We start from the raw sequence: 115,343 nt of genomic DNA, 5'->3' as shown, positions 1-115,343 counted from the left end.
GGCGGCACACCTGCGCGCCGTGAGCCACGCGCCACGGCCCCCCGGACCATCAACCACCCCGGAACGGCCGAGAGGCCGCCTCCCGTCCCCGGGTGGCGGCCTCTCGAACTGCTGTGGAGCTACGGGGAATTGAACCCCGGACCTCTTGCATGCCATGCAAGCGCTCTACCAACTGAGCTACAGCCCCGCGACACTGGCGACCCTGGCTCCGGAACTCCGATTTCCACGACCGCTGATGCGGAGTGGAGCTATGGGGAATTGAACCCCAGACCTCTTGCATGCCATGCAAGCGCTCTACCAACTGAGCTATAGCCCCGCACTCACCGGATCTCCCGCTTCCCTTCCGGGCCGCGTTCCTTCCCTGCGAACGAGGAAGACTCTAGCTGGTCAGGCCCGGAACTGCGAAATCCGCCCCCTCCGGGCCCCCCGTGAAGCCTCCGTGGATCCCCCGCCGAAGCCCCGCCGCCCAGTGCCGACCGGTGGGGATCAGGTGTCGTCGCCGATGACCGGCTGCGGGAGCGTGCCCGCGTTGTGCTCCAGCAGCCGCCAGCCGCGCGCCCCCTGGCCGAGCACCGACCAGCAGCAGTTGGACAGCCCGCCGAAGCACTCCCACAGGGGCGGCTCCAGACCCAGCAGCTGCCCGAGCATGGTCCGGATGGTGCCGCCGTGGCTGACCACGACCAGCGTGCCGTTCTCCGGCAGCTTGGCGACGGCCTCCAGCACCACCGGCACCGAGCGCTCGGCTACCTCGACGGACAGCTCGCCGCCGCCGCGGCGCACCGGCTCGCCGGCCGCCCAGGCCGCGTACTCCTCCGGGTGGCGCTCACGGATCTCGGCGTTGGTCAGCCCCTGCCAGGAGCCCGCGTATGTCTCCCGCAGGCCCTCGTGGTGCTGGACGTCCAGCCCGGTGACCTTGGCCAGCTCCTCGGCGGTGCGCCGGGCGCGCTTGAGGTCCGAGGAGATCAGCAGGTCGGGGTGGAGGCCGGAGAGCAGCCGGGCCGCCCGCTGCGCCTGCAGGACGCCCTGGCCGGTCAGCTCGATGTCCGTGGTGCCCTGGAAGCGCGATTCGAGGTTCCAGGAGGTCTGGCCGTGCCGCCAGAAGACGATGCGCGGGCCCCGCGCGTCGCGGCTCAGTGCAGGTCCTCGGGCTTGCCGAAGTCGTCGGCCGGGGCGACGGCGTTGCCGGCGTCGTCGGTGACGGCGTCGGGGCGGTTGCGCGACTCCATGGCGTCGGCGGGCAGCGGCAGCTCGGGGCAGTCCTTCCAGAGGCGGTCCAGCGAGTAGAAGGAGCGCTCCTCGGAGTGCTGGACGTGCACGACGATGTCCAGGTAGTCGAGCAGGATCCAGCGGCCGTCGCGCTCGCCCTCACGGCGCACCGGCTTGATGTCCAGCTGCTCGCGCAGCTGGTCCTCGATCTCCTCGGCGATCGAGCGGACCTGGCGGTCGTTGTTCGCGGAGGCGATCAGGAAGGCGTCGGTGATCGACAGCACCTCGCTGACGTCGAAGGCGATGATGTTGTGCGCGAGCTTGTCGGCCGCCGCCTGTGCGGCGACGGTGATGAGCTGCTGGCTGTGGTCGGTGACGGTCACGGTGATCTTCCGGCTCGGCGGCTTGGGAGTCCCCGGCACGGTGGCCGGGGTCGCCTTCCAGGATCTCACGCCGCTCCCGCGGCCTCGGAACGCATTTCCGGGGCCGCGGAGGCGGGCACGGGCGGGGGCGCCGCCGCCTACTGGTTCTTCGGCGGCTGGTAGTCCTTGCCGAGGACGACCACCAGGTCCGCGTTCTGGGCGTCGCCGACCTTCTTCACGGCCGTGTCCGGCAGCCCCAGGCTGCTCGCCAGGGACTTCGCGGCGGCCTGCCGGGCGTCGTCGGTGTAGCGGATCTCACTGGTGGCCTGCGGCGCGGTCTTGGCGCCGCCCGGGATGAACGTCAGGCCCGAGTTGACGATCTGGACCTGCGCGGCGGCGCCCGCCGCGTCGTTGCCGGAGGCGTCCTGCAGCGCGACCCGGGCGGGGGCGTCGCCGGCCGCCGCGGACTTCACGGTGCCGCCGAGCACGTCCTTGACCTGCTTGCCGGCGGTCGCCTCGTCCAGGGTGCCGTCCGGCTTGACGGTCAGCGCGGTGGTGCCGAAGTGGCCGTCCTTCGCCTGCTGGGCGAGCTGGGCGAGCACCCCGGCCAGGGCGTCCTCGGGCAGCGAGGGGTCGAGCACCGCGTTCATCCGGTGCACGTCGTCCTTGGCGTCCTTGAACTCGGTCGGCATGGTGCGCACCACCGCGTCCATCACCTGCCCGAACCGGGCCAGCTGGGCGTCCCGGTTCTCGCCGGGCCCCTGCAGGGTGGCGTAGGCGACCGCGGCCTTGCCGCTGAGCAGGGTGTTCTTGCCCGCCCCGGAGAGCAGCTTGCCGTCCGGCTTGCCGCCCTCGTGGGTCTCGGCGTTGGTGTCCACCCGGACGCCGCCGAGCTGGGAGACCAGCAGTTCCAGGTACGGGGTGTCCAGCCGCCAGGTGCCGGCCACCGGGGCGCCGAGCACGGTGGACAGGCCGTCGCGGGTGGCCGAGGCACCGATCGCGTCCATGGCCTGGCCGACCGTGGTCACCGGCGGGTCGCCGGGGCCGGGCAGCCGCAGCACGTCGGGCAGCAGCAGCACCGTGCCCTTGTGCCCGGAGGCGTCGTCGACCAGCAGCGCGCTGGACACCTTGCCCTGCAGGTCACGCAGGTGGACGACGTTGACCTGCCGCCCGCCGGCCGCGGCGGCCGCGGTCGGCTTGTCCCCGGTGAACCACAGGTAGCCGCCGACACCGCCGGCCGCGAGCGCCAGCACCACGCCCAGGCCGATCAGCCGGTTCTTCAGCTTGCGGCGCCGCTCGGCGCGCACCTCGCTGCGGGACTCGGCGAACTTCAGCCAGTCGATGACGTCCTCGGACTCCTCCGCCTCCTCGTCGACGAAGGTGAACTCGCCCGTGCTGTAACTGTCCTTGGGCGCCCGGGCCTTGCCCGGCCGGGCTCCGGCGACCTGTTCCGAGGGCGCCGCGGGCTCGGCCGGGGCCGCCGCCTCGGCCGGCTTGGGCGTGCGCCGGCGCGGCGGCGGCACGACGGCGGGTGCCGCGGGCGCGGCCGACGGCTCGGGCTGCGACTGCGGCTGCGGCTGCGGCTCGACGACCACCGGGGCGACCGGTGCGGCCTGGTACGGCTGCTGGTACCCCTGGTACCCCTGCTGCTGGTAGCCGTACGGGTCCTGCGCGTACACCGGCTGCCCGTACTGGTCGTACGTCTGCGGCTCGTACGGCTGCTCGTACCCCTGCTGCTGCGGGAACTGCCCGGTCTGCCCGTACCCCTGCTGCTGGTACCCCTGGGCCTGCTGCCCGCCGCCGTAGGTGCCCTGCCCGTACACCGGCTGCCCGTACTGGTCGTACGCCGACTGCTCGTACTGCTGCCCGTACCCCTGCTGCCCCTGCTGCCCCTGCTGGTACCCGGGGCCGGGGCCGGGGCCGGGGCCGGGGCCCTGCCCCTGATAAGGCTGCTGGTACTGCCCGGTGGACCACTCCTCCGGCTGCTGCCCGCCGTTGCCGCTGCCGTTACCGCTGCGATCGGTCACGCCCGCTCCTGGCTCAGGTCCCGTGCGGCGTCGCGTACAGCGCCCGCTTGTCGATGTAGCGGACCACGCCGTCCGGGACGAGGTACCAGACCGGCTCGCCCTTGGCGACCCGGTTGCGGCAGTCCGTGGAGGAGATGGCCAGCGCCGGGACCTCCACCAGGGAGACCCCGCCCACCGGAAGTCCGGCGTCCGACAGAGTGTGCCCCGGCCGGGTGCATCCGATGAAGTGGGCCAGCGAGAAGAGTTCGTCCGAGTCGTGCCAGGACAGGATCTGGGCCAGCGCGTCGGCGCCGGTGATGAAGAAGAGGTCCGCGTCCGGGTGGAGGGCGTGCAGGTCGCGCAGGGTGTCGACGGTGTACGTCGGGCCCTCTCGGTCGATGTCGATCCGGCTCACCGAGAACTGCGGGTTCTCGGCGGTCGCGATGACCGTCATCAGGTAGCGGTCCTCGGCCGGCGTGACGTGCCGGTCGCTCTTCTGCCAGGGCTCCCCCGTCGGGACGAAGATCACCTCGTCCAGGTGGAACGCACTCGCCACCTCACTGGCGGCGACCAGGTGGCCGTGGTGGATCGGGTCGAAGGTGCCGCCCATCACGCCGAGGCGCTTCTTCACCGGTTCCGGTCCGCCGGGATTCCCGGCCTGCTCTCCCATGCCGCCACACCTTACGCGACGCCCGTTGCGGTGCGGGAACGCCCGTGTGGGGGTTGTCCGCAGATGCGTGAGGGAGCGGCCGGCCCTCTGGCCGGACGCTCCCCGAGCGGTCCCAGGACCCGGCTCAGCGGTCCCGGTTGAAGCGGGTCGTGATGAAGAGCAGGAGCACCAGGATGAACAGCGCGGAGCCACCCGTCAGCAGCGGGTTCAGGCTGTCGTGGTTGCCCCCCTCGCCCTCGGCGAGGAGGTTCAGAACGGGGAGTGCGGCAGCAGTGCTCATGGTCGGCGGGACCTTCTCGGCTCGGTGAACGGACCTGGGGGTGGTTCCGGGCCGGTGAGGGCCCACCCGTCATCGTACGGGGGGTTACACGGCAACCGCTCGGCGGCCCACCGCCGCTGACCGGGCGTGAGGGGGTGCGGCCGGGAGCGGGGTCTACTGGCCCCGGAAGGCGCGGGCCATGACCCAGACCAGCAGGCCGATCCCGACGAAGGACGCGATCACGATGATCCGCAGGAACAGGCCCGGGCCGGCCTCGTCGGAGATGGGGGCGGCCAGGCTGACCAGCGCTTCGGTGGACATCTGAGGGGCTCCTCGAACTGCTCGTACCGCGGCCGGATCCGGTCCCGGTTCTCCAGGGCATTCAGGGTAAACCCGCCTCACACCGGCGCCACCCACCGGCCCCCGTGACCCGCCGACCCGCCCGTGACCGCCGCCGTGACCGCGCCCCGGGGACGAGTACGCAACCGCGGACGTTGCACAGGCAGTCGTTGCAGACGAGCAGTCGAGCAGACGAGTCGTTGCAGGCGAAGACCAGCGGGGGGCCGGGCGCTGCGCCGGGCCGCCGTCGACCAGGAGGTACGCAGACCATGACCGACACGACCGCGAAGACCCCGAGCCGCCGTCGCCGGCGCTTCCCCGAGATCTCCACGCGGGCCTGGGAACACCCGGCGGACCGCTCCGCGCTGGTGGCCCTGCGCAAGCTGTCCGGCTTCGACGACATCCTGAAGAAGCTCGCCGGACTGGTCTCCGAGCGCGCGATCCGGCTGATGTTCCTGGCCACCGCCGTGAAGACCTCCGAGCGCCAGTTCCCCGAACTGCACGACATGGTGCGGGACACCGCCTACGTGCTCGACCTGGAGCAGGTCCCGGACCTCTACGTCACCCAGGACCCGTCGGTCAACGCCTTCACCATCGGCATCGACACCCCGATCATCGTGATCACCAGCGGCCTGGTCGAGCTGATGGACGAGGAGGAGCTGCGCTCCGTCATCGGCCACGAGGTCGGCCACGCGATGTCCGGCCACGCCGTCTACCGGACGATGCTGATGATCCTCACCAACATCGCCACCCGGATCGCCTGGGTGCCGCTCGGCAACCTGGCGATCACGGCGGTCATCACCGCGCTCAAGGAGTGGTTCCGCAAGGCCGAGCTGTCCAGCGACCGGGCCGGCCTGCTCGCCGGGCAGGACCTCCAGGCGTCCATGCGGGCCCTGATGAAGCTGGCCGGCGGGCACAACCTGGCCGAGATGAACGTCGACGCCTTCCTGGAGCAGGCCGAGGAGTACGAGAAGGCCGGGGACCTGCGCGACGGCGTGCTCAAGCTGCTCCAGCTGCTGCCGCAGACCCACCCGTTCGCGGTGGCCCGGGTCGCCCAGCTGAAGAAGTGGGCGGAGAGCGACGAGTACCGCTCGATCCAGGCCGGCGCCTACCCGCGCCGCACGGACGACCGGGACGCCTCGGTCGGCGAGCAGTGGAAGGCCGCGGCCGAGCACTACTCGACCTCGGTGAAGGAGAGCAAGGACCCGCTGATGGGCCTGCTGCGGGACGTGGCCGGCGGCGCCGCGACGGTCGGCGGCAAGCTGCGCGACACCTTCACCGGCGGCAACGGCAGCCGCGGCGGCTCCGCCCCGGGCGCCCAGGCGGGCGGCTCCTCGGACCGCACCGAGGGCTGAACCGGCCCCCGAACCCCGCGCCGTGGACGGCCGGTGACCCACCCGGGCCACCGGCTGTCCGCCGCTCCCGGCCACCGACCACCCGCCACCGACGACCGACGACCGGCCACTGACCACCGGCCACCCGCTCAGCCCCCCGCCAGCACCCCGCACACCTGCCAGGCCGGCCGTGCGTGGTTGCCCGGGTCGACCGGCGTCGGCGGCGCCACCGCGGTGCCCTGCCCGGTGGCCAGCACCGGCTGCAGGAACCCCGCCATCGAGGCGGTGCACGGCTCCGGTCCGGCCTGCAGCACCGCGTCCACCAGCCGCAGCTGCGCCTGCCCCAGGTCGACCCGGTCGAACTGGAAGGTCAGCTCGCGCCGCACGGTCTCCAGGGTGACCGGCGCTCCGGCCGGGGCCCCGGCGGGCTTCAGCGCGTAGACGAAGGTGTGGTCGGTGGTGATCTGCAGGGTGCTGCCGTCCGCCTCGTCGACCCGCATCGCGCCGACCGTCTTCACGGTGTCGGAGGCGAGCGCGACCTGCGCCGGGTCGAAGCGGACGATCCAGCCGGTCACCGCGTGGTGCCGGTCGTCCACCGGCTGGGCGGCGGAGGCGTCGAACTGGGCCTGCTCACCGGGCGTGACGTAGGCCCGCACATCCGTGGTGACGCCTTGGACCAGCGCCGCCGGGGACAGCGAGGAGGCGACCAGGTAGCGCTGCACGGTGTCGAGCGCCTTGGTCACCTCGACCTTGCTGAAGTGCTCGGTGGCGGCCCCGGCCGGGGTGTTCAGCCCGGCCGTCCCGTCCCCGTACCCGGACGGCAGCGCGGCGAACGGACGCGCCGGGTCGGCGACCGGCCGTACGGTCGAAGCCGGACTCAACGCGACCAGGCTGACGGTGAGTTGACTGCCCTCCGGCCGCAGCGGGATGCCCTTGGGCGAGTTCACCCCGAAGTACACCGCGGCTCCGAAGGCCAGCAGGATCAGCAGCAGCAGGGCCAGCGCCTGGCGCGGCACGGAGCCCAGTGGGCCCAGCCGCACCCGGGCCCGGGTGGCCTTGCCGAAGGAGCCCGCGAGCCGTTCCCGGGCGGAGAGCTCCTGGATCCGGGCAGCGCGGACGAACGACTCGTCGAAGACGACGGACCGGAACTCGTCCTCATTGCCGGAACCGCCCTCGGGCGTACCCTCAGGAGGCTCGCGCGGGTCACCCATAGCACCAGGGTAGGCGCACCCGGGGCCCGCCACGAGGGCTCCGGCGCAGATTGCCGGGAACGCTCCGTGACCGACCGCCCCGGGCGCACGCCCCCGGTCAGCCGGCCGGTGCGGTGACCACCGGTAGCGGCTCGGCGGGCGCGGACCGCGGGTCCGCCCCCGGGCTGCTGTTGCCGGACTCCGGGCGCCGGGGAGCGCCCGAGGTGCCGCCCACGCCCTGGTAGATCGCCGCGACCGCCACCGCCACCAGGCTCACGCCCATGATCACGGCGAGCACCCAGGCCACCGGCCGGTGCCAGCGCTGCTGGGCCACGTACCGGCCGCGGGTCCGCACCGGGTCGTAGCGCCGTCCCCAGCGCCGTCCCGGATGCCCGCCCGCCCGGCCCGGGCCCGACCAGGGGTCGGGGTAGAGGTGGTCGTCGTCGAGTCCGCTCGGGTGCGGGCGCAGCTCCAGCGGCAGCCCGTCCCCGACCGGAACGTCATAGCTCCAGCCCGGTCCCGCGGCGTCCGGCTCGAACCGGGCCTCGGCGGCGGCGAGCTGCCGCTCCTTGGCCGTCGGCTCGTGCACGGCGGCGGACCGGACGAAGGCCTCATCGAAGACCACGGTGGCGAACTCGTCGTCCGCACCACCGTGGTCGGCGCCGTCGGGGTACGGCAAGCCCCCCACATCCTCAGCCACGGATTCAGCGTATTACCGGCCGGGCGATTTGTCTGTGGCTCCCGGCAGTTGGTCCGTCACACGTGTGACGGCCGCCCCTCAGCGGGCGTCCGCGCCCCCGCCCACGGCCGGCGTCGCCCAAGGCCTGTCACCTGGATCCTGGCCGGGTCCGACCGGATCCAGGAGACAGGCCTAACCGCGGACATGCCCGTCACCAGTGACGATGTACTTGGTGCTGGTCAGCTCCGGCAGGCCCATCGGGCCGCGGGCGTGCAGCTTCTGGGTGGAGATGCCGATCTCCGCGCCGAAGCCGAACTCACCGCCGTCGGTGAACCGGGTGGAGGCGTTGACGGCCACCGTGGTCGAGTCCACCAGCTGGGTGAAGCGGCGGGCGGCGGCCTGCGAGGTGGTGACGATCGCCTCGGTGTGGCCGGAGGACCACCGGCGGATGTGCGCGACGGCGGCGTCCAGCGAGGGCACCACGGCCGCGGCCAGGTCGTACGAGAGGTACTCGGCGCCCCAGTCCTCGTCGGTGGCCGGAACCACGGTGGCGCCGGTGCCCTCGGCCGCCTTCAGCACCGCCTCGTCGCCGTGCACCGTCACCCCGGCCTCCGCCAGGGCGGCCAGGGCGAGCGGCAGGAACTCGTCCGCGACGTCCTGGTGCACCAGCAGCGTCTCGGCGGCGTTGCAGACGCTGACCCGCTGGGCCTTGGAGTTCAGCAGGATCCCGACGGCCATCGCCAGGTCGGTCCGGGCGTCCACGTACACGTGGCAGTTGCCGGTGCCGGTCTCGATCACCGGAACGGTCGAGCCCTCGACCACGGTGCGGATCAGCGAGGCCCCGCCGCGCGGGATCAGCACGTCGACCAGGCCACGGGCGCGCATCAGCTCCTGCACCGACTCCCGGCTCTCCCCCGGCACCAGCTGGATCACGTCGGCCGGCAGCCCGGCCGCGACCACGGCGTCCCGCAGGACGGCGACCAGCGCGGTGTTGGAGCGGTAGGCGGAGGCGGAGCCGCGCAGCAGCACCGCGTTGCCGGACTTCAGGCAGAGCGCGGCGGCGTCGACGGTGACGTTCGGCCGGGCCTCGTAGATGATGCCGACCACGCCCAGCGGCACCCGGACCTGGCGCACGTCCAGGCCGTTCGGCAGCGTGTAGCCGCGCACCACCTCGCCGACCGGGTCGGCCAGGCCGGCCACGTCCCGCACGTCGGAGGCGATCGCGGCGATCCGCTCGTCGGTCAGGCTCAGCCGGTCGATCACCGACTCGGCCGTCCCCGCCGCGCGGGCCCGCTCCACGTCCTCGGCGTTGGCCGCGACGATCTCGGCACTGCGGGCGACCAGCGCGTCCGCGATCGCCAGCAGCGCGGCGTCCTTGGCCCGGCGCGGCAGCGGGGCGAGCGCGGCGGCGGCCTCCCGGGCTCGGCGCGCTACGGCGAGGACGGGGCTGTCGGCGGTGGCGAGATCGCTGGTCATGCCGCCAAGGGTAGCGACTGGCCCGTGCCCCCCGGCCGTCATTTCGCCCGGTGAGACACCGGCCGGACCGCCGGTCAGTACGGGTGCACCCCGCCCAGGTGCGGCGGCGGCGTACCGAAGCCCTCCGCGACCCGCTTGTGGTACGTCGCCCGGTCCACCACCTCCAGCCCGACGATCTCCCACGGCGGCAGCTTGGCGGTCACCTTGTGCTCGCCCCACAGCCGCAGCGCGATCGCCGCCGCGTCGTGCAGGTCCCGGGCCTGTTCCCAGTACCGGATCTCGGCGTGGTCGGCCGCGTAGCGGGCGGTCAGGAAGAACGAGTGGTCGTGCGCCAGCTGCTCCAGTGAGGCGCGCAGCGAGGACAGCGGGGTGGTCTGCCCGGCCACGCTCAGCACCACGTGCCACAGCCGTGCCTGCTCCGGCACGCTGGGCGGGTCCGCGGCCTGGGCGCGCTGCGGCCGCACCCTGCGCACCCCGCCGGGCCTCTGCGGCGACGGACCGGCCGGCTCGGCGGGGGCGTCCCCGCGTCCGCCGTCGATACTGGTCAGCCGCCGGCCCGCCGTCCCTCCGGTCAGCGCTGCCTCGCGCCTGCGTTCCACCGGCGGCCTCCTGTTCGGCGATCTCGTGTCGTCCCCCGGCCCGCCGGCCCTCGGCCGACCGGTACGGCTGCGCCCCTCCTCGCCCGTTGGCCGGGCCGCTCCCGGTTTCGGAGCGGCCCGCCGACCGCACTGCGCCACTCGGCCGGTGCCGGCCGGACGGCCGGTCAGCCGTGCAGAACGACCAGGTCGTCGCGGTGGACGACCTCGCGCTCGTACCCGGCGCCGAACTCCTGGGCCAGGTCGCGGGTGGACCGGCCGAGCAGGCGGGGCAACTCCCTCGCATCAAAGTTGACCAGCCCGCGGGCCACGATGTGGCCGTTTTCGGCAAGAAGGTCCACCGGATCACCCGCGGCGAACTCCCCGTCGACCTTGGTCACCCCAGCCGGCAGCAGCGAGGCACCGCCGGAGACGACCGCCTCGACCGCGCCCGCGTCCAGGTGCAGGGCGCCGCGCGGGCTGCTCGCATGGGCCAGCCAGAGCATCCGGTCGGAGGTGCGGCTGCCGGTGCGCCGGAAGAGCGTGCCGGTGGGCCGTCCGGCCAGCGCGTCGGCGGCGTGGCTGGCCGCGGTGAGCACCACCGGGATGCCCGCGCCGGTGGCGATCCGGGCCGCCTCGACCTTGGTGACCATGCCGCCGGTGCCGACGCCCGCCTTGCCGGCGCTGCCGATCTGGATGCCGTCGAGGTCGTGCGGGCCGCCCACCTCGGCGATCCGGCTGGTGCCGGGCCGGGACGGGTCGCCGTCGTAGAGGCCGTCCACGTCGGAGAGCAGCACCAGCAGGTCGGCCCGGACCAGGTGGGCGACCAGCGCGGCCAGCCGGTCGTTGTCCCCGAACTTGATTTCGGCGGTGGCGACGGTGTCGTTCTCGTTGACGACCGGCATCGCGCCCATCGCCAGCAGCTGGTCCAGCGTCCGGTAGGCGTTGCGGTAGTGGGCGCGCCGGCTGGCGTCCTCGGCGGTGAGCAGCACCTGGCCGACCCGGATGCCGTACCGGGCGAAGGAGGCGGTGTACCGGGCGACCAGCAGTCCCTGACCGACGCTGGCGGCGGCCTGCTGACGGGCCAGGTCCTTGGGCCGCTTGTCCAGGCCCAGCGGGGCGAGCCCGGCGGCGATGGCACCGGAGGAGACGAGGACGACCTCGGGCGCGTCCGGACGGCTGCGCACCTTGGCGAGCGCGTCCACCAGGGCGTCGACCCGGTCGGCGTCCAGGCCTCCGGCCGCCGTGGTGAGTGAGGAGGAGCCGACCTTGACCACGATCCGCCGTGCGGTCAGCACCTCCTCCCGCAGTGAGTCCTCGCTCATCTCGCTGTACGCCCTTCCGGTGTGGTGCTGGTGCGGCGGGGCCCGGCCCGGCCGTCATGCCCGAAATCTACGCGATCCGCGCAGGTCACCCCCAGGGGGTTTCACCGGCTGGACCCGCCCTGGTCACCGGCCCGCCACAGCCCGGCCGCCCATCCGGATGGCTGGTATGGTCCCTGACCGAAAGCCAGATCGGGGGACGGCTTCCTGCCCGCTGTGCCCACTCGTCTTCGACCTTCCTGTGACACGGGGGCGGCACCGCGCTGGGCAGACCGGCAACGGGTTCGCGGTCGCGCGCCAGGAGAAAAGCACATCATGCGTTCGCACACCACGAAGCTGACCGTCGCCGCCCTGGCGGCGGCCACCGCCCTCTCGCTCGCCGCGTGCGGCCCGGACAACTCGGACTCCCCGACCGGCAAGGGCGCTGCCACCGGAGCGGCTCCGGCCCCGACCGGGGCGGCCAGTGGCGGTGCGGCCGGCGGTTCGACCGCCGCCCCGTCGGGCGCGGCCACCGGCGGCGCCGCGACCGGTGGCGCCGGTGCGGCGGGCGGTGGCGCCGGTACGGCCGGTGCGGCCGGCGGCGGCGCCGGTGGCGCGGGCGGCGGCAAGGTCCCGCAGGCCGCCACCGCGGTGAAGGTGGGCCAGCCGGCCACCGTCGACTTCGCCGACAAGACCTCCAACGTCTCCACCAAGCTGCAGATCACCGTCACCGGCATCGAGGTCGGCTCGCTGCAGGACCTCACCGCCGCCAAGGTCCCGACCACCGGCCTGGACGGCCGCACCCCGGTCTACGTCAGCTACACCGTCAAGAACCTCGGCGACGCCAGCCTGTCCTTCACCGCCCCGGACTCGAAGTTCGTCCTCTTCGACGCCGCCGGCAACAAGGGCCTGCCCGTCCTGACCGCCTCCAACCCGCTGCCCAAGTGCACCGGGGCGAAGTTCCAGGGCGTCGCCAAGGGCGCCGAGACCAAGGGCTGCGACATCATCTCGATCGCCGGCACCAGCCCGGTCGCGGTCGGCTACACCGACCTGAACGACCTGCTCAAGCTCCAGGCCTCCTGGTCGAAGTGACGCCGCGTCACCCCTGAGCACGGGAAAGGCCCCCACCGCCTCGAGGCGGTGGGGGCCTTTCCGGAGACCGACCGGACCTACTGGTCCTCGTCGTCCTCGATGGCGGCCTGCCGGCCGCCGGAGAGCGCCTCGAAGGCGAGGAACTCGGCCTCGGCCGCGTCCCGGCCCTTCTGCTTCTCGCGCCGGCGGTCGACGGCCGGGCGCTGGGTCTCCATCCGGTGGTCCTCACCGCGGCGACCGAGCATCTCGGCGCCGGCGGCCATGGTCGGCTCCCAGTCGAAGACGACGGCGTTCTCCTCAGGGCCGATGATGACGGTGTCGCCCTCGTGCGCCCCGATCTTCCACAGCCGGTCCTCGATGCCGAGGCGCGCCAGCCGGTCGGCGAGGTAGCCGACGGCCTCGTCGTTGCTGAAGTCGGTCTGGCGGACCCAGCGCTCCGGCTTGACGCCGCGGATGCGGTAGGCGCCGTCCTCCTCCTCGATGGTGAAGCCCTCGTCGTCCACGGCGGTAGGCCGCAGCACGATCCGGGTGGACTCCTCCACCGGCTTGGCGGCGCGCGCCTCGGCGACGATCTTCGCCACCGCGAAGCTCAGCTCGCGCAGGCCCTTGCGGGAGGCGGCGGAGACCTCGAACACCTGGAAGCCGCGCTCCTCCAGCGAGGCGCGGGTCAGGTCGGCGATGTCCTGGCCGTCCGGGACGTCGACCTTGTTGAGCGCGACCAGACGCGGCCGGTCCTCCAGGCCGCCGTACTCGGCCAGCTCGGCCTCGATGGTCTCCAGGTCGCTCAGCGGGTCGCGGCCGGGCTCCAGGGTGGCGCAGTCCAAAACGTGCACCAGCACCGAGCAGCGCTCGACGTGCCGCAGGAACTCCAGGCCCAGGCCGCGGCCCTGGCTGGCGCCGGGGATCAGGCCGGGCACGTCGGCGATGGTGTAGACGGTGTCGCCGGCGGTGACCACGCCGAGGTTGGGGATCAGGGTGGTGAACGGGTAGTCCGCGATCTTCGGCTTGGCGGCGGAGAGCACCGAGATCAGCGAGGACTTGCCGGCGCTCGGGTAGCCGACCAGGGCCACGTCGGCGACGGACTTGAGCTCCATCACGATGTCACGGGCGTCGCCCGGCTCGCCGAGCAGTGCGAAGCCGGGGGCCTTGCGGCGGGCCGAGGCGAGCGCGGCGTTGCCGAGGCCGCCGCGGCCGCCCTGGGCGGCGACGAAGCTGGTGCCGTGGCCGACCAGGTCGGCGAGCACGTTGCCCTTGCGGTCCAGCACCACGGTGCCGTCCGGCACCAGCAGGACGAGGTCGTCGCCGTCGGCACCGGTCCGGTGGCCGCCCGCGCCGGGCTTGCCGTTGGTGGCCTTGCGCTTGGGCGAGTGGTGGTACTCGAGCAGGGTGGTGACCTGCGCGTCCACGGTGAGGATGACGCTGCCGCCCTCCCCGCCGTTGCCGCCGTCCGGCCCGCCGAGCGGCTTGAACTTCTCCCGGTGCACGGAGGCGCAGCCGTGGCCCCCGTTACCCGCGGCGACGTGGAGTTCGACGCGGTCCACGAAGGTGGTCATGAGGTGTGCCTCCAGTGCGGATTTGTCTGCTTGCTGTCTGCGTAAAGCCGAAGGGTGGACCGGAACATTCCGGCCCACCCTTCAGTGTGAGTCTGGAGAGACTCGAGAGTCCGCGGGGACTCAGGCCTCGACGGCCACGATGTTGACGACCTTGCGGCCGCGACGGTTGCCGAACTGCACCGCACCGGCGGTCAGCGCGAACAGGGTGTCGTCGCCACCACGGCCGACACCGGCACCCGGGTGGAAGTGGGTGCCACGCTGGCGGACGATGATCTCGCCGGCGGAGACGACCTGGCCACCGAAGCGCTTCACGCCGAGGCGCTGGGCGTTCGAGTCACGGCCGTTACGAGTAGAGCTTGCGCCCTTCTTGTGTGCCATTTTCCGCTATCCCCTTACTTGCTGACCGAGTCGATGCTGGTGATGCGCACCGCGGTGTGCTTCTGACGGTGACCCTGACGACGGCGGTAGCCGGTCTTGTTCTTGTAGCGCAGGATGACGATCTTGTCACCCTTGGTCTGGTCGACCACCTCGGCGTGAGCCTTCACGCCGGCCAGGACCCACGGGTCGGAGGTGACGGCGTCACCGTCGACGACCAGGATGGTCGAGAGCTCCACCGAGTCACCCGGCTTGGCCTCGATACGGTCGATCTCCAGCACGTCGCCGACGGCGACCTTGTGCTGGCGGCCGCCTGCGCGAACGATCGCGTACATGCGGTACCTACTTTCCCAACTCGGTCGGAACTCCCGACGCCAGCCGCCTGGGTACGGACACAGGAGCCTCTCCCCGTTCGCCCCGCGCTGGGCGCGGTGCTCTCGGGAAGGTGATGTGCTCGGGAGCGCGGCGTAGACACGCCGAAGGTCAAGAATACGGACCGGCCGCCCCGGGGGCAAACCGGCCCGTACGGCCCGGGGCGGGAAGGACTCCCGCCCCGGGCTCGGGCACTACTCGGCCGCCGTATCACCCTCGGCGGCCGCGGCCTTCTTGGCCGCCGCGCTCGTCCGCTTGGTCGCGGTCTTGCGGGCGGTGGTCTTCTTGGCCGCCGCGGTCGTCTTCTTGGCGGCGGTCGTCTTCTTGGCGGCGGTCTTCTTCGCGGCGGTCTTACGGGCGGCCCGCTTCTTGGGAGCCGGGGCCTCCTCGGCGGACTCCTCCTCCGCTGCGGGGGCCTCCACGGCCTCCACGACGGCGGGCTCGGCGACGGCCTCGGGCGCCGCCTCCGCGGCGGCCTCGACGACGGCCTCCGCGGTCTCGACGGCCGGGGCGGCGGCCGCCAGGGCCGCCTCCAGGGCCGCGTCGGCCTTCGCCTGCAGCACCACGATCTCGGCGGCCTGCGGAGCACCCGCCGGAGCCGTCGCCTTGCGCACCGCGCGGCGGCGCGGACGGCCGGCCGGAGCGGCGACGGGGGCCTCGACCACGGCGGTCTCGGCCGCCGGGGCCTCCTCCGTCACCTCGACGCCCGGGACCTCCAGGGCCAGCTGGCCCTCGATCTCCTCGCGCACCGGCTCGGCCAGCTCCACGTCGGCCTCGGCGAAGGCCTCGGCCACCGTCGACCCGGCCTCGACGGCCTGCGGCTCCTCGTGGCCCGCGCCGCCCTTGCCCCGGCGACGGCGCTTGCCGCTGCCGGCCTCGACGGCAGCGGCCGCCGAGGTGTGGACGTGGGCGCTCGGCTGCTCCATGTGGACGATCACACCGCGGCCGTTGCAGTGCACACAGGCCTCGGAGAAGGACTCCAGCAGGCCCTGGCCGACCCGCTTGCGGGTCATCTGGACCAGGCCCAGCGAGGTGACCTCGGCCACCTGGTGCTTGGTCCGGTCCCGGCCCAGGCACTCCAGCAGGCGGCGCAGCACCAGGTCGCGGTTGGACTCCAGGACCATGTCGATGAAGTCGATCACGATGATGCCGCCGAGGTCGCGCAGCCGCAGCTGGCGCACGATCTCCTCGGCCGCCTCGATGTTGTTCCGGGTGACCGTCTCCTCCAGGTTGCCGCCCTGGCCGACGAACTTCCCGGTGTTGACGTCGATGACGACCATCGCCTCGGTGCGGTCGATCACCAGCGAACCGCCGCTGGGCAGCCAGACCTTGCGGTCCAGCGCCTTCATCAGCTGCTCGTCGATCCGGTAGGTGGCGAACACGTCCACCTCGGAGGTCCACCGCTGGAGCCGCTCGGCGAGGTCCGGAGCCACGTTGGAGACGTACTCGTGGATGGTCGTCCACGCCTCGTCGCCGGAGACGATGACCTTGGTGAAGTCCTCGTTGAAGATGTCGCGGACGACCCGGACGGTCATGTCCGGCTCGCCGTACAGCAGCGCCGGGGCGTTGCCGGTCGCGGCCTTCTTCTGGATCTCCTCCCACTGCTGCTGGAGGCGCTGGACGTCGCGGGTCAGCTCCTCCTCGGAGGCGCCCTCGGCGGCGGTGCGCACGATGACACCCGCGTCGTCCGGGACGATCTTCTTCAGGATCTGCTTCAGCCGGGCGCGCTCGTTCTCGGGCAGCTTGCGCGAGATGCCGGTCATCGAGCCCTCGGGCACGTACACCAGGTAGCGGCCGGGCAGCGAGATCTGGCTGGTCAGGCGGGCGCCCTTGTGGCCGATCGGGTCCTTGGAGACCTGCACCAGCACGGACTGGCCGGACTTCAGCACCGACTCGATCCGGCGCGGGCCGCCGTGGCCCAGCGCGCCGAAGTTGACCTCACCGGCGTACAGCACCGCGTTGCGGCCCTTGCCGATGTCGACGAAGGCGGCCTCCATCGACGGCAGCACGTTCTGGACCTTGCCCAGGTAGACGTTGCCGACGTACGAGGTGGCCTGCTCCTTGTTGACGTAGTGCTCGACCAGCACGCCGTCCTCGAGCACGCCGATCTGGGTGCGCTGGCCGTTCTGGCGCACCACCATGACGCGCTCGACCGACTCCCGGCGGGCCAGGAACTCGGCCTCGGTGATGATCGGCACCCGGCGGCGGCCCAGCTCGCGGCCCTCGCGGCGGCGCTGCTTCTTCGCCTCCAGACGGGTCGAGCCCTTGATGGACTGCACCTCGTCCGGGTCGAAGGACGGCTCGGTGGAGCGGCGGCGCGGCTCGCGCACCTTCACCACCGTGCGGACGCCGTCCTCGGTGGTCTCGGCGGTCTCGACGGCACCGGCCTCACCGCTGCGGCGGCGACGGCGGCGGCGACGGCGGGACGAGGACAGGCCGGCGGCCAGATCGTCCTCGTCCTCGTCCTCCTCCTCGGCGACGTGGGCCGGCTCCTCGGCGACGGGCTGCTCGGTCTCGGCGGCCTCGAACTCCTCGGCCTCGCCACGGCGACGGCGGCGGCCGCCCCGACGGCGACGGCGCGACGGACGGCCGTCCTCCCACTCGTCCTCGGTCTCCGGACCGGCGGCGGGGGCCTCCACGGCGGGCGCCTCGACGACCGGGGCCTCCACCACGGGGGCCTTGGCGGCGGCGGCCTTCGCGGGGGCAGCCTTGGCGGGCGCCTTGGCCGGGGCCTCGGCGGCGGCCTTGCGGCGGCCCGGCTCGACCCGGGTGCGGACCCGGCGACGGCGGCCGACGCCGCTGTACTCGTACTCGTCCTCTTCCGAGCGCTCGGCGGCAGCCGGAGCCTCGACCGGCACCGGGGCCGGAGCCGCGGCGGCGGCCGGCTGCTGCGGCGCGGCGGGCGCGACGTAGGGGGCGGGCTCCTGGAAGACCGGCGCCTGGAACACCGCGGTGGCCGGGCGGACCGCACGGCGGCGCACCCGGTGGTGCGGCTCGGCCTCGGCGACCGGCGCGGGCGCGGCGGCGGGAGCCTCGACGGCGGCCTCGACGGCCTCCTCCGCGACGGGCTCCTCCTCGACGGCGGGCTCCTCGGTCACCGGCTCCTCGACCGGGGCCTCGACCACCGGCGCGGCCTCGACCACGCGACGGCGGCGGGGGCGGCGGGCCGGAGCGGCCGGGGCCTCCTCGGCCATCGGCTCGGCGACGGGGACCGCGACCGGGGCGGCGGTCTCGGCCGCGGGCTCCTCGGCGGCGACGGTCTCGACGGGCGCCTCGGCCCGCTTGCGGGTGCGGCGGGCCCGAACGGGCTTCTCCGCCTTCTCCTCGGCCTTGGTCTGCGTGGCCTTGGTCTGCGCGACCTCGCTCTCCGTCGCCTTGGCCTCCTCGGCCTCCGGAGCGGTGACCACGATCGCGGTCTCCTCCGGAGCACCGGCCGGAGCCTCGGCCCGCTTGCGGGTCCGGCGGGCCCGGACCGGCTTCTCGGCAACCGGGGCCGCCTCGGCGGCAGGCGCCTCGGCCGGGATGACCGTCGTCTCAACCGGGACGACCGTCTCGGCCGCCTCGGTGGCCGCCCCCTGCGGGGTGCCCGCCGGGCGGGACACCGCCCGGCGACGACGGCGCGGCGGCGCGGCGGACGCGCCCTCACCACCGGTCGCGGCGGTTTCGTTCTGTTCCGTGGCCGCGTTCTGCTGCGGATCGGTGTTATCGAGCATGCGGGTGGATCTCCCGTCAGGCCCCCGGGCTCCGCATCCGGGCACGGCACGGCACCAGTGGGCGGCCGGCATCGCGACGATGCTCGGGCCGGACCCTTTGACGGTGCCGCCGCGCGGACGCGAGGCCGCACAGGGGCTCGTAGTCTCGCTCGGCGCCCCGCGTGGCGCGGGGTGTCGAAAGTCTTCTGGTCTGACCAGTCTTCTGTGGTTTTCCCAAGCTGAGCCGTCCCCCAACCCCGGGTGGCTCCCGGACGGGGCCCCGGGCCCATCGACCGTCCTGGTCGACGGGCCCCGAGTGGCCGGCCTGTGCTGCGACGACGCTCGCTCCCCTGGGGAGCCGCGGGAACCCTGGAGGACCTTCGGGTCCAGTGAGGTACTGGACCCGGCCTCCGCCCACTAGGCGGACGCGGTAGCGCGCGGCCCGGCGGCCGTTTCTCAGCCTGCCGGGGCCGCAGCGCGGTCGAGCGCCAGCGGGTCGGTCACCGTGCCGGACTCCTCGTCGAGCGGCCCCTGCGCCAGCCTGGTCACCTCAGCGGGGACTGGCGGCGCCAGGTCGGCCGTCACACGGAGACCGGACAATACGTCGTCGGGTCGTACGGCGGGTGTCGCGTGTCGTACTACCAGGCGCAGTATCGCACAGGGACGGCCGGTCCGAACATCGCGGTCGGTTCCGACCTCCGTGTCCGCACCGCCGTCGACCTGCGGCTCGACGGCTTCGAGCGCCGCCACCGCACCGCGCGCGTCGAAGACCCGCACGCCGTTCTTGGTCCGGCGCTCGACCTCGACCTTCTCCTCGGCGAGGAACTTCCGGACCGCCTGCACCGCCTCGTCCGGCTCCACGCCGTCCAGGCGCATCAGCCACTCGGAGGCCTCCAGGCGCTCCACGAAGTTCGGCGTCCGGACCTCGACCGCGTCGATCACGTCCAGGCCGGGCGGCAGCGAGCCGTCCAGCTGCGCCCGCAGCTCCTCCGGGTCACGCGCGGCGGCCAGCCCGATCTCCAGGTACTCCGCCTCGCTCGCGACCCCGGTCGGGGCGGCGTTCGCGTAGGAGACCTTCGGGTGCGGGGTGAAGCCGGCCGAGTAGGCCATCGGAACGGCGGACCGGCGCAGGGCGCGCTCGAAGGCGCGCTGGAAGTCACGGTGGCTGGTGAAGCGGAGCCGGCCGCGCTTGGTGTAGCGGAGACGAATCCGCTGCACCGTCGGCGCGGGCGGCGGACCATCGGGCGTACGGCGTGCCAGGGTCGCTCAGTCCTTAGTCAGTTCTCCCCGTCCGGCGCGGCGCAAACCCGCCACTGTCCGGACGCTGTCACCTCAAAGGGTACGCGCCCCGCCACCCCCCTCGCTCCGCCCCTGGTCAGCCGCCCACGACCGACCCCCGCCCGGAACACTCCGGACGGGGGTCGAAGGACGTACCGTCGCCTACTTGTTGACGACCGTCAACGGCAGCAGCTTCTTGCCGGTGGGCCCGATCTGGATGGCCGTCTGCATCTGGGGGCACACGCCGCAGTCGAAGCACGGCGTCCAGCGGCAGTCGTCGACCTCGACCTCCTCCAGGGCGTCCTGCCAGTCCTCCCACAGCCAGTCCTTGTCGAGGCCGCTGTCCAGGTGGTCCCAGGGCAGCACCTCCTCGTAGGAGCGCTCGCGGGTGGTGTACCAGTCGACGTCGACGCCGGTGCCGGCCAGGCCCTTCTCGGCGGAGGCCATCCAGCGGTCGTACGAGAAGTACTCGCGCCAGCCGTCGAAGCGGCCGCCGTCCTCGTAGACGGCGCGGATGACGGCGCCGATCCGGCGGTCGCCACGGGAGAGCAGGCCCTCGACGATGCCGGGCTTGCCGTCGTGGTAGCGGTAGCCGATGTTCTTGCCGTACTTGCGGTCACCACGGATGGAGTCGCGCAGCTTGGCGAGGCGGGCGTCGGTGGCCTCGGCGGACAGCTGCGGGGCCCACTGGAACGGGGTGTGCGGCTTGGGCACGAACCCGCCGATGGAGACGGTGCAGCGGATGTCGTTCTGGCCGGTGACCTCGCGGCCCTTCTGGATGACGTTCTTCGCCATCTCGCCGATCTGGAGCACGTCCTCGTCGGTCTCGGTGGGCAGGCCGCACATGAAGTACAGCTTCACCTGGCGCCAGCCGTTGCCGTAGGCGGTGGCGACGGTGCGGATCAGGTCCTCCTCCGACACCATCTTGTTGATCACCTTGCGCATGCGCTCGCTGCCGCCCTCGGGGGCGAAGGTGAGGCCCGAGCGGCGTCCGTTGCGGGACAGCTCGTTGGCGAGGTCGATGTTGAAGGCGTCGACGCGGGTGGACGGCAGCGACAGGCCGATCTTGTCCTCGGTGTAGCGGTCGGCCAGGCCCTTGGCGATGTCGCCGATCTCGGTGTGGTCGGCGCTGGACAGCGACAGCAGGCCGACCTCCTCGAAGCCGGTCGCCTTGAGCCCGCGCTCGACCATCTCGCCGATGCCGGTGATGCTTCGCTCCCGCACGGGGCGCGTGATCATGCCGGCCTGGCAGAAGCGGCAGCCGCGGGTGCAGCCGCGGAAGATCTCCACGGACATCCGCTCGTGGACGGTCTCCGCGAGCGGGACGAGCGGCTGCTTGGGGTACGGCCACTCGTCGAGGTCCATCACGGTGTGCTTGGACACCCGCCACGGAACGCCCGGGGCGTTCGGCACCACGCGGCCGATCCGGCCGTCGGCCAGGTACTCCACGTCGTAGAACTTCGGCACGTACACCCCGCCGGTGCGCGCCAGGCGCAGCAGCAGTTCGTCGCGCCCGCCCGGGCGGCCCTCGGCCTTCCAGGCACGGATGATCTCGGTGATGTCGAGGACGGCCTGCTCGCCGTCGCCGATCACCGCGCAGTCCAGGAAGTCCGCGATCGGCTCCGGGTTGAAGGCCGCGTGGCCGCCGGCCAGGACGATCGGGTCCTCGTCGGTGCGGTCCTTGGCCTCCAGCGGGATGCCGGCCAGGTCGAGCGCGGTCAGCATGTTGGTGTAGCCGAGCTCGGTGGAGAACGACAGCCCGAACACGTCGAAGGCCTTGACCGGGCGGTGGGCGTCCACCGTGAACTGCGGGACGCCCTGCTCGCGCATCAGCGCCTCGAGGTCCGGCCAGACGCTGTAGGTGCGCTCGGCGAGCACGCCCTCGCGCTCGTTCAGCACCTCGTAGAGGATCATGACGCCCTGGTTGGGGAGCCCGACCTCGTAGGCGTCGGGGTACATCAGCGCCCAACGGACGTCGCAGGCGTCCCAGTCCTTGACGGTCGAGTTGAGCTCGCCGCCGACGTACTGGATCGGCTTCTGGACGTGCGGGAGGAGGGCCTCCAGGCGTGGGAAGACCGATTCGACAGTCATGTACTAGGAACCCTTACGACGTGATTCGGTGCCGCGATCCGGCACGGGAGGGGTGACCCTCAAGGGTAGCCCAATCCGGGGAACGGCCCGTCCGGGCCGGTCCCCGCCCGTGCGCCCCGGCGCGATCCGCGCCCGCCGGTGACCGCCCCGGCACGCGCGGTGCGCGCCCGCCGCCCGGCGCCGTCCGCCGTTGACACGCCCGGAGGGCCCGTGCGGTACTGACAGGGCCCTGCTCAAGGCCCTGCACCCCTTCCCGAGACGGGAGTTGGGTCGTACGCTCGGCCAACGCCGACTCCCCCCGGCGGCCAGCCCACCCCAGCACGCCCTCCCCCGTCCCCGCGCGGCCCCCTCCCCCGGCCCCGCAGAGCCCGTCCCCGGCCCGCAGGCCGCGTCCGGCGGCGCGGCATGCCCGCGCCCCGGCGGCCGTACGACCGGTCGCAAGGAGAACCATGACCGACACCGGTCGGCGGGTCCGGCCCCTGACCCTGCGAACCCCCGACGCCCGGCCGGCCCGCTACCCCACCCCGGCCCAGGCCGAGTGCGCGGCCCGGCGGCTCGCCCTGCGCCACCCCGACCGCTGCCGGCTGCGCGAGGTGGGCCGCTCCCGGGCCGGCCGCCCGCTGCTGCTGCTCTCGGTGGACCGCGGGCCGCGCGCCGCCCTGGTGGTCGGCGGCCCGCACCCGAACGAGCCGATCGGCACCGCCGCCGCCGTCCGCCTGGCCGAGGTGCTGCTGGAGCGCCCCGCCCGGCCGGGCCTGTCCTGGCACCTGCTGCTGTGCCTGGACCCGGACGGCGCCGCGCTCAACGCCGGCTGGCTGGACGGCCCGCTCACCATGCACCGCCACTACGAGCACTTCTTCCGCCCCGCCTTCGAGGAGCAGCCCGAGCTGCTGCCCGCCCCGGGTTCCGGCCGCCGGCCGATGCCGGAGAGCCTGGCGCTGACCGGGCTGATCGACGAGCTGCGCCCTTTCCTGCAGTGCTCGCTGCACGGGGTGGACTTCGGCGGCGCCTTCGTCCAGCTGACCGGCCCGGTGCGCGGTCTGGCCGAGCGCTTCGCCCGCTCCGCCGACCGGGCCGGCATCCCGCTCGACGTGGACTCCTACGACGCCATCGGCTGGTCCAGCCCCGCCCCCGGCACCTATCTGATGCCGGCGCCCGGCGGAGCCGGTGCCTCCCGGGCGCTGCCGGACGAGCCGGAGCTGTCCACCTGGTCGTACGCGGCCCGGCACGGCGCGGTGACCGCCGTCCTGGAGGTCCCGATGTGGGCCGTGGACGCGGTCGGCGACGGCCGCACCCACCCGGCGGGGCCGCGGGCCGTCGGCGAGGCCGCCCGCGACCTCACCCGCCGCACCGAGCAGCTCACCGCACTGCTCGCCCGCGTCCCGGCGCAGGCCCGGGAGGCGTACGGCCCGCTGGTGCGCACCGTCGAGTTCAACCTGGCGGTGGCGCCGCGGGTGGCCGCCGAGTGGCTGGAGCTGTGGTGCCCCGGTCCGGTGAGCGTCTCCCGGGCGACCACCACCGGGCTGGTCGCGGCCCGGCTGCCGCTGCGGGTCGCCTCGATCCTGCTGCGGCTGCTCGCCGACGTCCGCGGCCCGGTGGCGGAGGCCGCCCGCGAGCGCGCCCGCGCCGTGGTCACGGACAGTCTGGAGCGGCTGCGTCACCGCTTCGGTGCCCGCTGGGTGCCGGTCCAGGAGCAGCTGGCCCACCAGACCCGGGCGGTCCTCACCGCCGCCGACTGCCTGCTTCAGCCGAGCTGACGACCTGACGACTCGTCAACTATCCATTGCCACACGACAGAAGGGCCGGGCCGGGATAGCTCCCGGACCGGCCCCACCCTGCCCTGCACCGTCCTGCCACTCGAACGCTCAGGCCGCTATCGGCCGCTGGCTGCGCACCGCCTGGAGCAGCCCGATCCCGATCCAGACCGCGAACATCGAGGAGCCCCCGTACGAGACGAACGGCAGCGGGATGCCCGCGACCGGCATGATCCCCAGGCACATCCCGATGTTCTCGAAGGCCTGGAAGGAGAACCAGGCGATGATCCCGGCCGCCACGATCGTCCCGTACAGGTCGGTCGCCTGGCGGGCGATCCGGCAGGCCCGCCAGAGGATCACGCCGACCAGCGCGATGATCGCCAGCGCCCCGACGAAGCCCAGTTCCTCTCCGGCGACGGTGAACACGAAGTCGGTCTGCTGCTCCGGCACGAACTGCCCGATGGTCTGCGTCCCGTGGAACAGCCCCTTGCCGGTCAGCCCGCCCGAGCCGATGGCGATCCGGGCCTGGGCGGTGTTGTAGCCGACGCCGTTGGGGTCGAGCTGGGGGTTGGCGAAGGCGGCGAAGCGGTCGATCTGGTACTGGCTCAGCAGCCCGAGCTTCCAGATCGCGATGCTTCCGCCGACGCCGAGCGCGAGGATGCCGAGCACCCAGCGGTTGGCGGCGCCGGAGCCGAGCAGGATGCCCAGCACGATCGCCGACATCACCATGACCGACCCGGCGTCCGGCATCAGCAGGACGAGTCCCATCGGCAGGGCGGCCCAGATCAGGCCCCGGAACACCGCCCGGTGCGAGGGGAACTCCCGCTCCCCGGCGTCCACCTGGTCCGACAGCACGACGGCCATCGCCAGCAGGATGGCGACCTTCGCGAACTCGGCCGGCTGGACGGAGAAGCCGCCACCGAGCTGGATCCACGAGTGGGCGCCGTTGACGGTCGAGCCGATCGGACTGAGCGTCGCCAGCAGCAGCAGGAGCACGCCGATGTAGACGAAGGGCACCAGGGTGCGGACCCGCCGGGCTCCTATCGCTATCACCACGGCGCACAGCACCAGGCCGATCACGAAGTTCGTCAGGTGCCGGTAGAGGAAGTACTGCGGGTCCCCGTGGGTGAGGTTGTCGCGCCCGCGGGTCGCCGACCACACCAGCAGCGAGCCCCCGAGCGAGAGGGCCAGTCCGGCCAGCAGCAGTATCCAGTCCAGCCGCCAGAGCGGGGAGTCCTTGGCCAGGGCCTTGGAGACCCCGCTGCGCTGCGGGGTCAGCCTCAGCTGCCGGTACGAGCCGTAGGAGGTCATGCCCGTCCCCTTCCCTGGCGGTTCGGTTCGAGGGCGGTGTCGGTCGCGGTGTACGACGCCGGACTGTCGGCGGGCGGCGCCGGGTCGAGGAAGGTCGCCCCCGGGCCGTAGTCCGCCGGGCCGTAGTCCGCCGGTGCGGCCGCCCCCGGCTGGGCCGAGGCGGTGTCCAGCAGCACCGGAGCCGGAGCCGCGACCGGAGCGCCCTGCGCCGGGGCGGCCGGCCCCTGCACCGCGCCGGTGCCGTACGAGGCCGGCTTGATGATCGCGGTGCCGTCCGGGTTGAACTTCGGCAGCTCGCCCTGCGGCGCGGGCAGCAGCGCCTTGCTGTTGTCGATGTTGCCCTTGTCGTCCACGCCGTACAGCGCCTGGTAGATCCGGCGGACGGCGTCGCCGGAACCGCCGGAGCCGGTGCCGCCCTGGCTTATCGTCATGACGACGGCGTAGTCCTTGCTGTACGTGGTCAGCCAGGAGGTGGTCTGCTTGCCCTCGACCTCGGCGGTTCCGGTCTTGGCGTGCAGCTCGATCTTGTTCTGCGGCCAGCCGGCCCCGGAGAACTTCCAGGCGGCGGTACCGCTGGTGATGACGCCCGCGGTGGCCTGGTCGATGTAGCTGAGCAGCTTCTGGTCGCCGGGGAACTTGGCGTCCTCGTGCGGGGCGATCTCGCGGACGAGGTCTCCGCTCGGGCTTATCACGGCCTTGGCGATGGTCGGCCGGTAGAAGGTGCCGCCGTTGGCCAGGGCCGAGTAGATCCGGGCCATCTGGACCGGGGTGACGAGGGTGTCGCCCTGGCCGATCGCGAAGTTGACGGCGTCACCGGCGCGCATCTGGTAGCCGTCGACGCAGTTCTCCCGGGCGATCTGGTCCGAGAAGCTGTTGCCGCCCTTCTGCGCCTGCGCGCACCAGGCGTCCTTGTTGTTGTCGTAGAAGGACTGCTTCCACTGCCTGTCCGGCACCCGGCCGGGGACCTCGGCCGGCAGGTCGATGCCGGTCTTGGCGCCGAGGCCGAACTCGTGGGCGGTCTTGAAGAACCAGTCGCCCGGGTCCTTCTTCGGCTTGATGCCGCCGTCCTTGGTCCACTGGTCGTACGCCAGGCCGTAGAAGACGGTGTCGCAGGAGACCTCCAGCGCCTTCTCCAGGGAGATGGCGCCGAAGTTCTCGCTCTCGAAGTTCTTGAACTCGCGGCCGCCGATGGTCAGGCTCTTGGGGCAGGGGTAGGTGCCGTCCAGCGAGTAGCCGGCCTGCACGGCGGCGGTGGTGGAGACGACCTTGAAGGTCGAGCCGGGGGCGGACTGACCCTGTATGGCCCGGTTCAGCAGCGGAAAGTTGGAGTCCTTGCTGGTCAGCGACTGGTAGTCCTTGCCGCTGATGCCGCCCACCCACAGGTTGGGGTCGTAGGTCGGGGCGCTGGCCATGGCGACGATCCGCCCGGTGTGCACGTCCATCACGACGGCGGCGCCGGAGTCGGCCTCGTAGTTGCGGTTGGTGACCTTGTCGAAGGTGTTCCGGGCGTCGGCCATGGCCTGCGCCAGGTTGTCCTCGACGACCTTCTGGACCCGGGCGTCGATGCTGGTGACCAGGTTGTTGCCGGTCTGCGGGGCGACGGTGCCGGCGGTGCCGATCACCCGGCCGAGGTTGTCGACCTCCAGCTTGGTGATGCCGGCGGTGCCGCGCAGGTCGCGGTCGTACACCGACTCCAGGCCGGCCCGGCCGATCTGGTCGGCCGGCAGGTAGCGGTCCAGGCCGGTCTTGTCGGCGGTCTTGCTGACCTCGTCGTCGGTGACCGGCGAGAGGTAGCCGAGCACCTGGGCCATGTTGGCGCCCTCGGCGCCGGTGTAGCGGCGTACGGCGGTGGGCTGCGCGGTGACCCCGGGGAAGTCCTCGCGGCGCTCCATTATCTGCATCGCCTGCTGGGTGGTCGCCTCCTTGGTGACCGGGATCGGCTGGTAGGGAGAGCCGTTCCAGCAGGGCTGCGGGGTCTTGGCGTCGCAGAGCCGGACCTTCTCCTGCACGTCCTTGGCGGGCATGCCCAGCACGTCGGCGAGCCGGCCGAGGACGCCCTTGCCGCCGTCCTTCTGCTGGAGCAGCGAGGTACGGCTGACGGAGACCACCAGCCGGGTCTCGTTGCCGGCCAGGATCCGCCCGGAGGCGTCCAGGATCTCGCCGCGGACGGCCGGATCGACCACCTCGCGGATGTGGTTGCCGGTCGCCTTGGCGGTGTACTCCTTGGCGTTGCGGATCTGCAGGTACCACAGCCGTCCGCCGAGGGTGGCGAGCAGCGACAGCACCAGGATCTGCAGCACCACCAGACGGATCGTCACCCGCCGGGTACGGCCGGTCTCGGGGATGTTGCTCACGTCTCGTGCGCTCCAGGGGTGCGGGAGGGTCAGGAGGTCCGGGGGCGGGCCTGGACCGGACGGTTACGGACGCCGGGCGAAGCCGGGCACGCGCCGCTTCTTGTAGGACGGCCCGCTCGAGACCTCACGCGTGGTGCGGTAGCGGGCCAGCGAGCCCAGGCCGGGGCCGCCCTCGTCGTCGTCGCTGGCGGCCGCCACCGGGTCGCGGCCGAAGCGGCGGCCGAGCAGCATCACCAGCGGCACCACGAAGGGGGCCAGCAGCAGGTCGTACAGCAGCGCGCTGATCACCAGTCCGACGAGGCCGACGTGCCGGGCCGCGGTGTCGCCGACCAGGGCGCCGACCATCGCGTACAGCAGGGTGGAGGCGATCGCCGCGGCGCCGACGACCAGCAGCGCGCTGGAGACGGAGCGCTGGCGGCCGTGCTCGGGGCGCAGCAGCCCGGCGGCGTAGCCCATCAGGCAGAGCACCAGCGCGTAGCGGCCGATGGCGTGGTCGGAGGGCGGCGCGAGGTCGGCCAGCAGACCGGCCGAGAAGCCGACCAGGCAGCCGCCGGTCGGCCCGTAGACCATGGCCAGGCCGACCACGACGAGCAGCAGTATGTCCGGGGTGGCTCCCGGCAGCTGGAGCCGTCCGAACACGCTGACCTGGAGGATCAGGCCGAACAGGATCAGGACGGCCGAGACGGGGATGCGGGCGAGGCGCATGGCTCAGTTCCCCCCAGTGGGCTTGGCGGGCGGGGCGGCGGACGCGGCCGGGGCCTGGCTCTGCCCCGGGGTGGGGGCGGGCGGCAGCACGGCGTCGCGCGGGTCGGTGCGCGGCGGCACGACGACCACGCCGACCAGGTCCAGCCGGGTGAACTGGACGAACGGCTCGACCAGGACGGTCTTGGTCAGCTGGCCGGCGTTGGCCTGGACCTCGGTGACCTTGCCGACCGGAACGCCGGGCACGAAGGGGCGGCCGCTCTGCGAGCCGAAGGTGACCAGCCGGTCGCCGGCCTTGACCTGGGCCTTGCCGTTGAGCAGGGAGACCTTCATCGGACTGTCGCCGCCGCCGGAGGCGAAGCCGATCTCGCCGCTGCCCTCCAGCCGGGTGCCGGCCGAGAAGCCGGGGTCGGAGGCGAGCAGCACGGTGGCGGTGGTCGGGGCGACGGTGGTGATCCGGCCGACCAGGCCCTGGCCGTTGATGACCGTCATGTCGCGGGTGAGGCCGTCGTCGCCGCCGGCGTCGATGGTGATGGTCCAGGAGAAGCCCTGGGCCGGGCCGATCGCGATGACCTGGGCGGCCTTGACGGTGTAGCCGCCGGCGCCGGCGGTGCGCAGCAGGTCGTCCAGCTGCTTGGTGCGTCCGGTGGCCATGTCGGAGGAGGCGAGCTTCTGCCGCAGTTCGGTGTTCTCGCGCGCGAGCTGGTCGGTGCGGCCGTTGTCGGTGGCGGCGTCGCGGAAGGCGCGGACGGTGTTGGCGACCGGGTCCACCACGGTGGCGGCCCCGCGTTCGACCGGGCCCAGGGCGCTGGCGGCCGCGTGCCGGGCCGGTCCGAGCGGGGAGTCCTCACCGCCCTTGATGTCCACGGTGATCAGCGCGAAGGCGACGGCCACCAGCAGGATGAGCAGCAGCCGACTCTCTCGTGTGTCCCTCACGGTGCTGGTACTGCCCCTTCGTACCTGGCGGCCGCCCGGGGCTGTGGGGCCCGGGCGGCGGCCCGTTCAGTTGAGTGTCGGAATGTGTCGTCGTGGTGCTAACGGCGCGGTGAGGCGTCCAGTACCTGCTGGAGCGCCTCGAACTCCTCGACGCACTTGCCGGAGCCCAGTGCGACGGAGTCGAGCGGGTTCTCGGCGATGTGGATCGGCATGCCGGTCTCACGGCGCAGCCGCTCGTCCAGGCCGCGCAGCAGGGCGCCGCCGCCGGTGAGCACGATGCCGCGGTCCATGACGTCGCCGGCCAGCTCGGGCGGGCACTGGTCGAGGGTGGTCTTGACCGCGTCGATGATCGAGTTGACCGGCTCGTCGATGGCGGCGCGGACCTCGGCGGCGGAGATGACCACGGTCTTGGGCAGACCGCTGACCAGGTCGCGGCCGCGGATCTCGGCGTGCTCGTCCTTCTCGCCGTCCATGCCGAAGGCGCTGCCGATGCTCATCTTGATCTGCTCGGCGCTGCGTTCGCCGAGGAGGAGGGAGTACTCCTTCTTGATGTGCTGGACGATCGCGTTGTCCAGCTCGTCGCCGGCGACCCGGATGGACTGGGCGGTGACGATGCCGCCGAGGGAGATGACGGCGACCTCGGTGGTGCCGCCGCCGATGTCGACGACCATGTTGCCGGTGGCCTCGTGGACGGGCAGGCCGGCGCCGATCGCGGCGGCCATCGGCTCCTCGATGATGTGCACCTGGCGGGCGCCCGCCTGCGAGGAGGCCTCGATCACGGCGCGGCGCTCGACGCCGGTGATGCCGGAGGGCACGCAGACCACGACGCGCGGGCGGGCGAGGTAGCGGCGGCGGTGGATCTTCAGGATGAAGTAGCGCAGCATCCGCTCGGTGATCTCGAAGTCGGCGATCACGCCGTCCTTGAGCGGGCGGATGGCGACGATGTTGCCCGGTGTGCGGCCGATCATCTTCTTGGCCTCGGCGCCGACCGCGAGGATGCCGCCGGTGTTGGTGTTGACCGCGACGACGGACGGCTCGTTGAGGACGATCCCCTTGCCCCTGACGTACACCAGCGTGTTGGCTGTTCCGAGGTCGATCGCCAAGTCTCGGCCGATGAACGACAGGTTGCTCGCCATGGGGTGTGGGTGCCTTCCCGGGCTCGGAGTTCTTGGGGTGGACGGATGCGCGCCCACGCTTGGGCGGAGACCAGCTGAGCTGCCGTACCGGGCCCTTGAGTCGCGTCCATCGTAGTCACGCCGCTCGGTACGGACATCGACGCGGGGCATACCGTCCATTGTCCGGAGCGTGTTCGCTTCTCCGAGCATTGGGACGCCGTGTCGGCGTCCCCAGTTCCCTATTTCACGATAAGAATGCCCCGGCCGGGCCAATGGTCCCGACCGGGGCGGTACGAACGTCCTGCCGGGGGCGTCGCCCTGACGATCCGGCTGCCGGATCAGGCGTTCGCGGGGAAGAAGATCTTGATCTCGCGCTCGGCGGACTCCGGGGAGTCGGAGGCGTGGATCAGGTTCTCGCGGGTGATGGTCGCGTAGTCGCCGCGGATGGTGCCGGAGCCGGCCTCCAGCGGGTTGGTGGCGCCGGCCAGCATCCGGATGCCCTTCACGACCTCCTCGCCCTCGACGATCATCGCGATCGACGGGCCGGAGGTCATGAACTCCAGCAGCGGCTCGTAGAACGGGCGGCCGACGTGCTCGGCGTAGTGCGTCTCCAGGGTCTCCCGGTCGAAGGTGCGCAGCTCGACCGCGGCCAGCCGCCAGCCGGCCTTGCGCTCGATGCGGCTGATGATCTCGCCAGCCAGGCCGCGGCGGACGGCGTCGGGCTTGAGCAGGACGAGAGTGCGCTGGGACACGGTGCGTCTCCTGGGGATTTGGTACGACATGCGGTATGGGGCAGAGGTTACCTTGCGTGAACGACCGGTCGGCCACCCCCGCCGGGGGGTCAGGCGGCCTGGGCCTCGGCGGCCGCGCGGGCGGCCTTGAACTCGTCGACCTTGCGGCCGTAGTGCACCGAGCACCACCAGAGGCCGGCGAAGACCACGCCGAGGCCGAACATGGTCGGCAGCACGAAGCCGCTGGCGATCAGGCCGATCTGCAGTGCCCAGCCGATCTGCACCGCGCCGGGGCGGTTGATCATGCCGCAGAGCGCGATGCACAGCGCCATCGCGATCCCGCTGACGATCCACACGGTGGCCGTCGAGACGCTGGACAGCTGCATCGCGACCAGTGCCGCGAACATGATCAGCAGCGCCTCGCCGATCAGCGTCGAGGAGCAGAGCGTCCTCATGTCACTTCCTCCCGAGCAGCAGGCGGGCCTCGCCCACCGTGATGACCGAACCGGTGACCAGCACCCCGGCGCCGCCGAGGTCGCCCTCCTCCTCGGCCAGGGTGACGGCCGCGGCGATGGCGTCGTCGAGCCGGGGCTCGACCTGCACCCGGTCCTCGCCGAAGACCTCGACGGCGAGGGCCGCGAGCTCGTCCACGTCCATCGCGCGGTGGGTGGAGTTCTGGGTGATGACGACCTCGGCCAGGATCGGCTCGAAGGCCTCCAGCACGCCGGCCACGTCCTTGTCGCCCGAGGTCCCGATCACGCCGACCAGGCGGGTGAAGCCGAAGGACTCGGAGAGCGCGGCGACGGTGGCCCGGGCGCCGTGCGGGTTGTGCGCGGCGTCCAGGACGATCGTGGGGCTGCGGCGGACGACCTCCAGCCGGCCCGGCGAGGAGACGCCGGAGAAGGCCTGGCGGATCTTGTCCACGTCCAGCTGTCCGCCGCGGGCACCGCCGACGCCGAAGAAGGCCTCGACCGCGGCCAGCGCCAGCGCCGCGTTGTGCGCCTGGTGCTCGCCGTGCAGCGGGATGAAGACGTCCTCGTACTCCTCGCCGCCGAGCCCGCGCAGCGTCACCAGCTGGCCGCCGACGGCGAGCTCACGGCGGATCACGCCGAACTCCATGCCCTCGCGGGCGACCGTGGCGTCCACCTCGACGGCCCGGCGCAGGATGACCTGGGCGGCGTCCAGCTGCTGCTGGGCGACCACGGCGACGGCGCCGGACTTGATGATCCCGGACTTCTCGACCGCGATCTCGCCGGTGGTCTCGCCGAGCTTGTCGGTGTGGTCCAGTCCGATCGGGGTGATCACCGACACCACGGAGTCGATGACGTTGGTGGCGTCCCACGAGCCGCCCATGCCGACCTCGACCACCGCGACGTCCACCGGGGTGTCGGCGAAGGCCGCGTAGGCCATGCCGGTGAGCACCTCGAAGAAGGACATCTGGACGGGCTGCGCGGCGTCGACCATCTGCACGTAGGGCTCGATGTCGCGGTAGACCTCGACGAACCGCTCCGGGCTGATCGGGGCGCCGTCCAGGGTGATCCGCTCGGTGACGGACTCCACGTGCGGGCTGGTGTAGCGGCCGGTGCGCAGCTCGAAGGCGCTGAGCAGTTGCTCGATCATCCGGGCGGTGGAGGTCTTGCCGTTGGTGCCGGTGATGTGGATGGACGGGAAGGACCGCTGGGGCTGGCCCAGGATGTCCATCAGCGCCTCGATCCGGTCGAGCGAGGGCTCCAGCTTGTTCTCCGGCCAGCGCTTGGAGAGTTCCACTTCGACGTCGCGCAGGGCGTCGCCGGTGCTGCCGTCGGCGGGGCGGAGGGTGTACGGATTCGGGTCGGCCTTGTCGCTCACGACCACAGTCTACGGAGCGGTGGCGGCCCGTCCTCACAGGGCGAGGGCGGCGGCGCCGGCGGTGATCGCGACACGGCGGGCGACAGGGTGGGAACGGCCGTTTTGCCCCATCTTTGCCCTGGTTTCGAAGTTTCCCCCTTGCTATCGATTCTGCGAGTTTCGTGGCAGCAAAGCAATGATTCACAAATAATCAGGGCCTACAGCCTTCGATCGCAAGGAGTTTCCGTCGCGCCTTCAAGCGCAACCGGCTGACCGTCCTCGACACCCTCACCGCCGAGGAGGGCCGGGCCGGCCGCCCCTGGCCCGAGCGCGCCCCGCTGGAGGACTACGAGTCCGGCCTCGGCCTGCGGCTGGCCCGCTGGCGGCTCACCCACGTCACCGAGACCCAGGTCTCCAGGAAGGCCTGATCTCGCTGCGCCGCTTCCTCACCCGGCGCACCCGCTGGGCCCGGGGCGACATGCAGTGCCTGCGCTGCCCGAGGAGCACAACCGGGTGATGTTCGACCACGTCTCCGACCTGCTCTGCGCCGCCACCCCGAGCCCGTACGGTGACGGCCGCGCCTCGGCCCGGATCGCCGCGCTGACCGCCGCACCGGCCGACGCGAACGCCTGGCCCGTCGGCGGCAGCGCCCTCGCGACGGCCGCCCAGGCACCTGCGCGCCATGCCGTCGCTGGTCCACCGGGACCGGGGGCGGAGGCGTCAGACCCCGGCCCGGGCCTCCGGGACGTGCACGGCGCCACCGTGCCGCCGGCGCAACTCGGCGGTGATCTCGGCCAGTTCGCCCTCGGGCAGCAGCGGCAGCATCATCGCCATGCCCTGCAGCAGACCGCCGAGCAGGTAGGTGGTGTCCGCGGTCGCGGCGACCAGGCCGCGGACCTCGGCCACCCGGCCGTCCGCGACCGCCTCGATCAGCTGGGCCGCGTTCGCGGTCTCCTCGTCCACCTCGACCGCCGCGGTGTCCTCCGGGGCCCGCCGGGCCATCGCCCGCAGCACCCGGTCGCCGACCTCGGCGGCGTAGGCCTTGCGGACGGCCTCGGCGGCGATCCAGGCGAGCAGGGTGGTCACCTCCCGCTCGGCGTTCTCCGCGAGCAGCAGGTCCAGCTCGTGGTCGAACGCGAGCTGGTTCCCGTGCCGGAAGGCGAGCAGCAGCGTCGCCGCCCTGGCCTTGGCCTCCTCCACCGCCTCGGCAGGCAGTTCCTGGGCCAACTCCTCGGTCACCACCACGCCATGCCCTCCCGTCCGTCGCTCAGCAGGAACGCTCAGCAGAAACACCTTCGGAAACTCCGTGCACACCGTACACATCCGACCTGAAAACTTCCGCGAACGCGCGCGGGCAAGACCGGAATCAATTCGCTCGGAATAGGACCTCACCCGGTCCATGATGAATATTCGCCGGAAGGGAGCAATGTTGCTGCTCTATTAGGCGTAGCGGCTGCCGTATTAGCCGAAGGGGTCGAAGGGGTCGAAGGGGTCGAAGGAACCGGCGGGCCGGAAAACCCCGAGGGGCCGCACTCCGCGCGTCGCGGGGTGCGGCCCCTCGGGGGGCGATCCGGGTTCAGCCCTGCGGCAGCGCCGCGAGCTGGGCGGTGATCCGGGCGATGTCGGCCTCGGCGGCCTCCTGGCGGCCCCGGATCTTGGCGACCACCTCGTCCGGCGCCTTGGCCAGGAAGGCCTCGTTGCCGAGCTTGGCGGTGGTCTGGGCCTTCTCCTTCTCGGCGGCCGCGAGGTCCTTGGCCAGGCGCTTGCGCTCCGCCGCGACGTCGATGGTGCCGGAGAGGTCCAGCGCGACGGTGGCACCGGCCACCGGCAGCGAGGCGGTGGCCGCGAAGCCGTCGTCCGGGAGGGTCAGCCGCAGCAGCGAGCGGATGGCGTCCTCGTGGACGGCCAGCACGGTGCCGGCCAGCTCCAGCCGGGCCGGGACGCGCTGCGCGGGCTGCAGGCCCTGGTCCGAACGGAACCGGCGGACCTCGGTGACCACCTGCTGCAGCGTGGCGATCTCCGACTCGGCTGCCGCGTCGCGGTAGCCGCTGTCCTTCGGCCACTCGCTCACGACCAGCGACTCGCCGCCCGTGAGCGCCGTCCAGAGCGCCTCGGTGACGAACGGGACGATCGGGTGCAGCAGCCGCAGGGTGACGTCCAGCACCTCGCCCAGCACCCGGCGCGAGGCGTCGGCCTGCGGGCCGCCCTTGGCCAGGGTGGTCTTGGAGAGCTCGACGTACCAGTCGAAGACCTCGTCCCAGGCGAAGTGGTACAGCGTGTCCGAGACCTTGGCGAACTCGTAGTCGTCGTACAGCGCGTCCACCTTGGCCACGGTGGCGTTCAGCCGCGACAGGATCCAGCGGTCGACCGCGGTCAGCTCCTCCGGCGCGGGCAGCGGGCCCTCGACGGTGGCGCCGTTCATCAGCGCGAAGCGGGTGGCGTTCCAGATCTTGTTGCAGAAGTTGCGCGAGCCCTTGACCCAGTCCTCGCCGATCGGCACGTCGGCGCCCGGGTTGGCGCCGCCGGCCAGGGTGAAGCGGACGGCGTCGGCGCCGTAGGCGTCCATCCAGTCCAGCGGGTCCACAGCGGTGCCGGAGGACTTCGACATCTTCTTGCCGAACTCGTCGCGCACCAGGCCGGTCAGCGCGACGGTCTTGAACGGCGCCTCGCCGTCCATCGCGTACAGGCCGAACATCATCATCCGGGCGACCCAGAAGAAGATGATGTCGTGGCCCGTGACCAGGACGTCGGTCGGATAGAACTTCTCCAGGTCGGCGGTCTTCTCCGGCCAGCCGAGCGTGGAGAACGGCCACAGGCCGGAGGAGAACCAGGTGTCCAGGACGTCCGGATCCTGGACCCAGCCCTCGCCGGTCGGCGGCTGCTCGTCCGGTCCGACGCAGACGACCTCGCCGTCGGGGCCGTACCAGACCGGGATCCGGTGGCCCCACCAGAGCTGGCGCGAGATGCACCAGTCGTACATGTTGTCGACCCAGTCGAAGTAGCGGCGCTCCAGCTCCTTCGGGTGGATCTCCACCTTGCCGTCGCGGACGGCGTCGCCGGCGGCCTTGGCCAGCGGCTCGACCTTGACCCACCACTGCAGCGACAGCCGCGGCTCGACCACCGTGTGGCAGCGCGAGCAGTGGCCGACGGCGTGCATGTACGGGCGCTTCTCGGCGACGATCCGGCCCTGCTCGCGCAGCGCGCCGACGACGGCCGAGCGGGCCTCCATCCGGTCCAGGCCGAGGAAGGGGCCGTGCACGGTGATCGTGCCGCGCTCGTCCATCACGGTCAGGTTCGGCAGGCCGTGGCGCTGGCCGATGGCGAAGTCGTTGGGGTCGTGCGCGGGCGTCACCTTGACGGCGCCGGTGCCGAACTCCGGGTCGACGTGCTCGTCCGCGACGACCGGGATCTCCCGGTCGGTCAGCGGCAGCTTGATGGTCCGGCCGACCAGGTGCTTGTAGCGCTCGTCCTCCGGGTGGACGGCCACGGCGGTGTCGCCCAGCATCGTCTCGGCCCGGGTGGTGGCCACGACGATCGAGTCCTCGCCGTCGCCGTAGCGGATCGAGACCAGCTCGCCCGGGGTCTCCTCATGCTCCACCTCGATGTCGGACAGCGCGGTGAGACAGCGCGGGCACCAGTTGATGATGCGCTCGGCGCGGTAGATCAGGCCGTCGTCGAACAGCCGCTTGAAAATGGTCTGAACGGACTGGGACAGGCCCTCGTCCATGGTGAAGCGCTCGCGCGACCAGTCCACGCCGTCGCCGAGGCGGCGCATCTGGCCGAGGATGCGGCCGCCGTAGCTCTTCTTCCACTCCCAGACCTTCTCGACGAAGGCCTCGCGGCCCAGGTCGTGGCGGGAGAGGCCGGCCTCGGCGAGCTGCTGCTCGACCTTGTTCTGGGTCGCGATGCCGGCGTGGTCCATGCCGGGCAGCCAGAGCGTCTCGAAGCCCTGCATGCGCTTGCGGCGGGTCAGCGCGTCCATCAGCGTGTGCTGGAAGGCGTGGCCCAGGTGCAGGACGCCGGTGACGTTCGGCGGGGGGATGACGATCGTGTACGCGGGCTTGTCGCTCTTCGCGTCCGCGGTGAAGTACCCACGCTCCACCCAGCGCTCGTACAGCTCGCCCTCTACGTCCGCGGGGGTGTAGGTCGTCGGGAGGGTTGCCGCATCGTCCCCGGCAAAGGTGCTCACGGGGCGCTGGTTCGTCGTGTCGGTCACGACGCACAGTTTACGTAACCGGGGGCGCTGGTCACGAACCGCTTTCGGTCCGCGGACTCGGCCCGTCCGAACGCTCCCGCGACGGGCGGCGTGCGATAGCGTGCCCGGGCACTCGTCCGGGTGACCGGACGTGTACGGAGCCAGCCAAACGCAGATCGGCCGCAGGTGCGGCGGGGGAGCACGAGGGACAGATGTACGGCCAGGGACAGCAGTATCCGCAGGGTCAGCCGTATCCGCAGGGACAGCCCTACGGGGGCCAGCCGCCCTACGGCGGACCCCCGCCGCAGCAGCCGTACGGCGCACCGCAGCCCCAGTACGGCTACCCGCCCCAGCAGCAGCCCTACGGCAGCCCGCAGCCCCAGTACGGCGTGCCGCCGCAGGGCCCGTACGGCCAGCCCGGCTACCCGGCCGCGCCGCAGAAGGGCAAGGGCGGGCTGGTGATCGGCCTGGTCATCGGCGCCCTGGTGCTCGGCGGCGGCGGGTTCGCCGCCTGGAAGTTCCTCGGCGGCGACTCGGGCGGTCAGTACAAGCTCTCCGCCCCGCAGACGCTGCTGGACGGCTACGTCCAGAAGTCGGCGAAGGAGGAGGCCGCCGACATGAGCAAGCCCGACGTCGCCAAGCTCGGCAAGGACCTGCACGCGCTGGTCGCCAGCTACAGCAAGGGCGCCGACGTCAAGAACATGGACTCGCTGTCGGTCATCGGCATCTACGGGTCCATCAACGACCCGGACCAGATCATCTCGGACAGCAAGAAGGACAGCGGCGGCCTCACCTGGACCACGCCGATGACCGACTACCCCGCGAAGGACAGCCACGCCTCCTCGGGCAAGCTCAGCTGCGGTGTGGCCAGCGTCATCGCCGGCAAGCCCGGCCCGACGGTCTGCGTGTGGGCCGACAAGTCCACCTTCGGCCGGGTCACCTTCACCCACCTCAGCCTGAGCACCACCGGCGGCGACAGCACCCAGGGCGTCACCCCGGACCAGGCGGCGGAGAAGACCCGGGCCATCCGCGACGCCATGAAGGTCGCCAAGTAGTCCGGGCGCGCGCCCGGGGCCTCCTGCAGCACCACCACACCGCCGGAGCATCCGGCGGCATCCACGCGTGACGTCCCAGAAAGGGCCTCGCATGTCCGATCAGAACCCGTACGGGCCCCCGTCACAGCCCGGGTACCCGGCGACGCCGCCGGCCGCCCCCGGCTACGGCGGCGTCCCCCCGCAGGCCCCGCCGCCCGGCTACCCCGCGCCCGGCGGCCCGGAGGCCGGGGGCTACCCGGGCTACGGCGGGTACGCGCCGGTGCCGCCGCCGCGCAAGTCGCGCCGGACGCTGTGGATCGTGCTCGGGACCGTCGCCGCCGTGATCCTGCTGGGCGGCGGCACGCTGGCCTACTTCGTCTGGAACGCGACCAGCAACGCGGGCACCCAGAAGATCGTCCTGCCGGCCACCTTCCAGGACCTCAGCCGCAACGACGACAGCGAGGTCACCTCCGCCATGGAGAAGGCGATGACCGACAGCCTCGGTCAGGGTGACGGCAACTGGAAGCCGACCGGCGTGGCCGGCATGTACCAGAACGCCCAGTCGGAGCCGCAGATACTCGTCGCCGGGGCCTACGGCAAGGTCCTGCTGCCCAAGCAGGAGCTGGACCAGGCCTTCAACGGGGTCGGCGGCAAGGGCGGCGCCACGGTCACCGACCGCCACGCGGTGGACGCGGGCCCCAAGGGCGGCACCATGGAGTGCGGCGTGATGACCGAGAGCGACAGCAAGGTCGGCCTGTGCGCCTGGGCCGACAACAGCAGCCTGGTCATCGTGATGCGGATGCCCGGCGACGACGGCAGCAGCCAGCCCGACCTGGACAAGCTCGCCTCCGACGCCCGCGACCTGCGCGCGGTCGCCGAGGTGGCCAAGTAGCCCCACCCGGCCCACGGACACGGAAGGGGCCCCGCACCGGATCGGTGCGGGGCCCCTTCCGTACGTCCGGTACGGCCGTCGGGTCAGGCGCTCTTCTCGCGGCGCTCGCGCTTGATCATGTCGCGCGGGACGAGGGTCGGGATGGCGTGCTTGGAGACGACGTCCCCGGTGACCACCACGCGGGCGACGTCCTGACGCGAGGGGACCTCGTACATCACGGACATCAGCACCTCCTCCATGATGGCCCGCAGACCACGCGCGCCGGTGCCGCGCAGGATCGCCTGGTCGGCGATCGCCTCCAGCGCGTCCCGGGAGAACTCCAGCTCCACGCCGTCCAGTTCGAACAGCTTGCGGTACTGCTTCACCAGCGCGTTCTTCGGCTCGGTGAGGATCTGCAGCAGCGCCTCGCGGTCGAGGTTGTGCACGCTGGTGATCACCGGCAGCCGGCCGATGAACTCGGGGATCATGCCGAACTTCACCAGGTCCTCGGGCATCACCTGGCGGAAGTGGTCGCTGGCGTCCGACTCGCGCTTGGAGCGGATGTTGGCGCCGAAGCCGATGCCCTTGGCACCCGCGCGGCCCTCGATGATCCGCTCCAGGCCGGCGAACGCGCCACCCACGATGAACAGCACGTTGGTGGTGTCGATCTGGATGAACTCCTGGTGCGGGTGCTTGCGCCCGCCCTGCGGCGGCACCGAGGCGGTGGTGCCCTCCAGGATCTTCAGCAGCGCCTGCTGCACGCCCTCGCCGGAGACGTCGCGGGTGATCGACGGGTTCTCGCTCTTGCGCGCGACCTTGTCGATCTCGTCGATGTAGATGATCCCGGTCTCGGCCTTCTTGACGTCGTAGTCGGCCGCCTGGATCAACTTGAGCAGGATGTTCTCGACGTCCTCGCCGACGTAGCCGGCCTCGGTCAGCGCGGTGGCGTCCGCGATCGCGAAGGGGACGTTCAGCATCCGGGCCAGGGTCTGTGCCAGCAGGGTCTTGCCGGAGCCGGTGGGGCCCAGCAGCAGGATGTTCGACTTGGCCAGCTCGATCGCGTCCTCGCGGCCGTTGCCGCCGCTACGGCCGGCCTCGCCCGCCTGGACCCGCTTGTAGTGGTTGTAGACCGCGACCGACAGCGCCTTCTTGGCGAGGTCCTGGCCGACCACGTACTGGTCCAGGAACTCGTAGATCTCGCGCGGCTTCGGGAGCTCCTCGAAACGGACCTCGGAGGTCTCGGCGAGTTCCTCCTCGATGATCTCGTTGCACAGGTCGATGCACTCGTCGCAGATGTACACGCCTGGGCCGGCGATCAGCTTCTTCACCTGCTTCTGCGACTTGCCGCAGAACGAGCACTTGAGCAGGTCGCCACCGTCTCCGATGCGTGCCACGAGGTGCTTCCCCTTCGCCAGGGGCCCCGCAGGGGTTCCGGGGCCTGGTGCTGTGGACCGTCCGCGCCGACGGCGCTCGGTCTCGCTATCCGACGGTACTCTGCCGGGCCCGTGATTCCGTCCTCTTCGCCGGGTCTGCCCTACGCCCTGGGCGAATTGATACCGAACAGATGCCGTGACAGCGCCCGCCGACGGGCCGGGGCGGGGGGGGCCACCCGGGGGGCGCCCCCCCCCCCCCGGCCGGGTGTCAGCCGTCGTTCTCGGCTGAGGGGATGTAGGCGCCGGGGACGTCGGCGGGGGCGTGGATGGCGTTCTCGCCCGGGTAGGGCTCGGTCCAGTTGTGGGTCTGGTACCAGGTCAGGTGGTTCATCTGGGCCGGGTTCGCGCGGTCGGGCGCGGCGTTCGGGCCGGTCAGGTGCTGCTGGGACCTCCAGGTGTCCCACTGGGCGGCGACGCCCTGCTCGGCGGCCGGCGGGTCGGTGGTGACGGGCGCGGCGGCCGCGGTGCGGTCCTGGGCGCCGGGGACGTCCACGCCGCAGGAGGGCGGGGTCTTCAGACCGTCGGTCAGCGAGGTGCGGTTGGGCACCGCGGTGAACGGGGTGTAGTCCGGCTCGTCGGTGAAGGCGGTGGCCATCGGGGTGGCCGCGCTGTCCTTCTGGTTCATCGGGTGGATCCCGAGGATCTGCTCGATGGTGCGGACCATGGTGATCTGCGAGTAGTAGCGGCTGTCGACCGCGCCGTGCTGGGCCCAGGGGCTGATGATCTGGATCGGGGCGCGGTGGCCGTCGACGTGGTCCAGGCCGGCCTGGGAGTCGTCCTCCACCACGAAGATCGCGGAGTCCTTCCAGTACTCGCTGTGCGAGATCTCCTGGACGATCCTGCCGACCGCCAGGTCGTTGTCGGCGACCTGCGCGGCCGGGGCGGCCGGGCCGCCGGTGTGGTCGCTGGACAGCCACAGCAGGTTGAGGTTCGCCGGGCCGTTCTGCTCGAAGTCCTGCTTCCAGATCTGGTAGCGGTACTGGTCCGGGACGTCGAGGTCGAACTTGGGGAAGCCGGGCACCGACGCGTCGTTGAGCGAGGGGATCGGCGAGGAGGAGTTGAGCGGGAAGGCGGTGTCGTCGCCGGTCGCGTCCATGTTCTTGGCGTCGCAGTACAGGTTCTGCCAGTTCGCGCCGTCGGGCTTGGTCAGGAACTGGTGGAACTCGCCGAAGTCGCGCACGTCCTGGCCGACCGCCTGGGCGCCGGTCCACAGGAAGCCCGAGCGCTGGTGGCCCAGGGCGTCGTCCTCGGTGTCGTAGCTGCGCTGGTACTCGCCGGCCGAGGACTCGGTGTACTCCGGATTGTCGGCCTGCATCAGCCAGTTGTGGCCCTCGGCGGAGTTGGTGCCGATGTCGTAGGTGTTGTCGTAGAGCCCGAACTGCTTGGCCAGCGCCTGCTGGTTGGGCGTCACGTTGGCACCGAACTGGGCGAGCTTCGGGTCGCCGTTGCCCTTGCCGATGTCGCCGAAGACCTGGTCGTAGGTCCGGTTCTCCTTGACGATCATGAAGACGTGCTTGATCGTCGACGGGTCGCCGATCCTGGCCGGCACCGCGACCGGCTTCGCCCTGCGCCGGTCGGCGGTCTGGACGGCGCCCTTGGTCCAGCCGTTCTGCCGGAAGACCTTGTCGGTCTGGGAGCGGATCTCCTTGTCGCCCGGGAGGGTGAACCAGGTCAGGCTGGAGGTGGTGTCGTGGGTGCTGTGGGCGCCGGTGGAGTTGGGGCGGCGGGCGTCGATGCCGCGGGTGTTGGAGACGACCACCTTGTTGCCGACGGTGGTGACCTCCGCCGGGAAGTAGTCGGTGGGCAGCAGGCCGACGTAGCTCACCGGCTCCTGGGCGCCGGCGAAGCGGTACACCGCGACGGCGTTGGCGCGGCCGAGGGTGACCAGCAGGCGCCCGTCGTCGGTGAGGGTCACGGCGGTGGGCTCGTAACCCACCGACGCCTCCGGCCAGGGCTTGGTGGAGATCCGCTGCACCACCTCGTCCCGGGCGGCGTCGATCACGGACACCTGGTCGGAGGAGGTGTCCGCGACGAAGACCGTCCCGTTCCTGGCGTACACGGCCGTCGGGTGCAGGCCGACGTCGATGCTCCCGACGGCGGCGGACCGGTCCGAGAGGTCGATCACGCTGACGGTGCCGGAGGTCGCCGCGCCGGTGTCCGGGTCGGCCGGCACCTGGGTGCCGTAGGAGTTGAGGGTGTCGTCGTCGGGGGTGGCGGCGCGTCCGCCCTCGTTGCTGACGTAGAGCTTGTGGCCGACCTGGGCGATGCCGCGCGGCGCGGTGCCGGTCGTCCAGCTCTGCCCGAGCCTGCCGGTCGCCGCGTCGATCGCGACCACCCGGTTCTGGCCGTTGACCGCCGCGTAGACGGTCGAGCCGTCGGCGGAGAACACGGCGCCCGAGGCCAGCGCGTGCTTGTCCCCGTCGGCCGGGATGGCGATCTTCACCGGGTCGGCCAGCGAGCCGTCGGCGTTCACGGTGAACCTGGTGTAGCCGTCGAGCTGGCCCAGCCACAGCTGCTTGCCGTCCGGCGAGTAGACCGGGGCCTCCTGGCCGACCGAGCCGTCGGTCAGGTGGAGGTCGGCGGTCTTGGCCTTGTCGGCGCGCTGCTGCACCTTGTTGGTCCTGAGGTCCACCACGACCAGCGAGGCGTCGCCGTCGGCCAGCGAGGCGGCCAGGTGGGTGCCGTCCGGGCTGACCCGGGAGCCCATGATCTTGCCGTTGTCGATGACCAGCCGGTCGCCGTACGGGGCGACGTACTGGTCGCTGGATATCACCCGGCCGTCGGCGGTGACCTGGCCGACCTGGTCGGTGCCGAACTGGTGGGTGGCCGCGAAGGCCGTGCCGGTGGCCACGGCCACCGCCGTGATGCACGCCGTGGCCAGGGTGGCCCGGCGGCCGGCCCGGCGGGCGAGGAGCACCGGGTGCTCCTTCTGGTCACGTCGACGACGCGTTACCTGCATGGCGTCAGCCCTTCGTTGTGATCGGTGGCGCGGGGTGCGGTGCGGTGCGGTGAGAGCTTGGCTTGGCGGGACCTTGGTGCGGGCCGGCCGGTGCGGTCAGTCCGTCGAGGAGTCGAGCAGGTCGATCCGGCCGTCGAACTGCCACAGCGGGTTCGGGGCGTCGCCGGTCGCGGTGTGCACCAGGAAGTAGCCGTTCACTTCCTTGGGCCCGTCTCCGTCCGCCGTCACCCGCCCGTCCGGGGCGATGTCCAGCTGGTAGATCGCGGTGCCGGCAGCCGTCGTGCCGGGCAGGTGCCAGGTGACCACGCAGCGCCAGTCGTTGCCCGGCCCCTCCGGATCGACCTGGCCGTCACCCCGGTTGCAGTCCGCGTTGACCCGCAGGTCGGCCTCGGCGACGGCGGGGCGGTGCAACTGCTCGGTCTGCAGCCGGTAGAGGTGCGCGAACACGGTGGCCACCGACCGCTGCACCTTCGCCTGGGTGATCCCCGACCCGGTCGCGGGCGCGGCCACCGCGACCGCGCCGGTGCCCAGCGCGAGCAGCCCGGCCAGCGGCAGCACCCCGTAGGTGAGCGCGCGGCGCTTCTCGCCGTCCTCGCTGCCGGTGGTGAAGTCCCGCCGGACGAACAGCCGGTAGGCCGCCGCGGTCGCCACCACGGCCCACACCAGGCTCACCGCGACGGCGATCAGCAGCTCCGCCGGCCGGTTCGGGGCGGCGAACAGCCCGTTCCAGGAGACGAAGGCGTAGCCGGGCAGTGCCAGCCGCAGCGCCACCGGCAGCGGCAGCGTCTGGGCGAGCTGCATGGCGACGGCGGACAGCGCGGGGACGAGCAGGCCCATCGGGGAGCGGCCCAGGATGACGGAGCCGAGCAGTCCGAGCGCCGCCAGCGCCAGCGTGGGCGCCAGCACGGCCGCCCAGGCCAGCAGGACGCTCGCGGCGGCGTCGGACGGTGCCAGCTGGTGCCCGTCGACGCCGACCAGCGGCTGGTCGCCGACCGCCGCCAGCCCGCCCGCCGTGCCGGAGGCCGCCAACCCGACGACCAGCAGCACGATCACGGTGGCACTCGCCAGGGTCTTGGCGAGGAAGATCCGCCGCGGTGAGCGGACCGCCACCAGCAGGTGCCGCCAGGTGCCGAGCCGGTCCTCGGCGGCGAACACGTCGCCCGCGACCACGGAGGTCAGCAGCGGCAGCGCCCAGGAGCCCGCGAAGCCCAGCACCACCAGCGGGCCCGCCCAGCCGGTGGCGTGCATCCAGCGGCCGAACAGGGTGTCGGAGGGCAGCGTCCCCTGCTGGGCGACCGCGGCCACGAAGAACCCGGGCAGCGCCCAACAGGCCAGTACCAGCAGCCGGATCCTCCACTGCGAGACCAGCTTGACCAGCTCGAAGCGGTACACCCGGCCCACCGGGACCCGACCCGCCCCGGGCGCGGCGGCACCGGCCACCGCCTCCCCGGCCATGACCGTGCTCATCGCCCGCCCTCCTGCTGCTGCTCGGTGAGGGCGAGGTACGCGGCCTCCAGCGGCGACACCACGGGCGCCACCTCGCGCACCCGTACGCCCTCCTGCACCATCGCGGCCACCAACTGCTCGACGGCCGGCCCGGCGGCGCGCACCACCAGCGCCTCCGTGCCGCGCCACGCTCCCGCGTCGTCCACCACCCGCACGCCCGCGGTGCCGTCGGCCACCCGCCGGGCGGTCCGCAGGTCGGAGGTGAGCAGCCGGTGGTCCAGCTCGCGGGTCTCGGCCGCCAGCTTGCCCAGCGGGCCGGAGAAGCGGACCCGGCCGGTCGCGAGGACGGTCACCTCGGAGCAGAGCGCCTCCAGGTCGTCCATCCGGTGGCTGGACAGCACGATGGTGACGCCGCTGTCGGCGAGTCGGCGCAGCGCGCCGTGGACGTGCTGCTTGCCCGCCGGGTCGAGGCCGTTGGAGGGCTCGTCGAGCACCAGCAGCCGGGGTCCGGTGAACAGGGCGGCGGCCAGGCCGAGCCGCTGGCGCATGCCCAGCGAGAAGCCGCGCACCCGGTCGTCGGCGACGTCCGTCAGCCCGACCTCGGCGAGCACCTCGTCGATCCGGCCGGGCCCGGTCCGCAGGCCGCGCAGCGCCGCCAGTGCCGCCAGGTTCTTCCGTGCGGTCAGCGAGGGGTACAGGCCCGGCCCGTCGACGAACCCGGCCACGCCGTCCGGCGCCGCCAGCGCCCGGCCGACCGGTCTGCCCAGCACCTCCAGCTCGCCGTCATCGGCGACGGCCAGCCCGAGCAGCAGCCCGAGCAGGGTGGTCTTCCCGGCGCCGTTCGGCCCGGCCAGGCCGTGGATCCGGCCGGGCGACAGCTCCAGGCCGACACCGTCCAACGCCACGACGTCACCGAAGCACTTCGTCAATCCGCTTGCCCGTACGGCAGGTTGCGTGTCTTCCATGGCTCCTTCTCGCAGTCCCCCGAGGAAAGTAGGGGCTTGACGGGGCGGAGTCAGGAGCGGGCGGTTGAACGCCGGTGGAACAGCGGAGGGCCGGCCCGCCGGAGGTCGCCGGCGGCTTCGACGGTCTCCGATCCGCCTCCGACGGCCTCCGGACGGGCGGAGGCCGCGTGCGGCGGCGGGTGCGGGAGGCGCCGAGGACCGTGCGAGTGCGGAGGGTTCGACCCGCTCGGACTGTTCAGGCGGCTCGGACTGTTCAGGCGGCTCATACGGCTCGGACGGCTCGGACGGCTCAGACCGTGATGGTCTGGTACTCGGTGTAGGCGCCGAGGCCGACCGCGCCGTACTCGCGGCCGATGCCGCTGGCCTTGAAGCCGCCGAACGGGCCGTCGAAGCCGATCGAGGCGCCGTTGACGGTGACGGTGCCGGTACGCAGGCGGCGGGCGACCGCCAGCGCGTGCTCCTCGTCGGCGGACCAGACCCCGCCGGAGAGGCCGTACTCGGAGTCGTTGGCGATCCGGACGGCGTCGTCCTCGTCCTCGTAGGGGATGACCACCAGGACCGGGCCGAAGACCTCCTCCTGGGCGATCCGCATCGAGTTGTCGACATCGGCGAAGAGCGTCGGGGTGACGTAGTGGCCGCGCTCCAGGCCGGCCGGGACGTGCGGGCCGCCGGTGACCAGGCGGGCGCCCTCCTCCACGCCGAGGGCGATGTAGCGGAGGACCTGCTCCTGCTGGTCCCGGCGGATCATCGGGCCGATGAAGGTCTCCGGGTCGGCCGGGTCGCCGACCTTCAGGGAGTCGATCAGGTCCTTGAGTCGGGTCACCACCTCCTCGTAGCGGCTGCGAGGGGCCAGGATCCGGGTCTGGGCGATGCAGGACTCGCCGTTGTTGAGCAGCGAGGAGAACTTCAGCCCCGGCACCGCCCGGTCCAGGTCGGCGTCGGGGAGGATCACGGCCGCGGACTTGCCGCCCAGCTCCAGGCTGACGCGCTTGAGCTGCTCCCCGGCGATTGCGGCGATGCGCCGACCGGCCCGGGTGGAGCCGGTGAAGGCGATCTTGTCCACCTGGGGGTGGGACACCAGGTACTCGCTGGTCTCCCGGTCGGCGGGCAGGACGCTGACCACGCCCTCGGGCAGCCCCACCTGCTCCAGCAGCTCGGCGAGGAAGCCCATGCTGAGCGAATTCTCCGGGGAGACCTTCAGCATCACCGAGTTGCCCGCGAGCAGGGCCGGCAGGATCTTCGAAGTCGCCGAGGAGAAGGGCGAGTTCCACGGGATCACCGCGGCCACCACGCCGATCGCCTCGCGGCGCACCACGCTGCGCACCGGCGAGGCCGGGTCGGACGGGACGAGCGTCCGCTCCCAGCCGAACTCCTCGGCGGCCTTCAGGTAGGCGTTGGCCTGGCGGGTCAGGCCGGGCTGGCCGGCCCGGGTGAACCAGCCGGCCGAGCCGTTCTCGGTGGAGATCAGTTCGGCGATCCGCTCCGCGTTCTCCTCGCGCAGCGCGTTGAAGCGGCGCAGCACGGCCACCCGATCCAGCGGCGGGGTCTCCCGCCAGGTGCCCCGGTCGAACGAGGCCCGGGCGGCGGCCACCGCGCGGTCCACGTCCGCCGGACGGGCCTGGGCGGCCCGGCCGAGCAGCGTCCCGTCGTGCGGGGAGCGGATGTCGAGCAGGTCGGCCCTGCTCGGAGTGGTCCAGGTGCCCGCGATGAACAGCCGGTCGTAGACGATCACGTGCTTCTCCTTCGGATCCTTCTTTCCCGAACGAGTGTGACGCCCACTCAGCTAACCTGTCAAGCAGGTTATTTAGAAAGGCATACGGGCTTGGCCACCGGGCGCGAACCCGCGACAACACCCGATAGATCGAGCACAGTTGCGCGCTCACGCCTTGACAGGCTCGAAAGCCCCACTCGATACTCGTCACCAGTCAAACAGGTGACGCCGACAACGGCTCACCGGACGATCACTCATGAGGGGACAGCACCATGGCAGTCAGCTACACCGGAACGGTCGTCGTGACGGGCGAGGGCCGCAACGGCGGGCGGGTCGCCTCCAGCGACGGCAACCTCACCACCTCGCTGGCCGTCCCGAAGGAGCTGGGCGGGGCCGGCGGCGCCACCAACCCGGAGCAGCTGTTCGCCGCCGGATGGGGGGCCTGCTTCCTGGGCGCCGTCCGCCGCGCCGCCGCCGACCGCAAGGTGCGGCTCACCAGCACCTCCGTCGCGGTCGAGACGACCCTCACCCACGGCGACGACGGGGAGTTCGGCCTCAGCGCCGTCCTCAACCTCGAACTCGGCGGCGTGGACCAGGAGACGGCCGCCGAACTCGGCCGGGCCGCGCACCGGATCTGCCCGTACTCCAAGGCGACCCGGGGCAACATCCCGGTGACCGTCAACGCCACCGCGGTGACCGGCTGACACCAACGCCCGCCCCGGCTGCCGCCGTTGCCGTCGCCGGAAACGCCGAATCCCCCGCCCCGGGGCGGGGGTGCACGGCCGGCGCGCCGGTTCTCAGTCCTCGGCGGCGCCGTGCTGGCGTGCCCGGTAACTGGCGGCCTTCACCCGGTTTCCGCAGGTCCGCATGGCGCACCACTCGCGCCGGTGGCCGCGCGAGCGGTCCAGGTAGACCTGGGTGCACTCCGGCCGGGCGCACTCGCGCAGCAGGTCCGCTTCGTCGCCGCCGAGGATCTCGACGGCCTCCCGGGCCAGGGCCGCGAGGCCCTGGGAGACGGAGCCGGTCCTGGTCGCACCGGTGGCCTGCAGGCGCAGCGTCACCGGAAGTCCGGCCGCGTGCCGGTTCAACTCGGCGATCGCCCGGGCCGGCATCGGCTGCCCGTCCAGCCGGGCGGCGACCAGCGCGTAGATCGCCTCGCGCAGGTCCACCGCGATGTCGAGGTCGGTCTCATCGGCTTCGGGGCCGCCGTCGAGCATCCCGGACTCCACGAACCAGGCGTCCAGCTGCTCGGGGGAGGACAGCTTCTCCGTCGGAGCGGCGTTGCGGCGGGCGCGCAGCGTGCCGACGAAGTCGAGGGGGAGGGTCCCGCAGGGGAAGGCGTGCATCACGTCACCATACTGACCAGTCACCCTGCCAAGTGCAATGCCCGGCTCCCCGGAGTCTTTTTCGCCGTCGGCGCACCGTGTCGCCGCCACCATCACTGCCCAGACCAGTAACGTCCAGCCCGGCTCGGCTCCCCGAACCGGTCCCCCCACCTCCGGAAGGAAACTCATGATCGACAGGCGTAGCTTCCACAAGACCCTGGGGCTCGGCGCCGGGGCGGCCGCCCTCTCGCTGACCGGCCTGCCGGGCGTCGCCGGCGCCGCGCCCGTCCCGGCCCGCTCCGGCCCGGCGCCGGTCGTGCCCGCCGTCACCCCCGGCGCCCACACCTCGTTCCCGGTGCTCAAGCAGGTCACCGCCGGACTGCTCGACGTCGGCTACGCGGAACTCGGCCCCGCCGACGGGCCGGTGGTGCTCTGCCTGCACGGCTGGCCGTACGACATCCACAGCTTCGTGGACGTCGCCCCGCTGCTCGCCGACCTCGGCTACCGGGTGATCGTCCCCTACCTGCGCGGCCACGGCAGCACCCGCTTCCTGTCGTCGCGGACCGTCCGCAACGGGCAGCAGTCGGCCATCGCCCGGGACATCATCGCGCTGCTGGACGCCCTGCGGATCGAGCGCGCCGTGGTCGCCGGCTTCGACTGGGGCGCGCGGACCGGTGACATCCTGGCCGCCCTGTGGCCCGAGCGGGTCAAGGCCCTGGTGTCGGCGACCGGCTACCTGATCACCAACCGCGACGCCCAGCGGAACCCGATCGCGCCGGTCACCGAGCGCGCCTTCTGGTACCAGTTCTACTTCGCCACCGACCGCGGCGAACGGGCCATGCACGACCCGAAACTGCGGCACGACCTCGCCCGGGTCGTCTGGCAGACCGCCTCCCCCACCTGGAACTTCGACGACGCCACCTTCGAACGCAGCGCGGCGGCCTTCGAGAACCCCGACTACGCCGCGATCGTGATCCACAACTACCGCTGGCGGCTGGGCCTCGCCGACGGCGAGCGCCGCTACGACCACGACGAACACCTGCTGGCCCGCAAGCCCACCATCGGCGTGCCGACCATCACCCTCGACCCGGCGCTGGACCCGTTCACCCCGGCGCCCGGCGACGGCTCCTCCTACCGGGCCATGTTCACCGGCCGGTACGAGCACCGGGCGCTGCCGGGCGTCGGCCACAACCTGCCGCAGGAGGCCCCAACGGCCTTCGCCCAGGCCGTCGTCGACGCCGACCGGCTCTGACCACGGCGGGCCGACGGCGCCCGCCGGCGGCCCGTACGCCTCGCGCCGGAAAAAGGACGGCGCGAGGCGAAACGGACTGCTACGCTGGCGAACGACCTACCCCCTTCCGAGGAGTGCAGCAGACATGGCGGGTGACGACGACATCTCCGGGTGAGTCCCGGGCTTGACGGCCGTTGCGGGCGCGGGGCGCCCAGTGCAGCGGTCGGATTCGTCGCACCCAGTCCCCCTGTCTCATCCGGGCCGGACTCGTCTCCGCCCGTTCACTTCCAGGTAGTTCACCCATGTCTTCTGCGTCTTCCGCATCCATCGTCGCCTCCCAGCTGTCCTTCTCCTGGCCCGACGACACCCCCGTCTTCCAGGACCTCTCCTTCGCCGTCGGCACCGGCCGCACCGGTCTGGTCGCCCCCAACGGCTCCGGCAAGAGCACGCTGCTCAAGCTGATCGCCGGTCAACTGAGCCCGAACGCCGGATCGGTGACGGTCAGCGGCACCACCGCCTACCTCGCCCAGGACCTCCCGCTCACGGCGGGCCTCAGTGTCGCCGAGGTGCTCGGCGTGGCCGAGGTGATCCGCGCCATCGACGCCGTGGAGTCCGGGGACGTCGCCGAGGAGCACTTCACCACCATCGGCGACGACTGGGACATCGAGGAGCGCAGCCTCACCCAGCTCGACCGCCTCGGCCTCGGCGGGCTGGGGCTCGACCGCGGGCTGGGCACCCTCAGCGGCGGCCAGATCGTCCAACTGGGCCTCGCCGCCCAGCTGCTCAAGCGGCCCGACGTGCTGCTGCTCGACGAACCCACCAACAACCTCGACCTCGGCGCCCGCCACCGGCTCCACGACGCCCTGGCGGACTTCAACGGCTGCCTGCTGCTGGTCAGCCACGACCGCGCCCTGCTCGACCGGATGGACCGCATCGCCGAACTCGACTCACACGAACTGCGTCTCTACGGCGGCGACTTCACCGCCTACGAGCAGGCCGTGCAGGCCGAGCGGGAGGTCGCGGAGAAGAACGTCCGCAACGCCGAGCAGGACCTCAAGCGGGAGAAGCGGGAGATGCAGCAGGCCCGCGAGCGCGCCGAGCGCCGGGCCGGCAACGCCGCCCGCAACCTCAAGAGCGCCGGGCTGCCCCGGATCTTCGCCGGGAACATGAAGCGCGGCGCCCAGGAGTCCGCCGGCCGCTCCGGCCAGGTGCACGCCGCCCGGGTCGACGAGGCCAAGACCCGGCTCGACGAGGCCGGGCGCGCGGTGCGCGACGAACAGCGCCTCACCCTGGACCTCTCCGAGACCAGGGTGCCCAGCGGGCGCGACCTCTTCATCGGCGAACAGCTCCAGGTGGTGCGCGACGGCCACCCGCTGTTCGCCGAGGGCGGCGTCGACCTCACCATCCGGGGCCCCGAACGCATCGCCCTGCACGGCGGCAACGGGGCCGGGAAGACGACCCTGCTGCGCCTGCTGGTCGGAGACCTCACCCCGGACGACGGACAGGTCAAGCGCGCCGACGGCCGGGTCGCCTACCTCTCCCAGCGGCTGGACCTGCTGGACCAGGACCGCACCGTGGCGGAGAACTTCGCCGCGGCCGCCCCGGAACGCCCGGAGGCCGAGCGGATGAACCTGCTCGCCCGCTTCCTGTTCCGCGGCGCCCGCGCCCACCTGCCCGTCCGGGCGCTCTCCGGCGGCGAACGGCTGCGCGCCACCCTGGCCTGCGTGCTGTGCGCCGAGCCCGCGCCCCAACTGCTCCTCCTGGACGAGCCGACGAACAACCTCGACCTGGTCAGCGTCGGGCAGCTCGAAGGCGCCCTGAACTCCTACCAGGGCGCGTTCCTCGTGGTCAGCCACGACGAACGCTTCCTGTCCGGCATCGGCGTCGACCGCTGGCTGCACCTGGCCGACGGCAGGCTGCTGGAGACCGGGGCCCCGACCTCCTGAGCCGAGCGGCGCTCACCCGCCCCCCGGGACGGCGCCGGACCGCGCCGTTCAGCGGCGTGGCAGCCGGGGGGCGGGGGCGCCGGCGGAGCGGAGCCTGGCCTCGGTGAGGGCGGTCAACCGAGCCGCGGCCGGGGCCTGGTCCTCGCGGTGGTGGTCGATCAGCCGGTACTGGGTGGCGGCCCGGCTCCAGGCCCGCATACTGTCGGCGTCCCCCAGGAGCGCCGGATTGGCGAGCAGCCGGTCGGCCATGGCGGCGGCGAGTTCCTCGATCCTCGGATCGTCCGGCTCCCAGCTCCCGGCCTCCCAGGCGCGCATCGACAGCTCGACGAACTCCTGGTCGGCCAACCGGTGTTCGAGCTGAGCCAGGAAGCCGTCGAAGCCGGCCGGCACCAGCACCCGGGCCAGGACCAGCGCCTCGCGCTGCGCGGCCACGTACGCGGGGGCGAAGCCCAGTTCGGCCATCCGCTCCAGGACGGCGCAGGCACGGTCGGGCAGCAGGGCCCGGTCGCCCTCGGCGAGCCGGTGCAGGGTGTCGAGGCGGGCCGACAGCTCGGCGATCCGCTCGGCCAGCCGCCGTTCGACGTCGGCCAGGGCGGCGGCGAACGGCTCGGCCTCGGCGTCCAGCAGCGGCCCGACCTCGGCCAGCGGGACCCCGGCGGCCGCCAGGGTCCGGACCTGCACCAGCCGCAGCAGGTCGTCCGAGCCGTACCGCCGGTAGCCGGAGGCGTCGCGTCGTGGTTCGGCGAGCAGCCCGTGCTCGTGGTAGTGCCGCACCGTCTTCACCGAGACGCCGACGAAGGCCGCCGCCTGACCGATCGTGACTCCGTTCATCATCCGATCAGCTTCTCGTGTGATCGGGTCGGACCGCTACCCACCCCCCTACCCACCCCCGGCCGGGAGTCCGCCGGCCAGCTCGCCGGTCAGATGGAGAACACCGCGGCGACCAGGCGCTGCTGGGCCTCCTGGAAGGCGGGTGCGAGGGACATCTCCGGGTCGTCCACGTGGTTCATGGCGGCCGTCAGGATCCGGCTGCCGTCGGCCGAGCCGTACATCAGCGCCGCCGAGCCGATGGTGGCGCCGTTGTGGTGGTAGACGGTGCCGCCGGCCGGGCCGAGGTCCTGGGCGAACAGCCCGAGGCCGTAGCCGACCCGCTCCTCCGGCCGACGCATCTCGGCCAGCAGCTCGGCGGGCAGCAGCCGGCCGGCCATCAGCGCGGAGAAGTAGCGGTGCAGGTCCCGGGTGGTCGAGATGAGGTCGCCGCCGGCCGCGACCCAGGACGGGTCGTGCCGGGTGACGTCGACGATCCGCTCCCGCTCGCCGTCCTGGTAGCGGTAGTAGCCGTGGTGGTGGGGTTCGGGGACCTCCGGGGAGAAGCCCGGCGCCACCGTGCCGGTCATCCCCAGCGGTGCCAGGACCAGCCGCCGCAGCTCCTCGGCGAAGGAGCGGCCGGTGACCCGCTCGATCACCAGCCGGGCCAGCACGTAGTTGGTGTTGGAGTAGCTCCAGCCCTCACCCGGCGCGAACCGCAGCGGCTTGGACAGCGACAGCCGCACCAGCTCCTCGGGCGGGTAGCTGTGGAAGCGGTCGTCCACCCAGGCCTTGCCCTGCCACGGGATGCCGGGGACGACCGTCCCGTCGTCCAGGAGTTCACCGGTGTGGCTGAAGATCCCGCTGGTGTGCTGGAGCAGCATCCGCACCGTGATCCGCCGGTCCAGGCCGAACTCGGGCAGGTGGTCGGCGACCGGGGCGTCCAGGGCGGTCCTGCCCTCGGCCACCAGCAGCAGCACCGTGCTCGCGATCAGGCTCTTGGTGCTGCTGCCGATCCGGAAGTGCCCGTCGGTCAGCGGCTCGGCGGCGGAGCCCAGTTCGCGGGCACCGGCGCTGCCGGCCCACTCGCCCCGTTCGTCGCTCACCCGCAGCTGCACCCCGAGGAAGCCGGCCTCGACGAGCTCCTCGATCGTCCGTCGCAGCTCCGGCCGGTCCTGCGCCTGGCCCGAACGCTCCGTGTGGGTGGTGGTGGTCATGATGCTCCTCGGTGATCCGTCGTCCCCGGACCGCTGTCCGGCTGCTGCGACGAATCTCCACCCTTCCCCTGGGGCGGGCTCAAGCGTGATCCACCTCACAGGGGCGGGCGCCGCCCCCGCGAACCGCGGCGACGGCGCCGGCCGGCACCGGACGGATCAGCCGGTGACCTCGATCGTCACGTCGTAACTGCGCTGGTCCGGCGAGCAGTTGAGGGCCTCGCCGCAGGCCGTCCGGGAGGCGGTCAGGTGCGCCGTGCCGGCCGCGCGGGCGGCGAAGGAGGTGGTGACGGTGCCGCAGCCGCCGCCCGGACGGCAGGAGGGGGACGGCGCGGTGGTCGGGGCGCCCGCCGGGGAGACCACGCCGGGGGCGGAGCTGGCGGCGGCGGACCAGTACGTGCCCTGCAGGACGACCGAGACGGTCGCACCGACGGCGACCTTCACGGTGGTGTGGTTGGCGTGCTCGTCGGCGGTCACGGCGGCCGGCGTGGTGGTCAAGGCCGTGGTGGTGGGCGCCGGGCCGGAGGCGACCGTGGAGGCACTGGTGGAGCCACAGCCGGCCAGGGCCAGCAGGGCGGCGGCGCAGGTCAGGGCGAGGGCGGCGGTTCTTCTCGGAGTCACGGTCGTTCCTTCGTGCCGGGATGGGAAAGCGGTACCGGTTCGACGCACCGGGCGCCGGATCGGATCCCCCCGAATCCGGAGAAAAACACACCGGGGCGGGCGCGAGGCCCACCCCGGTGCGTTTCGGCGAGGCGATCGTCAGGAGACGGTCACGTCGTCGTAGTAGGTGTAGGTCGGGTCACCCGCGTAGTTGTCGTCGTGGTTGCTCAGGGTGAGCGTGTACGAGTGGCCCGGGGTGACGGACGCGGTCTGGTTGGTCCAGTTCGCGGTGGCGGCGCAGGTCTTGGCGAGGACCGTGGTGGTCGTGCCGGTGGTGTTGTCCTTCAGCGTGGCGGTCGCCCAGTCGTAGGTCACGGTGTCCGGGCAGGTGCTGCTGTACCAGAAGGACAGCTTGCTGGAGCCGGACGGCGCGGTGAAGGTCTGGCCGATCGAGGAGTCGCCGGTCGGGTTGGTGGAACCGACCATGGCGCCGTAGCTGCCGCTGTGGGCGGCCGAGGAGGTGGCGGAGGTGGAGCCGGCCGTGGTCCAGCTGCTCAGGTTGCCGGCCTCGAAGCCGCCGTTGACGACGGCGTTGCCGCCGCCCGAACCACCGGACTCGGTCCAGCTGAAGGTGGTGCTGCCCGCGGCGCCCGTGGTGTCGGTCGCGGTGACCGTCACGTTGGCGGTGCCGGCGGCGGTCGGGGTGCCGGAGATCAGGCCGGTCGAAGAGTTGATCGACAGGCCGGCGGGCAGGCCGGTGGCCGAGTAGGTCAGGGTCTGGCCGGAGGCCGAGTCGCTCGCGCTGATCTGCAGGCTGGCCGCGGTGCCGACGGTGCCGGACTGGCTGCCCGGGTTGGTGACGGTGACCGTGTTGGTGTTGCCGTGGTTCAGGATGGCGTGCGAGATCGCGCAGGAGTTGGTGTCGTTCGACCAGCTGGCCTGCTCGGCGAAGGTGCCGAAGGAGCCGAACGAGACGTTGGCGGCGCCGCCGGCCGAGCCGGGCTTGATCCAGGCGCACTCGTCGGAGTTCTCCTGGCCGTTGTACGAGCTGCCGGAGACGTGGTTGGTCCAGCCGCCGGCCGGGTTCTGGTCCGACATCATCTCGTGCCACTCGTGGCCGAGGGTCATCGTGAAGCCGTCCAGCGTGCCGGGCGAGTTGACGAAGCCGACACCGCAGCTGGCACCCTGGTCGATGTTGTACGGCTGGTTGGAGAAGGCGATGTCGCCGTAGGGCGAGTTGGCCGCGCCGCCGTTGAGGGTGGTGTCACCGTTCCAGTCGTGCCAGGCGCAGTACCCGGTGGTGGGGTTCTGGTAGTCGTCCGGGTTGGTGCCGTGCGGCGACAGGATGATGTAGTACGCGTCGCGGTTGGAGGCGGCCGTGGTGTTGCCGAAGTGGCCGGCGGCCGCGACGGCCTCCTGGGCCAGCTGGTTGCCGGTGGCCTGGGCGGGCGAGGCCGCCGCGTTGTCGTACCAGACGCCGGAGAGCACGCCGCCGCTCTGGTACGGGATGAAGTTGGCGTTGGCCGGGCAGCTGACCGCGCCGGCGGCGACGTTGGGGCCGTCGCACCACTGAGTCAGCTCGGCCGACCAGGTCTCGCCGTTGGTGCCGATGCCCTTGAACATCTGCTGGGTGGCACCGGCCGCGCCGGCCGAGTCGCCGGAGAACTTGGCGTTGCCGTTGGCGTCGGTGGTCTGGGTGCCCCACTGGGTGCCGTAGAACACCAGGTAGACCTTGGAGTGGCCGCTCTGCACGCCGATGCCGTCGACGCCGCCGCCGTAGGACAGCGTCTGCTGGCCGGTGGCCGCCGCCTGGTTGTGCTGGGCGAGCCACTCCTTGTACTTCTTCTGCTGCTCCTTGCCCAGCACCGCGCCGTGGCGGTACGGGTGGCCGTTCTGCGGGCTCCACGGGTTGAACTCGTTGTTGACGCTGCCCGAGGAGCTGGATATGGACTGCGCGGAGGCCGGCGCGGCCGCACCGGCGAGGCCGGCCGCGGCGAGCGCGAGGGACGCCACGCCGGTGAGCGCCGCGTACTTCGCGCGCCGCATTCTGTGGGAGTGACCCATGGGGTGAGGGTGCCTCTCTCGATACCGATCGCCCGTACGGCTGGGGGGCCACGAACGATCCCTTTGTGGGGAAGGACCAGACAGCGCATTCCACCGAACGCCGATTCCGTTCTTTGCTTCCGGAGAGCCGGAATTGACGGTCTCTCGGTGGGGTGCCTGCTTGGGGATGAAGGAAAGCAGGTTTGATGAACGCAGGTCAACGGCCTGGGGTAAGGAAAGATTAAGAACGGCGTTCGGGCAGCTGAAGACCCTGATCGACGCCCTCCCCAAAACCCTCGGCATTCACTGAATGCGGCTCAGAAGACTGTTTCCGCATTCAGTGAAACATCACCAATTCAACATTCCATTACGGCCTTCCCGGGCCGTCGCCACAGTCGGCCCCCGGCGCTGTCCGAGGACGGGACCGGCCGGTACCACGTCACGGCGAATCCCGCGACATCACCCGTCGATCGGCCTCCCGGCCCCGGTCGTTCTCCTACGATCGGGGCCACAACGGACGCCAGGGACGGGGTTGGTTCGCCATGACCGATCAGAGCAGCGGGATCGACGAGTCGAAGCCGAGCATCGCCCGGGTCTACGACTATCTCCTCGGCGGCACGGACAACTTCGCCGTCGACCGGGCGATCGGCGACTACTTCCTCCGCGATCTCCCCGGCTCGGTGGAGATCGCCTTCGCCAACCGCCGGGCCCTGGTCCGCGCCGTCGGTGCGATGGCCGACGCCGGTGTCCGCCAGTTCATCGACATGGGCAGCGGGCTGCCGACCGCCGACAACGTGCACCAGGCCGCCCAGCGGCACGACCCCGCCGCCCGGGTCGCCTACGTCGACCAGGACCCGACCGTACTCGCCCACGGCCGGGCCCTGTTGGCCGCCGACGACCGCACCGCCCTGGTCCAGGCGGACCTGCGCGAACCGGAGTCGGTCCGCGACCACCCCGAGGTGCGGCGCCTGATCGACTTCGAGCAGCCGGTGGGCGTCGTCTTCAGCGCCGTCCTGCACCACCTCAACGACTCCGAGCGGCCCGCCGAGCTGGTGCGCTGGTGGGCGGAGCGGGTGCCCCCCGACAGCCTGGTCTACGTCTCCCACTTCCGCTCCGGCGCGAACGAGGAGACCAGGCTCTCGGAACGGAAGCTCCAGGACAGCTTCGGCCGCGGCCGCTGGCGCACCGACGAGGAGATCCTCGGCCTGTTCGGCGATCTCGACCTGCTCCAACCAGGCCTGGTCCCCTGCCGGTTGTGGCGTCCGGAACCTGTTGATGGCGACGTACCCGCCGATGAGAGCGACTTGACGGCGTGGGATCAGCTGATCTGCTGCGGACTGGCCCGTCGGCCCTGACGCCGCTCCGGGCCCGCCGCCTCGACGGACGGTCGATCCGTCCGGTGGGAGGCGGGCGCCGGACGGCCCGCGCCCCGGGCTCGTAGCGAGGCACCGGGGCGCGGGCGATCGGCGGATGATCGGCGGGCGAGCGGCGGATGATCAGCGGGCGGTCAACGGCCTTGCAGGGACTTGACGTTGTCGCCGAAGGTCCAGCCCTTGGAGCCGTCCCAGTTGAGCGACCAGGTCATCAGGCCCTTCAGCCCGCCGCCGAAGGCGTTCCAGGCCTGGCCGACGGAGCCCGGGTCCAGGTAGCCGCCGCCCGCACCGGGCTGGGCCGGCAGACCGGGCACCTGCTTGTCGTAGGGGACCTTGACGGTGGTGCCCTGGATGGTCAGGCCGTTGTTCAGGCAGGTGGTCTGGACGGTGAAGCCCTGCACGGTGCCGGCCTGGTAGGAGTCGCCGGAGCACCCGTACATGCTGCCGTTGTAGTACTGCATGTTCAGCCACCACAGCTGCCCGTTGTCGGCGTACTTCTTGATGATCGGCAGGTAGGCGCCCCAGATGGAGCCGTAGGTGACGCTGCCGCCGGTGACGTACGCGGTCTCGGGGGCCATGGTCAGGCCGAAGCCCGCGGGCATCTGGGCGAGCACGCCGTCGATGATGCGCATCAGGTTGGCCTGGGAGGGGGACGGCGTCCTGATGTCGCCGCCGCCGGAGAGTCCGGTCTCGATGTCGATGTCGATCCCGTCGAAGTTGTACTTCTTGAGGATCGGGACGACGGTCGCCACGAAGCGGTCGGCGACGGTGCTGGAGCTGAGGTCGATGCCGGCCGCGGCGCCGCCGATCGACATCAGGATCGTCGCGCCGGCGGCCTTGGCCTGGCACATCTCGGCGGGGGTGGCGACCTTGACGTTGGTGTCCATGCCGTCCTGCCACAGGACGGTGCCGTCGGAGAGGATCACCGGGAAGGCCGCGTTGATGACGTTGTAGCCGTGGGCGGGGATCCGGCTGTCCGTGATGGGCACCCAGCCCAGGCCGGGGTGCACGCCGTTCGAGGCGCCGTCCCAGTTCTCCCAGTAGCCCTGGAGGACCTTGCCGGACGGCCGGGGCTTGGTGGGGCAGGTGTCACCGGACGGCGGGGTGGTGGGCGGAGTCGTCGGCGGGGTCGTGGGAGGCGTGGTGGGCGGCGGGGTCGTGGGCGGGGTGGTCGGCGGGGTGCTGGTCAGCGTGGGGCTGCTGCCGCCGGGGCCGGTGAGCGAGACGTCGTCCGCGTAGTACGCGGGCTGCCCGTACCAGCCGTGCAGGTAGACCGTCACCGAGGTGGTGCCGGGCCCGGTGGTGAAGCCCACGGTGAGCCGGCCGAACGAGGCGTTGCCGGGCGCCCAGGTGGACGGGTCGCTGCCGCCGCCGGTGCCGGTGGCGCCCAGGTAGACGTAGCTGCCCTGGACGTAGGCGCTCAGTGTGTACTGGGAGTTGGGCTGCACGCTGACCGTCTGGCTGCACTGGGCGGTGTCCTGGCCGGTCGGGGTGGCCTGGAGCGCGGCGGCGCCGGAGTGCACCGGGCTGCCGACGACGGCGGCGGTGCCGGAGCAGGTCCAGCCGGCGAGCCCGCTCTCGAAGCCGGGGTTGGCCACCAGGTCGGGGGTGGCGGCGCCGGCTGTGACCGAGCCGGTCACGGCGAGGCCGGCGCCGATCAGGGCGACGGTGCTCAGCCCGGCGAGGGAGCGGACCAGGACGGTCGACCCGGGCCGGGCGCGATGGGCCGGCCGCGCCTGCGACGCGCGTTCCAGGCCCACCCGGCGCGGTTCGCCGCCGGGGCGGCCGGGTTCCGGGTTCGGGTGGATGCCGCCCGGCGGGCGTGGGGTTCGCGACCTCCGACGGAACATGCTGTGCTCCCTTCCCGCCGGGCGCCAGGGATTTGACCGACGCGTGGGGGCGTGCCGCCCGGCCGTGGGTGAGGTGGGGACATGTGGGGCTGTGCCGGACGGGATCGTAGGAGGGCGGGCCGGGTCGGTCAATAGGTCTGGACCATTTAAGGTCTGGACCACTTGCGAAGAACGTCCCCGGGCGCCACCGACGCCGCGGTGCGGCTCACGCCCGGTGCGGCCCGGCCGGTGTTCCGGCACCGGCCGCCGCCCACTGCAGCAGGAAGCGCAGGCCCTCGCCGGTGGGCGAGTCTGGATCGGCGGTGTAGGCGACGAGTTGCTGGTCGGGCTGGGTGTCGACGGTGAACTGCTGGACGTCGAGGGTGAGGGCGCCGGCCAGCGGGTGGCGGTAGGTCTTGGTGAGCCGGTGCGGCCCGCGGACCCGGTGGTCGGCCCACCAGGTACGGAAGTCGGCGTCCCGCGCGGTCAGTTCGGCGATCATCGCGGCGAGTTCGCCGTCCTCGGGGTGGCGCCCGGCCTCCATCCGCAGCACCGCGACGCAGTCCTGGGCGGCGAGTCGCCAGTCGGCGTACAGCGCGCGGTAGGCCTCGTCGAGGAAGGTGAGGCGGATCAGGTTCCGCTCGTGGGCGGCGAGGGCGCCGAAGTCGGTGAGCAGGGCGGCGGCGCCGCGGTTCCACGCCAGCACGTCCATCCGCCGGTTGAGGACCATCGCGGGGACGTCGTGCATGGTCGCGAGCAGCCGCCGCAGCTGCGGGTCGACCTCCGGCCGCCCGGGCCGGACGGCGGTCGGGTCCGGGGTGGTGTCGGCGAGGGCGAAGAGGTGGGCGCGCTCGTCCGGGGCCAGCCGCAGCGCGTCGGCGAGCGCGCCGAGGACGGGCCGGGAGACCCGGCGGGTGCGGCCCTGTTCGAGCCGGACCACGTAGTCGACGCTGACGTGGGCGAGTTGGGCCAGTTCCTCGCGGCGCAGCCCGGACACCCGACGCAGCCGGCCGTCGTCCGGGAGGCCCGCCCGGCCGGGGTCGAGGGCGGCGCGGCGGGCGCGCAGGAAGGCACCCAGCTCGGTGCTGCCGTCGGTGGCCCGGGTGTTCTGGGATCGCATGCCCCCAGTCTCCCCCGGCGGGCGGGTGCCGTGCCTGGTACTGGCGTGCATAGGCAGCACCGTCCCTGGTCCGGCACCACCCGCCGGGGCGACGGTGGTGGGGCGGCCGAGCCCGGTGCCGCCGGTCCGCCACCGCCGCTGTCACCGTCACAGTCACCGTGCGGGCCGCCCCCTCGTCGCCCCGGAGCGTGCGATGCGTACCGAAGTCACCTTCCCCAGCGCCGGCCTGACCCTCGCCGGTCACCTGTACACCCCGGACGCCGGGCCCGCCGGCCCGCGCCCGGCGATCGTCGTCGGGCACCCCGGCACCGGCGTGAAGGAGCAGGCCGCCGGGCTGTACGCCCGCCGGCTGGCCGCGCGGGGCTTCACGGCCCTCGCCTTCGACGCCGCATTCCAGGGCGAGAGCGAGGGCCTGCCCCGGGGCCTGGAGGATCCGGCGCACCGGGTCGAGGACCTGAAGGCGGCGGTCTCCTTCCTCACCACCCGCCCCGAGGTCGACCCCGAGCGGATCGGCGCCCTCGGCATCTGCGCCTCCGGCGGCTACGCGCTGGCCGCCGCCCCGACCGACCGGCGGATCAAGGCGGTGGCCACCGTCAGCGCCGTGGACATCGCCCGTCAGTTCCGGCACGGCGCGGACGGCGGCCAACCGCCCGCCGTCCTGGAGGAGTTGCTGGCCGCGGCGGCCGCGGCCCGTACCGAGGAGGCCCGCAGCGGAGTCGCCGCGACGTTCCCGGTCTTCCCGGCGAGCGAGGAGGAGGCCCGGCTGGGCGGTCCGCACGTGCACGCGGGCTGGGAGTACTACCGCACCTCCCGCGGTGAACACCCGCGCTCCGCGAAGGAGTTCACCTGGTCCAGCGTCGACCGGATCGCCGGCTTCGACGCCTTCGCCGCGCTGCGGCTGCTGGCACCGCGCCCGCTGCTGATGGTGGTCGGCCGCGAGGCGGTGACCGGGTGGATGAGCGTGGCGGCCCTCCGGGAGGCGTCCGGCCCCGCGCGGCTGCACTGGATCGACGGCGCGACCCACACCGACCTCTACGACCGGGACGAGTACGTCACCCCGGCCGTGACGGCCGTCGCCGACTTCTTCGGCACCCAGCTGGCCGTGGCCGGCTGAGCGGCCGCCGGGCGGGGCGGGGACCGGCTCAGGCCTCGATGTTCTCCAGGTCCGCGAGCAGGCCCGGGTGCGTCGGTTGCCAGCCGAGCACGGCGCGGGTGCGGGCGGCGGAGGCGGGCTGGTCGGCGGCGAAGATCGGTCCGAGAGGGCCGTACTCCTCCTGCGGCACCGACGTGACGGGCAGGCCGAGCCGCCGGCCGATCACCCCGGCGATGTCGCGCACCGCGTCGCCCTCGTCGGCGACGGCGTGCCAGGCGCTTCCGGCCGGCGCCTTCTCCAGGGCGAGCCGGAACAGCACGGCCGCGTCCCGCGCGTGGACGGCCGGCCAGCGCTGCGCGCCGTCCCCCGGGTAGCCGGCGACGCCGGTGCGGCGGGCGATGTCGGTGAGCAGTCCGGCGAACCCGCCCCGGCCCTCGTCGTGGACGGTGCGCGGCAGCCTGACCGCCGAGCTGCGGACGCCCCGGGGGGCGAGTTCCAGCACCCGGGTCACCGAGCGGCTGCGTCCGCCGACCGGCCCGTCCAGCGGCAGCGGGTCGTCCTCGGTGGCGGCGCGCCCCGCCACGTGGGGCGTGCCGGACGCGGTGACGAGCGGCTTGCCCGTGCCGGCCAGGGCGTCCCCCAGGGCGGCGAGCGCGGCACCCTCCTCCGCGATGCCGCGGGCGAGGGCCTCGGGCGAGCTGAAGTCGTTGCTGAAGGCGAGGTGGATGACCCCGTCCGCCTGCTCCGCTCCGGTGCGCAGCACCGCGAGGTCGGTGAGCCCGCCGCGCAGCACGGCGGCGCCGGCGGCCTCGGCCTGCGCCGCCGAGACCTCGGAGCGGGCGAGGGCGGTGGCCGAGTGGCCGGCGGAGAGCAGTTCTGCGACGACGGCCGAGCCGATCAGGCCGGTACCGCCGGTGATGAAGACGCGCATGACGACCTCCAGGGAGTGATGCGACAACCGTCCCATCACTGTACCCATGATGCGACCCTTGTCGCATCACCTAGGATGGTCACATGCCTAGATGGAAGCCGGACGCACGACAGCGCCTGGTCGCGGCCGCGCTCGGCCTCTTCGCCGAGCAGGGCTACGACGAGACGACGGTCGCCCAGATCGCCGAGCGCGCGGGGCTCACCCGGAGCACCTTCTTCCGCCACTTCGGGGACAAGCGCGAGGTCCTGACCGCGGGCCAGGAGACGCTGAGCCGACTGCTCACCGAGGGCATCGACACCGCGCCCCCGGACGCGACACCGCTGACCGCCGTCGCGGCCGGCCTGGAGCGCGCGGCGGGCGAGATGACCGCGTTCAACCGCTCGCTCGGCCCGCTGCTGTCCGCGGCGGTCGAGGCCAACGAGGAGCTGCGCAGCCGCGAGGCCCTGAAGCACGTCGGCATGGCCGCCGCGATGGCCGAAGCGCTCCGGCGCCGGGGCGTCCCGGACACCTCGGCCCAGGTGGCGGCCGAACTCGGCCTGCTCGCCTTCAAGCACGGCTACACCCGCTGGGCGGACCCGGCCCGCGACGAGGCCCCCGGCGAACTCGCCGACCTCACCCGGGCCGCGTTCGACGAACTCCGCGCGGCCGCCGCGGAGCTGCGCTAGCGGACTGGGCCCGGGTCGGTCGCCGAGGTCGTCGGCACGGTGGCCCCGCAGGGGGACGAGGGCGGTCCCGCCCGGACGGCCTCAGAGCAGCGCCGCTCCCGCCACCGCCGTCGCCCCGAGCACCACGGTCATCAGCACGTGCACCAGTAGGCCCCGGCCCTCCGAGCGCCGCTCGGCCGCCGGATCGAGGGTGAACTCGGCCGGATCGTCGGCCAGGTGATGGACCGTCAGTTCACGCCCGCGTGCGCCGGCCGGGTCGGCGAGGTGCGCGGTGCAGTGAGCCGTGACGGCCGTTCCCGCGCGGGTGGTGAAGGACACGACCGGGGTGATGGTGGTCGAGGTGTGGCCGTCGTCCTGGTCGACGCTGACGTCCTTCAGGACCGCGACCACCCACCCCGGCACGGCGTCCATCGCGGCCAGCCGGCCCAGCCGGGCGTCCCGGTCCCGGACGGCCCCGGGCAGGTGGACGATCCCGAGGAGGGCCCACGGGCCGCCGAAGCCGATCAGCGTCCACGGCCAGCCCCAGCGGAGCGCGGCGATGACCACCAGCCCGGCGTAGACCAGGAACAGCGCGAAGGCCGGCCACCCGAGCCCGCGACCGGCTTCCTCGGGGCGGTTGGAGAGCCGGTAGGCGTGCGGTCGACCACGCGGGTGGCTGACCCCGATCTCCCGGCCCTCCCAGGCCGCGGTGATCATCTCGCCGCGGTCACCGTCGTTGGTCACGGTGACCTCCCGCCCGGTGGCCGGGTCGAGGTAGCCGACCACCACCGCTATCCCGCCCTTGCGGGAGCCGCCGTGCCGGGGCTCCCCCACCCGGACGATCCGGCCGGTGAGCCGGACCGTCCGCTGCGCCGCGGTCACCCCGGCCAGCGACCTGCCGAACCCGACCAGCGCCACCGCACCCCACAGCGCGCACCACAGTGCCAGGAACCCGTCCCACCCCATCGCCGTCCTCCTCCTGTTCCGGTCAGCCTCCGCTGCGCCGCAGCACGTCGCCCCGTCCGTCGGCCTCCAGCGTCCCGGTGCCCCCGGCGCCGGTCGCCACGATCCGCAGCACGAGCGGGCCGGTGACACCCTCGGCGGTCAACTGCCAGCGCCCCGGGGAGCCGGCACCCAGGCCGGCCCCGGCCTGCTCGACCAGGGCGGGGACGCGCTCGTAGGGCAGGGAACGCGGGTCGAACCCGGGGCCTGGCACCCCGGCGGGGCGGTAGACGACCGTCAGCTGCCGCTCCTGCACGACGACGGTGAGCGCCTGGCGCTGATCCGCGCCCTGGGTCAACGACTCTACGGCGCTGCGCAGTTCGCCTTGGTCGAGCATCGAACGGCCCTCGCCGAGGGTGACGGTGCCGGTCGCCGAGGTCACGGTGGTCACGGACGGGGCGGTGGCGGCGGCGGAGGTGACGGACGGCCCGGAGGCACGGCCGCCCGCCCGGGAGTCGAACAGGTCGGCGCGGAACGGCACCAGCACGGCGGCCGCGCCGAGCAGCAGTCCGAGCAGGGTGAGCAGTCCACCCGCACAGCCCTCCGGGCCCTCGTCCTTCAGCGCCGGGCCGGGCGCCGAGTCCAGCCGCACCCCGAGGGCCCGCTGCTCCCACTCCGGCGTCGGCCGCCGCACGATCCGCCCCTTCCACGGCCGGTCCGGCGGGTACTCCACCACCACGATCCCGCGCGGCCGGAAGTCCGACAGCTCGACCAGGTTGACGTCCTGCCGGATTTCGACCCGGAACGCGGGCGCGCCGTCCGGCGCGACGGTCAGCTCGAACCGCACCGGGACGTCGCTGCCCGCACCTCCGACCGCCTCCAGGCCCTCGATCAGCGCCAGCGCCGTCCGCGGCACGACGGCCGCCTCGCGGGCCCGGCCCGGCAGGGCGGCGAGGAGGAGGACCAGCCCGTAGGCAGCGGGCAGGGCCACCCCCAGGACGATCAACGAGGCCCGGCCGACGGCGCATCCGCCGATGAGGGCGGCCAGCGACGCCCCGATCACTCCACCGGTCAGGACGCCCAGGGCGAGGCCGGCGGGCGAGCGGTGCCCGGGCGGCGCGCCCGCGACTGTGGTCATGGGGCCGATTGTGCACGTCTGGGGCGACGGCCGACAGGCCTGTGGCACACACCTCCTCCGGCGTCACCGGCTTGACGGGTGACGCCGCGTCATGGAACTCTGGCGTCACCGGTCAGAACAGTTACTTCGCGATGAGGACACACCATGGCAGTCGTACGGTTCCAGCTCGTCTCCACCCTCGACCCGGCCGGCGTCCTGGCGGTGCTGACCGACTTCGGCCCCGCCCGCGCCGGAACCTGGCCGACCATCGACGCCGAGCACTTCGAGGTGCACGCCCTCGGCGACACCTGGGCCGAGGTCACCGAGGGGACCGCCACCGCCTGGGAGCGCGCCCGCTACGACTGGGAGCCCGGTGGCGACACCGTCACCGTCACCACCCTCGACTCCAAGCTCTTCGGCCCCGGCGGCGGTTGGGTCTTCCGGATGACCCCCGAGGGGGACGGCACCCGGGTCGACGTCCAGCTCACCCGGGAGCCCCGGCACCTCAAGGGCCGGATGCTCGCCGCCCTGCTCCCGGTCGCCGGGCCCGGCGCCCTGCGCAAGTCCTTCGCCGGGCCACTGAAGACCGGGTGATCCGCCATCCGGCCCGGATGCCGGCCCGGGCCGTGCTCGCGGACGCGTTCAGGCTGCAACGCACCCCCGGCCGGGCGCAGCCCTGACGACGGACCCGAAGCGGCCCGGCCGCCGGGCCTTCGGCGTCACGAGATCATGAACTCCTCCTTCGGCAGCGCCCGCCTCACGATCCGCACGTCGCCGATCCAGCCGTGGAAGATCTTGTCGAGCACGCCCGCGTACTCGTACCCGCCGAGCATCCACGGCTGCCCGAGGGTCGTCAGGCCGACCGCCGGGGTCGACGGGTTGCGGGCCACCTCGCAGCCGTCCACGTACATCCGGTTGAGCCGGCCGTCGTTGACGACGGCGACGTGCCACCAGTGGTCCAGCGGCAGCTGGTGACCCCAACAGGTCGAGGCGCCGGTCTGGTTGAGCGGGTAGACGCACCACTGCAGGGCGGGCGCCTCGGACACGCTGAGCGTGACGACCGGCTCCTGCGGGTCGGTCGAGTCGCCGCTCCTGCCCGCCTCGCCGCTCATGCCCCAGCGGCTCAGGAGCGCCGTCCACGCGTTCTTCCCCGGGTCCCAGTCCGCGGGCAACTTGAAGAAGGCCTCGATGGTGTAACCGTGCTCGAACGTCTCGCGATTGACGGGCGCGCCGGGCACCGTCTGGAGGAACGCGCCGACCGTCGGCTTGTTGCGGCTGTCGAACAGCAGGCTGCCGTGGCCGGGCTGGTCCGGGTGGTGGTCGGACGACCAGGCGAGCGCGGCGGTGGGCGCGCCCGGGGTGGCCAGGCGGATCAGGTCGTTGCCCTGGCCGCTGAGGTCCCGGACGGCCTGCTGGTCCGGGAGCGGCGTTCCGGCCTTGCCGCCGTCGTCGAAGCGCCAGTAGGCGACGGTGTCGCGGACGAGCAGGTCGCTCGCGGGGCGTGCCGGGCGCGGCGGGACGGGGGCGAAGCCCGCGAAGCGGCGCCCGAAGTCGATCGGGATCGAGAACCGGTCGACGTCGGAGGTCAGTTCGGCCTCCCCGGCGGCCAGGGCGTTGCGGTCCTCCGCGGCCGTCTCCAGGATCCAGGGCGAGAACGTCGATATGTCGATGGTGTTCCGGTCGAGGTCGAACCGGTACGTGCGGATCATCGCCGCGCCGCCGTAGTAGCGGTCCTGGTAGTTGGTGATGTGGACGTGGACGTCGTGGCCGGCCCGGTTCTTGAGGACGGTGCGGCCGGGCGGCCAGTAGTGCCCGTTGACGGTGAGGAACACCTGGTCGTTCCCGCTGACGAGCTCGTCCCAGAGGCGGTTTCCGTAGTCGGAGAGCGTCGCCTTGCCGCTGTCGTCGGCGTGGGCCATCTCGTGGGTCGTGAGGATGACCGGCAGCTCGGGGTGGGCGGCGATCATCCCGTTGGCCCAGGCGAAGCCCGCGTCCGAAAGGCGCCAGTCCAGGGAGAGGACCACCCACTCGCGGCCGGCCGCCTTGAAGACGTGGCAGGTGTTGTACCCGTCGGGGCTGGAGGCCCGGTATCCGGGCGTGCGGGCGGCCCTCGCCGGGGTGAACGTGTCCAGGTAGGGGGTCCTGCCGCGCTGGTCGTCGGTCGAGGAGCGGACGTCGTGGTTGCCCGCGAGCACGCCGTAGGCGACGCCGGCGTCGTCGAGCAGCGCGAAGGACTTCGTCACGGCGGCGTACTCGGCGGGCAGCCCGTGCTCGGTCACGTCGCCGAGGTGGGCGAGGAAGACGATGTTGTCGTCCCCGCCGCCCTCGCGGTTGACACCGCCGTCGAGGACGTAGCGGAAGGACGCCTCCAGCGGGGCGGAGTGGATCCGGTCCTCGTCGAACAGGTACTGCGTGTCCGGCATGACGACGAAGGTGAACTGCCGGCTGTCCGGGTCGGGCTCCCAGCGGTCGCGCCGGGTGGTGCGGGGCTCGGGTGCGTCCGCCGCCGCGGGCGCGGCACCACTGAACACCCCGAGCCCCGCCGCGCCGACCCCGGCCCCCAGCAGACCGGCCCCGCGCAGGAACCGCCGACGGCTCGCCGCCGCCGTCCCTCCCCCGTCGAGTTCCGCGGTCCGGGGGCAGGCGCACGCGTCGGACGGATGGGAATCGTGCATGATCGCTCCAAGCGAGTGGGATGGCCCCGGACGGTTCCCCAGACGCTAGGAACCGAACGTTGTCGCAGGTCATCCACGTGGCCACGCCGTGCTGAACAGCGGCCGAATGCCGCGGTCGCAGTGTCGTCCTGGTACGTGACGCCGGAGGGGCCCGGTTTGCCGGCCGGGCCCGCTGCCGTCAGCCGGTCAGGAGAGGGCCCAGGTCTCGCTGGCGGCACTCGCACTGCCGCCGGTCTCCTGGTCCACCGCTCCGCCCTTCGTGGCCGAGCCGCCGGTGCCGATCGTCAGGCCGCTGCCGACGCCGACCAGCACGTACTTGCCGCCGGTGAAGTCCAGCGCCCACTGCTGGTTGGCGCCGCCGTTGCAGGTCCACTGCTGCAACTGTGCGCCGGTGGCGCTCGAGTAGCCGGGGACGTCCAGGCACAGGCCGCTGTTGACGCTGGTCAGGGTGTAGATGTTGTCCGCGACCCGGGCGAGCGCCCACTTCTGGTTGGCACCGCCGGTCGACGGCCACTGGATGGCCGCACCCCCGTTGGAGGTGGAGGCACCGGACACGTCCAGCAGCATCGAACTGGCGGCGTTGGTCAGCGTGTACGTGCCGGCGGAGGGGAGCCCGCCGCCGGCCGACCAGGTGCCCGCGGAGGTGTCGAGGGACCAGGTGGGGTACTGGCCGAGGTTGAGCGTCGTCCCCCGGATGGTCAGCGGGAGCCAGATCAGCTGGGAGCCGCCCAGGTCGTTGACGTCCCAGCGGTCCCCCGCGTAGACGTACGTGGTGCCCGAAGTGCCTTGGACGGTGATGATGTTGGCCGTCTGGCTCCCGTACGTGCTGGTGCCGGGCGCGGCCATGTCCTTCCACGCCGACCACGGTCCACTGAGCGACGTCGCCGTGGCGTAGACGTTGTCGTTGAGGTACCAGCCCGACAGGTGCGACCCCGTGATGTAGTAGGTGCCGCCGACCTTCACCATGGCCGGGGCCTCGATGCTGCCGCCGCCCAGGAGTACGACCGCGCTGTCCACCGAGAGGTAGTCGGCGGAGAGCCTGTCGATCCGCAGGCCGCCGCTGTTGCGGTCCTCGGTCATCAGGTAGGCGGTGCCGTCGGATTCCTGGAACAGGCCCAGGTCGCGGCTGACATTGCCCAGCGGCCGGAAGCTGCCCCGGTAGACGTACGGTCCGCACGGGGTACTGCTGGTGGCCACGCCGGCCTTCGCCTCGGAGTAGTCGGGGCTGTCGATGTGGACGTACATCACGTACAGGCCGGTCGACGCGTTGTAGATGACCTTCGGCCGCTCGACGACCCGGTTCGGCCCGAGATCGCCGCTGCTCTGCTTGGCCAGTGCCACACCCCGGTAGGTCCAGCTGCCGAGGTCGTCGGAGGTGTAGCAGGGGATGTCCTGGAACGAGGTGTCCGCCGACGTCTCGCCGGTCTTGTCCTCGCCGAAGCCGTACCAGGTGCTCCCCACCTTGACGATGCCAAGTCCGTGCAGCTGGAGCGTGTTGCCGTTCTGGTCGGTGCGGGTGGCGCCCAGGGTGAACGTCACCGGGCCGGCGGCCGCCCGGGCCTGGGCGGCGGGCAGCAGCACCGCCACGAAGGAACCGAACAGGGCGAGAACGCCGACCAGTGCGGTGCGCCACCGGCCGACCGGTCGCCCGTCGGCTGAAGGACTGCGGAACAAGGGTGTCACCTCTCCACGAGGACGGGTCACAGAGTCGGAAGCGTCCATGACATCGGATGGATTAAGGCGCAAAGGTCGGGTGCCTGTCCAGAGTTTTGACGGATTCCGCCCACTCATCGCCCCGATCGGCATTATTCATCGGATCTCCATGGCCTTCCTCGACGAACTCGCCCGCCACGGCGAGCGGGTGGCCGTCCGGCCGCAGGACGAGACCGGCCTGCTGGACCTGGCCTCCTGCCCGGGCGCCCCGGACCCGGGCACCCGCCGTCTACTGCTGCGGTCCGGGCCCGCTCCTGGACGCCGTCGAGCGGTACAGCGCGGCGAACGGATGGCCGGAGCCCCGGACGGAACGCTTCCGGCCACGGGCTCAGGCCGCCGCTCCCGACGCCCCGTTCGAGCTCGTACTGGCCCGATCCGGCCTGACCTTGTCCGTCCCGGGCCACGCCTCCGTCCTGGAGACCGTCCGGGCGGCCGGCGTCGAGGTCCTGTAGTCCTGCACCGAGGGCACCTGCGGGACGTGCGAGACGGATGACCTGGAGGGTGTCCCCGGCCACCGCGACTCGCTGCTCGCCGCGGAGGAGCGGGCGGCCGGGGAGACCATGATGATCTGCGTCTCCCGCTGCCTGGGGAACCGGCCGGTCCTGGACCTCCGAGCCGGGGATCCCCAGCTGATGCGTCGTTACGGACGGTCGGGGCTCGACGGCGCATGGCCGACCCCGGCGTGCTCGGGATCGGCCATGCGTGGGCGGAGCGGGTCAGCGGAGCGGGTCAGCCGAGCGGGTCAGCCGAGCGCGGCGGTGCAGGTGGTGCCGTTGAGGGTGAAGCCGCCGGGTGCGGGGTTGGTGCCGGAGTAGGCGCCGTTGAAGCCGATCGTGGTGGAACCCCCGGTGGGCAGGGACGCGTTCCAGCCGGCGTCCTTGGCCGTGACCGTGGCACCGGTCTGCGCCCAGGTGCCGTTCCAGCCCTGGGTGACGGTCTGGTTGCCGGAGAAGGTGAATCCGAGGTTCCAGCCGGTGACCGGTGCCGCCAGGTTGGTGATCTTCACGCTCGCGGTGAAGCCGCTGCCCCAGTCGTTGCCGACCTGGTAGGCGACGGTGCAGCCGCCCGCCGTGGCCGGGCCGGTGGTGACCTGCAGCGGAGCCGACGGCGGTGAGCTACGGCCGCCGGTGTCGGTGGCCACCACGCGGAACGTGTAGGCGGTGACCGGGGTCAGGCCGGTGACGGTGGCGCTGGTGGCCGACGCGGGGACGGTGACCAGCGGAGCCGTGGTGGCCGGGTCACCTGCGTACACGCGGTAGTCCGCCAGGGGGGAGGTCCCGGCCGTGGCGGCCGGCCAGGTCAGCGTCACGCGGTCGGGGCCGGTCGCGGAGGCCGTGGGAGTACCGGGTGCCGAGGGCGGGGTGGCCTGGGCCGAGCCGGCGGGAATGACGTACTCGGTGATGGAGTACGCCGGGAAGGTCGCCGTGAAGGCGCCGCCGTTCAGCGGCTGACCGGCCGGGTGCTGGATCGCGGCGGGGTCGTCCTGGCCGTAACGGTAGACCTGCGCCGTTGCCGGGAGCGCGGTGCTGCCGGTCACCGACACGGGTGCGGTGAGGTCGCCGGTGGTCTTGTTGATCACCATGACCGTGGTGGCATGGTCACTGCTGCGCTCGGCTGCGTACACCGACAGCTTGTCCTGGTCGGCGCTCGCGGCCTTGACCGAGGTGTCGCCGAAGGTGCCGCCCTGGCCGTCGTAGTTCAGGAACATGCGGAAGGCGTACGCTCCGGGGTCGGTCGCCTTCGGGGGTGACCACAGGGTGGCCAGGTCCAGCCCCTGACGTCCGAAGATCCCCAGCACGTCAGCCTGGGCCAGGCCGCCGTCGATGTGGTCCAGCGCACCCCAGTTGTACTCCGAGATGGCCAGCTTGGTACCCGGGTAGTTCTGGTCGACCAGCGAGCGCATCCGGGGGACGAACTGGATCGGCTGGTTGATCCAGCTCTCGTCGACGTAGGACGGATCCCACAGCTGCCGGGTGGAACGCAGTCGCAGGGCCTGCGTCGTCGCGTCGTCCGTGCTGCCGGACACTCCGGACTGCTGCGGGTAGATGTGCTCGTCGAAGTAGTCCAGGATCCGGCGCCCGTGCGCCTGCTCGTACTCCTTCATCTTCTGCAGGTACCACGGGGCGAACTGCAGGCCGCCGTGCGCGGCGGCGTCCGGCGGGTTCGACCAGCAACCGCCTCCCTGTTGGCCGCACACCTGCTGGTCCAGGCCGGAGTAGAGCAGCGAGTTGAAGCCCCAGCCGACCGGGCCGAGGGTCTGCGCGGCCGGGTCGGCGTCCTTGACGGCCGCGGCGACGGCGTAGGTACTGTCCCGCATTTCGTCGTAGCCCGGCCCGGCCGGGTGGACGTCGCGGTGCGTGCCGGACCACAGGTCCGGTTCGTTGTCGAGGTCGTAGAAGCGCACCCCGCCGCTGTTCGCGGTGCCGTAGGCGCCGTCGAGGTACTGCACCCAGCCCTTGACGAAGTCCGGCCCCGCGGGCGTGCTGGTCTCGGTCGGAGCGTTGCCCGTGATCAGGGTGCCGTCGGGCTTCCTGCCGTTGCCGCAGTCCGGCCGCCACTGGGCGTCGGTCTGCTGCTGAGGACCGTACTTGGCGACGCTGAACCCGCAGCCGCTGTCGCGGCCGGCCGCCGTCCAGCCGATCATCGGCACGGTCATCAGCGTGTCGGTGCCGGTCCTGCGGTTCTGCTCGACGAACTTGTCGGCCTGCGATCCGGCGGGCAGTGCCGCAGTGTCGTTGTTGTAGTGCAGGTCCTCGAAGTACCAGTCGGACCCGGCGTTGTAGGCGTCGAGTTTGTAGTTGTAACGGCTGGTGGCGTTGCCGCCCCAGCGGCCCATCGGCAGGCGCAGCTCCTTGGCCAGCGCCTCGTCGGGGAAGTTCATGCCGTAGATGTGGGGGTCGATGGCGTGCCGTCCGCTGGTGGCGTCCACGGTGATCGCCGGGCCCGCGGTGGCGGCGGCCGCCGGCACCGCCCGCCCTGGCGCGGTACCGGCGGCCTGCGCCGCTCCGGTACCGGCCAGCAGTACCGCGACTGCCGCCAGGGCGGCCGCCTTGTGTGTCGTACGCATGGTCTCCTTCTCAGCGGCCGACAGCGCGGGGGTACGGTCCGCCACGCCCGAAGCGTGCGATCGACACGTACCGTCGGCAGCGCCGCGGCCTTGGGTGGGGGGACGGAAACGACCGCGCTGCGGGAGTCTCGGCACTCAACTCGCCTCCCAGTGGGGTGAGTTCATATGTGGGAGCGCTCCCATCCAGGAGTCTGGAGCGCCCGGACCGGGGTGTCAACACGTATGCACGGAGCACTGGCCTGCCAGTGAGGACGCGCAGTGGATTCTCTGCCGGGCCCGCCGCACGCGCCGTCCTCCGGCACGAACTGGGCACCGAACCGGACCCGTCCCCGGGGCGGCTGCAACGGCGGCCGCTGACGGGCTGACGGCCTTCGGGGCCTGCCCGGTGCGGAACGACTCCGCCGGGCAGGCCCCGTGGGGCGACTCAGGGGCAGGGCGCCCGGGTACGGTCCTTGCCCGGCATCGGGGCCGGCTTCGCACCGCGTTCGCGGTCACCCGTCCAGTAGGAGGCGGCCGCGGACGGATCCTCCGTCACCTGGTGGCTCGCCACCGCCCCAGGGGTGTTCGGGCAGTGGTCCGTCGCGGCGGGGATGGTCTTCTGCCCGCAGGCCGCGGCGAGCAGGAGCGGGCCCGCGACGGATGTCAGGGCGGCCGCCTTGCGCAGGGGTTCGGCTGACACAGTGCTGTCCTCGATCCGTGGGTCGCGGATCCGGCCGGGCCGACGGTGCGACGGGCCTCCTGAACGCTGGAGGACGGGGAGGGGGACACGAGCCGGCGATCCTGATGCCTGAAAGCCAGATGGCGTACTTCTCGTGTGGAAGTGCGCGCTCCCATACGATCTCGGTCTTCCGCGCCAGCGTTTCGCGGACATGACGATCCGTCAATGAACGGACGTATCGTCAGAAACGGATCGGGGAGCCGACGTAGTGGTGCGCCAGTTCCGCGGCCGCGTGCCTTGCGTTGCTCGGTAGCGCGATGGCGGTGTTCCGTAGCGGCTGACGAATGCCTGGCGGAGCGTTTCAGCGGTTCTGAAGCCGCACTGTGCCGCCACGCTCGCCACGGGTAGTGAGGTGGAAGCCAGGAGGTGAGCGGCGGCTTCGGTGCGCGCGTCGCGGACGAATCGGCCTGGCGCCTTTCCGAGGTCGTCGATGAACAAGCGGGTCAGGTGGCGTTCGCTCACCCCGGCGTCGGCTGCCAGTGCGGTTGCGGTCAGGTCGCCGGTCAGGTGGCCGGCGATGTAGTTGACGGCTCGCCTGACCAGGCTGTTGGTGGGTGCTGGGGTTCCTGTGAACATGCTCATCTGTGCCTGGTTGCCTGGCCGTTGCAGATAGGTGACCAGGCCGCGGGCCACGGCGCGCGCCAACTCCGCGCCGTGGTCCTCCTCGATGAAGGCCAGGGTGAGGTCCAGGGCGCTCGTGACGCCCGCCGCGGTGGACACGCTTCCGTCGCGGATGTAGATCGGCGCCGGATCCACGGTGATCTCCGGATAGGCCGAGGCCAACTGCTCGGCGTACCACCAATGAGTCGTGACGCGTTTGCCGTTGAGCAGGCCGGCGGCAGCCAGGACGGTCGCCCCCGTGCAGACCGAGGCCACTCTGCGGCTCTCCCTGGCCAGGCGGCGGACATGGCCGACGATCCGCGGGTTCTCTGCCGCGGCCTGGTGGCCGAGCCCTCCCGAGACGATCAGCGTGTCCAGTGGCCCCCGCAGCCGCTCCAGGGATCGCTGGCCCTGCAGCGTCAGCCCCGAGTCGCAGGTGATCGCGCGGCTTCCCGGGGTGGCCACGCTCACGGTGTAGGCGGGGCTGGCTCCGAGCCGGTTGGCGGTGATCAGGCTTGTCGTCACGCAGGCGATGTCCAGCAACTCGGCCTCGTCGTATCCGACGAGGACCACCGGTCGTTCCTCCATGACCAGGACCCTATGTCGGACTGACTTGTATCCCAAGAATTCCGACCTGGTCGCTGTCCGCCCTTGGCACTCCCACGGCCTGGGGCCGAAGGTGACGGCATGACCAAGACGCTCGCCTTCGTGCTCTATCCCGGCATCACCCCGCTCGACCTGGTGGGACCGCTTCAGGTGCTGTCGGCGCTGGCCCAGATCGACCCGTCGTACGAGGTGGTCGTCGTCGGCCGGGACCTCGCCCCCCTGGACACCGACACTCCGCTGAAGCTAACGCCGAGCCACACGTTCGACCAGGTCACCGAGCCCTTCGCACTGATCGTTCCCGGCGGGACCGAGCCGACCCTCGCCGCCCTGGCCAACGAGCCCCTGTTGAGTTGGATCCGCCAGGCCGCGCGGACGGCTGAGATCGTCGGCTCGGTGTGCACCGGCTCACTGATCCTGGGCGCCGCCGGCCTGCTCGACGGTCGTCAGGCCACCACTCACTGGGGATTCCGCGACCTACTGGGCAAGTTCGGCGCGACGCCCGTCGCCGAACGCTGGGTCGATGCCGGTCCTGTGCTCACCGCCGCCGGAGTGTCGGCCGGTATCGACATGGCCCTCCACCTGGTCGAACGCCTCGCGGGCGAGCAGACCGCCCGTACTGTCCAGCTCTTCATCGAGTACGACCCGCAGCCACCCCTGGGCGGCATCGACTGGAGGTCCGCCGATCTCGACTTCTTCAAGCCCCATGCCCGGGCCATGCTGGAATCGGCGCTGGCAGACCATTCCGCGCTCCTGGCCCGCCTGACAACCTGAGCATCACCGCAGCGGCGCACGCCCCCGAGCCGAGTGCCGCACCGACCATTGCGCGCGGTCAGTCGCGCGGCCACCCAGGCGCGGGTCGAGCGTGGCGTCAGGCCCAGGGGTCGTGAACTCCTTCCCCTCATAGATGTCATGGATCGGGTCATCACACGCTGGGTTGGACTCCGCGGTCCCTGCTGCTGGAGAGAGGGCAGATCCTGCATCAGATGGGATGAGCGTGGCAAACTGCCTGATCAGACCGCTGGTTCGTAGTGGCCTTCGAGAGCGTCAGGGCGTCGCCGTGAGCTGGCGACCTGCTACTTCTCGCCCGCCTGACGCAACTCCCGAGCCTTGTCGTAGCCCTTGGCCTCGGCCGTGTCCATCTGCCCGTAGGCGACGAGGACCAGGTCGCCCGGGTGGACCAGGCGGGCGGCGGCGCCGTTGATGCCGATCACGCCGGTGCCGCGCGGGCCGGCGATGGTGGAGGTCTCCAGCCGGGCGCCGTTGTCGATGCCGAATGACTGCGATCAGTGGTGCGCACCGGTGGGACGGACGCCCCGGGCGGCCAGCCAGCCGAGCACGTGGTCGGCCACGGCCCGCCAGCCGCTGTCCACGACGAGCGAGTGGCCCCGGTCCGCGAACTGCTTGAGGTCCGTGAGCGCCGTGCAGTCGCCGTACAGCCGGTACACGGCGCGGGTCACCGAGTCGGGCACCAGCCGGTCCTCCTGGCCGGACACCAGCAGCAGCGGGCCGCGCCGCGCGTTGGCGGTGTCCACCAGCGCGCTCGGGCTCCGCGGGGCGCCGTCGCCGTCGAGGTCGGCGAGGTCGGCGAGCAGGCGGCGCGGGGCGGGCACCGCGAACCGCTCGTACAGCCGCTCGGCCTCCTCGGCGCTGACGGCGTTGGCGAGGAACTCCCGGAAGCCCGCCCGGGAGAGCGGCGCCGGGGTGCCGACCGGCCCGGTGGCGGGCAGCGGGACGCGGTTGACCGGCGCCAGCGCCACCGCGGCCCGGCCCAGGCCGGCCCCGAGCAGGTGCTGGGCGACCAGCCCGCCGACCGCGTGCCCGACCAGCACCGGTGGGCGCGCCAGCGAGCGGACGACCTCGGCGTGGTGCTCGGTCAGCTCGTCCAGGCCGGTGTCGGGCACCCCGTCCGGGCGTTCCCGCGCCCGCCGGGCGGTGGCCGCCTCGCCCGGCCAGCGCGCGGTCCGGGTGGGGTACCCGTGCCTGGCGAAGCGTTCCGCCCAGGCGTCCCACGACAACGCGTGCAGGTCCGCGCCGTGGATGAACACGACGGGGGTACGGTCCACGGCTGGTCCTCCGAGCAGGGTGAGGGGGCGGCTCCGGCCCGCCCGGTCTCCGGTCACGTGCCGGGCGCCGGGGGCTGGGCCGACCCGACTGTGCGGCCTGGGGGCGGGTGCGGGGATCGGTCGAATGACGCTGCCCGCCGTGGCCGCGGGGGCATGGTGTTCAGTCATCCGACCGTCGGACGGGGCGGGTTCAGCGCACCAGCGCGGCGACCACGTCCCGGACCACCTCTCGGCGCTTCGCCCGGTCGTCGAGGTCCACCACGGCGAGCAGTTCGGGGGCGGTGGACGGCCACAGCATGGCCAGGTGGATGATCACCGCGAACAGGACCCGGGGCTCGAACCGGTCCGTCAGCACGCCCCTGACCTGGGCGTCGGCGAGCACGGCGATACGCCGGCGGACGTCCTCGACGCCGAGCGCGTTGGGCGGTGCGCTACCGTACTCCATGCGCTGCCAGGTGATCAGCCGGGGCAGTTCCGGGTGCTCGGCGTAGATGTCGCCGAGGCGGGCCGCGACCTCGGGGAGATCGGTCCAGTCGGACGGCAGGCTCGTGATGATCTGTTCGACCGCGCCCTGCCAGACCGCTTCGAACAGGCCCGCCTTGCTCCCGAAGTAGTGGTAGATCTGCGCCTTGTTGCTCCGCGACGCCTCGGCGATCCGGTCGACCCGGGCTCCGTTCAACCCATGGGCGGCGAACTCGGCCCGCCCGGCCGCGATGAGTCTCTGTCTGGTGGCTTCGGCGTCGCGCTGCATGCGCCGACCCTAGCTCAGAGCTGACTAACCACTTGGTTGACAGTCTGTTCATCGTCCGGGTCTAATCAACCAACCAGGTAGTTGAAAGACGTACAGCCGTGCCGGGTGCGGTCTCCCCCGGCGGACCGAAGGCTGCGGCGATCCGCTGACCTGCAGATCAATGGGGAGGGAGCAGGGTCATGGGCACAGCCATGCCGATGCTCGGTCGGGACGGCGAGCGCGCTCGGCTGTCCGAGTTCGTCCACGCCGCAGGAGGGCAGACCCTGCTCGTCCGGGGCGAGACCGGGGTGGGCAAGAGCGCCCTGCTCGACTTCGCCGCCGAGCTGGCGAGCCGGGAGGGCCTGCGCGCGATCCGGGCCACCGGGGTCGAGGCGGAGACGGAGCTGCCGTACGCGGGACTGCACCAGCTGCTCTACCCGCTGCTGCCGCACGCCACCGCGCTGAACGACGGCACCCGCGCCGCCCTCCACGCCGTGTGCGGGCACGCCGGGGGCGCCCCGCCCTCCGTCATGACGCTCGGCATCGCGGTGCTCGGCCTGCTGTCCGCGGCCGCCGCGCAGCAGCCGCTGCTGCTGGTCGTGGACGACGCCCAGTGGCTGGACGACTCCAGCGCGGCGGTCTGCGGATTCGTCGGCCGCCGGCTGACCGGCAGCCGGCTGAAGCTGCTGCTCGCCGTCCGCGCCGACCTCACCTCGTGCTTCGACACCGCCGCACTCCCGGAACTGGCCGTCGGCCCCCTCACCGACGGCGACGCCGCCCTCCTGCTGGACGGTCACCACCCCTCGCTCGGCGAGCAGCAGCGCCGCGCCGTCCTGGCACAGGCCCAGGGCAACCCGCTGGCCCTGCTGGAACTGCCCGCCCACACCGGCCTCCGGTCCGGCGAGCCGGCCACCCCCGATCCGCACGCCCCGCGCGGCGCCTCGGCGCCCCACCGCCTCCAGCACCTCTACGGCACCCGGCTGGCCGGCCTGGACGACACCGTCCGGTCCGAGCTGCTGAAGGGCGCCCTCGACGGCGTCGCGGCCGGCCGGGGCGACGGCACCACCCCCTGCACCCGGTACCGGATGCGCGACGCCGAGGCGGCCGTCGCCCGCGGCCTGCTGGTGATCGAACCCGCCACCGGCGACTTCGCCTTCCGCCACCCCCTGGTGCGCTCCAGCGTCGTCCAGCTGGCCACCCCCAACCAGCGCCGCGAAGCCCACCTGGCACTGGCCCACCTCCACCGGAGCGACCTCGAACGCCGCGCCGCCCACCTCGCCGAGGCGACCCTGGACCCGGACGAGGAGGTGGCCGCCGCCCTGGAGGCCGCCGCCGAGTCCGCGACCCGGCGCGGCGGCGCGCTCACCGCCGTGAACTGGCTCACCCGCGCGGCCGAGCTGAGCGAACACCGGACCGACCGCTCCCGGCGGCTCGGTGACGCCGCGTTCATCGCGGCCCACGCCGCCCGGCTCGGCCACGCCCGCAGCCTCGTCCTGGCCGACCCCGCCCCCGACGCCCACCACTCCCCCGCCTCCGTGCTGGCCTCCGGCTACCAGGCGCTGTACCACGACGGCGATGTGCGCTCCACCCACCGGCTGCTCGCCGCCGCGATCCAGCGGGCGGGCGCCGCCGGAACCGGGGCAGGGGCCGGAGCCGACCGCGCGGTGCTCGACCGGCTGGTCACCCTGCTGCTCGCCACCAGCCAGTACGCCGCCGACCGCACCCTGTGGGAACGCACCCACGCGCTGCTCGCCTCGCTCGGCGAGCGGGTCAGCGAACGCGCCAGCCTCTACAGCTCCACCTGGAGCGACGTCGTCCGGCACGGCGCCGGCTGGGCCGGGCCGGTGGAACTCGCCGCGGCCGACCTGCCGGGCCAGGAGCCCTGGGACGTCGCCCGCCTGGCCGTCTCCGCCTACCACCTCGACGTCCTCAGCCCGCTCCGCCCCCACCTGCAGCGCACCGTCCACCGCGAGCTGGACACCGGCGCCGTGTCCACCGGCATGGTGATGCTGCACCTGATCATGCTCGACCAGACGGCCGTCGGGGACTGGGAGGCCGCCGAGCGGACCGGAGAGCAGGCGCTGCGCCAGTCCGAGAACCACGGACACGAGCTGTTCGCCCAGCAGACCCGCGGCTACCTCGCCCAACTCGCCGCGCTGCGCGGACGGACGGACACCGCGCGCGAACTCCAGGCGGTGGTCGACTCCTGGGCCCGCCCGCGCGGCATCGGCTTCCTCACCCAGCTCGCCGACGCGGTCGGCACCACGGCCGCGCTCAGCGACGGCGACTACGAGAGCGCCTACCTCCAGGCCATCGGCATCACCGCGCCCGGCACCTTCCAGCCCTACGCCCACCAGGCCTCCCGCACCCTGCTCGACCTCGTCGAGGCCGCCGTGCACACCGGCCGCACCGAACAGGCCCGCGCGCACGCACTCGCCGCCCGGGACGCCGCGCTGCCCGCCGTCTCGCCCCGGCTCGCCCTGCTCACCGACGGAGCCCTGGCCATCACCGCCGAGGACGACGCCGAGGCCACCGAGGCGTACCGGCGCGCCGAGTCCCACCCGGCCGCGACCCGGTTCCCCTTCGAGCTGGCCCGGATCCGACTGGCCCGCGGCAGCCGGCTCCGCCGCGCCCGGGGCGCAACGGCGGCCCGGCCGTTCCTCGCCACCGCCGCCGACGCCTTCGAACGGCTCGGCGCGGTCGCCTGGGCCGCGCGGGCCCGGGACGAACTGCGGGTCAGCGGCGTCCCGTCCCGGACGCCGACGCGCACCGCGCCCCCGCTCACCTGGCAGGAGCGCCGCATCGCCGACCTGGCCGCGGCCGGCCTGACGAACAAGGAGATCGGCGAGCAGACCCGCTTGTCGCCCCGTACGGTCAGCGCCCACCTGTACCGGATCTTCCCCAAGCTCGGCGTCACCACCAGGGCCGCCCTGCGCGACGCCCTGATCAGGCTGGACTCGGCCTCCCCCGGCGGCCCCGGCATCCCGGCGCAACCGTCCCGGCAGGGCCGGGCGGCGACGGGCCGACTGGACCCGGTCCGGGGCGGGTAGATCACCGGCCGTCCACCAGGGAGGGAGTCCGGATGTCGCCGTCGCTGCCGTCGACGGGTACCACGGTGATCGCGCCGGAACAGGCGGTGGCCGCGCCGCTGGTCTCCAGGCGCCTGGCCGGCCTGGTAGCCGGCGGCGGACGTCTTCCTGCTCCGCCCCCAGCTCGCCACCCGCGACCGCTGGCGCACGGTCACCACCTCCGTCGCGGGGCCCTGGCGTCCGCCCGGCGGGCCCGCGGGCCATGTGGCGCACAGACAAGGTCAATTGACTGTTGGTCAACTATCCTGCGTGACCGGGTACCTGGATACGACGGGGGCTCTCATGGGATCGTCCGGGCAGGGTGGAACGGGAGGCGACCCCGGCCCGAGCCGGGTGCAGGGCGACCGGAGACGCGCCGGGCCACTCGTGGTGCTGCGCGGGTGGCTCGGGCTGGTCTCGGCTCTCGCGGCGCTGGTGGTGATCGTGCTCGGGGTCCGGTACGCCGGGGAAGGCGCCCCCGGCCGGGTGGACGCCAGGGTCCAGGACGGGCTGTACGGAGTGGAGCCGCCGTGGCGGCACCTCGCCCGGACGCTGGACGCACTGGGGGAACCGGCGGGCGCCGGGTCGCTGGGGTTCGCCGCCGTGTCCTGCTGCCTGCTGTTCCGGCGGCCACGTGACGCGGTGTTCGCCGCGGTCGGCATGGGCCTGCCGGTGGTGGCGGCGACACTGCTCAAGCACGTGGTGGGGCGCACCATCCACGGCGCCGAGAACCTGTCCTACCCGAGCGGGCACACCGCCTTCCTCACCGCCGTCGCCCTTGTGGTGGCGCTGCTCGCGCGCGGCCCCCGCGCCCTGCCGGTGCTGGCCGCGGCGGTGGCGGCCGGGGCCGCCATGGGCTGGGCCCAGGTCGCCCTGGGCGCGCACTACCCGACCGACGCCCTCGCCGGCTGGTGCACCGCGCTGGCGCTGGTGCCGCCGGCCGGTTGGCTGGTGGACCGGGCGGCCGGCCGACCGGCGGGCCGGTCGGCCGATGACGTTCGACCCGAACGGAGTTGACGCAACCGACGTAGCGTCAGACGTACTGCCGGAACACCGGCTTCACCGGCCGCCCGCCCAGCCAGGGCGTGGGGTCGCCGGCGTCCAGGGCCTTCCGGTAGACGGCGCAGGCCCGGCCCACCACGTCGACGGTGTGGTCGATGTCGTCCTCGTCGAGCGCGCTGCTCACCACGAAGGACGGTGCCAGCACCCCGCCCGCGAGCAACTGGCGCAGGAACAGGGTGCGGTACCGCTGGGACGGCCGGCCCAGCTCGTCCAGGGTGGCGAAGACCAGGTTGCTGGCCCGGCCCCGGACCACGACGTGGTCGCCGACGCCCATGCCGGCGGCGGCCGCGCGGACGCCGGCGGCCAGGCGCTCGCCGAGGGCGTGCAGGCGGGCGGTGACGCCCTCCTCGACGTAGGTGGTCTGCACGGCCATCGCGGCGGCCAGCGCGTGGGTCTCCGCGCCGTGGGTGGTGGAGAGCAGGAACACCCGGTCGCCGGGGTGGCGCAGCCCGCCGTACTCCATCAGGTCGCGGCGCCCGGCCAGCGCGGAGACGGCGAAGCCGTTGCCGAGCGCCTTGCCGAAGGTGGAGAGGTCGGGGACGACGCCGTAGAGGCCCTGGGCGCCGGCCGGGGACCAGCGCAGGCCGGTGATCATCTCGTCGAAGACCAGCAGGCAGCCGTGCCGGTCGGCCAGCTCGCGCAGGCCCGCGAGGTAGCCGGGCGGCGGCTCGCGGTGGCCGGCGGGTTCGAGGACCAGGCAGGCGATCTCGCCCCGGTGGTGGGTGAGCAGTTCCTCGGTGCCGGCGAGGTCCCCGTAGCGGAAGGCCGTGGTGAGTTCGGTGGTGGCGGCCGGGATGCCGGCGGACATCGGGGTGGTGCCGATGAACCAGTCGTCGACGGAGAAGAACGGCTGGTCGCCGCAGACGGCCACCCGGGGGCGCCCGGTGACGGCGCGGGCGAGCCGCACCGCGGCGGTGGTGACGTCGGAGCCGTTCTTGGCGAACTTCACCATCTCGGCGGTGGGCACCGTCTCCAGGAAGCGTTCCGCGGCCTCGACCTCCACGATGGACGGCCGGACGAAGTTGCCGCCGCGGTCGATCTCACGCCGCACCGCCTCCAGCACCAGCGGGTGGGCGTGGCCGAGGCTGACCGACCGCAGGCCGGAGCCGTACTCGATGTAGCGGTTGCCGTCGACGTCCCAGACGTGGGCGCCGCGGCCGTGGCTGATCACCGGGGCCAGGTGCTCGGGGTACTGGTCGTCGCCCTTGGCGTAGGTGTGGGCGCCGCCGGGGATCAGGGCGTGCAGCCGCTCGTTGGCCGCCCGGGAGCGGGGCAGCCGGAGCTCCTCGGTGTCTTCGGGGTTCATGTCGGCCTCACCGCTCCTGGTGGCGCAGGGCCTCGGCGAGGCTCGGCGCCTCGCGGTCCCGCTTGGACATCGAGGCGGCCGGCAGCGGCCAGGGGACGGCGAGTTCCGGGTCGTCGAAGGCGATCGTGACGTCCTCGGCCGGGTCGTGCGGGCGGTCGATCCGGTACGAGACGTCGGCGGTGTCGGTCAGCGCCTGGAAGCCGTGCGCGCAGCCGGCCGGGACGTACACGCTGGCCTGGGTCTCGCCGGAGAGCTCGAAGTGGGCCTGGCCGCGGTGGGTGGGCGAGTCCGGCCGCAGGTCCACGACGACGTCGAAGACCCGCCCGTACGAGCAGCGCACCAGCTTGGCCTCCCCGGCGCCGGAGCGCAGGTGCAGTCCGCGCAGCACGCCCCGGACGGATCGGGAGAGGCTGTGCTGGACGAAGGCGTCCGGGTCCAGGCCGACCGAGCGGAGCACCTCGGCGTCGAAGGTGCGGCAGAAGAAGCCGCGCTCGTCGGCGTACGGGGTCGGCTCGAAGAGGTACGCGCCGGCGATCGCCGGGACTTCGGTGACCTTCATGAAGTCTCCTGGGGGGCGGGGTCGGAGGTCGGGAAGACGGCCGCGGTCAGGGCGGCGAACTGCCGGTCCAGGAGCCGGGTGGCGGCCCGGTTCCGTTCGGCGAGGGTGTGCCGGGCCTCGGCCGAGCGCCGCTCCAGTGCCCGGAACTGCTCGATCAGCCGGTCGGCGTCGACCTCGCGGGCCGGGTGGCAGTGCTCCCCCAGGCCCATCCGGTCCATCAGGGCGTCGCTCTTGGCCGCGTAGCTCAGGGCGAGCGTGGGGGTGCCGGTCTTCAGCGCGCAGACCAGGTTGTGGTAACGGGTCGCCACCACGGTGTCGGCGGCGGCGGTCTCCCGCATCAGGTCGGCCAGTGAGGCCGGTTCGGCGGCGGTGACCAGTGGTGAGCCGACCGCCTCGCGGATCGCGGCGACCACCGGCAGGTCGACGTCGTCGCCGATGAGCAGCCGGACCGGCCGGCCGTCCTCGACCAGCGCCCGGACGAAGCGGGTGGTGCCGTCGAGGTAGCGCCGGTGGATCCGCTCGGCGCGGGCCCGGTCGTCGTTGCCGCCGTGGAAGGCCATCACGCCGACGCAGACCGTGCCGGGGGCGGCCGGGGAGGCGCTCGCGGACGGGGTGGGCAGGGCGAAGGCGAGGTCCGGGTAGACCTCGTCCCGTGCGGTGTCCACGCCCATCTCCCGCATCGCCTCGCGGGACGGCGCGTCCCGGTACGAGCGGTACCCGGCCAGCCGCGCCGACCAGCGCACCAGGGCCCGGACGGCCCGGTCGCGGATCGGGGCGGCGCCGACGCCGACCAGCGCCACCCGGGTACCGAACAGCCGGCCGGACGCGCAGAGCAGGAACAGCGCGTACGGGAAGCCCCAGGGCCGCAGCGGCAGGGTGGCCTCCAGGACGCCCATGCCGGGCACGATCACCACGTCGTGCCGGCGCACCCAGGCGGCGGTGCGGACGGCGTCGACGAGTTTGCCGAAGCCCTTGCCCGCGATCGCGCCCGCCCGCGAGGCGGTGCGGTACTCCCCCCGGTACCAGTGCAGCCGGGTCGCGGGGATCCGGTACCGGGCGGTGACGGCCGCCGGTCCGCCGCAGAACGCGTCCACCCGGGCCTCGGGGTGCTCGCTGCGCAGGTAGCCGAGGACGGCCTCCAGCGAGCCGTCGTTGCCCAGGTTGCCGGCCCCGAGCAGTCCGAACACCCCGACCCGCAGCGGGACTTGCGCCGGGGCTCGGTCCGGGAACGTCATCCCCGCCTCCGCTCGCGCCCGGCCACCAGGGCGTCGACGGAGACGGTGGGCCGGCCGGGCTCGACCGGGGCGCGGTCCTCGACCCGCTCGCCGGCGCCCGGCCGCACCCGGCTGGTCATCCAGGCGGCCAGGTGGCGGTAGCAGGCGCGCCGGTCCGCCGGGGAGAGCGGCGCCCGGCGGATCGCCGAGGCGAAGCCCCAGACGTACTCGGCGAGCAGCCGGGGCGTCGGGTGCAGCGGACCGGCCCGGCGCGGGTCCAGGTTGACGCAGCGGGAGCGCTTGGAGGGGTTGGCCCGCTCGGCGCGGGTGGGGTGGTCGCGGCGGAAGTAGAGCAGCTCCGGCACCTGGTGGAAGGGCCCGTGCAGGGTGATCTCGGCGACGAAGGTGCGGTCCGCGTGGTGGTAGCTGTCGTGCGGCTTGACCCGGCGCAGCACGTCGGCGCGCATCACCCCGTAGAAGTCGTCCCCGCCGGGCTCGAACAGCAGGCTGCGGAAGCGCTCGGGGGCGGACGGCGAGTCGGTGGTGAGCCCGTACTCGTAGGGGACCTTCAGCTGTCCGTGCTCGTCGATGACGGCCTGCCCGGAGTGGGCGAGGACGATGTCCGGCCGTTCGTCCAGCGCCGCCACGCAGCGCTGCAGGAGGTCCCGGGCGTAGAGGTCGTCGTGCGAGGCCCACTTGAAGAGTTCGCCGCGGCACTGGGTGAAGACGTAGTTGTGGTTGGGCGCGGCGCCGATGTTCCGGGGCAGCCGGAGGTAGCGGATCCGGGAGTCCCGGGCGGCGTACGCCCGGCAGATGGACTCGGTCGTGTCGGTCGAGGCGTTGTCGGTGATGACCAGCTCGAAGTCCTCGTAGGTCTGGCCGAGCAGGGCGTCGAGCGACTCGGCGAGGTACTCCTCGCCGTTGTGGACCGGCAGGCCGATGCTCAGCCGGGGAACGGTGGTCACGGTGTCCTCACTTCGGGGATGGGGGCGCTCGTTTCGGGGCCGCGGTGGCGTTCGCGCAGGGCGGCGCGCAGTTGGAGCCACCAGACGGCCGAGCCGCAGCCGGTGGCGGCGGCGACGCCCCAGGCCGAACCGACCGTGCCGGCCGCGGCGGCCCCGCCGAGCCCGCCGGCCAGGTAGCAGGTGGAGGCGAACAGCTGGCAGCGCACGCTGCGCCGGGCGGCGGCGAGCGCGCGCAGCCCGGCCGCGGCGCCGCTGCCGAGGCCGGCGCCGGCGACGCCGAGGGTGGCCGGCACGATGAGCGGGGCGGCGGAGTGCCAGACGTCGCCGAGGACGAGCCGGCCGGCCTGGTCCGGCAACAGCAGCAGGGCGGCGCCCCAGAGCAGGGCGGCGCCGGCCTGCCCGCCGCCCAGCAGGAAGCAGAACCGGCCGAGCCGCTGCGGTGCCTGCCGCAGCACCCGGGCCGCCTCGGCCACGGTGACCAGCGACAGCCCCATCAGCAGGGCCAGGAACGGGCCTTGCAGCAGTTCGGCGCCGCGCACCGCGCCGACCGCGCCGACCCCGGCGATCGCGCCGAGCCCGTACGCCCGCAGCTGGCCGGCTCCGCTGAGGCTGACGTTCTCGACCAGGTAGCGGCTGCCGAGGTCGCGCTGCTCGCGCAGCCAGCCGCGGGCCTGGGTCACCCGGGGCCGGATGCCTGACTGGAGGAAGCCGTACCCGGCGGCGGCCGCGGCGGCCGCGCCCCAGGCCAGCAGGAAGGCGGCCACGGTGCCCACCCGGGCCGCCACGACCATGGCCGGGACGAGCGCGACGCCCTGCACCAGGTCGTTGGCGAAGGCCTTCTGCCCGGCGCCGGCCGCGAAGAAGGCGAACCGCCGGGAGTCCTGCAGCAGGAGGGCGGGCAGGGCGAGGCCGAGGCAGGCGAAGGCGGGGCCGACGTCGCCGGCGAGGGCGAGTCCGACCAGCAGGCACACCGCCCCGAGGGTGCTGCCGACGGCGAGCGCGGCGCCCGAGGAGCGGGCCGCGGCCGCCCGCCAGACGCCCTCCGGCACACCGCTGAACCGCACCACCAGCGGGTCGGTGGCCAGGCCGCGGGAGACGTTGAGCACCACGCCGTAGGTCAGCCAGGCGAGGCTGAACACGCCGAAGGCGTGGACGCCCAGCGAGCGGGCGACGTAGATGCCCACCGCGAAGTTGATCATGCTGGAGACCGCCTGGTCGGCCAGCCCCCAGGACAGCCGGCCGAGGACACCCCGCTGGGCGGGCCGGGCCCGCTGCGCCGCGTCGGTCGACCCCTCCGTCCGCACCCCCTCGGTGGTCATCGGCGTCACGCCTTGATCAGCCCGGCGCCCCGGAGGGCGTCGGCCGCGACGGCGACGGTGTCGAAGGGCAGTCCGGAGCGCTCGGCGACGTCCAGCAGACCGTGCTCGCCGTCGGAGAGGCTGAGCACCCAGAGCATCGCCAGCTGCGCCTGCTTGGCGTCGCTGCGCCCGCCGAGCGAGTCGTACAGCCCACGCCGACCCAACTGCGGTTCACCGTAAGGGCTGAGGTTGAGGTAGCGCCGGTTGCGGTCGAGCACCGCGAAGGCCTCCCGGCAGACGGCGAGGGTGTCCGCCATCGCCTCCGGCGTGACGAAGTCCGGGTTGTCCGCCGAGGTGTGGTACTCGGGGTACCCGGCGTACGGGGTGCGGCTGAGCGAGCCGACGCCGAGGTCGAAGCCGGGCGAGCAGAACTGCCGCTCGTCGTAGCCGTACGGGGTGAACTCGGTGATGCGGTGCGGGCGTTCGGAGGTGGACAGGACGTGCCGCAGCACCCGGTCGATCTCCGCGTCGCCGCGCCGGCTCCGCTTGTACGTCAGGTCGCCCCGGTCCCCGGCGCAGGCCAGCACCAGGCCGTGCTTGACCCGGTCCACCCGGTCGGCGTTGCGGGCCAGCCAGGTGATCGCCCCGATGGTGCCGGGGGCGAACAGGAACCGGTAGGTGTAGTACGGCGAGCGCTGCGCCAACTCCCGTGCCAGGAAGACCGCCACCGCGATGCCGGCCAGGTTGTCGTTGGCCAGCGAGGGGTGGCAGACGTGGCAGGAGACGATCACCTCGTCGGCGACCTGCCCGGGGACGACGTGCTCCGCGTAGGTCAGGTGGCCGTCGGCGAGGGTGGAGTCGATCCGCACCTCGTAGTCGCCGTCCGGCATGGCGTCCAGGGTCTCCTGGGCGAGGCAGAACCCCCACGTGGGCGTGTAGTAGCTGGTGCGGTAGGGCACCCAGCCCGGGTGCTCCGGCAGGGTGTGGAGGTGCTCGCGAAGTTCGGCCAGCGGCAGGGTCGCCGCCACCGGCACGCTGTAGCCGAGCACGTGCAGGCTGGACGCGGCGAAGTCGACCACCCGCCGGCCGGTGCCGTCGGCGATGTAGGCGTCCCGGATGTTCCACTCCTGGGGCACCGTCCAGTCCAGCACCTGCGTCCCGGTCGGCACCTCGTGCACCTGGAGCGGCAGGTACTCGCCGACGATCTCCAGGGTGGCCCGCACCCCGTCACCGGTGATGCTCCGGCAGAGCGGGTACAGCCGCTCCACCAGGGCGTGCATCTCCTCGCCGGCCGTGGTCACCGGCGCCACCGCAGGGTCTCGTCCACGGCGCCCGCCCCGGTGGCCTCGCGCAGCACCGCCAGCCGGGTGAAGCGCCGCTCGAAGCCGTCCCGGGTGAGCCCGAACGCCCGGTAGGCGTCGGCGAGTTCGACGGCGCCCTGCTTCACCGTCCACGCGCAGTCGAAACCGGGCAACGCGGCCCGGACGCGGGAGAAGTCCACCCGGTAGGAGCGCGGGTCGGCGCCGTGCTCCCCGGTGATCACCACCTTGGCGCCGTCCACCGCCTCGGCGACCTGCTCGGCGATCTCGGCGACCGTGACGTTGTTGACCTCGCTGCCGATGTTGAACGCCCGGTCGTGCACCGCCTCCCGGGGCGCCTCCAGCGCGGCCGTGAAGGCCCGGGCGATGTCGGCGGCGTGCACCAGCGGGCGCCAAGGGGTGCCGTCGGAGAGCACCAGCACCTCGCCGGAGAGCAGCGCGTGGCCCACCAGGTTGTTGAGCACGATGTCGGCGCGCAGCCGGGGCGAGTAGCCGAAGGCGGTGGCGTTGCGCAGGTAGGTGGGGCTGAAGTCGCCGTCGGCCAGGGCGTGCAGGTCGTCCTCCACCCGCACCTTGGACTCCGCGTACGGCGTCACCGGGCGCAGCGGGGCGTCCTCGGTGACCAGTTCGTCGCCGCCGGCCGCGCCGTACACGGAGCAGGTCGACGCGTACAGGAAGCGCCGCACCCCGGCGTCGCGGGCCAGCTCGGCCAGCCGTACCGAGGCGTGGTGGTTGATGTCGTAGGTGAGGTCCGGCGCCAGCGAGCCGAGCGGGTCGTTGGAGAGGGCGGCCAGGTGGATCACGGCGTCCACGCCGGCCACGTGCTCCGCGGTGACGTCGCGCAGGTCCACCCGGCGGCCCGGCGGGTCGGCGGGCGCCGGGCCGAGGACGCAGTCGGCGAACAGGCCGGCGTCCAGGCCGACGACCTCGTGTCCGGCGGCCGCGAGGACCGGGGCCATCACGGTGCCCAGGTAGCCCTGGTGTCCGGTCAGCAGTACGCGCATGGTTCAACCCCCCAGGTTGAGAGTGATCTTGGTGACGTCGAAGGCCTCGGCGTAGCGCGTGTGGCACTCGATGCCGCGGATCCGGGCCAGCCCGAGGAAGGCCTCCCGGTCGTACCAGGGCCGGTGCCGCTGCGAGGGGTAGTGCTCCTGCAGCAGCCGCGCCTTCTGCTCGGCGGTCTCCGGGGAGAGCGGCTGGTAGGCCGTCGGGCGGCCGAGGTCGGCGTCCCACTTGACGATCTCGTAGCCGAGCACCAGGTGGTCGCGGAAGGCGGTGGTCACCAGCCGGGCCAGGCCCTGGTGGTCCTGGTGGGCGTCCGCGGTGCGCGGCGCGAGCAGCAGGTCCGGCTCGGTCCGGGCGCGCAGCTCCTCGACGGCGGCCTTGGCCTCGTCCCAGTGCGCGGGCAGCCGGCCGTCGGGCAGCTTGAGGACGGTCAGCCGCAGGTCTGCGCCCGGGCAGAAGGCGGCGAGGGCGGCCCGCTCCTCCTGCTCGCGCTCGCTGCCGCCGCCGGAGAGCACCAGGGCGTCGACCCGCAGGCCGGGCCGGGCGAGGCACAGCGTCAGCAGGGTGCCGCCGGCGCCGATGGCGATGTCGTCGCAGTGCGCCCCCAGCGCGGCGATCCGGTCCGGGCGCCCGGCGCCGAGCCGGATCACGAGGTCCTCACCCCGGCCCCGTCCCGCTCCCAGACGGCCCACGGACGGTCGCCCTGGGCGTAGGCGGCGTCCAGCGCGGCCCGCTCCTTGACGGTGTCGGTGGGCTTCCAGAAGCCGCGGTGCCGGTGGGCCACCAGCCGGCCGCGCTTGGCCAGTTCGGTGCAGCCGTCGGCGACCAGGTCCCCGTTCTCCGGGATGTGGTCGAAGACCTCCTGGCGGAGCACGAAGTAGCCGCCGTTCTCCCACAGCGGCAGTTCGCTGACCGCGGTGATCCCGCCGACCAGGCCGTCCTCACCGAGGTCCACGCAGTGGAAGGAGGACTGCGGCGGCACCACCATCATCGAGGCTCCGGCGTCCCGCTCGGCGAAGCGGTCGATCATCTCCGGCAGCGGGGCGTCGGTGAGCACGTCGGCGTAGTTGGCGAGGAACATCTCGTCGCCGTCCAGGTGGTGGCGCACCCGGCGCAGCCGCTCGCCGATCGGCGACTCGATGCCGGTCTGCGCGAAGGTGATCGTCCAGGAGGAGATGTCGGTGGACAGCAGCTCGGTCCGGCCTCCGCGCAGCACGAAGTCGTTGGAGGTGGTCTCCTCGTAGTTGAGGAAGAAGTCCTTGATGTGGTGGGCGCCGTAGCCGAGGCAGAGGATGAACTCGGTGTGCCCGAAGTAGGCGTAGTAGCGCATGACGTGCCAGATCAGCGGGCGCGGGCCGACCATCGCCATCGGCTTGGGCACGTCGTCGGCGGCTCCGCTGCGCATCCGCAGCCCGTAACCGCCGCAGAACAGGACGACCTTCACGGCTTCACCTCGACGATGCTGAGTTCCGGGACGGGGAAGACCAGGCGGCCACCCCACTCGTGCACGAAGGACAGCTGCTCGGTCAGTTCGGCCCGCAGGTTCCACGGCAGGACCAGGACGTAGTCCGGCCGGTCGGCGGCGATCTGCTCGGGCGGCAGGATCGGGATGCGGGTGCCCGGGGTGAACCGGCCGTGCTTGTAGGGGTTGCGGTCGACGGTGTACGGGAGCAGGTCGGGCCGGATGCCGCAGTGGTTGAGCAGGGTGTTGCCCTTGCCGGGGGCGCCGTAGCCGACCACGGACTCGCCGCGCTCGGCGGCCTCGATGAGGAAGCGCAGGAGGTCCCGGCGGACCTTGGCCACCCGGGCGGAGAACTCGGTGTACCCGGACAGCTCCTGGAGCCCGGCGGCCTTCTCCCGGTCCAGCACCTCGGCGACCCGCCGGCCCGGCTCGCCGGCCGCCTCGGCCGGGCGGGCCCACAGCCGGATGGAGCCGCCGTGGGTGGGCAGCAGCTCGACGTCCACCAGGGTGAGTCCGCCGCTGGCCAGGGCCCGGGCCGCGGAGGCGACCGTGTAGTACTGGAAGTGCTCGTGGTAGATGGTGTCGTACTGGTTCTCCTCGATCAGGGTCAACAGGTGCTGCACCTCGACGGAGACCCAGCCGTCGTCGGCGACCAGCGCGCGCAGGCCCCGGGTGAAGCCGACGACGTCGGGGATGTGGGCGTACACGTTGTTGGCCACCACCAGGTCCGCCGGGCCGTGTTCGGCGCGGACGTCCGCGCCGGTGGCCGGGTCCAGGAAGGCGGTGCGGGTGGGCACGCCCGCCTCGCGCGCGGCGGCGCCGACGTTCACCGAGGGCTCGATGCCGAGGCAGCGGATCCCCCGGTCCACCACGTGCCGCAGCAGGTACCCGTCGTTGCTGGCGACCTCGACCACGAAGGCGTCCGGGCCCAGGCCCAGCCGCTGGACGGCCCGGGTGACGAAGGTGCGGGCGTGCTCCACCCAGGAGGTCGAGTAGGAGGAGTAGTAGGCGTACTGGGTGAAGGTCTCCTCCGGCGTGATCAGCGGCGGGATCTGCGCCAGCCAGCAGTCGGTGCAGACCCGCAGGTGCAGCGGGTACGCCGGCTCCGGCCGGTCCAGTTCGTCCGCGGCGAGGAAGCTCTCGCACGGCGGGGTCGCCCCCAGGTCGACGACGCTCCCCAGCGCCGTCGAGCCGCAGAGTCGGCATCGTGTCATCGACTGCTCCCGTTCCCGCCCGCGCGGGTGCCCCGCCGCGGGTCAGCGTGTCCGTTCCCTGCCGGCGGCGCGCCGTTCGCGCCGCCGGACCGCCGCGCGATCGCGCCGCGGTACCCCTCCACCAGGCGCTCCAGCCCGACCGCCGGACTGAAGCCCTGCTCGTACCGGCGCCGGGCGGCCCGGCCCAGCTCCCGGTTGTGCTCCGGCTCCGCCGTGATCCGGCGCAGGCAGGACGCCAGCGAGGCCGCCTCGCCCGGCCGGTGCAGCAGCCCGGTCACCCCGTCCTCGACGAGTTCGACGAAGGCGCCGTGCCCGGCGGCCACGGCCGGGACCCCGGCCGCCATCGCCTCCACCACCACCAGGCCGAAGGCCTCCAGCCAGGTCGAGGGCGCCACCACGGCGACCGCCCGGGCCACGGCCCGCCGGCACTGCTCCTGGTCGTACAGGCCGACCTGGCGCACGTCGTCCCGGCCGGCCGCCCAGGCCCGCACCTCGGGCTCCAGCGGCCCGGCGCCGGCGATCACCAGCGGCACGCCCACCCCGCCGTCGGCGGCCAGCTCGTCCCAGGCGGCCATCAGCAACCGCACGCCCTTGGCCTCGGCGAGCCGACCGAGGTACAGCAGGTGCTCACCCGCGCCCGTGCGGCCGATGCCCGGCTCGGGCACGAAGTTGTGCTTCACCGTCAGCCGCTCGGCCGGCAACCCGGCACCCACCAGGACGTCGCGCTGCGCGGCGGAGATGCAGAAGAAGCGCTCCACCCCGGACCGCCATCGCCGCCGGTTGAGCGCCAGGCTCAGCGCCGGCGGCACCGTCGCCAGCCGGGAGCCGCGGTAGCAGCCGTGCCGGACGGCGGGCAGCGGCGAGCCCCCGACGCACTCGGTGCACGGCCGGCCGTCCCGCTGCAGGGTGCCCGGCGGGCAGACCTGGCCGTAGTTGTGCAGCGTGGCGACGACGGGCACCCCGGCGTCGGCGCAGGCGGCCAGCACGGCGGGCGACAGCAGCGGGAAGACGTTGTGGACGTGCACGACGTCCGGCCGTTCGGCGCGCAGCCGGGCGGCCAGCTCCGCGCGGACCGCCGGGTTCCACGGCACCAGCAGCGGCACCGCGACCTTGCCCGGCAGGGCCTTGGCGGCGATGTCGTCGCTGCGCCGCTCGAACAGCCCGACCCGGTGGCCGGCCTCGCGCAGCAGTGCCACCTCCTGGTCGACCACCTGGTTCTCCCCGCTCGGCTGCGCCGAGGCGTAGCGGTTGTGCACCACCAGGACGTGCATGTCAGGTCACCTCCGTTCTGGGGTCCGGAACCCGGTGCGGGACGCGGGCCGGGAGGGGCAGGGCCGCGCTGGGGGCCGTCAGCAGGGCGGCGGCCACGGTCAGGTGCAGCAGGTACGGCGAGGCGTCGCCCAGCCCGGCCTCGGTGTAGGAGGCGATCGCGCAGTAGCTGATCAGGAAGATCGCGCAGGCCCGTGCGAGCGACGGCGGGCGCAGCAGGGCGACGCCGCCCAGCACCAGGATCATCGCGGCCACCAGGGCGACGCCGGCCAGGCCCTGTTCGTTGTAGACGGCCAGCCAGCTGTTGTCGATCGGCAGCCCGCCGAAGGACTTGTCGCCCAGGCCCTTGCCGAACAGCTGCTCCAGGGTCGTCCGGGGCGCGGCCAGCAGGGCGTCCCAGACCTTGGCCCGGCCGGTCAGGTTGGAGAAGTTCTCCTGGCTCTGTCCGCGCAGGAACCAGGCCTGGAGCAGCGAGCCGAGGCCCACCGCGGCCACGGTGGCGCACAGCACCGCCCAGCCGAAGAACCGGCGGGCAGCGGCGCTGGTCAGCAGCAGCGAGCCGATCGCCAGCGCCAGCCCGAGGATCAGGCCGAGGGTGGCGGTGCGGGTGTGGGTCAGCGCCAGTAGGACGAGCGAGGGCACGATGACCGCGGCGGCGCTCCTGCCGGTGGTGCGGCGGCCCAGCAGGAGCAGCACCGTCAGCCCGGTGACCACCGCGGCGTACTGGCCGATCTGCGGCGGGGTGAGCGGCCACAGCGCGCCGACCAGCCGGCCGCCGTAGACGTCCGGGAAGGCGGCGCCCGGTGAGATGACCAGCCCGGCCGCCACCGTGGCCAGCACCGCGAAGTACATCCGGATGTGGTGCCGGACGAACCCCTCGCCGTCGTCCCACCAGCGGCTGAGCAGCCACAGCGTGCCGACGAACAGGGCCAGTCGGACGCAGCGGAACAGCGCGCCGGCCCCGGACTCCAGGGAAGCGCTGGAGATCACGCTCAGCACCAGCAGCAGGGTGAGCAGCAGCAGGTGGGCGCTGGGTCGGATGCGCAGCCGGAGGTTGCCGAGGAGGGCCAGCGCGAAGGCGGTGACCAGCGCGCCCATGGTGACCATCTGGATCAGCGAGCGGGGCAGCGGGATGACGGTCTGCGCCCCGGCCGAGCCGAGGGTGTTGAGGATCAGCAGCCCCCAGCAGGCGCCGACGGCCCTGGGGCGCGTCTCGTCCCGGTCCACCTCGACCACCCGTCCCCGGTCCACCTCAACCACCCGTCCCCGGCCGCAGGGTGCTGCCCGTGTCCTGCCGGTACGGCGTGGCCTGCCACTGCCCGAAGTCCACGGTGCGGCTGGGGTCGTGGACGACGAAGCTCCACGGCCCGGTGTAGCTGTTGTCGTGCCAGCGGTTCTGCTGCTTGCCGGTGATCGCGTCGGCCACCGGCTGGCCCTTGTACGGCGACCAGTCCGGGAAGGTCCCGTAGTTGGAGAGCACGGCCATCCGGCCGCAGTTCACCGTGCAGCCGACGACGGACGGGTCCGTGGTGAAGCGGTTGTCGTGGATGTCCACCCGCTGGGTCTTCCAGCGGCAGTCGGCGTAGAGCGGCGCGGTGGCGATCGCCGGCTGGGTGCAGCGGGCGGTGTCCTTCACCAGCAGGGTGCAGTCGCCGGAGGAGGTGTTGGCCGGGCTGTTGCAGAACCGGTCGGCGTTCTCCCACAGGGTGATCCCGGACCAGTTGTCCTCCAGCAGGTTCCGGTCGATCTCGATCTTGTCGGTGCGGGCCGGGATCCGCGGCTCACCGCCGGACTCGGACAGGTAGACGGCCGGATAGGGGAAGTTGTCGCCGCGGTCGGCGGCCCGGCGGCCCTCCACCCAGTCGTTGCGCCGGATCGTGTTGCCCGCGATGACGGCGTTGTAGCTGGTCTCGTAGATCAGCGCGGCGCCGTCGTTGGCCTCCAGGAGGTTGTCCTCGATCCGGAAGTCGTTGTTGTTCGTGTCCGCCCACAGCCCGGTGCCCCGGTTGTCGTGCACCCAGTTGCCGCGCACGTCGGCGCCGTTGACCGCCCAGAACTTGACGCCGCCGGTACAGCCGCAGCCCGGCTGCTTCTGCTCCCACTGGTCGGTGTCGTTGCCGGTGATCTCGTTGCCGTCGAGCAGCAGGTCGCTGATCGGGGCACCGGTCTTGTAGGCGTTGATGCCGTACTGCCCGTTGCCGCGCAGGCAGCTGGCGCGGACCCGCTGGTGGGCCCCGGCCATCAGTCCGGCCCCGGAGTTGTCCTGGATCGTGGTGTGCTCGATCACCCAGCCGTCGGCCGAGTCGTGGTTGACCACGCCCTCGTTCTGCGGCGCGACGAAGCCCTGCACGGTCAGGTAGCGGATGGTGACCTTCGCGGCGGTGCCGCCGAAGGCGTACTGGTTGGTCCGGCCGCCGTCCAGCACCGCGCCGGGTGCGCCGAGGTAGCTGTCGCCCTCCTTGGGCAGGACCTGGGCGTAGCGGTCCGCTTCGAGCCGGTGCGTTCCCGGCTGGAGCCAGAACGTGCTGTTCGGGGGGCTGTTCCTGGTCTTCGCGGCCAGGTCGCCGACCACCGCCGGGTCGACCGTCACCGCGCCCGCCGGCGCACTCGCCGGCCCGGTCCCGGGGGCGGCGCACACCCGGGCCACGGTGACGGGCCCGGGCGGCGCGCTGGTCGGCTTCGCCGGGGCGCCCGAGCCGCTGGTGCAGCCGGTCGCCGGCAACAGGGCGAGCGCCGCCACCGCCGCCACCAGGTGCCGCCTTCTGATCCCCACCTCCGCCCCCTAGCCCCGGAACCCGAGCACGGTGGTGAACCCCTGCCCGCCGTCGGCGAAGCCGGTGCCGACCAGGGTGGTGGCGGGTTCCTTGCGGCCGAAGCCGGCCGAGTACCAGCCCAGCGGCGGTTCGCTCTCGCCGCGGTGGGCCCGCCAGGTCAGCTCGCCGGGCAGCTCCAGCACCGCGGAGCGGTCCTCGCCGTCGTTGGTCCAGGTCAGCACGGCCCGGTGGCCGGTCAGCTCGGCGGTGACCGCCGGGCCGAGGTGGAAGGCCAGCCGCGCGGCTGCCCGGCCCGGGCCGCGAACCTCGTCGACCACCCGCAACTCCCGCTGCTCAGCGTCCAGTTCGACCCGACGGCGGTGCACGGCGGGCCGGTAGCCGTCGTGCTCGGCGCACCAGCGGGCCACCCGCCGGTCGGTGGTGTCGGCGACCAGCACCCGGCTGCGGGCGTGGCCGGTCCACAGGAACGGGCCGCCGGAGACGGACTGGTCAGCGCCGTCCAGCTCCAGGGTGTTGTGGCCCAGGGTCGAGCGGAAGTAGCGCCGCCACTCGGGCTGCCCGTGGTAGCAGTACGTCCCCGGGTCGGCGAGCACGTCGACGCCGTCGTGCCGGACCTCCAGGGACAGCGCGTCCGCGTGGGCGTGCGCGGCGATGGACAGGAAGCCGTGCGGGCCGCCGTCGCAGCGGCACCAGATCTCCCCCCGCCCCCCTTCCGCCGGGCTGCGCAGCACGGTCAGGCCCGCGTCGGCGAAGTGCGCCGGCCGGTGGGCCGGGCGGGTCACCCTGCCGCCCTTCCCGTACGGCCGGAGCAGCGCGGCCAGCAGCGGGGTGCGCACCTCGGCGACGGTCACCGCGGGCCACCAGTCGAGCCGGCCGAACACGGCGGCGCCGGTGGCCAGCAGCGAGGCCCAGCGGTCGGTGCCCGCGCCGTCCAGGACCAGGCCGTGGCCGTCGTCGGCGTCCCCCTGGCGCGGCGGCCGCAGCCGGGCGTCGACCACGGCCGCGAGGGCGTCGGTCATCCGCAGCAGCACCAGCCGGACGGTGGTGGGGACGGGCACCGCGGCGGCGTCCGCCTCGGCCAGCGCGGCCAGGCCGAGCTCCAGCACGAGTCCGTGGTACTCGCTCGCCAGTTCGCGGTTGAGGCCGGAGGGGAAGGTGTTGCCGCGCAGGTGGCGCTCCAGCGAGCGCAGCGCGTCGGAGCGCCAGCGTGCCGAGGCGGGGAACCAGTCGAAGGCGCAGGCCGCGGCGAACTGCCCGGCGGCCTCGGCGATCACATGGTTGTTGGCGGAGGAGCCCCGGCTGGGGAAGGCGGCCAGCCAGCGCTGGTGCTGCCGGATCTGCTCCAGCGCCACCGGGTTGGACTCGAACAGCGCGGCCGCGCCCGGCCAGCCGTCGAGCAGCCGGCGGATCCACACCCAGGACACCAGCCGGATGCCCAACTCGATGCCGCTGATCCAGTGCACCCCGCGCAGCGGCGGGTTGGCCGCCCACCAGGAGCGCAGGTGCTCGGCGACGCGCTCGGCGTAGCGCTCGTTCCCGGTGACGGCGTAGGCGGCGGCGAGCACGGTCAGGTACTGGTGCCGGGAGGGCTCCCAGATCTGCTTGATGTCGCCGACCGCCGCCTCGTCCCGGTACGGCAGGTCGAAGGCGTAGCCGTCGGGGGCCCGGCGCCCGGTCTTCGGGTCGTACCACCAGTCCGGGGCGGCCAGGTCGTCGCGGCGCACGCCGAGGAACTCGCCGTGGCCGTCCATCAGCCGGTCCGCCTCGGCGGTGAGGCGCTTGACGGCCGCCGGGGGCACCGCGGCGAGCGCTCCGGCGGGCAGCACCGCGGTGAACCGGGCGCCGGTCACCGCCGGGCCGGGCGGCGGCGCCGAGCGCCAGCGCCGCCGGCGCACCGCGTCGCCCACCCGGCCGCCGATCTCCCGCGGCCCCATCCGGGACAGCCGGCGCAGGTACCAGCCCGGGCTCGTGCTCATCGCGGCCTCGCCAGCGTCACCGGGGCGCCGCCGGCCAGGCCGGACTGGACGGCGAGGGTGGCCGAGGTGGTCGCGACCAGCGACTCCAGCGGCACCGGCATCGGCCCGCCGGTCCGCACCGCCCGGACGAACGCGGCCAGTTCGGCGGACTGGCCCTTGTCCCGGGCCCGGGGCAGCCGGGAGCTGACCCACCGCTTGCGGCCGGCCGTGCCGTCGAAGTCCACCGAGGCGCGGACGAAGTCGTCCAGCTTGAGCACCTTGCCGTCGGCGACGAGGTCCAGGGTCTCCTTGGGGAAGCCGGGCGCGCCGGTGGTGACGTAGCTCAGGGTGGCGGTGGAGCCGTCCGGGTAGCGCAGCACGATCTGCGGGTCCTCGTTGCCGGCCGGGGCGACGGCGTAGACCGAGACCGGGTCGGCGTCCAGCAGCCAGCTCGCGGTGTCGATGAAGTGCCCGCCCTCGCCGGCGAACCGGGAGCCCTCGGTGTCCTGTCGCAGGTACCAGCTGCCGTGCTGCAGCCGGCCGGCGTTGACCAGGTAGCGCAGGGCGGCCGGGCCGGTCCGGGGGCCGAAGCGGTTCTTGGCCTCGCGCAGCAGCGGCGCGAAGCGGCGGTTGAAGCCCACCTGGAGGCGGTCGTTGCCGGACTCCGCCACGGCGGCGAGCACGCCCGCCAGTTCCTCCTCGCTGAGGGCCAGCGGCTTCTCCACGAACACCGCCTTGCCGGCCAGCAGCGCCCGCCTGGTCAGTTCGGCGTGCGAGCTGTGCCGGGTGACCACGAACACCGCGTCGACGGCGTCGTCCCCGAGGACGGCGTCGAGGTCGGTGGTGGCGTGGGCGAAGCCGAACTTGCGCTGGGCGTTGGCGCCGGACAGCGCCGTCGTGGTGACGACGGTGGACAGTGCCACGCCCTCGCGTCCGGCCAGGTGCGGCAGCAGCATCGAGGTGGCGTAGTTCCCGGCGCCGACGAAGGCCAGCCGCACCGGCGAGCCGGCGGGCCGGGTCGCGCGCCCGGCGCCGCGGGGCACCGCGGGCACCGCCACCTCCGGGGTCCGGACCGGCTCCTCGCCGGTGGCCCCGGGGTACCGGAACAGCACCGCCACGGCCTTCAACTCGCCGTCCTTGAGCCGCCGGTAGGTCTCCACGGCGTCGTCGAAGTCGGCGATGTGGGAGATCAGCGGCTCCACGTCGACCCGGCCGCGAGCGGCGAGGTCGAGGAAGCAGGCCAGGTTGCGGCGTTCCGTCCAGCGCACGTAGCCGATCGGGTAGTCCCGGCCTTCCAGCTCGTACTCCGGGTCGTAGCGCCCGGGGCCGTAGGAGCGGGAGAACCGGACGTCCAGCTCCTTCTCGTAGTACGCGTTCCACGGCAGGTCCAGCCGGCACTTGCCGATGTCGATCACCCGGCCCCGGTCCCGGGCCAACTTGGCGGCCAGCTCGACGGGTTGGTTGCTGCCGCCGCCGGCGGCCAGGTACACCTGGTCCACGCCGTGGCCGTCGGTCAGCTCGGCGGCGGCGTGCTCCACCGCCGCCGAGCCCGGGTCGCCGCAGGCCACCGCGCCCAACCGCTCGGCGAGTTCGCAGCGCACCGGGTCGGGGTCGGCCCCGACCACCCGCACACCGGCGGCGGTGAGCAGCTGCACCACCAGCTGGCCGATCAGCCCGAGGCCGATCACCAGCGCCACCTCGCCGAGCTGCGGCTCGCCCTGCCGGACGCCCTGCAGGGCGATCGACCCGACGGTGCCGAAGGCGGCGTGCCGCGGGGCCAGGCCGTCCGGCACCGGAGTGTAGAGGTTCCTGGGCACCCAGTTCAGTTCGGCGTGCAGCGCGTGCTCGTTGCCCGCGCAGGCCACCAGGTCGCCGGCCTTGACGTCGTCGATCCCGGCACCGACCTGCTCGACCACCCCGCACAGCGAGTAGCCCAGCGGCGTGTAGGAGTCCAGCTTGCCCATCACCTTGCGGTAGGTGGCGGGCAGCCCGTTGACGGCCACGCTCTGCATCACCTTGGCGACCTGGTCCGGCCGGGAACGGGCCTTGCCCAGCATCGACATGCCGGCCTCGGAGACCTTCATCAGCTCCGTCCCGGTGGAGATCAGCGAGAAGGCGGTGCGGACCAGCACCCCGCCCGGCTTGCACCCCGGCACCGGCACGTCGAGCACCGACAGTTCGCCGCTCTTGTAGTTCTGCACAACCTGTTTCACCGGAAGTCCCCTTGTTCCTCAGCCTGTTCGTGGTGGAGCGGGCGGCGCGGCCTCGGGCCCTATCCGGAGGTCGCGCCGCGGTACCAGTACTCGAGGGTCAGCACGTGCCACAGGTGCTTGGAGAAGTCCCGCTGCCCGGCGGCGTCCTCGGCGACCATCCGGGCCAGCGCCTCGCGTCGCAGCAGGCCGGAGTTGACCAGCAGCCCGTCGTTCACCACCTCGCGCACCAGCGGCGCGAGGTCCCGGCTCATCCAGGCCCGCAGCGGGGCGCTGAACAGGCCCTTGGGCCGGTACACGATCTCCCTTGGCAGCACGGAGGTGGCCGCCTCCTTGAGGACGGCCTTGCCCTGCCGTCCGACGATCTTGCGGTCGCCGGGCACCGCGAAGGCCGCCTTCACCACCTCGACGTCCACGTACGGCACCCGTACCTCGGTGGACGCGGCCATGCTGGAGCGGTCGGTGTACGCGAGGTTGAGGCCCGGCAGGAACATCCGGGCGTCGGCCAGGCACATCCGGTTGACGAAGTCGTCGAGGTCGTTGTCCCGGTAGACGTCCGCGTGCTCGTCCAGCACGTCCTGGACCGTCCCGGCGAGGTCCGGGTCGACCAGGGCGAGCAGCTCCGCCCGGTCGTACATGGTGTAGCTGCGCCGGAACGCCGTCTCCTCCGGCAGGTCGGCGAAGGAGAGGAAGCGCTTGGCGAAGCGCACCGAGCGGTACCCCCGGCGGGCGGTGGCGACCGGCAGCCGGTCCACGGCCGCGCCCAGCCCGCGCCGCAGCGGCCGTGGGACGCGCTGGTAGCGCAGCGCCAGCCGGTTGGCCAGGTGCTTGCGGTAGCCGGCGAACAGCTCGTCGGCGCCCATCCCGGAGAGCAGCACCTTGACCCCGGCCTCCCGGGCGGCCGAGCAGATCAGGAAGGTGTTGATCGCGGCCGGGTCGCCGATCGGCTCGTCCAGGTGGTGCGTGATCCTCGGCAGCAGGTCGAGCACGTCCGGGGCGATCTCGATCTCGTGCAGGTCGACGCCGAACCGCTCGGCCACCCGCCGGGCGTAGCGCAGGTCGTCCGGCATCGCCTCGAACCTGGCGTCCTCGGCGCGGAAGCCGATGGTGTAGGCGGAGATCCCGGGCTTGTCGCGGGCCGCCAGAGCGGTCAGGTAGCTGGAGTCCAGGCCGCCGGAGAGGAAGGTCGCCACCGGGACGTCGGAGAGCAGGTGACGCCGGGTCGACTCCTCGACGACGGCGGCGAGGTCCGGCCGCTCGCCGGCCCGGGCGCGGTCCCGGCCCTCGGCGGCGACCTCCCGAAGGTGCCAGAACCGGCCGTGCTCCACCCGGCCGTCGGGCCGGCACCGCAGCCAGCTGCCCGGCGGCAGCTTCTCCGCCCCGCGGAACGCGCAGCGGGAGTCCGGCACCCAGTAGTAGAGCAGCGAGGCGACCAGCGCGGCGTGGTCCACCTCCAGCGAGCCGCCGGTGGCGGCGGCCAGCGCCTTGAGCTCGGAGGCGAACACCAGGCCCCCGCCGCGCCGGACCAGGAACAGCGGCTTGATGCCGAGCTGGTCGCGGGCCAGCACCAGTTCACCGGTGCGCTCGTCGAAGATCCCGAACGCGAACATCCCGCGCAGCCGGGGCAGGCAGTCGGTGCCCCAGCGCCGCCAGGCCTCCAGCAGCACCTCGGTGTCGGAGGTGCCGCGGAAGCGCACCCCTGCGGCGGTCAGTTCGGCGCGCAGCTCGGGCGCGTTGTACAGCTCGCCGTTGTACGTCAGGACGAGGCCGCTCCTGGCCATCGGCTGGGCGCCGGTCCCGGAGAGGTCGACGATGGCCAGCCGGCGGTGCCCCAGCTGCACCTCGCCGTCGCCGACGGGGTGGCCGTAGCGGCCCGCGCCGTCCGGGCCGCGGTGGGCGAGGGTGTCGGTGAGCAGGTCGGTCACGGCCTTGCCGTCCGGCCAGCGGTACGTGCCCGCGATGCCGCACATGTGCTACCTCGCCTCCTGGTCGCTGTCGGGGACCCTTGAGGTCCACATCGGTAGTCGTTCCGTCCGCCGCCGGCCCGGCAGGCTCCGGGTCGGCCGGTCACCCCGGCCGCGCGGCGCGGTGTGCGGCCCGTCCCACAGGGTGCCGTCGGTCCGGTCACGCGGATCGGGGTCGATCAGCACCACGCCGAGGACCGGGATGCGCTGCTCCGCGAGCCGGCGCGCCACGGTGTGCAGCCAGGCGGCGCTGCCGTGCCCGGCCCGGACCACCAGCACCGTGCGGGTGCCGAGGTAGCGCAGGTCGGTCCAGGCCGTGCCGGGGGCCACCGAGCCGACCCCGAGCCGGCGTTCCGGCAGGGCCACGGCCGAGGCCCGCTCACCGCCGATCACGGTCGGGCCGCCCGGTTCCGGGCGGCGGTCGGCGAGCTGGGGGCCCGGCAGGCCGTCCACGACGGCCACCGGCCCCTCCGCCGACAGTTCCGCGGCGAGGTCCAGCGCGATCGCCACCGTGCTGTGCGCGCAGCCCAGTTCCAGCAGCGACACCGTCTCCGCCGAGCCGCGTACGGTACGGGCCAGGGTCGCGGTGAGCCTGGTCCGGGCCGCCCTGGCCCGGCGCGACAGCCGGCGTCCGGCCGGGCGCCGGGGCGCCCGGTTCAGCTCGGCGATGACCGAGGCGCCGAGGTTCGCGGCGACCTCCCGGCGCAGCACCGGGCGGTCCGCGACCACCGCGCCGACGGCGGCCGCCGCGATGCCGAGGACCAGCCCGAGGACGGCGCCGATCCCGCCGTCGGTGGCGGCGGCGGTGGGCAGGGACTGCGGCACCGCGCGCGCGGCGTCCACGATCCGGGTACCGGCCACCAGCCGGGGCGTGCCGACCTGCGCCTCGGCCGCGCGCTGGCCGAAGTCGGTGATCCGGGAGGTGAGTTCGGCCCGGCTGGCGTAGAGCGACTCCAGGTTCGCCGAGGCGTTCGGTCCGCTCTGCTGCGCGCCGTCCCCGATCTCCTTGTTGACCTGGGCGAGTTGGTCCCGCATCCGGTCGCGCTCGTCGAGCAGGGCCTTGGCCTGGGCGTCGGCAGCGTCCTGGAGCCGCTTCACGTGGTCGGCGACGAACGCCTCGGCCAGCGCCTCGGCCCGGGCCCGCGCCTCGGTGTCGCTGCGGCCGGTCGCGGTGATCTGGAGCAGGTTGTTGGTCAGGCCGAGGCCCGTGTAGTCCCGCATGAAGTCCTCCGGCTTCTGCGCGGAGCCGAGGGCCTGGAGGGCCTTGCCGGCGATGCCGCTGGTCTGCAGCAGGGCGACGTCGGTGCGGATCAGGGTGCCGGGGTCGTTGGGCTGGTCCGCCTCGTGCGCGACCAGCACCTTGGTCACCGCGGTCGGCGGCGGCGGCTTCAGGACGGCCACGGCCGCGCCGAGCAGCAGCCCGACCAGCGCCAGGGCGCACCAGAGGCGGCGCCGGCGGCGCACCGCGACCACCAGGGCTTGGAGGTCCAGCAGCGGCGGGGCCGGCGGCGGCTCCGCGGTCGTGCTCGTCGTCACCCCGACCCTCTCCCCGTGTCCTCGCCGACCGCGAGGGCCGGCGTGGCGGCCTCCGGGTCGTGCTCCTCCCCGACGGCCGGCGTGACGGCCTCCTGGTCGCGGTCCTCCCCGACGGCCGGCGTGGCGGCCTCCTGGTCGCGGTCCTCCCCGACGGCCGGCGTGACGGCCTCCTGGTCGCGGTCCTCCGCGACGGCCGGCGCGGCCCCGTCCCCGGCCGTCCGGGCCGGCCCGGAGCGCCCCGGGCGGGCCCGGACGGTGCCGGCCAGCACGATCCCGAGCAGTTCGTGCCCGGCGTCCAGGCACGCCCCGCCGATGCCGGCCAGCTCCCCCACCGTCCGGCCGCCCGGGCTGAGCACCACCACTGCGCCGGACTCGTCCGCGCGGTCCGGCAGCAGCGGCCGGTGCGCCGCCACCCCCACCACCCGCAGCAGCGGCTCGTCCCCCGCCTCGGCGAGGAGCTGCTCGGCGGCCCGGCGGGCCGGCTCGTCGCCGTCCGGGACGACGACCAGCAGCCGCCGGGGACCGGGCAGTTGGTCCCGCAGCCGGTCGCACACCCGCCGGTAGCGGAGCCTGCGGTCGGCCTCGTCGCCGGCGTCGTGCGGGACGGGCAGGTCCCAGCGGGTGTCGATGCCCAGCAGCCGGCGGGCCAGGGCCCCGGGGCCACCGCCCCGCAGCCGCCGGGCGGCCCGCTCGACGGGGACGTCGACGGCGCCGAGGACGGTCGCGCCCAGCGCGGCGGCGATCTCCGCCCCGGTGCGCGGCCGACGGCTGGTCCGGGCCGCGGCGAGGTGGCCGATGACGGCCAGCAGGACGGCCAGCAGCGCGCCGGCGGCGATGAGTTCCGTCCGGGTCGGCGGTGCCTGGGCGGACGGCCGGGCCGCCGCGCCCATGACGACCAGGTTGGCCTTGTTGGCGCCCGGGTCGACCTGGTCCAGCTTCTTGATGGCGTCCTGCAGGGAGGTGCGCAGCTTCTCCAGCTCGGTGCGGGTCTGCACGCTCTCCACCGTCCGCCCCGGGTCGGCCGAGGCCGCCAGGTCGGTGATCCGGCGGCTGGCCTGCACCACCAGCTGCCGCAGCGCCTCGGGCTGCGACGCCTCCGGGTCGCTGCCGTCGCCCGCGACCCGGGCGGCGAACGTGACGAACTGGTGGGCCACCTGGTCGGCGAGCTGCTGGGCGCGCTCCGGGGTGTCGGCCGTGCCCGAGATCTTGACGATGTTGCCGTCCGCGGCCGTGGCGCTCACCCGGTCCTGCAGCTCGGTGCCGCTGACCCCGGGCCAGCCGAGCGAGGCGGCCGCCTGGTCGAGCACCACCGAGCTGGTCGCGATCTCCGCCTGGGTCAGCAGCTCGCGGTCCTGCCACACGCCCGGCAGCAGCACCGACGCGGACGTGGTGTAACTCGGCGGGAACAGCAGCGAGGTGCCGTAGCCGGCCAGCGCCCCCACCAGGGCGAGGACGGCGAGCAGCCGCCAGCGCCGGCGGAGGATCCGGCCGACCGCGGCCAGGCGTATCGTGTCGTCGCTCAACGGGGCGGCCTTCTGCGTACCCGGGCCGGGCGGCCCGCCGCTGCCGGGGCGCCGTCACCGCAGGCGGCGGCGTAGGCGGCGAGCAGCGCCCGCTGGGAGTTGCGCCAGGCGAGCGGCCCGTTGATCCGCTCCTGGCCGAGTTTGCCCATCCAGGCCCGCTTCTCCGGGTCGTCCAGCAGCTGCGCGACCAGCCCGGCGAACGCGGACTCGTCGTTGGCGGGCGCGTAGAGGGCGGCGTCGCCGGCGGAGACCCGGGCCTCCCGGAGGTCGAAGGAGACGATCGGGCGGCCCATCACCATGTACTCCAGGACCTTGTTCATGGTCGACACGTCGTTGAGCGGGTTGCGCGGGTCCGGGGACAGGCAGACGTCCGCGGTGGACAGGTAGCGCACCAGGTCGGCGTCCGGGACGCGCCCGGTGAACTGCACCTGGTCCGCGAGCCCGAGCCGCCGGGACAGCTCCACCATGGCGTCGAAGGTGTCTCCGCCGCCGACGAACACCGCGTGCCAGTCGGTCCGGCCGAGTTCGTCGCGCAGCTTGGCGAGCGCCCGCAGGGCGTAGTCGACGCCGTCCTGGGGGCCCATGACGCCCAGGTAGCACAGCAGATGGGGCTTGCCACGCTTCAACTCCGGCTCGGCCGGCACCGGTCGGAAGCGGTCGGTGTCGGGCGCGCTGCGCACCACGAAGACGTCCTCGGGCCGCCTGCCGCCGCGGCGCAGCGCGACGTCCCGGTAGCTCTCGTTGGTGGCGAGCACGATGTCCGCGGCCCGGTAGGTCCGGCGTTCCAGGGCGCACACGGCGCGGTAGAGCAGGTCCTCGCCGCGGTCGAACCGGGAGAGGTACAGCTCGGGCACCAGGTCGTGCTGGTCGAAGACGAAGCGCGCGCCGCGCCGCTTGAGCCACAGGGCGGGCAGGAACAGCAGGTCGGGCGGGTTGCAGGCGTGCACCACGTCGACCGGGCCGACCTTGCGGGCCAGCCGGGCCGTGTGCCAGAGCGCGGATCCGTACTCCTGGAGGTAGCCGGCCGGACCGCCGGTGGCCGCGCGCAGGGGGTAGCGGTGGATCCGCACCCCGTCGATCAGCGCCTCCGGTTCGGTGTCCCGCTTGCTGCCCTGCGGGCAGATGACGTGGACCGTCCAGCCCGCGTCGCGCAGCGTGGTGCACTCCTGCCACACCCGCCGGTCGAAGGGGACCGACAGGTTCTCCACCAGGATCAGCGCGCGGCGGCCGCGCCCGTCGCCGCCGGCGGTCTCGTTGAACTCCGCGTCACCAAGCAAGGCCCGTGTACCCCGGTTCGGCCCGGCGCGCCTCGGCGTCGGGGAGGCGGACGAGATCGACGATCGCCGGACTGCCGCCGTGCGGCAGGGCCGACAGGACGGCCGGGTCCTTCGTCCCGACCACGCACACCTCGGCGTGCTCCAGCACCTCCTGGACGGAGTCCACGAGCAGCTGGGCGAGGTGCGGCAGCCTGGTCTCGATGTACTCGCGGTTGGCGCCGAGCAACCGGGACAGGTTCACGTTCGGGTCGTGGATCCGCAGGTCGTAGCCCTTGCCGAAGAGCTGCTCGGCCAGCTCGACCAGCGGGCTCTCGCGCAGGTCGTCGGTGCCCGGCTTGAAGGACAGGCCGAACAGGCCGACCCGGCGCTTGCCGGTGCGCTCGACCAACGCGACCGCGCGCTGCAGGTGTTCGGCGTTGGAGGGCAGCACGTGGGAGAGGATCGGCACCGCCACGTCGGCCCGGTGCGCCGCGTGGACCAGGCTGCGCAGGTCCTTGGGCAGACAGGAGCCGCCGAAGGCGAAGCCGGGCCGCAGGTAGGCGCGGCTGATGTTCAGCTTGCGGTCGGCCAGGAAGACGTCGATCACCTGGTGCGAGTCCACCCCGAGGGCCTGGCACACCGCGCCCAGCTCGTTGGCGAAGCCGATCTTGAGGCCGTGGAAGGCGTTGTCCGCGTACTTGATCGCCTCGGCCGTCGGGACGGGCACCCGGAACACCGCGCCGGGCAGCCCCTCGTAGAGTTCCTCGACCACGTCGCCGCTCGCCGGGTCGAGTTCGCCGATGACGGTCTTCGGCGGGTCGAAGAAGTCCCGCACGCTGGTGCCCTCGCGCAGGAACTCCGGGTTGACGGCCACCCCGAAGTCCACTCCGGCGGTGCCGCCGGTGTGCTTCTCCAGGATCGGCACCAGCAGGTTCAGGCAGGTGCCCGGGAGCATGGTGCTGCGGAACACCACGGTCTGCCGCCCGCCCCGCTCGGCCACCGCGGCGCCGATCTGTTCGGTGACCCGCTCCAGGTAGTCGGTGCACAGGCTGCCGTTGGGCTCCGAGGGCGTTCCCACGCAGACCAGCGACACCTCGCTGCCCATGATCGCCTCACGGACGTCGGCGGTGGCGCGCAGCGCCCCGCTCGCCACCACCTCGGCGATGAGTTCGCCGATCCGCTCCTCGACCACCGGGGCCTTGCCGGCGTTGACCAGGTCGACCTTGACCTGGTTGACGTCCACCCCGATGACCTCGTGGCCCAGGCTGGCCAGGCACGCGGCCGACACGCAGCCCACGTAACCGAGCCCCAGGACACTGACCCTCATGACCCGTTCCTCCCCTCGGGCAGGCCCTTGTGGCCGGCCGTCCGCACGCCGTCCGGACGGACGGCGCCCCCACCCATCAGTAGGCCCCCTGCCCCTGGAGCACGGCCCGCAGCGTCTTCCAGAGGATCACCGTGTCCAGGGCGAGCGACCAGTCCTCCACGTACCGCAGGTCCAGCCGGACGGCCTCCTCCCACGGCAGGTCGCTGCGCCCGCTGATCTGCCACAGGCCGGTGAGGCCGGGCTTGACCAGCAGCCGCCGCCGGATGTCCGGGCCGTACGCCGCGGACTCCTCCGGCAGCGGGGGCCGCGGGCCGACCAGTGACATCGAGCCGGTGAGCACGTTGACGAGCTGCGGGAGCTCGTCCAGCGAGTACCGGCGCAGCACTCCCCCGACCCTGGTCACCCGGGGGTCCCGGCGGAGCTTGAACAGCAGGCCGGCGCCCTCGTTGCGGTCCGCCAGCTCGGCCCGGGCCCGGTCCGCCCCGGGGACCATGGTGCGGAACTTGACCAGGGTGAAGGGGCGGCCGTCCTTGCCGACCCGGTGCTGCCGGTAGAGCACCCCGCCCCGGCTGTCCGCCGCCACCAGCAGGGCGACCAGCAGCATCAGCGGGGCGAACAGCACCAGCAGGACGGCGGCGCCCAGCCGGTCGACGACCTCCTTGACCGCCCGGGGGCCGCCGGTGAAGGCCGGCATGCTGACCCGCAGCATCGGTATCCCGAGCACCGCGTCGACGTGCAGCCGTGGACCGGCCACCTCCATCAGCACCGGGGCGACCACCATCTCGGCGTCGCCGCCCTCCAGGTTCCAGGCCAGCCGCTGCAGCCGGTCCGGCGTCCAGTACGGGTCCGGGGTGACGGCGACGACCCGGTAGCCGTCCCGGCGGACGTGGTTGGCGACGTCCGCCAGCCGGCCGACGACCGGCACCCCGTCCAGCCGGTCGGCGCCCCGGCCGAGGGTGTACGGCGTGCACACCGCCTCCACCCGCCAGCCCAGGTGCGGGAACTTGCGGGTCCGGGTGATCAGGTCGCGCACGGTGGCCGGGCTCCCGGCGGCGAGCACCGGGCGCAGGCACCGCCCCTGGTTGCGCTGCTTGTGCAACCACAGCCGCAGCAGGTACCGCTCGGTCATGGTGACGACCGTGATCGCCGGGATGGCGACGAAGATCCAGAGCCTGATGTTGTGCGAGCCGAGGGCGATCCCGCCGAGCGCCAGCACGACGGCGGCCGTGAAGAGCGAGCGCCCGAGCCGGCGGAACTCCTCGGCGCCCTGACCGAGTACGGCCGCGGCCCACGCCCGGCTCGTCGCCAGCGCCCCCAGCACCAGCAGTTCGGTGCCGAAGGCGAGGATTCCCCACTTCTCGTGCCAGTTGGCCGCGTCCCGGACCCCGAAGAACCCGCCGATCGCCGCCACCACGAAGGCGGTGGCCACGGTGTCGCTGATGATCACGGTACGGCGGTACCGCTGCTCCCAGTCGCTCTCGGACCGGCCGATCGTCCCGTTCGCCACCGGACGCCTGCGCACCGAGGGCAACGGGCCGGCTAACTCTCCCTCCCCCTGCTCCACATCCCCCTTCAACTCACCGCTGGGTTCGACGTGTTCGCTCCACACGGTTCCTCCCCCCAGGAGGCTCGCGCCCCTGCCCTGTCCCTCCCCGGGAGACCCCGCCTCCCGTGTGCCGCGCTGTTCCTGACCGCCGGGAGACCCCTTCCCGGCGAATGGCGAATGGCAAGTTGCAAACGGCGAATCGGCTCGGTGCAGCGCTACCTGAAACGTCCCACCCGGGCAGCGGCGGACTCGCTCGTCCTGCCGGATCCCCTGGGTGCGCGGGAGACCGTCGACGACTGCGCCCCGCACTCGTGGCCCCGTCCCGGGCCAGGATGATCACAGTCCGTCGTCACCCCGCTTCCGTCCGTGCGGGGCGAAAATCAATGTAGAGCATCCGGGCCACCCAATGAGGGGGATGTGTGAAACACGTGCTCCGAATCTGAACTGCGGGTGATCGAACAGCGGCTGCCCGTAGGCACGTTGGGGGTGCGGACGGGCACCGTGACCTGCCCGTAGGGGGGTTCGGCGATCACCGGACCCAGCCGCTCCGAGAGATCGATTGACTGATCGTCAGGGTCGGTTTCACGCAACGGTGTTCATATTCGGCCACCCGCCCGGCGACCGCTCCCCGCTCACCCGTCCGGCGGGTTCCGGTCCAGGAAGCGGAGGCCCTGCCGGAGGTGGGCGCGCGGGTTGGTGGTCAGGTGGCGCGCCCAGTCGGGTCCGGTCTCGCCCCGCCGGTGGGCGTAGCAGGCCAGTGCGTACCCGAGCATCCGCTCGCTCAGGTAGCCCAGCCGCGAGGTCGACCGACCCCGGCCGTTCCGGGTGAGGTCGACGGCGGAGTTGGCGGTGAACACGCCGAGGCCGAAGTGGACGGTCAGCAGGTCGGTGAGCGGCTCGTGGTCCCGCCGGACCGTGGTGATCCGCCGCTCGTCCAGCAGACGGACGTGGCCCAGCTCGTGGGCGATGGTGGCGACCAGCGCGACCGGACGGGCCGCCAGGCGCCGGTCGATCGCGATCACCGGGCGCCCGCCCTCCCGCCGGTAGTGCCCGGCGGCGGAGCGGGACCGGTAGCCGAACCCGAGAGCGTCGGCCATGGCCCGCTCGCCGTCGTCCGGCTCGATCTCGACGGTCAGCCGCTCGGGCGCCACCTCCAGGTACCCGCAGAGCCGGGCGACCACCCCCCGGATGTCCCCCTCGGAGCCCGCGTACGGCCCCGGGAAGAACTCGGCGGTCGGCAGCACGGGGGCCCGGTCCAGCACCTCGCGGCCGAACTCGGCGGCCAGCCAGGCCATGGACTCCTCGATCCAGACCCGCTCCTCCGGCCCGACCGGGCACTTGGGTGCGAACAGCGGCATGACCGCCATCATCCACCACCGCCCTCCGTCACCCGAGTGCCGGGCCGTACTGGCGGCGGCAGCGCACTGCCCGCACCGTGGTCGGAGGGGCGATCAGCACAAGGACGGTCAACATGGGCACGAACGACTCCGCACCCCGCGTCGTGGTGGGTGTCGACGGCTCCTCGTCGTCGTACGCCGCACTGCGCTGGGCTATCCGGCACGCCACCCGGATCGGCGGCGTGGTCGACGCGGTGGGCGCCTGGGAGCCGCCGAGCCACTACGGCTGGTCAGCGCCGGTGGTCGACACGTCCTTCGACAAGGACCTCGCCCAACAGCGCTTCGCCGACGAACTCCGCGACGTGCTCGGCCCGGACCGGCCGGTGCCGGTACAGGAGCGCCTGGTGATGGGCGACCCCTCCGACGTCCTGCTCGACGCGGCCCGGGGCGCCGAGCTGCTGGTGGTCGGCAGCCACGGCCGCAGCGGCTTCACCCGCGCCCTGCTCGGCTCGGTGAGCACGCGCTGCGCGCAGCACGCCGACTGCCCGGTGGTCATCGTCCGCGCGCAGTGACCCTCGCCCTGCTCCCTCTCCCTGCCCTGTCTTGATCGTCCTTCTTGTCGAGAACGCTCTCCGTCGGACGGCCGAGGCCGTTGACACGGTCAGGGCGCGCTCCTAGCGTGGCGCAATCGATTACCCATGAGTAGGGACCGTTGATGGCCGCGCCCCGCCCGTACGACCTCGTCCTGTTCGGTGCCACCGGGTTCACCGGCGGGCTCACCGCCGAGTACCTGGCCCGGACCGCCCCCGAGGGGTGCCGCTGGGCACTGGCCGGGCGGGACGAGGGCAGGCTCGCCGCCGTCCGGGCGCGGCTGGCGCGGATCGATCCGCGGTGCGCCGACCTCCCGCTGCTGGTCGCGGACGCCGCCGACCGCGAGGCGCTGCGGGCCGTGGCCGCTCGGGCCCGGGTGGTCATCTCCACGGTCGGGCCGTACCTGCGCCACGGGGAGCCGCTGGTGGCCGCCTGCGCCGAGAGCGGCACCGACTACGTGGACCTCACCGGCGAGCCGGAGTTCGTCGACCGGATGTACCTCCGGCACCACGAGCGGGCGGTGGCCAACAACGCGCGGCTGGTGCACGCCTGCGGCTTCGACTCGGTGCCGCACGACCTCGGCGTGCTGTTCACCGTCCAGGAGTTGCTGCGCCGGGGCGGACCGGCGGCCCGGGTCTCGGTCGAGGGCTTCGTCCGGGTCGGCGGCACCTTCTCGGGCGGCACCTTCGCCTCGGCGATGACGGCCTTCTCCCGGCCCCGCGCGATGGCCCGGGCCGCCCGGGCCCGCCGCGCGGTGGAGCCCCGGCCGAAGGGGCGGCTGGTCCGCACCCCGGTGGGCTTTCCGCACCGGTCCCGGGCGGCCCGGGCCTGGGCGGTGCCGATGCCCTCGATCGACCCGCAGGTGGTGTCCCGCTCGGCCGCCGCACTGGCGGAGTACGGCCCCGACTTCGGCTACGTCCACTACGCGGCGGTGCGCCGACTGCCGATCGCCCTGGGCGGCGTCGCCACGGTGGTGGCGCTCGCCCTCGCCGCCCAACTGCCGCTGCTGCGCCGGGCGCTGGGGCGACTGTGGCAGCCGGGTGACGGGCCGGACGCGGAGCAGCGGGCGCGCTCCTGGTTCGCCGTCCGGTTCGCGGCGCGGGCCCATGACGGGCGGACGGTCCTGACCGAGGTGTCCGGCGGCGATCCCGGCTACCAGGAGACCGCGAAGATGCTGGCCGAGTCGGCGCTCTGCCTCGCGTACGACGATCTGCCGCCGGTGGCGGGGCAGCTGACCACGGCGGTGGCGATGGGCCGCCCGCTGATCGACCGGCTGATCGCCGCCGGCCTCTCCTTCCGGGTGCTGGACACCCCGCCGAAGGCCGCACCCGGCCGGTAGCGGCCGGGGAGAAAGGTAGCGGCCGAGGCGAGAGGCAGCGGCGGTCGCCGCACGCCCCGCCGTCACGCCCCGCCGGTCGGCCTGAGTTCGCGTTCCAGCGCCGCGAGCGCGAACGTGTGCGCGGACATCCGCTGCCAGCGCGGCCGCCCGAACATCACGTCCTCGGACAGCCCGTTGAGCATGGCCACCGACCTGATGACGAACTCGGGAAGGTCCACCTCGGCGAACCGTCCCAGCGCCCGGCCCTCCAGGATGACGGCCTCCAGGCGTTCCTCCCAGGCGTCGGAGAGCGCGGTGAGGACGTTCCGTCCCTCGTCGTCATGGCGCTGGGCCAGGACCTGCGTCCACAGCGCGTAGCGTTCGTCGCCCGGCTGGCGGGGCAGGTAGAAGCGGACGTACAGCGCCAGCTTCTCGGCGGGGGACGCGGCCTCGGCCGCGGCCTGCTGGAACCGCGCCCCGAGGTCCGCCTCGCTCCACACCAGGACTTCGAGCAGCAGGCGGTCCTTCTTCCCGAAGTGGTACAGGATGTGCCCGGTGCTCATGCCGGCCCGCTCGGCGATGTCGGACATCCGCACGGCCGCGGCGCCCTTCTCGGCGATGGCACTGATGGCGGCCCGCATCGCCCGGTCCCGCGCCCCGTCGCCGCTGGGCGTGGCCAGCATGCGCGGCGGCCGCGCGGGCTGGGGCTCCGACATCGCCATGTCCTCGTCTCGCTCTCACCGTCTCGACTGCCCCGACTGCCCCGACCAGCTCGGCCGTCTCGCTTCTGGGCATCTAGATCGCTAGTCTAGACTGAAAATCTAGTCAGCGAGACTGGGGGCCGCACGCCCGCACGATCGCCCGCACGATCGACCGGACGACCAGCGGTCCGCCCGGCCCACCCGAACAGCCAGGAGGCATCCGCATGACGCGGGGATTCGACGTCGTGGAGACCAACATCGCCGACCTGCGCGCGGCGCTGGAGAAGGGCGAGACCACCGCGGTCGGGCTGCTCGACGCCTACCTCGCCCGGATCGACGCGTACGACCGGCCGGGCACTCCCACCGCGCTCAACGCGATGGTGGTGATGAACCCGAACGCCCGCGCCGAGGCCGAGGCCTCCGACGCCCGCCGCGCCCGCGGCGAGACGCTCGGCCCGCTGGACGGCATCCCGTACACCGCCAAGGACAGCTACCTCGCCGAGGGCCTGACCGCCGCGGCCGGTTCGCCGGCCTTCGAGCACCTCGTCGCCCAGCGCGACGCCTTCGCCATCGAGCGGCTGCGGGCCGGCGGCGCCGTCCTGATCGGCCTGACCAACATGCCGCCGATGGCCAACGGCGGCATGCAGCGCGGCGTGTACGGCCGCGCCGAGAGCCCGTACAGCGCCGACTGGCTCACCAGCGCCTACGGCTCCGGCTCCTCCAACGGCTCGGGCACCGCGACGGCCGCCTCGTTCGGCGCCTTCGGCCTCGGCGAGGAGACCTGGTCCTCGGGCCGGGCGCCCGCGTCCAACAACGCGCTGTGCGCCTACACCCCCAGCCGCGGCGTGATCTCGGTACGCGGCAACTGGCCGCTGGTGCCCACGATGGACGTGGTCGTCCCGCACACCCGCACCATGGCCGACCTGTTCGAGCTGCTCGACGTCATCGTGGCCGACGACCCGGAGACCCGCGGCGACCTGTGGCGCGCCCAGCCGTGGGTGGCACTGCCCGCGGCCTCGCAGGTCCGCCCCGCCTCCTACCCGGCGCTCGCACCCGCCGACCCGGCCGCGGCCCGCGCCGCGCTGGCCGGCAAGCGCGTCGGCGTCCCCCGGATGTACATCAACGCCGACCCCGAGGCCGGCACCAACCCCGAGGGCGGCATCGGCGGCCAGACCGGCCGGCGGATCGACACCCGCCCCTCGGTGATCGAGCTGTGGAACGCCGCCCGCCGCGACCTGGAGGCGGCCGGCGCCGAGGTGGTCGAGGTCGACTTCCCGGTGGTGTCCAACTACGAGGCCGACCGCCCCGGCGCGCCCTCGCTGTTCACCCGCGGCCTGGTCGGCCGCGACTTCCTCACCGTCGAGATCGAGGACCTCTCCGCCTGGGCCTGGGACGACTTCCTGCGCGCCAACGGCGACCCGCGGCTCGCCACCCTGACCGAGGTCGACGGCGCCCTCATCTTCCCCAAGCAGGAGGGTGAACTCCCGGACCGCTACGAGGGCTTCGACGACGCCATCGGCGAGTACCCGCGCTTCGTCCGCGAGCGCCCGTACGCCTCCTTCACCGACATGCCGCACCTCGAGGAGGGGCTGCGCGCGCTGGAGGAGACCCGCCGGGTCGACCTGGAGCTGTGGATGGACGAACTGCGCCTGGACGCCGTGGTGTTCCCCACCGTCGCCGACGTGGGGCCGGCCGACATGGACGTCTCCGAGGCCTCCGCCGAGCTGGGCTGGCGCAACGGCGTCTGGGTCGCCAACGGCAACCTGGTCCCCCGCCACCTCGGCATCCCGACGGTCACCGTGCCCATGGGCACCATGGCGGACATCGGCATGCCGGTCGGGCTGACCTTCGCGGGCCGCGCCTACGACGACAACGCCCTGCTGACCCTCGCCGCCTCCTTCGAGGCGACGGGCGACCGCCGGACGGTCCCGCCGCGCACCCCGCGCCTGCCCGCCGAGTGACCTGACGGCGTCGCGGCACCGC

Annotated in this window: 90 protein-coding genes, 2 tRNA genes and 4 pseudogenes (1 of these 96 running past the window's edge); 20 read left to right on the top strand and 76 right to left on the bottom strand. The window is 73.1% G+C overall.

Translation table 11 applies throughout. The annotated features are described in order from the left end of the window. Positions 1 to 23: the final stretch of a helix-turn-helix transcriptional regulator gene (locus tag ACFWIS_RS00480; protein WP_380462034.1), read on the top strand. 877 nt of this gene lie to the left of the window's left edge; the window shows 23 of its 900 coding nt (coding positions 878–900); the start codon falls outside the window, past its left edge; the stop codon is at positions 21 to 23. Between the two features lie 91 nt (positions 24 to 114). Here the strand turns inward: ACFWIS_RS00480 and ACFWIS_RS00475 are convergent. The 8 genes from ACFWIS_RS00475 to ACFWIS_RS00440 form a co-directional block, all read right to left on the bottom strand. After that, positions 115 to 187: transfer RNA gene (locus ACFWIS_RS00475), tRNA-Ala, on the bottom strand. A gap of 56 nt (positions 188 to 243) precedes the next feature. After that, positions 244 to 316: transfer RNA gene (locus ACFWIS_RS00470), tRNA-Ala, on the bottom strand. A gap of 170 nt (positions 317 to 486) precedes the next feature. Next, positions 487 to 1,134, bottom strand: a complete 648-nt coding sequence (locus ACFWIS_RS00465; protein ID WP_380462046.1) for a histidine phosphatase family protein — start codon at positions 1,132 to 1,134, stop codon at positions 487 to 489. Next, positions 1,131 to 1,589 carry a ribosome silencing factor gene (rsfS, locus tag ACFWIS_RS00460; RefSeq protein WP_188306799.1) on the bottom strand — a complete coding sequence of 153 codons (459 nt, stop codon included), beginning with the start codon at positions 1,587 to 1,589 and terminating at the stop codon, positions 1,131 to 1,133. The genes ACFWIS_RS00465 and rsfS overlap by 4 nt, the downstream gene beginning before the upstream one ends. A 137-nt stretch (positions 1,590 to 1,726) precedes the next feature. Beyond that, the gene (locus ACFWIS_RS00455) at positions 1,727 to 3,595 is read right to left on the bottom strand and encodes an LCP family protein (protein WP_380462036.1); all 1,869 of its coding nucleotides are present in this window, start codon (positions 3,593 to 3,595) and stop codon (positions 1,727 to 1,729) included. A 13-nt stretch (positions 3,596 to 3,608) separates the two neighbouring features. Beyond that, positions 3,609 to 4,244, bottom strand: a complete 636-nt coding sequence (gene nadD / locus ACFWIS_RS00450) for a nicotinate-nucleotide adenylyltransferase (protein WP_188306316.1) — start codon at positions 4,242 to 4,244, stop codon at positions 3,609 to 3,611. Between the two features lie 124 nt (positions 4,245 to 4,368). Beyond that, the gene (locus ACFWIS_RS00445) at positions 4,369 to 4,524 is read right to left on the bottom strand and encodes a hypothetical protein (protein WP_380462037.1); all 156 of its coding nucleotides are present in this window, start codon (positions 4,522 to 4,524) and stop codon (positions 4,369 to 4,371) included. A 153-nt stretch (positions 4,525 to 4,677) separates the two neighbouring features. Beyond that, the gene (locus tag ACFWIS_RS00440; protein ID WP_380462039.1) at positions 4,678 to 4,824 is read right to left on the bottom strand and encodes a hypothetical protein; all 147 of its coding nucleotides are present in this window, start codon (positions 4,822 to 4,824) and stop codon (positions 4,678 to 4,680) included. 287 nt (positions 4,825 to 5,111) lie between these two features. Here ACFWIS_RS00440 and ACFWIS_RS00435 point away from each other — a divergent pair, with 287 nt between their 5' ends. Then, the gene (locus ACFWIS_RS00435) at positions 5,112 to 6,197 is read left to right on the top strand and encodes a M48 family metallopeptidase (RefSeq protein ID WP_380462040.1); all 1,086 of its coding nucleotides are present in this window, start codon (positions 5,112 to 5,114) and stop codon (positions 6,195 to 6,197) included. A gap of 128 nt (positions 6,198 to 6,325) precedes the next feature. Here ACFWIS_RS00435 and ACFWIS_RS00430 read toward each other — a convergent pair whose 3' ends face one another. The 5 genes from ACFWIS_RS00430 to proB all read right to left on the bottom strand — a co-directional run bounded on the left by ACFWIS_RS00430 (position 6,326) and on the right by proB (position 11,421). Beyond that, positions 6,326 to 7,387 (bottom strand): hypothetical protein, encoded by a 1,062-nt coding sequence (locus tag ACFWIS_RS00430; RefSeq protein ID WP_380462041.1) that lies wholly within the window; start codon positions 7,385 to 7,387, stop codon positions 6,326 to 6,328. A gap of 97 nt (positions 7,388 to 7,484) precedes the next feature. Beyond that, positions 7,485 to 8,066, bottom strand: coding sequence for a hypothetical protein (locus tag ACFWIS_RS00425; RefSeq protein WP_380523435.1), 582 nt, complete (start codon positions 8,064 to 8,066; stop codon positions 7,485 to 7,487). 171 nt (positions 8,067 to 8,237) lie between these two features. Continuing rightward, positions 8,238 to 9,521, bottom strand: coding sequence for a glutamate-5-semialdehyde dehydrogenase (locus ACFWIS_RS00420; RefSeq protein WP_380462042.1), 1,284 nt, complete (start codon positions 9,519 to 9,521; stop codon positions 8,238 to 8,240). A 74-nt stretch (positions 9,522 to 9,595) separates the two neighbouring features. After that, positions 9,596 to 10,120, bottom strand: coding sequence for a hypothetical protein (locus ACFWIS_RS00415; protein ID WP_380462044.1), 525 nt, complete (start codon positions 10,118 to 10,120; stop codon positions 9,596 to 9,598). A gap of 164 nt (positions 10,121 to 10,284) precedes the next feature. Next, complete coding sequence (proB, locus tag ACFWIS_RS00410; protein WP_380462045.1) at positions 10,285 to 11,421, bottom strand: glutamate 5-kinase; 1,137 nt, start codon at positions 11,419 to 11,421, stop codon at positions 10,285 to 10,287. A gap of 312 nt (positions 11,422 to 11,733) precedes the next feature. On the opposite strand from proB, the gene ACFWIS_RS00405 reads away from it, so the two are divergent. Next, positions 11,734 to 12,489, top strand: a complete 756-nt coding sequence (locus ACFWIS_RS00405) for a hypothetical protein (protein ID WP_380523433.1) — start codon at positions 11,734 to 11,736, stop codon at positions 12,487 to 12,489. A 77-nt stretch (positions 12,490 to 12,566) separates the two neighbouring features. Here the strand turns inward: ACFWIS_RS00405 and obgE are convergent, their stop codons facing one another. The 6 genes from obgE to ACFWIS_RS00375 form a co-directional block, all read right to left on the bottom strand. Further along, positions 12,567 to 14,042 carry a GTPase ObgE gene (obgE, locus tag ACFWIS_RS00400; RefSeq protein ID WP_380461843.1) on the bottom strand — a complete coding sequence of 492 codons (1,476 nt, stop codon included), beginning with the start codon at positions 14,040 to 14,042 and terminating at the stop codon, positions 12,567 to 12,569. Between the two features lie 120 nt (positions 14,043 to 14,162). Next, positions 14,163 to 14,420 carry a 50S ribosomal protein L27 gene (gene rpmA, locus ACFWIS_RS00395; RefSeq protein ID WP_030233756.1) on the bottom strand — a complete coding sequence of 86 codons (258 nt, stop codon included), beginning with the start codon at positions 14,418 to 14,420 and terminating at the stop codon, positions 14,163 to 14,165. 14 nt (positions 14,421 to 14,434) lie between these two features. Then, entirely contained in the window at positions 14,435 to 14,752 is a 318-nt protein-coding gene (gene rplU, locus ACFWIS_RS00390; RefSeq protein WP_030233759.1) for a 50S ribosomal protein L21, read from the bottom strand. Between the two features lie 231 nt (positions 14,753 to 14,983). After that, positions 14,984 to 18,502 carry a ribonuclease E/G gene (locus tag ACFWIS_RS00385; protein WP_380461842.1) on the bottom strand — a complete coding sequence of 1,173 codons (3,519 nt, stop codon included), beginning with the start codon at positions 18,500 to 18,502 and terminating at the stop codon, positions 14,984 to 14,986. 435 nt (positions 18,503 to 18,937) lie between these two features. Further along, positions 18,938 to 19,699: a TIGR03936 family radical SAM-associated protein gene (locus ACFWIS_RS00380; RefSeq protein WP_380461841.1), complete on the bottom strand. Its 762-nt coding sequence runs from the start codon at positions 19,697 to 19,699 to the stop codon at positions 18,938 to 18,940. Positions 19,700 to 19,921: 222 nt separating this feature from the next. Beyond that, a complete protein-coding gene (locus tag ACFWIS_RS00375; RefSeq protein WP_380461840.1) occupies positions 19,922 to 21,850 on the bottom strand; it encodes a TIGR03960 family B12-binding radical SAM protein in 1,929 nt (642 codons plus the stop codon). A 449-nt stretch (positions 21,851 to 22,299) separates the two neighbouring features. Between ACFWIS_RS00375 and ACFWIS_RS00370 the strand changes: the two genes are divergently transcribed. Beyond that, positions 22,300 to 23,607, top strand: a complete 1,308-nt coding sequence (locus ACFWIS_RS00370) for a M14 family zinc carboxypeptidase (protein ID WP_380461839.1) — start codon at positions 22,300 to 22,302, stop codon at positions 23,605 to 23,607. A gap of 108 nt (positions 23,608 to 23,715) precedes the next feature. Here the strand turns inward: ACFWIS_RS00370 and rodA are convergent, their stop codons facing one another. The 10 genes from rodA to ACFWIS_RS00320 all read right to left on the bottom strand — a co-directional run bounded on the left by rodA (position 23,716) and on the right by ACFWIS_RS00320 (position 36,796). Beyond that, on the bottom strand, positions 23,716 to 24,915 hold the full coding sequence (gene rodA / locus ACFWIS_RS00365) for a rod shape-determining protein RodA (RefSeq protein ID WP_380461838.1): 1,200 nt from the start codon (positions 24,913 to 24,915) through the stop codon (positions 23,716 to 23,718). Further along, positions 24,912 to 27,269: a penicillin-binding protein 2 gene (gene mrdA, locus ACFWIS_RS00360; protein WP_380461837.1), complete on the bottom strand. Its 2,358-nt coding sequence runs from the start codon at positions 27,267 to 27,269 to the stop codon at positions 24,912 to 24,914. The genes rodA and mrdA overlap by 4 nt, the downstream gene beginning before the upstream one ends. Positions 27,270 to 27,332: 63 nt before the next feature. Continuing rightward, positions 27,333 to 27,974: a rod shape-determining protein MreD gene (gene mreD, locus ACFWIS_RS00355; RefSeq protein WP_380461836.1), complete on the bottom strand. Its 642-nt coding sequence runs from the start codon at positions 27,972 to 27,974 to the stop codon at positions 27,333 to 27,335. Between the two features lie 3 nt (positions 27,975 to 27,977). Further along, entirely contained in the window at positions 27,978 to 28,907 is a 930-nt protein-coding gene (gene mreC / locus ACFWIS_RS00350; RefSeq protein ID WP_380461835.1) for a rod shape-determining protein MreC, read from the bottom strand. 98 nt (positions 28,908 to 29,005) lie between these two features. Continuing rightward, a complete protein-coding gene (locus ACFWIS_RS00345) occupies positions 29,006 to 30,031 on the bottom strand; it encodes a rod shape-determining protein (protein ID WP_380461845.1) in 1,026 nt (341 codons plus the stop codon). 329 nt (positions 30,032 to 30,360) lie between these two features. Beyond that, positions 30,361 to 30,774, bottom strand: a complete 414-nt coding sequence (gene ndk, locus ACFWIS_RS00340) for a nucleoside-diphosphate kinase (RefSeq protein WP_380461834.1) — start codon at positions 30,772 to 30,774, stop codon at positions 30,361 to 30,363. A gap of 89 nt (positions 30,775 to 30,863) precedes the next feature. After that, entirely contained in the window at positions 30,864 to 31,208 is a 345-nt protein-coding gene (locus ACFWIS_RS00335) for a DUF4233 domain-containing protein (protein WP_360228906.1), read from the bottom strand. A gap of 1 nt (position 31,209) precedes the next feature. Beyond that, positions 31,210 to 32,601: a bifunctional folylpolyglutamate synthase/dihydrofolate synthase gene (locus ACFWIS_RS00330; protein WP_380461833.1), complete on the bottom strand. Its 1,392-nt coding sequence runs from the start codon at positions 32,599 to 32,601 to the stop codon at positions 31,210 to 31,212. A gap of 699 nt (positions 32,602 to 33,300) precedes the next feature. Then, positions 33,301 to 33,825 carry a hypothetical protein gene (locus ACFWIS_RS00325; RefSeq protein WP_380461832.1) on the bottom strand — a complete coding sequence of 175 codons (525 nt, stop codon included), beginning with the start codon at positions 33,823 to 33,825 and terminating at the stop codon, positions 33,301 to 33,303. A 331-nt stretch (positions 33,826 to 34,156) separates the two neighbouring features. Next, positions 34,157 to 36,796, bottom strand: coding sequence for a valine--tRNA ligase (locus ACFWIS_RS00320; RefSeq protein ID WP_380461831.1), 2,640 nt, complete (start codon positions 36,794 to 36,796; stop codon positions 34,157 to 34,159). A 191-nt stretch (positions 36,797 to 36,987) separates the two neighbouring features. Between ACFWIS_RS00320 and ACFWIS_RS00315 the strand changes: the two genes are divergently transcribed. Further along, positions 36,988 to 37,830, top strand: coding sequence for a hypothetical protein (locus ACFWIS_RS00315; RefSeq protein ID WP_380461830.1), 843 nt, complete (start codon positions 36,988 to 36,990; stop codon positions 37,828 to 37,830). 91 nt (positions 37,831 to 37,921) lie between these two features. Next, a complete protein-coding gene (locus ACFWIS_RS00310) occupies positions 37,922 to 38,701 on the top strand; it encodes a hypothetical protein (protein WP_380461829.1) in 780 nt (259 codons plus the stop codon). 83 nt (positions 38,702 to 38,784) lie between these two features. Here the strand turns inward: ACFWIS_RS00310 and clpX are convergent, their stop codons facing one another. From clpX to ACFWIS_RS00285, 5 genes are all read right to left on the bottom strand, one after another. Then, positions 38,785 to 40,074, bottom strand: a complete 1,290-nt coding sequence (clpX, locus tag ACFWIS_RS00305; RefSeq protein ID WP_063347569.1) for an ATP-dependent Clp protease ATP-binding subunit ClpX — start codon at positions 40,072 to 40,074, stop codon at positions 38,785 to 38,787. A 247-nt stretch (positions 40,075 to 40,321) separates the two neighbouring features. After that, positions 40,322 to 43,072: an alkaline phosphatase family protein gene (locus ACFWIS_RS00300; protein WP_380455611.1), complete on the bottom strand. Its 2,751-nt coding sequence runs from the start codon at positions 43,070 to 43,072 to the stop codon at positions 40,322 to 40,324. 96 nt (positions 43,073 to 43,168) lie between these two features. Continuing rightward, positions 43,169 to 44,527, bottom strand: a complete 1,359-nt coding sequence (locus ACFWIS_RS00295) for an ABC transporter permease (protein ID WP_380455618.1) — start codon at positions 44,525 to 44,527, stop codon at positions 43,169 to 43,171. Positions 44,528 to 44,535: 8 nt separating this feature from the next. Further along, positions 44,536 to 45,483 (bottom strand): ABC transporter ATP-binding protein, encoded by a 948-nt coding sequence (locus tag ACFWIS_RS00290; protein ID WP_380455609.1) that lies wholly within the window; start codon positions 45,481 to 45,483, stop codon positions 44,536 to 44,538. Between the two features lie 289 nt (positions 45,484 to 45,772). After that, positions 45,773 to 47,215, bottom strand: coding sequence for an aldehyde dehydrogenase (locus ACFWIS_RS00285; RefSeq protein ID WP_380455607.1), 1,443 nt, complete (start codon positions 47,213 to 47,215; stop codon positions 45,773 to 45,775). A gap of 251 nt (positions 47,216 to 47,466) precedes the next feature. Between ACFWIS_RS00285 and ACFWIS_RS00280 the strand changes: the two genes are divergently transcribed. Beyond that, positions 47,467 to 47,898, top strand: coding sequence for an Ohr family peroxiredoxin (locus ACFWIS_RS00280; protein WP_380455605.1), 432 nt, complete (start codon positions 47,467 to 47,469; stop codon positions 47,896 to 47,898). A 93-nt stretch (positions 47,899 to 47,991) separates the two neighbouring features. Here ACFWIS_RS00280 and ACFWIS_RS00275 read toward each other — a convergent pair whose 3' ends face one another. Beyond that, a complete protein-coding gene (locus tag ACFWIS_RS00275; RefSeq protein WP_380455616.1) occupies positions 47,992 to 48,543 on the bottom strand; it encodes a CGNR zinc finger domain-containing protein in 552 nt (183 codons plus the stop codon). Between the two features lie 163 nt (positions 48,544 to 48,706). Here ACFWIS_RS00275 and ACFWIS_RS00270 point away from each other — a divergent pair, with 163 nt between their 5' ends. Together ACFWIS_RS00270 and ACFWIS_RS00265 are read left to right on the top strand one after the other, a co-directional pair. Beyond that, entirely contained in the window at positions 48,707 to 49,771 is a 1,065-nt protein-coding gene (locus ACFWIS_RS00270) for an alpha/beta fold hydrolase (protein WP_380455603.1), read from the top strand. Between the two features lie 281 nt (positions 49,772 to 50,052). Further along, entirely contained in the window at positions 50,053 to 51,696 is a 1,644-nt protein-coding gene (locus ACFWIS_RS00265; protein WP_380455601.1) for an ABC-F family ATP-binding cassette domain-containing protein, read from the top strand. 48 nt (positions 51,697 to 51,744) lie between these two features. Here the strand turns inward: ACFWIS_RS00265 and ACFWIS_RS00260 are convergent, their stop codons facing one another. From ACFWIS_RS00260 to ACFWIS_RS00245, 4 genes are all read right to left on the bottom strand, one after another. Next, positions 51,745 to 52,530, bottom strand: a complete 786-nt coding sequence (locus ACFWIS_RS00260) for a MerR family DNA-binding transcriptional regulator (protein WP_380455599.1) — start codon at positions 52,528 to 52,530, stop codon at positions 51,745 to 51,747. Between the two features lie 86 nt (positions 52,531 to 52,616). Then, complete coding sequence (locus ACFWIS_RS00255; RefSeq protein ID WP_380455597.1) at positions 52,617 to 53,720, bottom strand: serine hydrolase domain-containing protein; 1,104 nt, start codon at positions 53,718 to 53,720, stop codon at positions 52,617 to 52,619. Between the two features lie 156 nt (positions 53,721 to 53,876). Continuing rightward, entirely contained in the window at positions 53,877 to 54,338 is a 462-nt protein-coding gene (locus ACFWIS_RS00250) for a hypothetical protein (protein ID WP_380455595.1), read from the bottom strand. A gap of 138 nt (positions 54,339 to 54,476) precedes the next feature. After that, complete coding sequence (locus ACFWIS_RS00245; protein WP_380455593.1) at positions 54,477 to 56,381, bottom strand: putative Ig domain-containing protein; 1,905 nt, start codon at positions 56,379 to 56,381, stop codon at positions 54,477 to 54,479. Between the two features lie 521 nt (positions 56,382 to 56,902). On the opposite strand from ACFWIS_RS00245, the gene ACFWIS_RS00240 reads away from it, so the two are divergent. Next, positions 56,903 to 57,715, top strand: a complete 813-nt coding sequence (locus ACFWIS_RS00240; RefSeq protein WP_380455591.1) for an SAM-dependent methyltransferase — start codon at positions 56,903 to 56,905, stop codon at positions 57,713 to 57,715. A 152-nt stretch (positions 57,716 to 57,867) separates the two neighbouring features. Here ACFWIS_RS00240 and ACFWIS_RS00235 read toward each other — a convergent pair. The 3 genes and pseudogenes from ACFWIS_RS00235 to ACFWIS_RS00225 form a co-directional block, all read right to left on the bottom strand. After that, positions 57,868 to 58,833, bottom strand: a pseudogene (locus ACFWIS_RS00235) (chitinase); the annotation flags it as partial. A 168-nt stretch (positions 58,834 to 59,001) separates the two neighbouring features. After that, a pseudogene (locus ACFWIS_RS00230) lies at positions 59,002 to 59,583 on the bottom strand (carbohydrate binding domain-containing protein); the annotation flags it as partial. 205 nt (positions 59,584 to 59,788) lie between these two features. Beyond that, complete coding sequence (locus ACFWIS_RS00225) at positions 59,789 to 60,682, bottom strand: helix-turn-helix transcriptional regulator (RefSeq protein WP_380455589.1); 894 nt, start codon at positions 60,680 to 60,682, stop codon at positions 59,789 to 59,791. A gap of 193 nt (positions 60,683 to 60,875) precedes the next feature. On the opposite strand from ACFWIS_RS00225, the gene ACFWIS_RS00220 reads away from it, so the two are divergent. Further along, positions 60,876 to 61,796: an alpha/beta hydrolase gene (locus tag ACFWIS_RS00220; RefSeq protein WP_380455587.1), complete on the top strand. Its 921-nt coding sequence runs from the start codon at positions 60,876 to 60,878 to the stop codon at positions 61,794 to 61,796. A 28-nt stretch (positions 61,797 to 61,824) separates the two neighbouring features. Here ACFWIS_RS00220 and ACFWIS_RS00215 read toward each other — a convergent pair whose 3' ends face one another. Continuing rightward, positions 61,825 to 62,706, bottom strand: coding sequence for an SDR family oxidoreductase (locus ACFWIS_RS00215; protein ID WP_380455615.1), 882 nt, complete (start codon positions 62,704 to 62,706; stop codon positions 61,825 to 61,827). A gap of 83 nt (positions 62,707 to 62,789) precedes the next feature. Here ACFWIS_RS00215 and ACFWIS_RS00210 point away from each other — a divergent pair, with 83 nt between their 5' ends. Further along, positions 62,790 to 63,371, top strand: coding sequence for a TetR/AcrR family transcriptional regulator (locus ACFWIS_RS00210; RefSeq protein ID WP_380455585.1), 582 nt, complete (start codon positions 62,790 to 62,792; stop codon positions 63,369 to 63,371). A gap of 81 nt (positions 63,372 to 63,452) precedes the next feature. Here the strand turns inward: ACFWIS_RS00210 and ACFWIS_RS00205 are convergent, their stop codons facing one another. Together ACFWIS_RS00205 and ACFWIS_RS00200 are read right to left on the bottom strand one after the other, a co-directional pair. Next, positions 63,453 to 64,316 carry a DUF3592 domain-containing protein gene (locus tag ACFWIS_RS00205; RefSeq protein WP_380455583.1) on the bottom strand — a complete coding sequence of 288 codons (864 nt, stop codon included), beginning with the start codon at positions 64,314 to 64,316 and terminating at the stop codon, positions 63,453 to 63,455. A 22-nt stretch (positions 64,317 to 64,338) separates the two neighbouring features. Beyond that, a complete protein-coding gene (locus ACFWIS_RS00200) occupies positions 64,339 to 65,430 on the bottom strand; it encodes a hypothetical protein (protein ID WP_380455581.1) in 1,092 nt (363 codons plus the stop codon). A 144-nt stretch (positions 65,431 to 65,574) separates the two neighbouring features. Here ACFWIS_RS00200 and ACFWIS_RS00195 point away from each other — a divergent pair, with 144 nt between their 5' ends. After that, the gene (locus ACFWIS_RS00195; RefSeq protein WP_380455580.1) at positions 65,575 to 66,003 is read left to right on the top strand and encodes a hypothetical protein; all 429 of its coding nucleotides are present in this window, start codon (positions 65,575 to 65,577) and stop codon (positions 66,001 to 66,003) included. Between the two features lie 125 nt (positions 66,004 to 66,128). Here ACFWIS_RS00195 and ACFWIS_RS00190 read toward each other — a convergent pair whose 3' ends face one another. Continuing rightward, positions 66,129 to 68,084 carry a LamG-like jellyroll fold domain-containing protein gene (locus ACFWIS_RS00190; RefSeq protein WP_380455578.1) on the bottom strand — a complete coding sequence of 652 codons (1,956 nt, stop codon included), beginning with the start codon at positions 68,082 to 68,084 and terminating at the stop codon, positions 66,129 to 66,131. 186 nt (positions 68,085 to 68,270) lie between these two features. Beyond that, on the bottom strand, positions 68,271 to 69,758 hold the full coding sequence (locus tag ACFWIS_RS00185) for an RICIN domain-containing protein (RefSeq protein ID WP_380455576.1): 1,488 nt from the start codon (positions 69,756 to 69,758) through the stop codon (positions 68,271 to 68,273). 139 nt (positions 69,759 to 69,897) lie between these two features. Between ACFWIS_RS00185 and ACFWIS_RS00180 the strand changes: the two are divergent. Next, positions 69,898 to 70,408, top strand: a pseudogene (locus tag ACFWIS_RS00180) (flavin reductase family protein); the annotation flags it as partial. Between the two features lie 131 nt (positions 70,409 to 70,539). Here the strand turns inward: ACFWIS_RS00180 and ACFWIS_RS00175 are convergent. The 3 genes from ACFWIS_RS00175 to ACFWIS_RS00165 form a co-directional block, all read right to left on the bottom strand. Beyond that, the gene (locus ACFWIS_RS00175; protein ID WP_380455575.1) at positions 70,540 to 72,864 is read right to left on the bottom strand and encodes a glycoside hydrolase family 44 protein; all 2,325 of its coding nucleotides are present in this window, start codon (positions 72,862 to 72,864) and stop codon (positions 70,540 to 70,542) included. 424 nt (positions 72,865 to 73,288) lie between these two features. Next, entirely contained in the window at positions 73,289 to 73,543 is a 255-nt protein-coding gene (locus ACFWIS_RS00170) for a hypothetical protein (protein WP_380455573.1), read from the bottom strand. A gap of 201 nt (positions 73,544 to 73,744) precedes the next feature. After that, entirely contained in the window at positions 73,745 to 74,770 is a 1,026-nt protein-coding gene (locus tag ACFWIS_RS00165) for a GlxA family transcriptional regulator (protein WP_380455571.1), read from the bottom strand. A gap of 99 nt (positions 74,771 to 74,869) precedes the next feature. On the opposite strand from ACFWIS_RS00165, the gene ACFWIS_RS00160 reads away from it, so the two are divergent. After that, a complete protein-coding gene (locus ACFWIS_RS00160; RefSeq protein WP_380455570.1) occupies positions 74,870 to 75,559 on the top strand; it encodes a DJ-1/PfpI family protein in 690 nt (229 codons plus the stop codon). Positions 75,560 to 75,900: 341 nt separating this feature from the next. Here ACFWIS_RS00160 and ACFWIS_RS00155 read toward each other — a convergent pair. The 3 genes and pseudogenes from ACFWIS_RS00155 to ACFWIS_RS00145 all read right to left on the bottom strand — a co-directional run. Then, a pseudogene (locus ACFWIS_RS00155) lies at positions 75,901 to 76,056 on the bottom strand (aspartate 1-decarboxylase); the annotation flags it as partial. A 15-nt stretch (positions 76,057 to 76,071) separates the two neighbouring features. Further along, positions 76,072 to 76,851: an alpha/beta hydrolase gene (locus ACFWIS_RS00150; protein WP_380455568.1), complete on the bottom strand. Its 780-nt coding sequence runs from the start codon at positions 76,849 to 76,851 to the stop codon at positions 76,072 to 76,074. A gap of 190 nt (positions 76,852 to 77,041) precedes the next feature. Further along, positions 77,042 to 77,602, bottom strand: a complete 561-nt coding sequence (locus ACFWIS_RS00145) for a TetR family transcriptional regulator (RefSeq protein WP_380455566.1) — start codon at positions 77,600 to 77,602, stop codon at positions 77,042 to 77,044. A 179-nt stretch (positions 77,603 to 77,781) separates the two neighbouring features. Between ACFWIS_RS00145 and ACFWIS_RS00140 the strand changes: the two genes are divergently transcribed. Next, on the top strand, positions 77,782 to 80,631 hold the full coding sequence (locus ACFWIS_RS00140) for an AAA family ATPase (RefSeq protein ID WP_380455564.1): 2,850 nt from the start codon (positions 77,782 to 77,784) through the stop codon (positions 80,629 to 80,631). A gap of 321 nt (positions 80,632 to 80,952) precedes the next feature. Beyond that, on the top strand, positions 80,953 to 81,666 hold the full coding sequence (locus ACFWIS_RS00135) for a phosphatase PAP2 family protein (RefSeq protein WP_380455563.1): 714 nt from the start codon (positions 80,953 to 80,955) through the stop codon (positions 81,664 to 81,666). Between the two features lie 16 nt (positions 81,667 to 81,682). Here ACFWIS_RS00135 and ACFWIS_RS00130 read toward each other — a convergent pair whose 3' ends face one another. The 22 genes from ACFWIS_RS00130 to ACFWIS_RS00025 all read right to left on the bottom strand — a co-directional run bounded on the left by ACFWIS_RS00130 (position 81,683) and on the right by ACFWIS_RS00025 (position 110,771). Next, complete coding sequence (locus ACFWIS_RS00130) at positions 81,683 to 83,017, bottom strand: glutamate-1-semialdehyde 2,1-aminomutase (protein WP_380455561.1); 1,335 nt, start codon at positions 83,015 to 83,017, stop codon at positions 81,683 to 81,685. A 7-nt stretch (positions 83,018 to 83,024) separates the two neighbouring features. After that, the gene (locus ACFWIS_RS00125) at positions 83,025 to 83,576 is read right to left on the bottom strand and encodes a dTDP-4-dehydrorhamnose 3,5-epimerase family protein (protein ID WP_380455559.1); all 552 of its coding nucleotides are present in this window, start codon (positions 83,574 to 83,576) and stop codon (positions 83,025 to 83,027) included. Continuing rightward, the gene (locus tag ACFWIS_RS00120; RefSeq protein ID WP_380455557.1) at positions 83,573 to 84,811 is read right to left on the bottom strand and encodes a polysaccharide pyruvyl transferase family protein; all 1,239 of its coding nucleotides are present in this window, start codon (positions 84,809 to 84,811) and stop codon (positions 83,573 to 83,575) included. Before ACFWIS_RS00120 ends, ACFWIS_RS00125 begins: the two co-directional genes overlap by 4 nt. Then, positions 84,808 to 85,755 (bottom strand): glycosyltransferase family 2 protein, encoded by a 948-nt coding sequence (locus ACFWIS_RS00115; protein WP_380455555.1) that lies wholly within the window; start codon positions 85,753 to 85,755, stop codon positions 84,808 to 84,810. Before ACFWIS_RS00115 ends, ACFWIS_RS00120 begins: the two co-directional genes overlap by 4 nt. After that, positions 85,752 to 87,074 (bottom strand): hypothetical protein, encoded by a 1,323-nt coding sequence (locus ACFWIS_RS00110; protein ID WP_380455553.1) that lies wholly within the window; start codon positions 87,072 to 87,074, stop codon positions 85,752 to 85,754. Before ACFWIS_RS00110 ends, ACFWIS_RS00115 begins: the two co-directional genes overlap by 4 nt. Before the next feature lie 5 nt (positions 87,075 to 87,079). After that, entirely contained in the window at positions 87,080 to 88,363 is a 1,284-nt protein-coding gene (locus tag ACFWIS_RS00105) for a DUF4910 domain-containing protein (RefSeq protein ID WP_380455551.1), read from the bottom strand. Then, on the bottom strand, positions 88,351 to 89,376 hold the full coding sequence (locus ACFWIS_RS00100) for an NAD-dependent epimerase/dehydratase family protein (RefSeq protein ID WP_380455549.1): 1,026 nt from the start codon (positions 89,374 to 89,376) through the stop codon (positions 88,351 to 88,353). Before ACFWIS_RS00100 ends, ACFWIS_RS00105 begins: the two co-directional genes overlap by 13 nt. A 3-nt stretch (positions 89,377 to 89,379) precedes the next feature. Beyond that, positions 89,380 to 90,027, bottom strand: coding sequence for a PIG-L deacetylase family protein (locus ACFWIS_RS00095; RefSeq protein ID WP_380455547.1), 648 nt, complete (start codon positions 90,025 to 90,027; stop codon positions 89,380 to 89,382). Further along, entirely contained in the window at positions 90,024 to 90,821 is a 798-nt protein-coding gene (locus tag ACFWIS_RS00090) for a glucose-1-phosphate cytidylyltransferase (RefSeq protein ID WP_380455545.1), read from the bottom strand. The genes ACFWIS_RS00095 and ACFWIS_RS00090 overlap by 4 nt, the downstream gene beginning before the upstream one ends. Next, positions 90,818 to 92,053 (bottom strand): class I SAM-dependent methyltransferase, encoded by a 1,236-nt coding sequence (locus ACFWIS_RS00085; protein ID WP_380455544.1) that lies wholly within the window; start codon positions 92,051 to 92,053, stop codon positions 90,818 to 90,820. The genes ACFWIS_RS00090 and ACFWIS_RS00085 overlap by 4 nt, the downstream gene beginning before the upstream one ends. After that, on the bottom strand, positions 92,050 to 93,324 hold the full coding sequence (locus ACFWIS_RS00080; RefSeq protein ID WP_380455542.1) for a glycosyltransferase: 1,275 nt from the start codon (positions 93,322 to 93,324) through the stop codon (positions 92,050 to 92,052). Before ACFWIS_RS00080 ends, ACFWIS_RS00085 begins: the two co-directional genes overlap by 4 nt. Position 93,325: 1 nt before the next feature. Next, positions 93,326 to 94,573: an O-antigen ligase domain-containing protein gene (locus ACFWIS_RS00075; protein ID WP_380455540.1), complete on the bottom strand. Its 1,248-nt coding sequence runs from the start codon at positions 94,571 to 94,573 to the stop codon at positions 93,326 to 93,328. Position 94,574: 1 nt separating this feature from the next. After that, a complete protein-coding gene (locus tag ACFWIS_RS00070) occupies positions 94,575 to 96,095 on the bottom strand; it encodes a right-handed parallel beta-helix repeat-containing protein (protein ID WP_380455538.1) in 1,521 nt (506 codons plus the stop codon). A 9-nt stretch (positions 96,096 to 96,104) separates the two neighbouring features. Beyond that, positions 96,105 to 98,072, bottom strand: a complete 1,968-nt coding sequence (locus tag ACFWIS_RS00065) for an alginate lyase family protein (RefSeq protein ID WP_380455536.1) — start codon at positions 98,070 to 98,072, stop codon at positions 96,105 to 96,107. Further along, a complete protein-coding gene (locus tag ACFWIS_RS00060; protein ID WP_380455534.1) occupies positions 98,069 to 100,264 on the bottom strand; it encodes a bi-domain-containing oxidoreductase in 2,196 nt (731 codons plus the stop codon). The genes ACFWIS_RS00065 and ACFWIS_RS00060 overlap by 4 nt, the downstream gene beginning before the upstream one ends. A gap of 59 nt (positions 100,265 to 100,323) precedes the next feature. Beyond that, entirely contained in the window at positions 100,324 to 102,231 is a 1,908-nt protein-coding gene (gene asnB, locus ACFWIS_RS00055) for an asparagine synthase (glutamine-hydrolyzing) (protein ID WP_380455532.1), read from the bottom strand. Between the two features lie 3 nt (positions 102,232 to 102,234). After that, positions 102,235 to 103,761, bottom strand: a complete 1,527-nt coding sequence (locus ACFWIS_RS00050) for a Wzz/FepE/Etk N-terminal domain-containing protein (RefSeq protein ID WP_380455530.1) — start codon at positions 103,759 to 103,761, stop codon at positions 102,235 to 102,237. Further along, on the bottom strand, positions 103,758 to 105,284 hold the full coding sequence (locus tag ACFWIS_RS00045) for a Wzz/FepE/Etk N-terminal domain-containing protein (RefSeq protein WP_380455528.1): 1,527 nt from the start codon (positions 105,282 to 105,284) through the stop codon (positions 103,758 to 103,760). Before ACFWIS_RS00045 ends, ACFWIS_RS00050 begins: the two co-directional genes overlap by 4 nt. Continuing rightward, positions 105,281 to 106,561, bottom strand: coding sequence for a glycosyltransferase family 4 protein (locus ACFWIS_RS00040; RefSeq protein WP_380455526.1), 1,281 nt, complete (start codon positions 106,559 to 106,561; stop codon positions 105,281 to 105,283). The genes ACFWIS_RS00045 and ACFWIS_RS00040 overlap by 4 nt, the downstream gene beginning before the upstream one ends. Beyond that, positions 106,551 to 107,867 carry a nucleotide sugar dehydrogenase gene (locus ACFWIS_RS00035; RefSeq protein WP_380455524.1) on the bottom strand — a complete coding sequence of 439 codons (1,317 nt, stop codon included), beginning with the start codon at positions 107,865 to 107,867 and terminating at the stop codon, positions 106,551 to 106,553. Before ACFWIS_RS00035 ends, ACFWIS_RS00040 begins: the two co-directional genes overlap by 11 nt. 76 nt (positions 107,868 to 107,943) lie before the next feature. After that, positions 107,944 to 109,431, bottom strand: a complete 1,488-nt coding sequence (locus ACFWIS_RS00030; RefSeq protein WP_380455613.1) for a sugar transferase — start codon at positions 109,429 to 109,431, stop codon at positions 107,944 to 107,946. Between the two features lie 614 nt (positions 109,432 to 110,045). Next, positions 110,046 to 110,771, bottom strand: coding sequence for a hypothetical protein (locus ACFWIS_RS00025; RefSeq protein ID WP_380455523.1), 726 nt, complete (start codon positions 110,769 to 110,771; stop codon positions 110,046 to 110,048). 113 nt (positions 110,772 to 110,884) lie between these two features. On the opposite strand from ACFWIS_RS00025, the gene ACFWIS_RS00020 reads away from it, so the two are divergent. Both ACFWIS_RS00020 and ACFWIS_RS00015 read left to right on the top strand, forming a co-directional pair. Further along, positions 110,885 to 111,322, top strand: a complete 438-nt coding sequence (locus ACFWIS_RS00020) for a universal stress protein (RefSeq protein ID WP_380455521.1) — start codon at positions 110,885 to 110,887, stop codon at positions 111,320 to 111,322. Between the two features lie 143 nt (positions 111,323 to 111,465). Beyond that, positions 111,466 to 112,680, top strand: coding sequence for a saccharopine dehydrogenase family protein (locus ACFWIS_RS00015; RefSeq protein ID WP_380455520.1), 1,215 nt, complete (start codon positions 111,466 to 111,468; stop codon positions 112,678 to 112,680). 62 nt (positions 112,681 to 112,742) lie between these two features. On the opposite strand, the gene ACFWIS_RS00010 is transcribed toward ACFWIS_RS00015, so the two are convergent. Next, entirely contained in the window at positions 112,743 to 113,375 is a 633-nt protein-coding gene (locus ACFWIS_RS00010) for a TetR/AcrR family transcriptional regulator (protein WP_380455518.1), read from the bottom strand. 209 nt (positions 113,376 to 113,584) lie between these two features. Between ACFWIS_RS00010 and ACFWIS_RS00005 the strand changes: the two genes are divergently transcribed. Next, positions 113,585 to 115,321: an amidase gene (locus ACFWIS_RS00005; protein ID WP_380455516.1), complete on the top strand. Its 1,737-nt coding sequence runs from the start codon at positions 113,585 to 113,587 to the stop codon at positions 115,319 to 115,321. Positions 115,322 to 115,343 lie beyond the last annotated feature (22 nt).

This window comes from Kitasatospora sp. NPDC127060, from assembly GCF_042724935.1.
Taxonomy (GTDB): domain Bacteria; phylum Actinomycetota; class Actinomycetes; order Streptomycetales; family Streptomycetaceae; genus Kitasatospora.
This window is presented reverse-complemented; position numbering and strand designations above follow the sequence as displayed.

Bases quoted from the DNA above. Each gene is read 5' to 3' on its own strand.
- ACFWIS_RS00120 (WP_380455557.1), bottom strand. From the start codon at position 84,811: ATGACGTTCCCGGACCGAGCCCCGGCGCAAGTCCCGCTGCGGGTCGGG.
- ACFWIS_RS00270 (WP_380455603.1), top strand. From the start codon at position 48,707: ATGATCGACAGGCGTAGCTTCCACAAGACCCTGGGGCTCGGCGCCGGG.
- ACFWIS_RS00200 (WP_380455581.1), bottom strand. From the start codon at position 65,430: ATGACCACAGTCGCGGGCGCGCCGCCCGGGCACCGCTCGCCCGCCGGC.
- ACFWIS_RS00315 (WP_380461830.1), top strand. From the start codon at position 36,988: ATGTACGGCCAGGGACAGCAGTATCCGCAGGGTCAGCCGTATCCGCAG.
- nadD (WP_188306316.1), bottom strand. From the start codon at position 4,244: ATGGGAGAGCAGGCCGGGAATCCCGGCGGACCGGAACCGGTGAAGAAG.
- ACFWIS_RS00240 (WP_380455591.1), top strand. From the start codon at position 56,903: ATGACCGATCAGAGCAGCGGGATCGACGAGTCGAAGCCGAGCATCGCC.
- obgE (WP_380461843.1), bottom strand. From the start codon at position 14,042: ATGACCACCTTCGTGGACCGCGTCGAACTCCACGTCGCCGCGGGTAAC.
- ACFWIS_RS00215 (WP_380455615.1), bottom strand. From the start codon at position 62,706: ATGCGCGTCTTCATCACCGGCGGTACCGGCCTGATCGGCTCGGCCGTC.
- ACFWIS_RS00290 (WP_380455609.1), bottom strand. From the start codon at position 45,483: ATGGAAGACACGCAACCTGCCGTACGGGCAAGCGGATTGACGAAGTGC.
- ACFWIS_RS00035 (WP_380455524.1), bottom strand. From the start codon at position 107,867: ATGAGGGTCAGTGTCCTGGGGCTCGGTTACGTGGGCTGCGTGTCGGCC.
- ACFWIS_RS00005 (WP_380455516.1), top strand. From the start codon at position 113,585: ATGACGCGGGGATTCGACGTCGTGGAGACCAACATCGCCGACCTGCGC.
- ACFWIS_RS00300 (WP_380455611.1), bottom strand. From the start codon at position 43,072: ATGCAGGTAACGCGTCGTCGACGTGACCAGAAGGAGCACCCGGTGCTC.
- ACFWIS_RS00190 (WP_380455578.1), bottom strand. From the start codon at position 68,084: ATGCACGATTCCCATCCGTCCGACGCGTGCGCCTGCCCCCGGACCGCG.
- proB (WP_380462045.1), bottom strand. From the start codon at position 11,421: ATGAGCGAGGACTCACTGCGGGAGGAGGTGCTGACCGCACGGCGGATC.
- ACFWIS_RS00065 (WP_380455536.1), bottom strand. From the start codon at position 98,072: ATGAGCACGAGCCCGGGCTGGTACCTGCGCCGGCTGTCCCGGATGGGG.
- ACFWIS_RS00265 (WP_380455601.1), top strand. From the start codon at position 50,053: ATGTCTTCTGCGTCTTCCGCATCCATCGTCGCCTCCCAGCTGTCCTTC.
- ACFWIS_RS00195 (WP_380455580.1), top strand. From the start codon at position 65,575: ATGGCAGTCGTACGGTTCCAGCTCGTCTCCACCCTCGACCCGGCCGGC.
- mreD (WP_380461836.1), bottom strand. From the start codon at position 27,974: ATGCGCCTCGCCCGCATCCCCGTCTCGGCCGTCCTGATCCTGTTCGGC.
- ACFWIS_RS00430 (WP_380462041.1), bottom strand. From the start codon at position 7,387: ATGGGTGACCCGCGCGAGCCTCCTGAGGGTACGCCCGAGGGCGGTTCC.
- ACFWIS_RS00260 (WP_380455599.1), bottom strand. From the start codon at position 52,530: ATGATGAACGGAGTCACGATCGGTCAGGCGGCGGCCTTCGTCGGCGTC.
- ACFWIS_RS00445 (WP_380462037.1), bottom strand. From the start codon at position 4,524: ATGAGCACTGCTGCCGCACTCCCCGTTCTGAACCTCCTCGCCGAGGGC.
- ACFWIS_RS00295 (WP_380455618.1), bottom strand. From the start codon at position 44,527: ATGGCCGGGGAGGCGGTGGCCGGTGCCGCCGCGCCCGGGGCGGGTCGG.
- ACFWIS_RS00435 (WP_380462040.1), top strand. From the start codon at position 5,112: ATGACCGACACGACCGCGAAGACCCCGAGCCGCCGTCGCCGGCGCTTC.
- rplU (WP_030233759.1), bottom strand. From the start codon at position 14,752: ATGTACGCGATCGTTCGCGCAGGCGGCCGCCAGCACAAGGTCGCCGTC.
- ACFWIS_RS00310 (WP_380461829.1), top strand. From the start codon at position 37,922: ATGTCCGATCAGAACCCGTACGGGCCCCCGTCACAGCCCGGGTACCCG.
- ACFWIS_RS00125 (WP_380455559.1), bottom strand. From the start codon at position 83,576: ATGAAGGTCACCGAAGTCCCGGCGATCGCCGGCGCGTACCTCTTCGAG.
- ACFWIS_RS00100 (WP_380455549.1), bottom strand. From the start codon at position 89,376: ATGCGCGTACTGCTGACCGGACACCAGGGCTACCTGGGCACCGTGATG.
- ACFWIS_RS00175 (WP_380455575.1), bottom strand. From the start codon at position 72,864: ATGCGTACGACACACAAGGCGGCCGCCCTGGCGGCAGTCGCGGTACTG.
- ACFWIS_RS00015 (WP_380455520.1), top strand. From the start codon at position 111,466: ATGGCCGCGCCCCGCCCGTACGACCTCGTCCTGTTCGGTGCCACCGGG.
- ACFWIS_RS00165 (WP_380455571.1), bottom strand. From the start codon at position 74,770: ATGGAGGAACGACCGGTGGTCCTCGTCGGATACGACGAGGCCGAGTTG.
- ACFWIS_RS00135 (WP_380455563.1), top strand. From the start codon at position 80,953: ATGGGATCGTCCGGGCAGGGTGGAACGGGAGGCGACCCCGGCCCGAGC.
- ACFWIS_RS00020 (WP_380455521.1), top strand. From the start codon at position 110,885: ATGGGCACGAACGACTCCGCACCCCGCGTCGTGGTGGGTGTCGACGGC.
- ACFWIS_RS00160 (WP_380455570.1), top strand. From the start codon at position 74,870: ATGACCAAGACGCTCGCCTTCGTGCTCTATCCCGGCATCACCCCGCTC.
- ACFWIS_RS00130 (WP_380455561.1), bottom strand. From the start codon at position 83,017: ATGAACCCCGAAGACACCGAGGAGCTCCGGCTGCCCCGCTCCCGGGCG.
- ACFWIS_RS00225 (WP_380455589.1), bottom strand. From the start codon at position 60,682: ATGCGATCCCAGAACACCCGGGCCACCGACGGCAGCACCGAGCTGGGT.
- ACFWIS_RS00385 (WP_380461842.1), bottom strand. From the start codon at position 18,502: ATGCTCGATAACACCGATCCGCAGCAGAACGCGGCCACGGAACAGAAC.
- ACFWIS_RS00145 (WP_380455566.1), bottom strand. From the start codon at position 77,602: ATGCAGCGCGACGCCGAAGCCACCAGACAGAGACTCATCGCGGCCGGG.
- ACFWIS_RS00255 (WP_380455597.1), bottom strand. From the start codon at position 53,720: ATGACCACCACCACCCACACGGAGCGTTCGGGCCAGGCGCAGGACCGG.
- ACFWIS_RS00245 (WP_380455593.1), bottom strand. From the start codon at position 56,381: ATGGGTCACTCCCACAGAATGCGGCGCGCGAAGTACGCGGCGCTCACC.
- ACFWIS_RS00080 (WP_380455542.1), bottom strand. From the start codon at position 93,324: ATGCACGTCCTGGTGGTGCACAACCGCTACGCCTCGGCGCAGCCGAGC.
- ACFWIS_RS00110 (WP_380455553.1), bottom strand. From the start codon at position 87,074: ATGACCACCGAGGGGGTGCGGACGGAGGGGTCGACCGACGCGGCGCAG.
- ACFWIS_RS00085 (WP_380455544.1), bottom strand. From the start codon at position 92,053: ATGACACGATGCCGACTCTGCGGCTCGACGGCGCTGGGGAGCGTCGTC.
- ACFWIS_RS00205 (WP_380455583.1), bottom strand. From the start codon at position 64,316: ATGGGGTGGGACGGGTTCCTGGCACTGTGGTGCGCGCTGTGGGGTGCG.
- ACFWIS_RS00025 (WP_380455523.1), bottom strand. From the start codon at position 110,771: ATGCCGCTGTTCGCACCCAAGTGCCCGGTCGGGCCGGAGGAGCGGGTC.
- asnB (WP_380455532.1), bottom strand. From the start codon at position 102,231: ATGTGCGGCATCGCGGGCACGTACCGCTGGCCGGACGGCAAGGCCGTG.
- rpmA (WP_030233756.1), bottom strand. From the start codon at position 14,420: ATGGCACACAAGAAGGGCGCAAGCTCTACTCGTAACGGCCGTGACTCG.
- ACFWIS_RS00440 (WP_380462039.1), bottom strand. From the start codon at position 4,824: ATGTCCACCGAAGCGCTGGTCAGCCTGGCCGCCCCCATCTCCGACGAG.
- ACFWIS_RS00210 (WP_380455585.1), top strand. From the start codon at position 62,790: ATGCCTAGATGGAAGCCGGACGCACGACAGCGCCTGGTCGCGGCCGCG.
- ACFWIS_RS00140 (WP_380455564.1), top strand. From the start codon at position 77,782: ATGGGCACAGCCATGCCGATGCTCGGTCGGGACGGCGAGCGCGCTCGG.
- ACFWIS_RS00405 (WP_380523433.1), top strand. From the start codon at position 11,734: ATGCGTTCGCACACCACGAAGCTGACCGTCGCCGCCCTGGCGGCGGCC.
- ACFWIS_RS00335 (WP_360228906.1), bottom strand. From the start codon at position 31,208: ATGAGGACGCTCTGCTCCTCGACGCTGATCGGCGAGGCGCTGCTGATC.
- ACFWIS_RS00010 (WP_380455518.1), bottom strand. From the start codon at position 113,375: ATGTCGGAGCCCCAGCCCGCGCGGCCGCCGCGCATGCTGGCCACGCCC.
- ACFWIS_RS00370 (WP_380461839.1), top strand. From the start codon at position 22,300: ATGACCGACACCGGTCGGCGGGTCCGGCCCCTGACCCTGCGAACCCCC.
- rodA (WP_380461838.1), bottom strand. From the start codon at position 24,915: ATGACCTCCTACGGCTCGTACCGGCAGCTGAGGCTGACCCCGCAGCGC.
- ACFWIS_RS00280 (WP_380455605.1), top strand. From the start codon at position 47,467: ATGGCAGTCAGCTACACCGGAACGGTCGTCGTGACGGGCGAGGGCCGC.
- ACFWIS_RS00220 (WP_380455587.1), top strand. From the start codon at position 60,876: ATGCGTACCGAAGTCACCTTCCCCAGCGCCGGCCTGACCCTCGCCGGT.
- ACFWIS_RS00420 (WP_380462042.1), bottom strand. From the start codon at position 9,521: ATGACCAGCGATCTCGCCACCGCCGACAGCCCCGTCCTCGCCGTAGCG.
- ACFWIS_RS00375 (WP_380461840.1), bottom strand. From the start codon at position 21,850: ATGACTGTCGAATCGGTCTTCCCACGCCTGGAGGCCCTCCTCCCGCAC.